115 protein-coding genes and 2 pseudogenes (1 of these 117 only partly in view) are annotated in these 113,853 nt (G+C 52.9%); 69 read left to right on the top strand and 48 right to left on the bottom strand.

Annotated features, from left to right (window positions below):
- Positions 1–213: 213 nt before the first annotated feature.
- A pseudogene (locus tag ACMWL8_RS11520) lies at positions 214–1,608 on the bottom strand (tyrosine-type recombinase/integrase).
- A gap of 320 nt (positions 1,609–1,928) precedes the next feature.
- Between ACMWL8_RS11520 and ACMWL8_RS11515 the strand changes: the two are divergent.
- Both ACMWL8_RS11515 and ACMWL8_RS11510 read left to right on the top strand, forming a co-directional pair.
- Positions 1,929–3,134 carry a tyrosine-type recombinase/integrase gene (locus ACMWL8_RS11515; protein ID WP_023303126.1) on the top strand — a complete coding sequence of 402 codons (1,206 nt, stop codon included), beginning with the start codon at positions 1,929–1,931 and terminating at the stop codon, positions 3,132–3,134.
- A 225-nt stretch (positions 3,135–3,359) separates the two neighbouring features.
- The gene (locus ACMWL8_RS11510; protein ID WP_023303127.1) at positions 3,360–4,295 is read left to right on the top strand and encodes a hypothetical protein; all 936 of its coding nucleotides are present in this window, start codon (positions 3,360–3,362) and stop codon (positions 4,293–4,295) included.
- 75 nt (positions 4,296–4,370) lie between these two features.
- On the opposite strand, the gene ACMWL8_RS11505 is transcribed toward ACMWL8_RS11510, so the two are convergent.
- From ACMWL8_RS11505 to ACMWL8_RS11495, 3 genes are read right to left on the bottom strand one after another with little or no spacing between them, the layout of a single operon-like run.
- On the bottom strand, positions 4,371–6,074 hold the full coding sequence (locus ACMWL8_RS11505) for a DUF2326 domain-containing protein (RefSeq protein WP_414751586.1): 1,704 nt from the start codon (positions 6,072–6,074) through the stop codon (positions 4,371–4,373).
- Positions 6,075–6,347 (bottom strand): ABC-three component system middle component 6, encoded by a 273-nt coding sequence (locus ACMWL8_RS11500; protein ID WP_350029641.1) that lies wholly within the window; start codon positions 6,345–6,347, stop codon positions 6,075–6,077.
- Complete coding sequence (locus tag ACMWL8_RS11495) at positions 6,331–7,278, bottom strand: ABC-three component system protein (RefSeq protein ID WP_032649950.1); 948 nt, start codon at positions 7,276–7,278, stop codon at positions 6,331–6,333. The genes ACMWL8_RS11500 and ACMWL8_RS11495 overlap by 17 nt, the downstream gene beginning before the upstream one ends.
- An 85-nt stretch (positions 7,279–7,363) precedes the next feature.
- Here ACMWL8_RS11495 and arsR point away from each other — a divergent pair.
- Positions 7,364–7,618: pseudogene (arsR, locus tag ACMWL8_RS11490) on the top strand (As(III)-sensing metalloregulatory transcriptional repressor ArsR); the annotation flags it as partial.
- Between the two features lie 140 nt (positions 7,619–7,758).
- On the opposite strand, the gene ACMWL8_RS11485 reads toward arsR, so the two are convergent.
- From ACMWL8_RS11485 to ACMWL8_RS11425, 13 genes are all read right to left on the bottom strand, one after another.
- On the bottom strand, positions 7,759–8,199 hold the full coding sequence (locus ACMWL8_RS11485) for a YgiW/YdeI family stress tolerance OB fold protein (protein WP_135702047.1): 441 nt from the start codon (positions 8,197–8,199) through the stop codon (positions 7,759–7,761).
- Between the two features lie 162 nt (positions 8,200–8,361).
- Positions 8,362–9,498, bottom strand: coding sequence for a nickel/cobalt efflux protein RcnA (locus ACMWL8_RS11480; protein WP_023303132.1), 1,137 nt, complete (start codon positions 9,496–9,498; stop codon positions 8,362–8,364).
- Between the two features lie 12 nt (positions 9,499–9,510).
- The gene (locus tag ACMWL8_RS11475; protein ID WP_023303133.1) at positions 9,511–9,780 is read right to left on the bottom strand and encodes a metal-sensing transcriptional repressor; all 270 of its coding nucleotides are present in this window, start codon (positions 9,778–9,780) and stop codon (positions 9,511–9,513) included.
- A gap of 104 nt (positions 9,781–9,884) precedes the next feature.
- Positions 9,885–11,171 (bottom strand): MFS transporter, encoded by a 1,287-nt coding sequence (gene nirA, locus ACMWL8_RS11470; protein WP_023303134.1) that lies wholly within the window; start codon positions 11,169–11,171, stop codon positions 9,885–9,887.
- 235 nt (positions 11,172–11,406) lie between these two features.
- Positions 11,407–12,165, bottom strand: coding sequence for a hypothetical protein (locus ACMWL8_RS11465; protein WP_023303135.1), 759 nt, complete (start codon positions 12,163–12,165; stop codon positions 11,407–11,409).
- Positions 12,166–12,218: 53 nt separating this feature from the next.
- Positions 12,219–13,139, bottom strand: coding sequence for a hypothetical protein (locus ACMWL8_RS11460; RefSeq protein WP_023303136.1), 921 nt, complete (start codon positions 13,137–13,139; stop codon positions 12,219–12,221).
- 63 nt (positions 13,140–13,202) lie between these two features.
- Positions 13,203–13,574 (bottom strand): hypothetical protein, encoded by a 372-nt coding sequence (locus ACMWL8_RS11455; protein WP_023303137.1) that lies wholly within the window; start codon positions 13,572–13,574, stop codon positions 13,203–13,205.
- A 140-nt stretch (positions 13,575–13,714) separates the two neighbouring features.
- Positions 13,715–14,404, bottom strand: coding sequence for a hypothetical protein (locus ACMWL8_RS11450; RefSeq protein ID WP_023303138.1), 690 nt, complete (start codon positions 14,402–14,404; stop codon positions 13,715–13,717).
- A gap of 13 nt (positions 14,405–14,417) precedes the next feature.
- Complete coding sequence (locus ACMWL8_RS11445) at positions 14,418–15,155, bottom strand: HupE/UreJ family protein (RefSeq protein WP_023303139.1); 738 nt, start codon at positions 15,153–15,155, stop codon at positions 14,418–14,420.
- A gap of 44 nt (positions 15,156–15,199) precedes the next feature.
- Positions 15,200–15,577 carry a hypothetical protein gene (locus ACMWL8_RS11440; RefSeq protein WP_223259293.1) on the bottom strand — a complete coding sequence of 126 codons (378 nt, stop codon included), beginning with the start codon at positions 15,575–15,577 and terminating at the stop codon, positions 15,200–15,202.
- A 140-nt stretch (positions 15,578–15,717) separates the two neighbouring features.
- Complete coding sequence (locus tag ACMWL8_RS11435) at positions 15,718–16,113, bottom strand: putative zinc ribbon protein (protein WP_080297790.1); 396 nt, start codon at positions 16,111–16,113, stop codon at positions 15,718–15,720.
- A 99-nt stretch (positions 16,114–16,212) separates the two neighbouring features.
- The gene (locus ACMWL8_RS11430; protein ID WP_023303141.1) at positions 16,213–16,857 is read right to left on the bottom strand and encodes an inovirus Gp2 family protein; all 645 of its coding nucleotides are present in this window, start codon (positions 16,855–16,857) and stop codon (positions 16,213–16,215) included.
- A gap of 357 nt (positions 16,858–17,214) precedes the next feature.
- Positions 17,215–17,451: a helix-turn-helix transcriptional regulator gene (locus ACMWL8_RS11425; protein WP_023303142.1), complete on the bottom strand. Its 237-nt coding sequence runs from the start codon at positions 17,449–17,451 to the stop codon at positions 17,215–17,217.
- A gap of 429 nt (positions 17,452–17,880) precedes the next feature.
- Between ACMWL8_RS11425 and ACMWL8_RS11420 the strand changes: the two genes are divergently transcribed.
- From ACMWL8_RS11420 to ACMWL8_RS11370, 11 genes are all read left to right on the top strand, one after another.
- On the top strand, positions 17,881–19,146 hold the full coding sequence (locus ACMWL8_RS11420) for a hypothetical protein (protein ID WP_023303143.1): 1,266 nt from the start codon (positions 17,881–17,883) through the stop codon (positions 19,144–19,146).
- A 308-nt stretch (positions 19,147–19,454) separates the two neighbouring features.
- Positions 19,455–19,889, top strand: coding sequence for a hypothetical protein (locus ACMWL8_RS11415; protein ID WP_023303144.1), 435 nt, complete (start codon positions 19,455–19,457; stop codon positions 19,887–19,889).
- Positions 19,890–19,947: 58 nt separating this feature from the next.
- Positions 19,948–20,787: a hypothetical protein gene (locus ACMWL8_RS11410; RefSeq protein WP_023303145.1), complete on the top strand. Its 840-nt coding sequence runs from the start codon at positions 19,948–19,950 to the stop codon at positions 20,785–20,787.
- A gap of 689 nt (positions 20,788–21,476) precedes the next feature.
- The gene (locus tag ACMWL8_RS11405) at positions 21,477–22,298 is read left to right on the top strand and encodes a DUF932 domain-containing protein (protein WP_023303146.1); all 822 of its coding nucleotides are present in this window, start codon (positions 21,477–21,479) and stop codon (positions 22,296–22,298) included.
- 65 nt (positions 22,299–22,363) lie between these two features.
- Positions 22,364–22,834, top strand: a complete 471-nt coding sequence (gene radC / locus ACMWL8_RS11400) for a RadC family protein (RefSeq protein WP_023303147.1) — start codon at positions 22,364–22,366, stop codon at positions 22,832–22,834.
- Between the two features lie 12 nt (positions 22,835–22,846).
- Positions 22,847–23,173: a type IV toxin-antitoxin system YeeU family antitoxin gene (locus ACMWL8_RS11395; protein WP_023303148.1), complete on the top strand. Its 327-nt coding sequence runs from the start codon at positions 22,847–22,849 to the stop codon at positions 23,171–23,173.
- 20 nt (positions 23,174–23,193) lie between these two features.
- Positions 23,194–23,562 (top strand): TA system toxin CbtA family protein, encoded by a 369-nt coding sequence (locus tag ACMWL8_RS11390; RefSeq protein ID WP_023303149.1) that lies wholly within the window; start codon positions 23,194–23,196, stop codon positions 23,560–23,562.
- 65 nt (positions 23,563–23,627) lie between these two features.
- Complete coding sequence (locus ACMWL8_RS11385; RefSeq protein WP_050582484.1) at positions 23,628–23,807, top strand: hypothetical protein; 180 nt, start codon at positions 23,628–23,630, stop codon at positions 23,805–23,807.
- A gap of 532 nt (positions 23,808–24,339) precedes the next feature.
- Positions 24,340–24,498, top strand: a complete 159-nt coding sequence (locus ACMWL8_RS11380) for a hypothetical protein (protein WP_023303150.1) — start codon at positions 24,340–24,342, stop codon at positions 24,496–24,498.
- Positions 24,499–24,655: 157 nt separating this feature from the next.
- Entirely contained in the window at positions 24,656–24,898 is a 243-nt protein-coding gene (locus tag ACMWL8_RS11375; protein ID WP_023303151.1) for a hypothetical protein, read from the top strand.
- Positions 24,899–25,370: 472 nt separating this feature from the next.
- A complete protein-coding gene (locus ACMWL8_RS11370) occupies positions 25,371–25,742 on the top strand; it encodes a hypothetical protein (protein WP_023303152.1) in 372 nt (123 codons plus the stop codon).
- A 78-nt stretch (positions 25,743–25,820) separates the two neighbouring features.
- On the opposite strand, the gene ACMWL8_RS11365 is transcribed toward ACMWL8_RS11370, so the two are convergent.
- A complete protein-coding gene (locus tag ACMWL8_RS11365; RefSeq protein WP_045259856.1) occupies positions 25,821–26,438 on the bottom strand; it encodes a tyrosine-type recombinase/integrase in 618 nt (205 codons plus the stop codon).
- Positions 26,439–27,403: 965 nt separating this feature from the next.
- Between ACMWL8_RS11365 and ACMWL8_RS11360 the strand changes: the two genes are divergently transcribed.
- From ACMWL8_RS11360 to ACMWL8_RS11310, 11 genes are all read left to right on the top strand, one after another.
- Positions 27,404–27,820 carry a hypothetical protein gene (locus ACMWL8_RS11360; protein WP_131678056.1) on the top strand — a complete coding sequence of 139 codons (417 nt, stop codon included), beginning with the start codon at positions 27,404–27,406 and terminating at the stop codon, positions 27,818–27,820.
- Between the two features lie 744 nt (positions 27,821–28,564).
- A complete protein-coding gene (locus ACMWL8_RS11355) occupies positions 28,565–28,741 on the top strand; it encodes a hypothetical protein (RefSeq protein WP_015369807.1) in 177 nt (58 codons plus the stop codon).
- Between the two features lie 14 nt (positions 28,742–28,755).
- Entirely contained in the window at positions 28,756–29,589 is an 834-nt protein-coding gene (locus ACMWL8_RS11350; protein ID WP_045259857.1) for a DUF6945 domain-containing protein, read from the top strand.
- 21 nt (positions 29,590–29,610) lie between these two features.
- A complete protein-coding gene (locus tag ACMWL8_RS11345) occupies positions 29,611–29,889 on the top strand; it encodes a hypothetical protein (RefSeq protein WP_045259858.1) in 279 nt (92 codons plus the stop codon).
- Between the two features lie 109 nt (positions 29,890–29,998).
- A complete protein-coding gene (locus ACMWL8_RS11340) occupies positions 29,999–30,394 on the top strand; it encodes a hypothetical protein (RefSeq protein ID WP_058678883.1) in 396 nt (131 codons plus the stop codon).
- Positions 30,384–30,734, top strand: coding sequence for a hypothetical protein (locus ACMWL8_RS11335; protein WP_045259859.1), 351 nt, complete (start codon positions 30,384–30,386; stop codon positions 30,732–30,734). The genes ACMWL8_RS11340 and ACMWL8_RS11335 overlap by 11 nt, the downstream gene beginning before the upstream one ends.
- A 656-nt stretch (positions 30,735–31,390) precedes the next feature.
- The gene (locus ACMWL8_RS11330) at positions 31,391–31,606 is read left to right on the top strand and encodes a hypothetical protein (protein ID WP_003862898.1); all 216 of its coding nucleotides are present in this window, start codon (positions 31,391–31,393) and stop codon (positions 31,604–31,606) included.
- On the top strand, positions 31,603–31,962 hold the full coding sequence (locus ACMWL8_RS11325) for a hypothetical protein (RefSeq protein ID WP_023303159.1): 360 nt from the start codon (positions 31,603–31,605) through the stop codon (positions 31,960–31,962). The genes ACMWL8_RS11330 and ACMWL8_RS11325 overlap by 4 nt, the downstream gene beginning before the upstream one ends.
- A gap of 25 nt (positions 31,963–31,987) precedes the next feature.
- Positions 31,988–33,019 carry a major capsid protein gene (locus ACMWL8_RS11320; RefSeq protein ID WP_176486866.1) on the top strand — a complete coding sequence of 344 codons (1,032 nt, stop codon included), beginning with the start codon at positions 31,988–31,990 and terminating at the stop codon, positions 33,017–33,019.
- A 131-nt stretch (positions 33,020–33,150) separates the two neighbouring features.
- Positions 33,151–33,351: a hypothetical protein gene (locus tag ACMWL8_RS11315; protein WP_045259861.1), complete on the top strand. Its 201-nt coding sequence runs from the start codon at positions 33,151–33,153 to the stop codon at positions 33,349–33,351.
- Positions 33,344–35,209 carry a cell envelope integrity protein TolA gene (locus tag ACMWL8_RS11310; RefSeq protein WP_045259862.1) on the top strand — a complete coding sequence of 622 codons (1,866 nt, stop codon included), beginning with the start codon at positions 33,344–33,346 and terminating at the stop codon, positions 35,207–35,209. Before ACMWL8_RS11315 ends, ACMWL8_RS11310 begins: the two co-directional genes overlap by 8 nt.
- A gap of 42 nt (positions 35,210–35,251) precedes the next feature.
- Here ACMWL8_RS11310 and ACMWL8_RS11305 read toward each other — a convergent pair whose 3' ends face one another.
- The 10 genes from ACMWL8_RS11305 to ACMWL8_RS11260 form a co-directional block, all read right to left on the bottom strand.
- Positions 35,252–35,923 carry an EAL domain-containing protein gene (locus tag ACMWL8_RS11305; RefSeq protein WP_023303163.1) on the bottom strand — a complete coding sequence of 224 codons (672 nt, stop codon included), beginning with the start codon at positions 35,921–35,923 and terminating at the stop codon, positions 35,252–35,254.
- Between the two features lie 293 nt (positions 35,924–36,216).
- Complete coding sequence (locus ACMWL8_RS11300; RefSeq protein WP_045259863.1) at positions 36,217–37,467, bottom strand: DUF6538 domain-containing protein; 1,251 nt, start codon at positions 37,465–37,467, stop codon at positions 36,217–36,219.
- 498 nt (positions 37,468–37,965) lie between these two features.
- Entirely contained in the window at positions 37,966–38,712 is a 747-nt protein-coding gene (locus ACMWL8_RS11295; RefSeq protein WP_045259864.1) for an SAM-dependent methyltransferase, read from the bottom strand.
- Positions 38,713–38,722: 10 nt separating this feature from the next.
- Complete coding sequence (locus tag ACMWL8_RS11290) at positions 38,723–38,980, bottom strand: YjhX family toxin (RefSeq protein WP_028012097.1); 258 nt, start codon at positions 38,978–38,980, stop codon at positions 38,723–38,725.
- Positions 38,981–39,219: 239 nt separating this feature from the next.
- A complete protein-coding gene (locus tag ACMWL8_RS11285) occupies positions 39,220–41,157 on the bottom strand; it encodes a putative bifunctional diguanylate cyclase/phosphodiesterase (protein WP_045259865.1) in 1,938 nt (645 codons plus the stop codon).
- Between the two features lie 17 nt (positions 41,158–41,174).
- Positions 41,175–41,669, bottom strand: a complete 495-nt coding sequence (locus ACMWL8_RS11280) for a molybdopterin-dependent oxidoreductase (protein WP_028012099.1) — start codon at positions 41,667–41,669, stop codon at positions 41,175–41,177.
- Between the two features lie 427 nt (positions 41,670–42,096).
- Positions 42,097–42,660 carry a cytochrome b gene (locus ACMWL8_RS11275; RefSeq protein ID WP_045259866.1) on the bottom strand — a complete coding sequence of 188 codons (564 nt, stop codon included), beginning with the start codon at positions 42,658–42,660 and terminating at the stop codon, positions 42,097–42,099.
- Positions 42,657–43,730, bottom strand: a complete 1,074-nt coding sequence (locus ACMWL8_RS11270; RefSeq protein ID WP_045259867.1) for a catalase family peroxidase — start codon at positions 43,728–43,730, stop codon at positions 42,657–42,659. The genes ACMWL8_RS11275 and ACMWL8_RS11270 overlap by 4 nt, the downstream gene beginning before the upstream one ends.
- 307 nt (positions 43,731–44,037) lie before the next feature.
- The gene (locus tag ACMWL8_RS11265; protein WP_045259868.1) at positions 44,038–45,822 is read right to left on the bottom strand and encodes a diguanylate cyclase; all 1,785 of its coding nucleotides are present in this window, start codon (positions 45,820–45,822) and stop codon (positions 44,038–44,040) included.
- Between the two features lie 119 nt (positions 45,823–45,941).
- A complete protein-coding gene (locus tag ACMWL8_RS11260) occupies positions 45,942–47,051 on the bottom strand; it encodes an AI-2E family transporter (RefSeq protein ID WP_045259869.1) in 1,110 nt (369 codons plus the stop codon).
- 337 nt (positions 47,052–47,388) lie between these two features.
- Here ACMWL8_RS11260 and mmuP point away from each other — a divergent pair, with 337 nt between their 5' ends.
- From mmuP to tauD, 6 genes are all read left to right on the top strand, one after another.
- The gene (mmuP, locus tag ACMWL8_RS11255; RefSeq protein WP_001194698.1) at positions 47,389–48,789 is read left to right on the top strand and encodes an S-methylmethionine permease; all 1,401 of its coding nucleotides are present in this window, start codon (positions 47,389–47,391) and stop codon (positions 48,787–48,789) included.
- Positions 48,776–49,708, top strand: a complete 933-nt coding sequence (gene mmuM / locus ACMWL8_RS11250) for a homocysteine S-methyltransferase (protein ID WP_045259870.1) — start codon at positions 48,776–48,778, stop codon at positions 49,706–49,708. Before mmuP ends, mmuM begins: the two co-directional genes overlap by 14 nt.
- Positions 49,709–49,883: 175 nt before the next feature.
- On the top strand, positions 49,884–50,846 hold the full coding sequence (gene tauA, locus ACMWL8_RS11245) for a taurine ABC transporter substrate-binding protein (protein ID WP_045259871.1): 963 nt from the start codon (positions 49,884–49,886) through the stop codon (positions 50,844–50,846).
- Positions 50,847–50,856: 10 nt separating this feature from the next.
- Positions 50,857–51,624, top strand: coding sequence for a taurine ABC transporter ATP-binding subunit (gene tauB / locus ACMWL8_RS11240; protein ID WP_045259872.1), 768 nt, complete (start codon positions 50,857–50,859; stop codon positions 51,622–51,624).
- Complete coding sequence (gene tauC, locus ACMWL8_RS11235) at positions 51,621–52,448, top strand: taurine ABC transporter permease TauC (RefSeq protein ID WP_041911117.1); 828 nt, start codon at positions 51,621–51,623, stop codon at positions 52,446–52,448. Before tauB ends, tauC begins: the two co-directional genes overlap by 4 nt.
- Positions 52,445–53,293 (top strand): taurine dioxygenase, encoded by an 849-nt coding sequence (gene tauD / locus ACMWL8_RS11230; protein WP_045259873.1) that lies wholly within the window; start codon positions 52,445–52,447, stop codon positions 53,291–53,293. The genes tauC and tauD overlap by 4 nt, the downstream gene beginning before the upstream one ends.
- A 69-nt stretch (positions 53,294–53,362) precedes the next feature.
- Here the strand turns inward: tauD and ACMWL8_RS11225 are convergent, their stop codons facing one another.
- Together ACMWL8_RS11225 and hemB are read right to left on the bottom strand one after the other, a co-directional pair.
- Positions 53,363–55,063, bottom strand: a complete 1,701-nt coding sequence (locus ACMWL8_RS11225; RefSeq protein WP_045259874.1) for a lysophospholipid acyltransferase family protein — start codon at positions 55,061–55,063, stop codon at positions 53,363–53,365.
- A gap of 72 nt (positions 55,064–55,135) precedes the next feature.
- Complete coding sequence (gene hemB / locus ACMWL8_RS11220) at positions 55,136–56,110, bottom strand: porphobilinogen synthase (RefSeq protein WP_045259875.1); 975 nt, start codon at positions 56,108–56,110, stop codon at positions 55,136–55,138.
- A 445-nt stretch (positions 56,111–56,555) separates the two neighbouring features.
- On the opposite strand from hemB, the gene ACMWL8_RS11215 reads away from it, so the two are divergent.
- Positions 56,556–59,330 (top strand): autotransporter outer membrane beta-barrel domain-containing protein, encoded by a 2,775-nt coding sequence (locus tag ACMWL8_RS11215; protein ID WP_045259876.1) that lies wholly within the window; start codon positions 56,556–56,558, stop codon positions 59,328–59,330.
- An 89-nt stretch (positions 59,331–59,419) separates the two neighbouring features.
- On the top strand, positions 59,420–60,046 hold the full coding sequence (locus ACMWL8_RS11210; protein ID WP_028012114.1) for a helix-turn-helix domain-containing protein: 627 nt from the start codon (positions 59,420–59,422) through the stop codon (positions 60,044–60,046).
- 2 nt (positions 60,047–60,048) lie between these two features.
- On the opposite strand, the gene ampH is transcribed toward ACMWL8_RS11210, so the two are convergent.
- Complete coding sequence (ampH, locus tag ACMWL8_RS11205; RefSeq protein WP_041911111.1) at positions 60,049–61,209, bottom strand: D-alanyl-D-alanine-carboxypeptidase/endopeptidase AmpH; 1,161 nt, start codon at positions 61,207–61,209, stop codon at positions 60,049–60,051.
- Positions 61,210–61,413: 204 nt separating this feature from the next.
- Between ampH and ACMWL8_RS11200 the strand changes: the two genes are divergently transcribed.
- The 3 genes from ACMWL8_RS11200 to ACMWL8_RS11190 all read left to right on the top strand — a co-directional run bounded on the left by ACMWL8_RS11200 (position 61,414) and on the right by ACMWL8_RS11190 (position 64,394).
- The gene (locus ACMWL8_RS11200) at positions 61,414–61,947 is read left to right on the top strand and encodes an isochorismatase family protein (RefSeq protein WP_045259877.1); all 534 of its coding nucleotides are present in this window, start codon (positions 61,414–61,416) and stop codon (positions 61,945–61,947) included.
- Positions 61,948–62,061: 114 nt separating this feature from the next.
- Positions 62,062–63,282, top strand: coding sequence for a peptide antibiotic transporter SbmA (gene sbmA / locus ACMWL8_RS11195; protein ID WP_028012117.1), 1,221 nt, complete (start codon positions 62,062–62,064; stop codon positions 63,280–63,282).
- A 14-nt stretch (positions 63,283–63,296) separates the two neighbouring features.
- Positions 63,297–64,394 (top strand): DUF1615 domain-containing protein, encoded by a 1,098-nt coding sequence (locus ACMWL8_RS11190; RefSeq protein ID WP_045259878.1) that lies wholly within the window; start codon positions 63,297–63,299, stop codon positions 64,392–64,394.
- Here the strand turns inward: ACMWL8_RS11190 and ACMWL8_RS11185 are convergent.
- Positions 64,391–64,690: a DUF2755 family protein gene (locus ACMWL8_RS11185; RefSeq protein ID WP_014882725.1), complete on the bottom strand. Its 300-nt coding sequence runs from the start codon at positions 64,688–64,690 to the stop codon at positions 64,391–64,393. The genes ACMWL8_RS11190 and ACMWL8_RS11185 overlap by 4 nt on opposite strands.
- Positions 64,691–64,939: 249 nt before the next feature.
- Here ACMWL8_RS11185 and ACMWL8_RS11180 point away from each other — a divergent pair, with 249 nt between their 5' ends.
- Positions 64,940–65,170, top strand: coding sequence for a DUF2754 domain-containing protein (locus ACMWL8_RS11180; protein WP_045259879.1), 231 nt, complete (start codon positions 64,940–64,942; stop codon positions 65,168–65,170).
- Here the strand turns inward: ACMWL8_RS11180 and ddlA are convergent.
- Positions 65,167–66,270 (bottom strand): D-alanine--D-alanine ligase, encoded by a 1,104-nt coding sequence (gene ddlA, locus ACMWL8_RS11175; RefSeq protein WP_045259880.1) that lies wholly within the window; start codon positions 66,268–66,270, stop codon positions 65,167–65,169. The two genes, ACMWL8_RS11180 and ddlA, sit on opposite strands and share 4 nt — an antisense overlap.
- A 103-nt stretch (positions 66,271–66,373) precedes the next feature.
- Between ddlA and ACMWL8_RS11170 the strand changes: the two genes are divergently transcribed.
- From ACMWL8_RS11170 to adrA, 5 genes are all read left to right on the top strand, one after another.
- On the top strand, positions 66,374–67,057 hold the full coding sequence (locus ACMWL8_RS11170; RefSeq protein WP_028012121.1) for an extensin family protein: 684 nt from the start codon (positions 66,374–66,376) through the stop codon (positions 67,055–67,057).
- 168 nt (positions 67,058–67,225) lie between these two features.
- Entirely contained in the window at positions 67,226–68,440 is a 1,215-nt protein-coding gene (locus ACMWL8_RS11165; RefSeq protein WP_028012122.1) for a multidrug efflux MFS transporter, read from the top strand.
- 210 nt (positions 68,441–68,650) lie between these two features.
- Entirely contained in the window at positions 68,651–68,911 is a 261-nt protein-coding gene (gene iraP / locus ACMWL8_RS11160; protein WP_028012123.1) for an anti-adapter protein IraP, read from the top strand.
- A 275-nt stretch (positions 68,912–69,186) separates the two neighbouring features.
- On the top strand, positions 69,187–69,507 hold the full coding sequence (gene psiF / locus ACMWL8_RS11155; protein WP_041911105.1) for a phosphate starvation-inducible protein PsiF: 321 nt from the start codon (positions 69,187–69,189) through the stop codon (positions 69,505–69,507).
- 102 nt (positions 69,508–69,609) lie between these two features.
- Positions 69,610–70,713, top strand: coding sequence for a diguanylate cyclase AdrA (adrA, locus tag ACMWL8_RS11150; RefSeq protein WP_045259881.1), 1,104 nt, complete (start codon positions 69,610–69,612; stop codon positions 70,711–70,713).
- Positions 70,714–70,727: 14 nt separating this feature from the next.
- Here the strand turns inward: adrA and proC are convergent, their stop codons facing one another.
- A complete protein-coding gene (gene proC, locus ACMWL8_RS11145) occupies positions 70,728–71,537 on the bottom strand; it encodes a pyrroline-5-carboxylate reductase (RefSeq protein WP_041911103.1) in 810 nt (269 codons plus the stop codon).
- Between the two features lie 97 nt (positions 71,538–71,634).
- Here proC and ACMWL8_RS11140 point away from each other — a divergent pair, with 97 nt between their 5' ends.
- The 5 genes from ACMWL8_RS11140 to ppnP all read left to right on the top strand — a co-directional run bounded on the left by ACMWL8_RS11140 (position 71,635) and on the right by ppnP (position 74,272).
- Entirely contained in the window at positions 71,635–72,093 is a 459-nt protein-coding gene (locus ACMWL8_RS11140; protein WP_010428006.1) for a YaiI/YqxD family protein, read from the top strand.
- 144 nt (positions 72,094–72,237) lie between these two features.
- Positions 72,238–72,762 carry a shikimate kinase AroL gene (aroL, locus tag ACMWL8_RS11135; protein ID WP_028012127.1) on the top strand — a complete coding sequence of 175 codons (525 nt, stop codon included), beginning with the start codon at positions 72,238–72,240 and terminating at the stop codon, positions 72,760–72,762.
- A 44-nt stretch (positions 72,763–72,806) separates the two neighbouring features.
- Positions 72,807–72,998 (top strand): protein YaiA, encoded by a 192-nt coding sequence (gene yaiA / locus ACMWL8_RS11130; RefSeq protein WP_003859135.1) that lies wholly within the window; start codon positions 72,807–72,809, stop codon positions 72,996–72,998.
- Between the two features lie 237 nt (positions 72,999–73,235).
- Complete coding sequence (locus ACMWL8_RS11125) at positions 73,236–73,913, top strand: AroM family protein (protein WP_028012129.1); 678 nt, start codon at positions 73,236–73,238, stop codon at positions 73,911–73,913.
- 71 nt (positions 73,914–73,984) lie between these two features.
- The gene (gene ppnP / locus ACMWL8_RS11120; protein ID WP_008503270.1) at positions 73,985–74,272 is read left to right on the top strand and encodes a pyrimidine/purine nucleoside phosphorylase; all 288 of its coding nucleotides are present in this window, start codon (positions 73,985–73,987) and stop codon (positions 74,270–74,272) included.
- Positions 74,273–74,319: 47 nt separating this feature from the next.
- On the opposite strand, the gene rdgC is transcribed toward ppnP, so the two are convergent.
- Positions 74,320–75,234, bottom strand: a complete 915-nt coding sequence (gene rdgC, locus ACMWL8_RS11115; protein WP_014882739.1) for a recombination-associated protein RdgC — start codon at positions 75,232–75,234, stop codon at positions 74,320–74,322.
- Positions 75,235–75,357: 123 nt separating this feature from the next.
- On the opposite strand from rdgC, the gene mak reads away from it, so the two are divergent.
- Positions 75,358–76,263, top strand: a complete 906-nt coding sequence (mak, locus tag ACMWL8_RS11110) for a fructokinase (protein WP_045259882.1) — start codon at positions 75,358–75,360, stop codon at positions 76,261–76,263.
- A 78-nt stretch (positions 76,264–76,341) separates the two neighbouring features.
- Here the strand turns inward: mak and sbcC are convergent, their stop codons facing one another.
- Both sbcC and sbcD read right to left on the bottom strand, forming a co-directional pair.
- Positions 76,342–79,473 (bottom strand): exonuclease subunit SbcC, encoded by a 3,132-nt coding sequence (gene sbcC / locus ACMWL8_RS11105; RefSeq protein WP_045259883.1) that lies wholly within the window; start codon positions 79,471–79,473, stop codon positions 76,342–76,344.
- Positions 79,470–80,675 (bottom strand): exonuclease subunit SbcD, encoded by a 1,206-nt coding sequence (gene sbcD, locus ACMWL8_RS11100; protein WP_045259884.1) that lies wholly within the window; start codon positions 80,673–80,675, stop codon positions 79,470–79,472. Before sbcD ends, sbcC begins: the two co-directional genes overlap by 4 nt.
- A 187-nt stretch (positions 80,676–80,862) precedes the next feature.
- On the opposite strand from sbcD, the gene phoB reads away from it, so the two are divergent.
- The 7 genes from phoB (at position 80,863) to ACMWL8_RS11065 (ending at position 92,102) form a co-directional block, all read left to right on the top strand.
- Positions 80,863–81,552: a phosphate response regulator transcription factor PhoB gene (gene phoB, locus ACMWL8_RS11095; RefSeq protein WP_008503265.1), complete on the top strand. Its 690-nt coding sequence runs from the start codon at positions 80,863–80,865 to the stop codon at positions 81,550–81,552.
- Positions 81,553–81,573: 21 nt separating this feature from the next.
- A complete protein-coding gene (gene phoR, locus ACMWL8_RS11090) occupies positions 81,574–82,869 on the top strand; it encodes a phosphate regulon sensor histidine kinase PhoR (protein ID WP_045259885.1) in 1,296 nt (431 codons plus the stop codon).
- 410 nt (positions 82,870–83,279) lie between these two features.
- Complete coding sequence (gene brnQ / locus ACMWL8_RS11085) at positions 83,280–84,599, top strand: branched-chain amino acid transporter carrier protein BrnQ (protein ID WP_028012134.1); 1,320 nt, start codon at positions 83,280–83,282, stop codon at positions 84,597–84,599.
- 81 nt (positions 84,600–84,680) lie between these two features.
- Positions 84,681–86,054, top strand: coding sequence for a proline-specific permease ProY (gene proY / locus ACMWL8_RS11080; protein ID WP_045259886.1), 1,374 nt, complete (start codon positions 84,681–84,683; stop codon positions 86,052–86,054).
- Between the two features lie 141 nt (positions 86,055–86,195).
- Positions 86,196–88,013, top strand: a complete 1,818-nt coding sequence (gene malZ, locus ACMWL8_RS11075; protein WP_045259887.1) for a maltodextrin glucosidase — start codon at positions 86,196–86,198, stop codon at positions 88,011–88,013.
- Positions 88,014–88,098: 85 nt separating this feature from the next.
- The gene (locus tag ACMWL8_RS11070) at positions 88,099–90,720 is read left to right on the top strand and encodes a DUF2339 domain-containing protein (RefSeq protein WP_045259888.1); all 2,622 of its coding nucleotides are present in this window, start codon (positions 88,099–88,101) and stop codon (positions 90,718–90,720) included.
- Positions 90,717–92,102, top strand: coding sequence for a DUF3999 domain-containing protein (locus ACMWL8_RS11065; protein WP_045259889.1), 1,386 nt, complete (start codon positions 90,717–90,719; stop codon positions 92,100–92,102). The genes ACMWL8_RS11070 and ACMWL8_RS11065 overlap by 4 nt, the downstream gene beginning before the upstream one ends.
- A 43-nt stretch (positions 92,103–92,145) precedes the next feature.
- Here the strand turns inward: ACMWL8_RS11065 and ACMWL8_RS11060 are convergent, their stop codons facing one another.
- Together ACMWL8_RS11060 and acpH are read right to left on the bottom strand one after the other, a co-directional pair.
- Positions 92,146–92,748: a peroxiredoxin C gene (locus ACMWL8_RS11060; protein WP_003859113.1), complete on the bottom strand. Its 603-nt coding sequence runs from the start codon at positions 92,746–92,748 to the stop codon at positions 92,146–92,148.
- Positions 92,749–92,875: 127 nt separating this feature from the next.
- Positions 92,876–93,457 (bottom strand): ACP phosphodiesterase, encoded by a 582-nt coding sequence (acpH, locus tag ACMWL8_RS11055; RefSeq protein ID WP_041911095.1) that lies wholly within the window; start codon positions 93,455–93,457, stop codon positions 92,876–92,878.
- A gap of 92 nt (positions 93,458–93,549) precedes the next feature.
- Between acpH and queA the strand changes: the two genes are divergently transcribed.
- The 7 genes from queA (at position 93,550) to ACMWL8_RS11020 (ending at position 100,216) form a co-directional block, all read left to right on the top strand.
- Positions 93,550–94,620, top strand: a complete 1,071-nt coding sequence (queA, locus tag ACMWL8_RS11050) for a tRNA preQ1(34) S-adenosylmethionine ribosyltransferase-isomerase QueA (protein ID WP_028012140.1) — start codon at positions 93,550–93,552, stop codon at positions 94,618–94,620.
- Between the two features lie 53 nt (positions 94,621–94,673).
- Positions 94,674–95,801, top strand: coding sequence for a tRNA guanosine(34) transglycosylase Tgt (gene tgt, locus ACMWL8_RS11045; protein ID WP_045259930.1), 1,128 nt, complete (start codon positions 94,674–94,676; stop codon positions 95,799–95,801).
- A gap of 22 nt (positions 95,802–95,823) precedes the next feature.
- Positions 95,824–96,156, top strand: a complete 333-nt coding sequence (yajC, locus tag ACMWL8_RS11040; RefSeq protein WP_000007630.1) for a preprotein translocase subunit YajC — start codon at positions 95,824–95,826, stop codon at positions 96,154–96,156.
- Positions 96,157–96,183: 27 nt separating this feature from the next.
- Positions 96,184–98,031, top strand: a complete 1,848-nt coding sequence (gene secD, locus ACMWL8_RS11035; RefSeq protein ID WP_072031998.1) for a protein translocase subunit SecD — start codon at positions 96,184–96,186, stop codon at positions 98,029–98,031.
- 10 nt (positions 98,032–98,041) lie between these two features.
- Entirely contained in the window at positions 98,042–99,013 is a 972-nt protein-coding gene (gene secF, locus ACMWL8_RS11030; protein ID WP_045259890.1) for a protein translocase subunit SecF, read from the top strand.
- A 142-nt stretch (positions 99,014–99,155) separates the two neighbouring features.
- Positions 99,156–99,521 carry a VOC family protein gene (locus ACMWL8_RS11025; RefSeq protein ID WP_045259891.1) on the top strand — a complete coding sequence of 122 codons (366 nt, stop codon included), beginning with the start codon at positions 99,156–99,158 and terminating at the stop codon, positions 99,519–99,521.
- A 14-nt stretch (positions 99,522–99,535) separates the two neighbouring features.
- Positions 99,536–100,216 (top strand): helix-turn-helix transcriptional regulator, encoded by a 681-nt coding sequence (locus ACMWL8_RS11020; protein WP_028012145.1) that lies wholly within the window; start codon positions 99,536–99,538, stop codon positions 100,214–100,216.
- A gap of 118 nt (positions 100,217–100,334) precedes the next feature.
- Here ACMWL8_RS11020 and ACMWL8_RS11015 read toward each other — a convergent pair whose 3' ends face one another.
- Together ACMWL8_RS11015 and ACMWL8_RS11010 are read right to left on the bottom strand one after the other, a co-directional pair.
- Positions 100,335–101,219: a nucleoside-specific channel-forming protein Tsx gene (locus ACMWL8_RS11015; RefSeq protein ID WP_028012146.1), complete on the bottom strand. Its 885-nt coding sequence runs from the start codon at positions 101,217–101,219 to the stop codon at positions 100,335–100,337.
- 270 nt (positions 101,220–101,489) lie between these two features.
- Positions 101,490–102,029 (bottom strand): DUF3251 domain-containing protein, encoded by a 540-nt coding sequence (locus ACMWL8_RS11010; RefSeq protein WP_028012147.1) that lies wholly within the window; start codon positions 102,027–102,029, stop codon positions 101,490–101,492.
- A 152-nt stretch (positions 102,030–102,181) separates the two neighbouring features.
- Between ACMWL8_RS11010 and nrdR the strand changes: the two genes are divergently transcribed.
- From nrdR to thiL, 5 genes are all read left to right on the top strand, one after another.
- The gene (nrdR, locus tag ACMWL8_RS11005; RefSeq protein ID WP_008503337.1) at positions 102,182–102,631 is read left to right on the top strand and encodes a transcriptional regulator NrdR; all 450 of its coding nucleotides are present in this window, start codon (positions 102,182–102,184) and stop codon (positions 102,629–102,631) included.
- A gap of 4 nt (positions 102,632–102,635) precedes the next feature.
- Positions 102,636–103,739 carry a bifunctional diaminohydroxyphosphoribosylaminopyrimidine deaminase/5-amino-6-(5-phosphoribosylamino)uracil reductase RibD gene (gene ribD / locus ACMWL8_RS11000; RefSeq protein WP_045259892.1) on the top strand — a complete coding sequence of 368 codons (1,104 nt, stop codon included), beginning with the start codon at positions 102,636–102,638 and terminating at the stop codon, positions 103,737–103,739.
- An 87-nt stretch (positions 103,740–103,826) separates the two neighbouring features.
- Positions 103,827–104,297 (top strand): 6,7-dimethyl-8-ribityllumazine synthase, encoded by a 471-nt coding sequence (ribE, locus tag ACMWL8_RS10995; protein ID WP_006176874.1) that lies wholly within the window; start codon positions 103,827–103,829, stop codon positions 104,295–104,297.
- Positions 104,298–104,318: 21 nt separating this feature from the next.
- Entirely contained in the window at positions 104,319–104,738 is a 420-nt protein-coding gene (gene nusB, locus ACMWL8_RS10990) for a transcription antitermination factor NusB (protein WP_006809908.1), read from the top strand.
- Positions 104,739–104,815: 77 nt separating this feature from the next.
- A complete protein-coding gene (thiL, locus tag ACMWL8_RS10985; RefSeq protein ID WP_041911088.1) occupies positions 104,816–105,787 on the top strand; it encodes a thiamine-phosphate kinase in 972 nt (323 codons plus the stop codon).
- Positions 105,788–105,836: 49 nt separating this feature from the next.
- On the opposite strand, the gene ACMWL8_RS10980 is transcribed toward thiL, so the two are convergent.
- From ACMWL8_RS10980 to xseB, 4 genes are all read right to left on the bottom strand, one after another.
- Positions 105,837–106,811, bottom strand: coding sequence for an aldo/keto reductase (locus ACMWL8_RS10980; protein ID WP_045259893.1), 975 nt, complete (start codon positions 106,809–106,811; stop codon positions 105,837–105,839).
- Between the two features lie 62 nt (positions 106,812–106,873).
- Positions 106,874–108,736 carry a 1-deoxy-D-xylulose-5-phosphate synthase gene (gene dxs, locus ACMWL8_RS10975; protein WP_045259894.1) on the bottom strand — a complete coding sequence of 621 codons (1,863 nt, stop codon included), beginning with the start codon at positions 108,734–108,736 and terminating at the stop codon, positions 106,874–106,876.
- Positions 108,737–108,760: 24 nt separating this feature from the next.
- Positions 108,761–109,660 carry a (2E,6E)-farnesyl diphosphate synthase gene (gene ispA, locus ACMWL8_RS10970; RefSeq protein ID WP_045259895.1) on the bottom strand — a complete coding sequence of 300 codons (900 nt, stop codon included), beginning with the start codon at positions 109,658–109,660 and terminating at the stop codon, positions 108,761–108,763.
- Positions 109,661–109,903, bottom strand: coding sequence for an exodeoxyribonuclease VII small subunit (gene xseB / locus ACMWL8_RS10965; RefSeq protein WP_003859094.1), 243 nt, complete (start codon positions 109,901–109,903; stop codon positions 109,661–109,663).
- A gap of 178 nt (positions 109,904–110,081) precedes the next feature.
- Here xseB and thiI point away from each other — a divergent pair, with 178 nt between their 5' ends.
- Positions 110,082–111,530 carry a tRNA uracil 4-sulfurtransferase ThiI gene (gene thiI, locus ACMWL8_RS10960; protein ID WP_045259896.1) on the top strand — a complete coding sequence of 483 codons (1,449 nt, stop codon included), beginning with the start codon at positions 110,082–110,084 and terminating at the stop codon, positions 111,528–111,530.
- Between the two features lie 87 nt (positions 111,531–111,617).
- Here the strand turns inward: thiI and yajL are convergent, their stop codons facing one another.
- Together yajL and panE are read right to left on the bottom strand one after the other, a co-directional pair.
- Positions 111,618–112,211 carry a protein deglycase YajL gene (gene yajL / locus ACMWL8_RS10955; protein ID WP_045259897.1) on the bottom strand — a complete coding sequence of 198 codons (594 nt, stop codon included), beginning with the start codon at positions 112,209–112,211 and terminating at the stop codon, positions 111,618–111,620.
- Positions 112,174–113,085: a 2-dehydropantoate 2-reductase gene (gene panE / locus ACMWL8_RS10950; protein WP_041911083.1), complete on the bottom strand. Its 912-nt coding sequence runs from the start codon at positions 113,083–113,085 to the stop codon at positions 112,174–112,176. The genes yajL and panE overlap by 38 nt, the downstream gene beginning before the upstream one ends.
- A 121-nt stretch (positions 113,086–113,206) precedes the next feature.
- Between panE and ACMWL8_RS10945 the strand changes: the two genes are divergently transcribed.
- Positions 113,207–113,698 (top strand): YajQ family cyclic di-GMP-binding protein, encoded by a 492-nt coding sequence (locus ACMWL8_RS10945; protein ID WP_023293165.1) that lies wholly within the window; start codon positions 113,207–113,209, stop codon positions 113,696–113,698.
- A 32-nt stretch (positions 113,699–113,730) separates the two neighbouring features.
- Here the strand turns inward: ACMWL8_RS10945 and ACMWL8_RS10940 are convergent, their stop codons facing one another.
- Positions 113,731–113,853 carry the 3' portion of an MFS transporter gene (locus ACMWL8_RS10940; RefSeq protein ID WP_045259898.1) on the bottom strand. Its footprint extends 1,239 nt past the window's final position, so only the last 123 of its 1,362 coding nucleotides appear in the window; its start codon lies off the right edge, out of view; the stop codon is at positions 113,731–113,733.

Below are 113,853 nucleotides of genomic sequence, written 5' to 3'. Positions count from 1 at the left end.
CCAAAAATTAGAACTTTTGTTTTTAGTCGGATGTAAACCCCATCTCGCTCTGATTTCCGCACTTCGGTCTTCTCTTGATACAGTTATTGGGTTAGTCACTGTAGTTAATCTCCTGCTTAGTGAGTGAATGTAGTTAGCAGTAATAAAAGATAACTGAAAAAAAATTTCTGTCAACACATGTGATTTTATGTAAGTTGTTGATATTTGATAAAATCAACGCTTATCAACGTTGTTTTTTATTTTTGCTTCTTCTAAGATCCATAATTCAACTTTTTCATGCCATTTTCTTAGCAAATCTAATGGACGGCGGCGATAGTGCTTTTCAGCAAGAGCGCTAGGCTTATGGCCCATAATCTGCGCAACAATACCTGTTGGTACTTCGACCCATTCAGCGAGGGTCCCAAAACTACGGCGCAATCCGTGCAAGCTGATATGTGGTAACTCCGCGCGAGTTAATGCTCTATTATGTGCTGAACGCGGTTCAATAATTTTGCCACTTTTGCTGTTACTTCTGAAAACCCAATTCTCCTCGTTTGTACCACGATTGGGGATCTCCATCAGTGAGCGTAACAAGTCAGAAACATAGGGAGTGAGGGGGATAATTCGCTCGCCTTCGATCTTGTCTTTAATTCTCATGCTTGACCATTTGAAATCTATGTCAGACCAGCGAAGTGAGGAAATTTCTTCACGCCGTGCACCGGTGAGCAAAAGCACTTGGAGATAGGCTGATGCAATGGGATTATTGAGGCTACGCACGGCACTGAACCAGCTTTTGAGCTGTTCTTTTTGTAAGCAATCTCCCGCTTTGCTCGCTGATATTGGAACCATTTTTCTCACGTTATGATCTTGTGCAAGATCGCCATCGATTATTCCCTGATATTTTTTCTGGTAATTAGCCCATTTGATGAATGCACGCAACAGACGGTAGGCATGAGCAGTGACGGTAGGCCGATTTTGTCTCTCTGTACTTAGCCATTCGGCAATGTTCTCTGGTGTTAGTTCTGATAATGGTCGGTCGAGCAGGCTAGCCAGTGGCCCAGGTGAGGTTGGGCCCCGGCCTCTTTTTTTACTTTCGCCTCCACGACTGGACAAGTTAACGTGATCGGCAATGTAGCGTGCAGAGTAGGGGCGTTTAGTTTTTGCGCTGATTCCGGTTCTCAATTCATCAAGATAATCTTCCCAAGCGCTTGAAAAGGTTGCCTTCGTTTTACGAGATTCAGCCTGCTGTGATTCCGCTTCAGCAATTTTTTCCGCCTTAGCTATACGCGGATCTATCCCAGTATCGATTAATGTTTGCAGTCGCCTGGCTTCGGCCCTCGCATCATCAATCCTCCAATCGTTAATGTTGCCAATGGTCATGCGAAGGGTTTTTCCCGCATACAGGCTTTGGAATACAAAGGCTTTTGCTCCACGAGTTGCTCGACATGCCAAGCTTGTTACGTCCGTATCCCAAAGGAAAACTTGGTTTTTCCCTTCAGGTAAAGTAAATCTTCGAATTCGTTCGAAGGTTAGTTTTTGTCTTGAAAGCGCCATTTTTAGGGTTCCTGTTGGGGATTACGGTTTACAGTAATGTAACGGCTGGTGTAAGTAAATTGAAAGGATAAACATCAACACTCATCAATTTACATCAACAGGTTTTTTGTTTTAATATTATGATTTAAAATGATAAATTTGTGATTTCTGATGGTTGTTCAAGCAGTTAAAATATAAAAACTTCGCATTCGTAATGCGAAGGTCGTAGGTTCGACTCCTATTATCGGCACCATTTCAAACTCTTCTCAAGTCTACCGAAATCAACTTAAAGCCCGTATAATGCGGTTTCTAGCCCGTATCTTATCTCCTGTTATCAACTGGACTCAACCGGAATCAAGTTACAGTTGGGGGCATAAGTGGGGGCATTCTGTGTTCGGTCCAGGGAGATGCCCCCAATGAAGCTAAATGCACGGCAGGTAGACGCCGCTAAACCCAGAGAGAAGGCCTACAAGCTGGCAGATGGTGCTGGCTTGTATCTTGAGGTTGTTCCCTCTGGTTCCAGATATTGGCGGATGAAGTATCGCTTCAATGGAAAAGAGAAGCGTATGGCTTTTGGTGTCTATCCAGCAGTGTCCCTTGCACAAGCGAGGGCACTACGAGATGAAGCCAAGAAAAAACTGGCCGAGGGTATCGATCCATCGTTTGCTAAGAAAGAAGAAAAGTTGGTTCGCGATGTCCAGCTCAATAATACGTTTCAGGCAGTGGCGCTTGAATGGCACGGAACGAAGGTGAGCCGATGGTCAGAAGGGTATGCTTCTGACATTATCGAAGCCTTCAATAAAGATATTTTCCCCTATATCGGCCAGCAGCCGGTGAATGATATCAAACCTTTGGTTCTGCTGAATGTGCTACGTCGAATGGAAAACCGTGGCGCGACAGAGAAGGCCAAGAAGGTTCGCCAGCGCTGCAGCGAAGTTTTTCGTTACGCCATCGTCACCGGTCGTGCGGAATACAATCCTGCAGCGGATCTAACCAGCGCGATGTCAGGGCATGAATCGAAGCATTATCCCTTCCTTACTGTTGAGGAGTTACCAGACTTCTTTAAAGCTCTCGCAGGCTATACAGGAAGCCCGTTAGTTGTTCTTGCAGCACGTCTGCTGATTCTTACGGGAGTACGCACCGGTGAGCTCCGAGGTGCTTTCTGGAGTGAGTTTGATCTTGAAAAAGCGGTGTGGGAAATTCCTGCCGAACGAATGAAAATGAAGCGGCCCCATCTTGTGCCTCTCTCTACCCAAGCGCTGGAAATCGTACAGCAACTCAAAGTTATGTCAGGGCAATATCCGCTGGTGTTCCCAGGGCGTAATGATCCCCGCAAGTCGATGAGCGAAGCGAGTATTAATCAGGTATTCAAACGGATTGGGTATACGGGGAAGGTAACGGGGCATGGTTTCCGTCACACGATGAGTACGATTTTGCACGAGGAAGGGTTCAATACGGCATGGATCGAAACCCAGCTTGCGCATGTTGATAAGAACGCGATTCGAGGGACGTATAACCATGCGTTGTATCTAGAAGGGCGAAGGGAGATGATGCAGTGGTATGCAGATTTCATCGGTCAAGTAGGCAAATTCCAGCTAACCCCTAGCTTATGCAGCTATTAGCTTGATTGCTTGATAGAGTGGTAAGGGGCAAGTAGAGCCTCTTCTCATCGAAGAGGCTGAACCAACGTGAGTTTATTTTTTGCCTTCGAAGTTAATGCTTTACGCAAATTTTTTGTTGTACCGTAGGATGTGAAGATCTGCGGAGGTTAGAGATGAAAATCATGCTATGTTAGTCACTGAGGAGTGAGTCAAAATGTTATAACTTTTTCAAAGAGGCGTTGTATCGTGAAAGTTGTCTTTAATGTTAATGGTAAAAAAGTCCCGCTCGAATCTCTGCAATATATAAGTAAAGCAAATCAACTTGAAGTTATGCGGAATTGGTTTTTTGAAAATTTCGAAGATCCCGCAAACTCTTGTCCGTATGAATCCCGTGAAGGCGGATATGCTTACATTTATGGTGGCCCATACGAAGCAAGTGAAGAGTTGCAAGCGATGTTTGAAGGGTACGTGAAATTTGATTATATCCAAGAACTAGTTAATGATTTACAAGAACAGTGCTACGAGTGGTCAGGTAATTCAAATAATATTAATGATTGGTACGACGAAGACTTGTACGATGCTGTTACATCTTCCGAACAACCCTTTTCTAAGTTCGTTGAAAGCATTGATGGAATAAAAATGCTGGCTAAAGGCGAATTTAAAGATAAGCAAAAAGAACATCTGCTTAGCATCTTATACATTAACGTCATTACAGCTTTGGAAACTCTTTATGTTGAGTTGTTTATTAACTCCATAGATAAAAATGACTCATACCTTAAAGATTTCATAGAAAAAGGTAAGACGGAATTTAAGGTAAGTAAAGAAATATTGGCTTTGCCATTCAAAGGAGAATCTATTGAAAACATGAGGGCGGAATTGATTAAAGCAATCAAAGAACATCTGATTAGTGCAAGTTGGCATAGTACAAACAAAGTTGTAGGTCGTTATAAAGCTACATTTGATATTAATGTACATAAAGAGTGGCCAATAGATGCGATAGAAATAGCTACACAAAAGCGTAATCATTTAGTCCATCGTGGCGGAAAAGATAAAGAAGGTAATTCGGTAGTGATCACCGAACAAGATTTAGAAATGTTGCTGGATCACGCACAAGCTCTTGGAGAAAAATTGTTTGATAGCCTTGGTGTGGCATTACAGAAAAAAGATGAGAGTGAATTTTGAGTCTCGAGGTCGGTTAATACTGCTACCGATAACGAGCAAGCAACTGATACTCGGCAGGCAGTGCCTGCCTGAGGATTACTTTTTACTTCCAAATTGAATGCCGAGAAGTTTATTCTCTGCTTTATCACCACGAAGAGTAAGGACAATTTTTGATTTCAGTTCTAACATTTCGATTTCAGATAAAGTTGTTTCCATAGCATTAAAGTTTTCAGTATTTAAAGATGCTATATATTGCTTTCCGCTTCGTTTTAATGACTGATTGACAAAAGAGAACCATCTTGCGCGAACACCTGGATCTATATCGGCAAAAAGACGATTATCATGCCATAGCATATCCATGGCATGGTTTTCGCCACATGTAAATACTAACCAGTCAAAGCATAATATCCTAGCATCATTGATCCCATCCGAATCATCACCCTCGATTTGGATGCTTAGATCATAACGGATTTTGTTGTCACCAGTATTAACATCTAAAACTATTCCTGCTGGTACCCTCGGGTACATTATTTCTGCGAGTTCAGCAAAAATTTTATCATATTCTGAAAGAGGATTTGTAGAAGCATAGTTCACCGCTAATCTGTCTTGTTCAACTTTTCTTTCTCTTAGATTTTGAGCTTTCTTTTGAAGGTTAATAGAGAAATTTAAATAATCATGCAGCCTTTCTTTTTCTTCTTTAAATTCAGCCAGTTGTCTCGCTATGACTGCGTATTCATCAAATGCTTTCTTGCCTTGCAGGGATTCCAAATATGAATCACGTAATGCCGAAATATCATTAATGTCAATTTTAAGAGATTCAATTTCTAACAAAAGTTTTATTTTATCATTTTCAAGTCTTTTCTTTCTGTTAAAAGATAATGATTTGTGAAAATTTTCAACTGACTCAAAATGGGCCAATGTTTCTGGCTTGAAAATCTCTTGTAAGCCATTGTACAGTTCAAGAAGATCTTCTCTTGAAATATCAGGGTGTGATAATAAAGTTTTTTCTATATTACTAACTTTAAATTCAGCTATATTTTTATTTTTTTCAACTTCTCGTAATTTTATAGTTAAACTGTTTGTTTCATTCTCAATAGCTCTGTATTGCTCGTGAACTTGAAATGTATTAAGTTCATCTTGCAGTCTTGGGATCTCTCTTTCTAGCCATTCATAGCGTACTTTAGGTTGAGAGCCTGCTCTAAACATGTCTTTAAGAATATCATCGTCTTGCCAATTTTTTAGGGATTGACTTACTTTATCCAGTTCTTGCTTATTATTTCTTTTGGATAATATTAAATTATGATCTATGCCGAGAAGAAATGCGGTGCGAAGCAATGCTTCAAAGTCTTGCTCCTTTTTTGTCCTAGTTGGACTGATGCAGTCATCTCTGGTATATCGCGAAAAACGCTTAAATAAAGATCTAAATGATAAATACGGAATGTTATTCTCAAGATTAAATATCCCTATTTTGTCTAATAGATCTTTAAATGCTTTTAGAGATATTGTTTTGTCATTTAATAATAATTTTTTCCCATTTCCCGTTCTAGATATTAAGTATTCAACTCCATTATGAGAAAAAAGTAACGAGAACCACCAATCTGGAACTGCTGAAGTTAATTTTTTATCAGCATTAGCGCCTAAGCAATGTTGAACGAGGCCGAGAATAAGTGTCTTGCCGACTCCGTTACTACTGCCTTCTTTTTCTTTAGAGCTATCACCAATAATCAACGTTAGCCCTGTGTCATTGAAATGCACTGGATGAAAGGTTGGCTGATCGCAAGTTAAGCGAATTAACTTCATTTAACTTTCCTTATTTTGTAATTTGTCATCAATGCTGCATATTGGCATTATTCTGTTTTCGTTATCTAGCATTATTTGTTTGATGCAAAAAAGAATGTCTACGGCAAGCATAAATTGTGTAAAAGAGGGCGTGATTATCGTTGATTTATTTTTTCGCTCTACTTTTGTCCATAGTTCTTCTATGGATACCGGTCCATCAATTAACGAACGGGTGTATCCTGCAATCGCAATTAGGGAGTTACTAAACCTAACATGCTTATGTGGCAGAAGCATTGCTTGGATGTTCATAAGCATCACATGTCTCAAAATATTTAGCTAAAATTAACTCTGCTGCAAATCGATAACTCGCGACCGCACTTGTGGTAACTTGAGGGGGAAGGAGTTTATCTATCATCCAAGTGTATCTTAAATCTGCATAATTGTGGTTATCTTCAGTTATCGCCAATTTGCTTTTTGCATAAGTTTCTTTAACTTCTTGAGCTATAGTTTGTTCAAGACCGCTATCAACAGAATCTAAAAATTCATTTATCAAATATAGTTGATAACTAAAAGATTCCAGCCTGCTCTTTATTGGTTTTGTAATACCATTTATTTTTATTTTATCTTCGAAGTCCGGGGCGGTTTCACTTAAAAAATTTATGGGTGAAGAAGATTTTTGTGCTAAAAAAGTCAACACTTCGCCAACAGCTCGACTATCTGTAAAATCCAAATCAACCTCAGGAATGAAACCTACAATATCTTGCTTTTCACCCTCAGATAATGACATAAATTTTTGAAGGAGCTCCATCCCGCCCATTGCACCTGCGTGATTAAGACTTTTACTGATTGCAAGCGAATTTAATGAAAGTCCAACAGGTGCTGGAATACCCTTAAAATAATCATTCATTACAAAAGTATATTTTGATACTTTCCCCCATTTGGCGACTAATTTATCAAAGTCGCCAATCGATTTATTAACAGCTTCTAGCTCTTTGGTTTGATTTGAAGGTTTAGGCCCATAAACTTGGAAGTAATGAGCTTCATGAGCAATCCACCCATCATTCCCGCCATCTCCCCAGTTTCCCCAAGGGGAAACAGCTTGAAAGCCAGGAGTTGCGTATTGCATAACCTTCGAAAAGAGCGCCTGAAAACTGTCTCCCATACATTCGTGTACTTTTAACCGAAAGAACTGTCTGTAGAGGTAATCTTGCTGTGTCGAACTCATTTTCCTCTCATCCATGATGAACACTCTTAGTGATAATATCCTCTCATTCATTGTTGTAAACCTATGATTAGCAAAATTGGAGATGATTTCACTTTGCACGGCGCTGGAACAGTCGCAGCCTAAGATCTCTCGTCATCTGGCGATGCTTCGGGAAAGTGGCCTATTGCTGGATCGCAAGCAGGGCAAGTGGGTTCACTACCGCTTATCTCCGCATATTTCTTCTTGGGCTGCTCAGGTAATTGAGCAGGCTTGGTTAAGCCAACAGGACGACGTACAGGCCATCGCCCGTAAGCTGGCATCAGCAAACTGCTCGGGTAGCAGTAAGGCTGTTTGTATTTAAAAAATTTGCCTGTACATATGTGTTTATTCAAATGTGAGGTATTAGAATGAAAGCGTTAATGGTATTTGAACTGGCATATGCTGCTATAAAGATAGCGTTCCATCGACCCGTTGAACTCACAGTTCTAATGACTCTTCACATTAAGGCTTTTTAATCACTTCAACATTAACGCTCGTGGTGCCATTCTCACGGCTTATCTGCCCGCTCACCCGCACCAGATCCTGCGCATCGAAGTGCTGCCCGTTCCAGACTTTCTGCGGAATACGAACTTTGATGGTTCCGGTTGGATCGCGGAAGGTGTACCACTCTTCCTGCTGCTGGCTGATGACATTGCCTTCCAGCGTGATCCACGCCCCTTCGTGCATTGACGACACGGCCTGAATGCGGCTTTGACTGTTTTCCTGCTGAACCTTATGACCGGCATACATGCGCTCAGTGGCGACTGGATCTTTCTCTGCGGAGAAACCGCCTTGCGCTGCCAGGGCTGGAATGGCGATGGATGAAGCGAGCAATACGCCGGTGACGTTGACGAACTGGCGACGAATATGACTGAAGTATTGTTTTTGCATAGCAGGTTCCATTTATGATTTCACATCCTCCCAGGGGGGATAACTTAATCATAAATGAGCGTCTATAAAAGCTCAATTGCTATCCCCTGCGGGGGGATAAAAATGTGACAGGCTTCAGAGATAAAAAAACCCACCGGTCGGTGGGTTCAGGCATGTGGCTTTTACAAGAGAAAATCAGCGGGTAACGCCGATCCAGCCATGGTAGCCCATGTAAATGCCGACAAGGGCAATCAGTACGCTTGAGAAGTATGGGGCTCGGCGTGCCAGAGTATCCAGACCGCTCCAGCGTTTGGTTGCCTGGCGAACGCTAAACGCCGCCGCTGCACCCACAGAAACCAGCGTAATCGCCAGGCCGATACTGAAACACAGTACCAGTGCAGCGCCGAGCGTAAATTCCTTCACCTGGATGCACAGCAGCAGAACGGTGATGGCCGCCGGGCAAGGAATGAGTCCACCGGTTAGCCCAAACAGGATAATCTGCCCTGTGGTTACGCTGCGATTGGCAAAACGTTTTTTGATGTCGTTAGCATGGGCTTTTTCGTGAGCGTCCTGGTATTCGCGGGAATTAACATCCAGCCCCTCCAGCGCGGAGTGGTCATGGTCGTGACCGTGCTCATGCTCGCGAAACTCCACATCATAATCGTGTACATGCCCACGATGGCCTAAAGACAGGCGCACATCGAAACTGTGTGGCTCAGGGATTGCCAGGACTGATTCCATAAACCCGTCTTTTTCAACGAAGTCGAAAACCTGAGAATACGTTCCAGTCCCCCGCCTTGTGGCCACAGAGATATTGCTGGCTTCCCATTTCCTGCCGCTGAGTGTGCGTAAACGCCAGTGAGGCGGTTGCCCTTCCTCGAAAATAGAGAGTTCAACGCTGCCGTGGCCGGTATCGATTATGCGGGTTTCGTCATGTTCGTGATGGCCGTGGCCATGTTCCTCTTCCTGCTCCATTTTCCACAGTTTTTCACCGCGCCAGGTGCGCCAGAACATCCATGCCGCCGTGACAAGAATGATGATGGCTGAAATCAGCTGGAACCAGGGTTCAGCGGACTCGGCGGTGAATTTCTGACTGATGTACATCCCGCCCATAGCAATGAGCCAGACCACAGACGTATGAGAAATGGTCGCGGCAAGCCCCAGTAATACGGCTTGTTTCACCGTTCCCCTGATAGCCACAATAAACGCGGCCATCATCGTTTTGGAGTGTCCCGGCTCCAGTCCGTGAAGCGCACCCAGCAGGATCGCACTGGGGATGAACAGCCAGGCATTCGCCACGCCTTGCTGTAAAAGAGCAGAAAAATCAGTCATGTTTCGCTTGCCTTAAAGATATTTAGTTATCTCTTTAAATTCGCTAAGCGTGTTATCAGACTCACTGTGGTCGGCATGAAGGGCGTCCTCCAGGCAGTGATCCAGATGGTCATGAATTAAGGTACGCTTCGCATTCGTTATCGCCTTTTCCACTGCGTGCAGTTGCTGGGCGATATCCAGACAGGCTCTTTCATCTTCGAGCATCTGGATGGTACTTTTCAGGTGCCCTGCGGCACGTTTAAGTCTTTTAATAATGTCAGGGTGTGATGCGTGAACGGTCATGATTTATCCTCTCCAGGTGGAGGGGATAAGATAATGTGTATCAACGCCAGGGTCACACTTTTTATCGGCTTATCCTCTCCTGATTCTTTGTCTTTTTGGGTTAATTACTTATCTTTCTTCGGCCATGACGGATGTTCATCGTCGATGACGAAATCATGCTCATGGGTTGTGTCTGAATCGGTATGACGGTGAATCTGAGCGTAAGCTTCATGCTCAGGACGCCAGATCAGTACGGCGGCAAGCAGCGACAGCACGGCCACAATAGTCAGGGCGACAAACGAAGCCTGTGTTCCCCATGTGGCACCTACCCACCCGGCCAGCGGATAAGTGACCAGCCAGCAGGAATGCGACAGTGCAAACTGGGCAGCAAACAGCGCAGGTCTGTCTTCAGCCGTTGATGAGCGGCGCAGCAGGCGACCACTTGGCGTCTGAGAAAGCGAATAGCCCACACCCAGCAGCGCCCACAGCACAACCAGCGTGACGTAATCCTTCAGGAAAATACCCAGCCCAAGTCCAATCACTAAAAGCGCGGTCCCCACAAGCATCGGCATGCGGTCGCTCATTTTGTCGAGGAGTTTTGGGAGAACCAGCGCCGACACCATGGAACCCACACCGAAGAAGGCCAGAGCAATGGCGGTAGATCGCTGTGAGAAACCAAAATCAGCCTGAACCAGAACAACGGTGTTGACGATAACCATCGCGCTCGCCGCTGCTACGGCCATGTTGAGTGCCAGCAGGCCACGCAGTCTTGGTGTTTTCAGGAAGATACGCATGCCTCGCGTCGTTTTGTCATAGATGCTGCGTTTAACCGTTAACGCTTTCATCTTTGGTAATGTGACGGAAACAACCAAAGCCGCAGAGGCGAGGAACCCGACCGCCGTCCCGGCAAACAGATTGTGGAAGCTCATGACCGTCAGCAGCGCCGCCGCCAGCATTGGGCTGATAACGCTTTCCAGATCGTAGGCCAGACGCGACAAAGACAGCGCCCGCGTATATTCGCGTTCGTCAGGAAGAATATCCGGGATAGTTGCCTGGAAGGTTGGCGTGAACGCCGCCGAGGCAGACTGAAGTACGAAGATCAGAATATAGATTTCCCAGATCTGGGTGACGAACGGCAGCGCAATAGCCACCAGAGCGCGAACCAGATCCAACGTCACCAGCATAGTGCGACGCGGGAATTTGTCGGCAAAGGCTGCCGCCACCGGCGCAACCAGAATATAGGCGCTCATCTTGATCGCCAGCGCGGTACCCAGCACAGCACCGGCCCTGTCTCCGGCGAGATCATAAGCTAACAGACCCAGCGCGACGGTCGCCAGACCGGTGCCGATAAGGGCGATAACCTGTGCCATAAACAGGTGGCGATAGGTACGATTAGATAGAATATTGAGCATCAGGAATTCTCTTGGCTTAAATTTATATCCCCCTGGGGGGGATATTGAAAGCATAGAGCGACCTGAAAAAAATGACAAGCATTATCCTGGTGGGGAGGATAGGAAGTTGACCAATCATCTGATATTTAGAATAAAAAAAGCTTCAGGTATCCCAGCGTTATACCTGAAGCAGCATAAAGAGTGTCGAAGGTGTTATCACCGCTTCCTTGCGAAGCCCCTTCTGACGAGAAAGGTGTTAACTCAGAAGTCCCAGGCAGGTTTTCAGACTCAGCCGCGTGGCTTCAACATCGCTATGGACGATGGTGCACCAGTCATCACGGTTAGCCCGAACGTCGTCCAGCCAGCTATTCAGCGCCTGATTGAAGGCCATGGTTTTCTCGCGCTGAGGCCAGCTCATCTGGTTAGCGCTGTAAATATCCTGACCGGGCTGTGGCATCTGTACGGTTTGCTGCGTCGACATCCGGGAGGTCACCGACCAGGTATCAGAGTTGCCATCCCAGGAAGGCATCACCGGGAAGCCCGCGCCGCGCAGGGCGATATCCCAGGTGGCATCAAACAGGCAGGTTTTCCCGTTTAACTCAAAAGTTACTGTGTCATGAAATCCCTGGGTTTGCGGCAAAATAGCCAGTATTTCCGGAGGAACGGGTAAATCAGCCCAGTCAAACTGCACCAGTTTTCTCTTCGCCGTAATCCCACCGGCAACCAGCAATCGTTCGGCCGCGGCGGCTTTATGACGACAGTCGCCAAAACCCTGCTCAAACAGACTCATGCTTTGGTTATTCCATGACCCAAGCTGATAGGGCACGCGCCTGACCAGTTCAAAAATGGCTCTCCGCAGTTCCGTTGAGCCCGGCTGAAGCCCGAGCGACTGCAAAATCCAGCCCGGCGTTATCGTCTCCTTAGCAGTGCGGCGAGCAATAATTCTTTGCCATGTATCACTGACTTTTTCGGCCAGAGAGGCTGCCAGGGTTTCCCCCGGCAGTAATGTTGTCATCAGCAACGCTCCTGTGGTGGTGAGAAAATGTCTGCGCGTCAACATATCGGGCGTTACACCTCCACGCTGCGACGAAGTGCCGACATAACCAGTGATTCACAGACCACTTCATCGTCCTGTTCCCGGTTTACGCCGGGGAAAACCATTTGACTCACTGGGGATGAACGAAGCCGGTGATAACGGGCAATCGCGCCATTCATTCCGCCCATTTGCTTACGTCTGACCAGCCGCAGTCCGTGCTCCCACGCGACTTCATCCATCGCGCTCGCCAGAACAGGATCATGGTTGAAGATTAAGACGCCATCCCCTTTCAGCAGACGGGCTGCGCTGCGAAGGAACGTTGTGTAGTCCTGCTCGAAATAGGCTGCGGCCTGGGAATAAATAATATCGACCCCACCGGCCTGAACGCCGCGATTTTCCAGTGCGCAGAGACCGGCTGCCGTCACGTAGGGATGCTCAGTCACCCCCTTTGGCAGCGATTCGTGCCATGGCGTGAGATTGGTGAAATGCAGGAATGCACTCTCCCCAAGCTGCTCCCTGAAACTCTGGGCAAGCCCGGAAATCGTCGCCTGATGGCTGGTCGCTTCTTCAGCACGAAAACCTGCCCAGGCAGCACCAATTTCAAGGAAGGTGACGGTACCGTTTTTGTGGTGAATATTTTTCGCATGGTGGGCAATGTCGAACCCAATTTCTCGCGCCAGACGAAAAGAACCACCGCTGGAGGTCCAGGGACCATCGAAACCAAAAGCAAGAATAGCTTTCAGCATCGAACCCGTTTCTTTGTGCATCATTTTCAGGAACGGAATGACCTTACGCCGCGAAGGAACAGGGACGTTCGGACGCAGTTTTTTGGCCTGGAGATCGCGATTCACGCCCATGCACAGTGTCTGCCAGTGCAGAGGGTTAATGCGATAATTAAGTTCAGTAAAATTACGCGCAATCTCACGACGCGCCTGTATGGAGTCTGTGTACATAGCTTCTCCGCTAAATCTGAAGTTGGTAAACGCCAGGCAGCAAACTGCTACCGGCAACAGCGATCAGATCTTGCGGGTGCTTGGAGGGCGGTAAATTATGTCCGTAGCCTTAACCGGGCTGCGAAGATCGGCGAGCGGCAACCATCTGTCTGCTATAGGAGAGAGGGTGATCTCCACAGAGGGCGGCTGCTGAGGGGTTTCATGGAAATGGTCTGTCTGATGATGGCCTGCGTGACCAGACTGAGGGATATCCGAGTCGTGGGAGTGATCCTGCACTGTCATGGTGACTTCTGCATCATGCAGATTCATCTCGTAACCTGTCAGGCCGTTGGTACCGTGTGACGCAAACGTGCCCATCGACGACATCATCATGCCAACGGCCATGATGACAATCATCAGAATATAACGGGGTGAACGTTTAAACATCAGGTACATCGCTGAGTGCTTCTCTCAATGGACAGTGACAACGGTTTAAAAATATTAGCATCCCCCTGGGGGGGATGTAAGAGGCTGGAGTGTAAAGTCTTGTATTGCCGAAGTGTGTAAAAAGGCCCGCATAATGCGGGCCTGATTAATCAGATTACGCGCTTAATGCTCTGGTATTCGCCATTGGTATCAAGCTGGATAGTAATCGTTTGTGAACCACGATTTCGCCAGAACCAGCCGTGCTTACCGTCAAAGGCGGCCTGCAACACACCATCCCTTGAGGTTATCTGCCGGTCCTTACCATAGCCGTGGTAAAACCCTTTCGGTGCGTTAACCGGATCGCCGTGTGCATCCACGTTGACAGGTCCAGAGCTTGTCCACTGGTAAGTCACCCGGGCATCCTTACGCATTTCCATCTTAACTTCAGCCGCCTCATTCGGTTTCAGAGTAATTAACAGCTGATTGCGCTGAGAACCGGCAGTTGGGGCTTCTGGCGCACGAGTTGTCGCCGGAACGCTCAGCTCCGGATAGTTGTTTTGCGTGATTGTCGGCGGGTTATCCGGCACCGGACGTTCATTCACCGGAGTGGTTGACTGTCCCCACTGGCTCGTACTCGCCTGTTTGTCCGTGGCGGCTTCCTCCGCCAGCTGCGTTTTGATTTCGCCCATCTGTTTAAGGCCCAGCAGACGGCCAACGCCCGTTGGATCGATACCGTATTCTGAAGGCATCACGATGGTTATCAGCAGCGTCAAAGCGACGATAGCCGCCAGAATAGTGGACTGCATCAGCTTCATCGCAGACGGCAGCTCTGCGCGGGTCGGTAAATCGGTGTTATACATTCTCTTTTCTCCCTCAGGCTAAAATGTAGCCACAAATCTGGTAACTCATTAACAGGAAACCGGCGCTCATCATCACTACGTTGGCGGTGTAGGCATGGCGGAAAAAGCTCGCCGTCTGCCGCCAGTAACTCATGATGATAAGGATGGCGCTCAGCGCCAGAAGCTGACCTATCTCGACCCCGACATTGAAGGCAATCAGGTTGACGAAAAGGCCATCGGGGGAAATTTCGAACTCCTTGATTTTGGTCGCCAGGCCAAAGCCATGGAAGAAACCAAAGATAAGCGTAGCCATCTTCGTATTAGGCTGAAAGCCAAACCAGCGCTGGAATGCGCCAAGGTTATCAAGGGCTTTGTAGACCACGGACAGTCCGATAATGGCATCAATGAGATAGGCGCTGACGCTGATATCAAAGAACGTACCAATAAGCAGCGTCGTGGAGTGCCCGATAGCAAACAGGCTGACGTACAGCCCGATATCACGCATTTTGTAGAGAAAGAAAATCACGCCGAACAGAAATAGCAGATGATCGTAGCCGGTGACCATGTGCTTCGCGCCAAGGTAGATAAACGGGATGATGTTAATCCCGGTGATTTCCTGAATGTACCCTTTGTCGCCTTCGGCTACGCCATGTGCGGCCGCACCCTGGCTGTAGAAAAGCAATAACAATAAGAAAAACAGACAAGCCGAACGCGCCTGAGTCGAAAACAGGCCACCGCTCAACCGGCCTTGTAAATTAAGGCAGGTGTTCATACAAAATCCTTACAGTTTGAATAATAACGAATTAACAGCAGTTATTACGCAGACAGGGATCTCGGAGGGCGTTCGGGGGTGGCCTGTGGCATTCGCAGAATTTGTTCTGAACTCAGTGCAAACGTCGCGCGCATACCTGCGTTCCAGGCCTGCAAGGCAGTCAGAGTGAAGAGCTTGTTCAGATCGTGGGAATGATCGGCATTGAGGTGATGCACATTACCGTGCGAGTGGAACAGTAGCGGATCGTGTTCATTCAGCGGCTCATCGCTGTCGTGCTGATGCTCACTGACAGACGTTGTATCCTGAACGTTATACATAGCCTGTGGTTTTGCCATAAGCGAACTGCTCAGCACGGCAACAGCCATGATGATAAGCACGATTCTGGAAATGACTTCACGGCTAAAAAACACAGTCAACGACATCCTGGTGATACAAGGTAACAACGTGCGTAATGTATCTGTTTTGCTGACCGCATTTCAATAGGTCTTTTGGAGCCGGATGTTGTTTTAATAATTACTTGGCATAACTTCCGCTTTTTGGCGTCAAGCAATCGATACAGCTCTTACACATCAGTTGCATAGATCCAGTCAGCACATTGAGGACATATCTTCTCTCCATGCCAACAAACATGGCACCAGCAGCATCGCCATTGCCTTATCTTCGTGTTGGTAGGTCGAATGGGCTTTTCCGAAGTTGGGATGATTTTTAGCGAGGTTTGCTCTGGTGCTGTTTGTAGCTTGTTAAATCGACATGTTTTGAGCCGAGCAACATTGTTGATATGTCCCGGTAGGTGCACAAACGTTTTTGTAGATGTCAGTGGATCAACTTGAACGCCGATCTGCAGTTTGCAGTAAATACAATACATTGAATCAAAATCAACCTGTTGAACAGATTCTGGTGTAACCCATTCGCCCTTTGCGGTGACGGCATGAGTGGCTAAAACGAAGTAATTCATCATGAACTCCGGAGAAAAATAAAAAAGCCAGCATGGTTAGCTGGCTTTGTGTTTGGTTGAGAGATGTGGCTGGCGGTAACACCCTGACCAGCCCCTGTTCGATCAAGACTGGCTACAGCCAAATGACCGTTCCTCATTGCTGTATACTTTCGTACGTTCCTTTGCCAGATAGCTAAGGCGGTACATTAAACCGTTATATGACTCAGAGTAGGCTGGAGGATTATTGATATTCAGGTGATAACAGGGATTATCAGGGAAGTGAATCAGCGTTAAATATTCAGTAGCTAAAGGTAGCTTTAAAGCGCTCAACCATGCAGCCTGAATCATAGAGGCCACGTTATAATCATTCCCCGTATAATCACCGAGACCGAGAAAGGCATCCTTATTGAGGAATAACACCACATGCCAGTGTGGTTTATCACTTTTATCTTTATCAATTTCTTTAACCCAGGCGTAGCGTAAATGGCACGGATAGACTCTCATGCCATTTTTACTTTTGTTCTTCAGGAATATCTGTATACGGGCATCAAGTGCTTCAATAAAACGGGACATGAGTCCTTTATTCATATCGATGATGCAAGAAATGCTATCACCGGTATCTTTATAATTGGGTACATGAAGGTCAACACGAATGGCTGTTGTTCTTGGATGTTCACGCACAGCGTTATGAATGACATTCGACAATCGATGTAAGTAATGAGTGTTGAATGGTGCATGGTTCATATTGAGTGTATAGATATTATTCATTGTTTCTTTTCTCAGAATGAAGAGCATCATTGCTGATGCCATAATGTTTTAAAGGATGGGAGTGATATCACTTCAGATTGTTAGAGTGTAGATGCCATGTTTAACTGATAAACGTATCGGACATATATCACTGATGTGATATTAATGAAGTTTATGTGGTAATTATTGTTGCTTATTTTAGTGTGATACTTGGTGTTGATGTTTATATTACGCATGTATAGCAGGTATGTACTGATGAGTATATATTACCATACCAACACAACTGGTGTATTAAACGACCGCTGAATTCCAGGAGATATTCACATTCTATATTTAGAATTCACTCCGAAGTTAGCTGGTTTTTCATAAGGAAAGGGCTTACTTGTTTTCCTCATTAAAGATTACAATAGAACCAGAACGCGATAATTTAATCCTCTCCTCGATCCACTCTTTTACTTCACTTTCAATCCAGCGGGAGCTGCGACCAAACTTCACCGGCTTTGGAAACTTACCTTCATGCACCAGCTTATAAAACCATTTATCAGATAACCCTGTCAGTTCAGTAATGAACTGCATGCTAACGAATTTATCTTCGTGAATATTAATAGTGCTCATGACATGTTTCCGTAATTTATCAGGAGGACACCGGTCGGCATCCTTTCATGTCATTGGTCGCGTATGTACGATTTTACATTCCCAGTGATCTGGGCAGCATTTGAAAAGCTGCAACCTTTTACTGCAGATGCTCAGAAGTCACCCTGTCGTCACACTTTGATAAACTGGAAGCAGAAATCCATGCTGAAATCACATCCATAAATATGGTAAAAGCCCTGACGTTACGAGACTTACAGGCCAGTCATGTACTACATTTTTTACTACATAAAAAACTACGTTTATAGCTATGAAAATAACTAGTTTTCACTCTTCTTTTTTGACTATTTTTATACCTGACCTTATGATGATTGAAATTTAATCGAAACGTATTACAGGACGTAACTTGTGGAAAATTCACTGCACAGTGCAATAATAAATAACAGGAGGGCCATGAGATTATTCTTGTGGTATCTATCTGATCAGGATCTGGCCATACTGACCAATAAACTGGCATCAACTAAAAACATTTACAATGCAGATGACATATTTGGCAGTAATATTGAAATCGCTGAAGAGGCAATTAATCAGGCTGTGCGACTGATAAAAGATAATGAGGTTAAGAGGATCTACACAATAGATTTTAATGAGTTTAAATCACTCCAGATACCCGCATCTGAATTTTCTTGGGTAAAAAAATCACCTGATGCTTGCTACTTCACATGGCTGTTTATCAAAAGCCAGATACACGATTCATTCAAATTGCTTGAGTTGGACGTTTTTATAGTTGGTAGAATAAGGAACCAACGCTATCCCAATATACATGATTCCCTTTACAATAAACTGGAACTGGATGCTTACCCTGTCGATAATAAAGAGCGTCTATCAGTTATAGAGGATTTTTTTGACCGTGCACCTGCGACCCTTAAAGCCAGGCTCGATCTGATGCGCCAGATTCGTAACAAGTGGGAGGAAATTTATCCTTCGAGTATAAATTTCCCTCTTTCACCAAAAAGCAAGAAAAAATGCGACTGGGCATGGAAATACATTCAGAAAGATAGAAGTCGAATGAATACCCGGAGAAAAGACCGTGAGGGGCATTATACAGGAGAAACCAATCCGGCACCTTTTACTAACAGCAGTATGCTGTCCATGCTGAGGCCGTCAGGCTCCTTTGAAAAATACATGGCTGTTAAGTTTTATTTTTTGTTCATTTATTTGTTTTTAAAAGATGAACTATTTATGCAACGTTTTAAAAAGGCATGGCAGGTACATCAGTACAGAGCAACTTCTGATACCAGAGAAAGAAAAGCATCTTTGCGTGCCCGGATAAAGAATAAAACATCCGCGCCCAATCCCGTTTCTGAACCATTTACAGTCACAACACTTACCGAGCTTGCTACTATCAGTAACATGTCCTTCATACCGGAAATACAGTCCTATAGCCAATATGCTCCGGTCAATGAAATAACGGAAAAGGAAGAAAAGGACTGTCAAACTCATAATGCAACGGTACTGCACGCCTCTCCTACTGATAATTCCAGCGATGGCCAGGTTACGCATATTTCCATTGGGGAAGCTCTGAAACGTATGGGGAAATTACCTCGCAGTGATGAACACTCAGCACCGATGCCAGATAAAAATCCGGGCTCAACCTCAAAAAAAATCTGGACGAGGTTGCAAAAAGCGATGATGGAAGGTGACAAGGACGAAGACTGAGCATCCCCGCGTTCTGACGCATCCCATTTTTTTTCAGACCTGTATTACCACGGTGAGATCATTCCGGACAGATTCTGGAGTGTCTCACCGCATTGATCTGCAACACCGATCGATACTTCAAATAATGATAGTCACTACCTATCGATAGTGAATTATTGATCGTTATTTGCATAGATAATAACGATCAATTCCTGGTAACTGATCAGTAATAACGATTATCCCGCCCCGGACAAAATGCATACGATCGAATGGCCCTTTGTACTACAAAAGGCCATTTTTCGTTTGTAAAACAATAGTAAGGAATTTCTATGTTGAAGATCACATCTGTACTTCTTTTCGGTGCAACATTGTTTAGCTGTGTTGTGCACGCCATGGGCCAGGAGCAGCAATGGGGCAACTGGTTTGGCACTGTCAATGCGATGGAGTTTGAACTTAACGCCGACAATAGCGCCGGAGAACGTATGACGATCACCTGCCGGGACAGCAATTTGATAGTGAGCTACAGCGGGTCTGATAAGGAGCCAATGGATATACCAGATAATGGACAAGAATCCATGGGAATCAATATCAACGCTGTTCATTACCCGCTAGATGAGGCGGCTTTTATAGCGCTCAAAAACACAGGCAACCATGGGCAAATTGAAATCACCCGGATGAATAAACCCGTATCTCACCCGTTCAAAACCGCAGGGCTCAGGGACGCTCTGTCGGACCTCAACTGGGAAGACTGCATCAGCCATTAATCACCCCTTCCAGTAACTCATGCTCCCACATTGTTAATCATCAGTAAGGATATCTTTTATGGCGACATTCATTTCACGCCTGGTTTTAGTCTGCACCCTTTCGCTCCCGGCATTCAGCTCTGCTATCACTATTCAGGGGAACATTCATCCTGAGCGCTATACCTTCTTTCTGACAGAAAAAGGCGGCGAAATGCTGCGGGACATGAACAACGAGGCCGTGAACGTAAAACATAGCGGAAAGGCCAGTGCTTCGGTTGATGCGCAAAATAAGGCTGCGGCTGCAAACATATCGCCCCTGCTGTACCCGGGTGCACCGCTGGAGCAAAACTTTATCCGCTACGACGGTAAGCCAGTGAAAGCTCTGACCTGCCTTATTACCACCCGCACCATGCCGGGCCAAAATAAAGACTATGCATGGGAGGAAACTTACTGCCTGGATGAAACTGGTGCAGCCTACATTGGCACTAAAGGCTGGCCGTCTCGTACTATTTTCAGTAAGAGCTGTGCAGTGGGCGCTGCTGACTGCCCTGTTTACCTGAGCATGAACAACGACCCGCCAACCATGCGTAACGACGCTGTTCAATATGTTCCTTACAGCCGCGAGCGCGTAAGTGGGCAGACAGGACGTAGCCCTGAGCCAAAACTAACGACGACTGAAACCGTCGCTGAGCAGGACGGTTATGTAGTGAGTTTTGTTAAAGCCAGCAACTGTGCAGACAATAAACTGATTGTGAAAAATAAAAACTCAGGGAAAACTGCTGCAATTGCAGGATTAAATGGTTGCACTTTTGATCCGAAGAATAATGCAGTAATTATCTTCCCTCTAAATGAATACGTCGGCGTTTACAGTGGTCCCACAAACGCTTCTGAGGAAATAGCTTCCGTCGATCTCCCCTAATTATTTACCCGGTCCGGTATACGCTACCCGCGATACCGGACGTATTATGGACAGTCCTATGAAATACCCGAAATTCCCTGACGATATAGATACACAATCACTGGATCTGACCTGGCCCGTTGTTTTTAGCGTTGCAGGACTCACTCTGCTAAGGAGTAAGTCGGTCGTATGCCAAACATTGGGAGCCAGCCTGATGACCCTTAGCCTGATAAGGCTCATAAAAAAACTCGCCACTCTTGCCTGAAAAAGCCCCTATCTGGCAACACGGTTTGTGTGCAAGCTCCTGGATCACACGTACTATCGCCTTCCGACGTTCACCTGAAAGCTAATTCTCGACAAAAGCTGAAGCGCTCCTTTATCAAAGGGCTGGCTGCAATAGCAGAGGACAGAATTAATGATGATGCCTTTGTTTTATCGGTGTGCAGCAAAGCGTATGAACGCTTGCCTCTGATCATAAGGCGAGTCGTGAAGTACGAATGGTGTCTTCGATACTTCCAGTACAGTAAACCCTTTATTCTGCAGCGATTACAACATTACCAGATCGACAAGCTAACTCCGCCGACATTACCTGACAGTGAACTGTCGCCACAGCAAGACCAGCCACCAGCTTCTCCCTGAATAATTTATCTTCCATCCGAAGCCACTCCAGTGGAGTGGCTTTTTTATGCCCATTTTTAAAGGAATTAACTATGACACGTTTAGCCAGCCGCTTTGGTGCAGTCAACCTTGTACGTCGTGACCGCCCATTAACCCGCGACGAACTGGCCCATTATGTGCCAAGCGTCTTCAGCGAAGAAAAGCATGAATCCCGGAGCGAACGCTACACCTACATTCCCACTATTACTTTGCTGAATAACCTTCAACGTGAAGGGTTTCGTCCGTTCTTTGCCTGCCAGACCCGCGTCCGGGATGAAAGTAAACGAGAGCACACGAAACACATGCTTCGTCTGCGCCGGGAAGGACAAATTACCGGCAAACAGGTGCCAGAAATTATCCTGTTGAACAGCCATGATGGTTCCAGCTCTTACCAGATGCTGCCGGGGTTATTTCGTGCCGTATGCCAGAACGGGCTGGTATGCGGGGAGAGTTTCGGTGAGGTGCGGGTGCCGCACAAAGGCAACGTAGTCGAGAAAGTCATTGAAGGAGCCTACGAAGTACTGGGGATATTTGACCGCGTAGAAGAGAAACGCGATGCCATGCAGTCGCTTTTGTTGCCGCCACCCGCACAGCAGGCAATGGCGAAAGCAGCATTAACCTATCGCTTTGGTGAAGAGCATCAACCGGTGACGGAATCGCAGATACTTTCGCCACGTCGCTGGCAGGACGAGAGCAACGACCTGTGGACCACTTACCAGCGTATTCAGGAAAACCTGATTAAAGGTGGTCTTTCGGGGCGCACGATCAGCGGTAAGCGTGCTCATACCCGTTCGGTAAACGGTATCGACGGAGATGTGAAGCTCAATCGTGCTCTGTGGGTGATGGCCGAGAATATGTTGCATCTCGCGTCATGAAACTTTTTATCATTCTTCAGGCCCCGCTAAAAAACCAGCGGGGCCTTTTGTTTTAAGGAACCATTATGTCTGTATCCAATTTATCGCCGGTGTTTCCGGTAAACGAGCAGCGCGTAATGCGAAGGGCATTACGACTGGTTGAGAAATACCTGCGTCAACCGAGTGAGTCATTTACCTCCACCAGCCTCACAAAAACCTGGCTGCAACTGCAGATGGCGCACCTGGAGAGGGAAGTCTTCATCGTGATGTATCTCGATAATCAACACTGCCTGCTGGGACGAGAAACACTGTTTACCGGCACGCTCAGCCATACCGAAGTGCATCCCCGCGAAGTGGTTAAATCAGCCCTGAGACATAACGCTGCTGCGGTCATTCTGGCTCACAACCACCCGTCTGGTACGACAGAAATCAGCCAGCAGGATAAACATATTACTCAGAGGATTATGAAAGCGCTGGCACTGGTGGAAGTGCGCGTGCTGGATCATCTTGTAATCGGAAACGAGGTGGTGTCTTTTGCTGAACTTAGTTTGCTTTAAAGGAAGGTTTTCATGTCATTAATACCAGCCCATGAATGGGGGATAAAAAGCGATATTGTTCCACGGCTTGGAGTCAGATTAGTTCAGGAAGGCAACCGGCTGCACTATCTGGCTGACCGGGCTAGTATCACCGGTAAGTTCAGTGACGCCGAATGCCTGAAGTTGGATATCGTATTTCCGCATTTTATCCGTCAGATGGAATCGATGCTGACCACTGGTGAAATGAATTCTCGCCATGCCCACTGTGTCACTCTGTACCACAACGGTTTCACCTGCGAAGCCGATACCCTTGGTAGTTGCGGCTACGTATACATCGCCATTTATCCCACTCAACGCTAACAAATTTCACGAGAGCAAACATGAAAAATCTACCTGCTACAATTTCGCGGGCGGCGAAGCCCTGCCTGTCGCCCGTTGCAGTCTGGCAAATGTTACTTACTCGTCTGCTTGAACAGCACTATGGTCTGACACTGAACGACACGCCGTTCAGTGATGAAACTGTAATTAAGGAACATATTGATGCTGGGATTATCCTGGCCGATGCAGTCAACTTCCTGGTAGATAAGTACGAACTGGTTCGCATTGATCGCAGAGGATTTAGCTCACAGGGACAAGTACCATATTTGACCGTGACAGATATCCTTCATGCCAGAAGAGCATGTGGATTAATGAAAAGTTGCTCTTATCGGGAAGTAAGTAATATTGTTCTTAGTCATTCGCGGCAGTGAGGGGGTCTTCAAGAGCCGAGAAGATTTGCACGGTTTGTGAAGAAACTGGTGAGATTGGCGACTCAATGAAAACCTCATCGAGTCGCATGAAAAACAAGGTGGGGGCACAAAAGGGGGCATTTATAAAGATGAAACAAGAAAATATGTATATTTATCAATGGTTGGATGGGTTGTGTTATGTTCCTATTATCGCACCATCAACAGAAAATCCCGTAAAAACAGCATTCTTTAGCATGTTTATCTAACGGTTTGTAACTTCTGTTCTAACGTCTGTTAGCACTGGTAAACGCCTTTGCGTTGTATCGGCTCAAGTATTGTACAACGTACTGGCGGGTAGTTACCAGGCTCAAGCCCGAACAGCATTAGAAATTATGCCATCCCTTGAAGCTAAAAGAGTTGCCGGACTCTCTAAACACATCACTTGAACCCTTAGCGATACGTTCCGCGCTTCGTGCGGCGCTCAATGATGCTACACGTCGAGATGACGTTGCAGAGAATAAACAGGCGTAATGTTGGGAAGACTAACCGGATCGGGAAAGAATCCGGCTCTGCCACGGTTTCGATCACCGGAGTATAACGATCACCTGATAAGAGAACGTGCTAAGGCTTTATCCTCCCTGCGAAGGGATTACACCCTGCGGAAGCGCTACGCGCCGCCTTTTCTTATGTGCCCAACACGGCACGTAATGGTCATCCATTATCTGCACCATTGTAACTTTCGTTGTACTGTCTCTCTGCTGTACGTTGAGCGCTGGCAGATTCAGCGGAGGTGATATCATGTCAAAAGCCACGAATAAGGCAGCCACTAAGCGCAACAACCGTAAGATTCACGCTCGTAAATTCCTTGCTACGCCAGAAGGTAAAGCTTGGCTTGCTAAGAAGCAGGAAGAGCGAGAGGAAATCAAGCTGGCGCGAACGGCTAACAACATGTTTTAAGCTACCCATCACGGTGCTAAATGGCTTATATCGTCTAAAATCTATTAGTTGCACAATTTAGTGGGCTCTTTCTTTGGAGACACTCACCTTGACTGGAGAGCAACGAGATTTTGTTGAGTCAATGTATCAGGATAATACTAACAGTAGGGGGATGGTAATGACCAATAAGCAGTTACGTATCCACTATGGGTTTCATGGAAAACATAAAGAGAAAATTATTGAATGGGACGGATGTGATCAAATCAATACCGTGTTGTCAGCGCTTGTTGAAGATTTGAATATACCGACAGCTACTCAGACAGTTAACCTCCTTGAGCATGGCATTGATGATGTGTTCTTCTTTGATGAAGTAAGCAAAAAGTGGGAAGAGATCCCTACAAAATGGTTGGCAAGGGCATAAGGGGGCGATGTCCCCTTTATTTTATTTTTTAATATCGCCAGTACATTGATACTCCATTGAGACCAGTGTTTCCATACATCCGCTTGAGGATGGTTGAGAACAAACTGAAGTATAACCGCCGAAAGGCTAAGCACCAGAATAGCCACATGCAGCGCAACGCTCTGCTGCTGCTTGAGCGCCTTGCTGGACGTTCACTTTAGGGGGGCGAACATCCCGAAAGAATAACTCGTTTTTACAGTCCCATCAGACTTGCTACCACCAGTTAGAACCTGTTGTTTCTATACAGCACACCCAGACAGAAGCAGAGAAGAAGCTAACAACATCAATAAACTTTTACGCATCAAGGATCATCCCTACCAAGAGTTTTTGTGTTAAGTTGTTGCGGTAAGATTGCTAACTTAAAATATAGCCTCAAAAACTGTAAGAGTTTTCTTAATGATTTCTGTCTGATTCTTGAAAGAAGGAATAATAGTTGCTGCGCGTGATAATGTTAATTGTTTCTATCTTGGCATTACCTGAAACATTAGGTTGCTCTTTTATTGTGTTCTTGTTTGTGAATAACTGGTTAAGTAAACAGGAGGCGATTGCCATCGCGCGTATTATTGCCGTCGAGATGCGTTCATCTGGTTATATAGATAGTTTCGAACTTCGTGTGAGCAGATTTGGGGCGAAGAAGTTTTTTAGTATGTTTGGGGAGTTTTACCTCAACCAATTTGATCCCGACACACGAGAGAGAAAGTATCAGGGGGATGTATCTCTGCAAGGTGTGGGTAATGTGTACTGTGAGTTCACTTATGATCACTACAAGTTTACCAAGTGCACCCTCACTGCTGGTGTGTTCTGATTGCTTTCCAAATGCTCTGGTGCGCCTTGCGTTAACCTTTCAGTCTCATGAGCGCCAGCGGCAGTACAATCACATGTTTCATACGTGCGTCCCTCTCTTAATGCCTGTTGAATACTTCGTTCGTAGTGCGTCCACTTTGGCCTGAGTGATCCCCAGGTAGGCGCGTGTGTGTTCGGTGGAGCGATGCCCTAACATTTTACTAATCACCTCTAAATCCTCATTGTTATTATGGGCAATCGTTGCCACGGTCTTACGTGCGCTGTGCATTGCGATCACTGCGTCCGGTGGAAGGAGGCCGCGCATCTTGAGCTTATCTACTGCATACTGAATCTCTGCATGGATTTTAGAACGGCTGATCGGCTTACCCTTGCTCCGGTTACTGTCATTCTGGAACACATATACATTATTCCCGCGCTCGTTATAACGAGCTTTCAACACCTCCCTTGCTGTCTCCGTGAGTTCCACTTCTACCGCTTCCTTTGTCTTGTCCTGTGTTATACGCAATACCTTGCTACCAATATTCAGTTCGTCCCAGCGCCAGGAACGCATATCCACGCCGCGAAGCTGTGTCTCTACTCCTATAAGGAAGAGATCCGCCACTGTCTGGCTCTTCTTCGCGATTTCCTCCACTACAATCTTCACCTGTTCGGCGCTCTCAAGTCCGTCTGTACGCTTTGCACCCTTACTGATTGCCATTCTCTACCTCCACAATCTGTCTTTATGGTGTAAATATTGATCAAAAACAGAAGGATAGCAAGATCATTTTGTTCGCATTTGCATAAATGTCTTATTGGTGGGGTTTAGGAAGTATTAAGTGGCATTAAACGCGATTAAAGCCGATTTAGGGGAGCGCGGTTGCGAGAAGTGCTTAACGGACTAAAACCAGGCCTCCCGATCTGGTGATTTCGTGAGTTTAAAATATCTTATTGATTTATAATGGTTTTATTTTTAACAATGATGTTTCATGGAAACTTTATTTTGTCAATATATTTATTTTTACACCCTGATTTTGCCCCAGGAATAGCCGAAAAAAGGCCAATAAATCGAGCTAAAATATAAGTGATTGTTTCTACTAAATGATGAATAGGACAGATAACCTGAATGTCCTATCGGAGTGAGATATCGCACGACAGATGATAATAATTCTCACATGAGTTGATTGCACCAAGAAATGATTAGAATGCTAATGAATTGGTGGGATTTGACATGGAAAAAGAAGCATCGTTTCAATTTAGAAAGCTCGTTCAGCACATTGCACCTACCATGAAAGTGTACATTGTGGACAATGATCGCTGTGAGCCTCACGGCGCAAGGCTTTACGCAAAGTGAGTGATAGTTTCAATTGTTACTATCTTAATTGCTATGGTAACTTTATCCCTGTAACAACGGCAATCTTTACCTGACATTTAAGATAGGTTTTGGCGTTAATATCGTATGGTTTTGATAGGTATAACCTAAGGTTTTCCTCTGGCTGTTCTTAGGATTGTTGCATGTGCGATTCGTAGTGAGCAGGGCGACGATCTACCGTTGGGTGAAGGGCTGAAAGTGACGTTTTGTTACTTTCGTAATATACGGGAAAAACCCGTATGTTTAGATGTTGGTTAACTGGATATACAGGAAAAACCCGTATGTCTGCATGATGATATACAGGAAAAACCCGTATGTTTCGGCATGATATACGGGAAAAACCTGTACTATATAAAGAGATTCTAAAAGCGATCTCTAAAAGAGAGCTTTTAGAAGATCTATGTTTTTGCGCTTGTCGCAAAGATCATTTTGCTGGCGGCTCTTCGCCGTCACTCAAGGGGAAATGTCCTGGTACGCCGTTTGGTGGCTTCCCGGACACCCCCGTTCCTGCTCACGACGCAGCAAAGCGTTACTCTTTACCTTCTGGACTCGTGCAAACTTCGTTTCTGACGAGAGTCAGGCACGAACGATTATTTGCCATCGGCAAGAGATCGCTTTCGCCGTGGGCGAATACCATTGCGCTGTGCGCTTTGTTACCATCTGACCAACCAACTACCGTTGATTGTCCATCTGATAAGCTGACTAACTTCAACCATCCATTCATGAACTAACGTTCACCCATGCAAGGTTTCAGTAAGTCAGTGGCTAAGGCTTCACTGGTCGCTGATAGCTCCAGTTCATCCAGCCTCAATCCAATACCAACACCTACTATCCTGATAACTACCGTTATCCCTCTGTAGTTGTGCTATTGGTTTCGGTAAGTGCCAGAGGGCGCACAGGAAGCCCGTAGAGCGATTTAAACAGGGTAGGGAATGCAATGGTAGCCTGAAAGCGTCAGAACGCCGCAGAGAGCGTTACAGGCTGTTTTTCGTTGTTCTTGTGGCTGTCTTCTCTGGTGGCAAGTTCTACCACAAAAACAGATTGACATCCACTGTTTATTTTGTGTATAAAGAGCACAAATCGCAAAGCAGAAATACAACGCATTGAAAATGATCAAAAAAATTTCGAATAATCACCGTTAAGGGGTTGACAAAAGTTTAGAAATAGGTTAGAATACCCATATAGCATAAAACTTTATCCACATAATCTCTTAATGCACTTTGAGCCGTCAGGCTGCAAGGTGTCTTTTTATTTACGCCAACCATAGGAGGCCACACTGAGATACTTTGACGTTGAAGACACACTTCAACAATTGAAAGACGGAACCACCAACCGTTACCGCATCCGAGCACTACGCAACGCTTGCCGCGCTCGTGGATACCACGAGAGGGAAGCCTTTCTCACAGAAGTATTGAAGCGCTGGGATGAAATCCGCACTTCGACCACCAACGAATAAACCAGAAGGAGGAAACCATATGAGCGAAACCCAAAAGAAGAAACCAGCCGGAACATTCGTAAAACTGCCGGATGAAGTGTTTACCACTTTGTTCAAAGAAGCACGAGCGCGAGGCTTAACAGTGCAGGAGATGTTAATTGACGCTGCAACCAAACTTTCCACATCAATTCAGAGCGGAGAACGTTCTATCAAATAAGGATACACCCTAACATGACTGACATTATAAACAGTAAGGTTTTTAGTTTTACCAATACAGAAGACGCTTTCAACGAATGCACCCGGATCACCAATCTGAAAACGGGCGTTACAGTTTCATTATCACCAACAAACAAACAGCTATTTGTAAGAATACGCCATCGTTTTCACAATTTTGTGAAAAAGAGAGGTGGGAAGTATTACGACAACATTGATCAGCTTGGTGAGAGTGTCGGGGTAAAATACGATGCAGCAAGCGACGGAATAAAGAAACTTAAAGCTGTGGGGCTAATTTCGGGAACTATTAAAGGCAGATCCTACCAGTGGGAAAGCGTTGCAGATCTAACGCCAGAAGATTTCCTCTTCGAGCGTGATATTAACGCGATGAAACGCAAAACCGCGCCTGAATGGGTGGATTGTCTAAAACATCCAGTGTTTGGCAACGCTAAAGAAGACGTAGCGCCAGAGGTGCAGGAAGAAAAGCAACAGTCTGTTCCAGAAGCCGATCCGATGTGCGAGTTTGACGATACGCCGGAAGAGGAAGCGCCAGCGCCGGAAAAAGTGGAGCCAGCACCGAAGCCAAAGCCCACGAAGAAACCAGCGGCAAGGAAAACACCAGACAAACAGCAAACCCTTTCCCCATTCGAGTTTAAAACGCCACGGGATGAACGTTTTGACGGGATAACTTTTAATAGGTTAAACGACGCATCTGATCGCTTCTTGGTATTCCAGGATTACGATCTGCCATACCTCGTGTTATTCGAGAGTCAGGGGAAGCTAACCAACCCGAAAGCCATAGAACATCTGAAAATGAAGAGAAATCTCTTCGAAAGAACAGGGCGCTTGTAGCCATTAATAACCAGGAGGATTATGATTCAATACTTAGTAAAATACGGCGTTGACCGTATTCAGATTAACGACGCTGGAAAGCGCGTATTAGAAACCCTGCAATACTTTTACAGATCCAAACCAACCAAGATCCGACTTGGTGACATTATCGAACGTTCTGGATGTTCGCAGAGCGGTGTGATGTTCTGGCTTCACACGTTAAAATCATTCGGTGTGATCGACTTTAAAGAAACTGGCTATTTTGACGTAACAGTAAAATCAATGATCTCGGATTATGAGATCATCTACTCAAACAACTAATAAAATCTACGGGAAACTTTTATGATCATCGCTATGTATTGGTTATTTGCATTTTACGCAGTATGGACATTAACGAGAAAACACGGAAGTTTCCCTCTACGAGGAATGAATGGGAAAAAGAAAACGTAACGTAGTTACAAAATTTGAACGAAACGCACAATCATTATTACGAACATCTGATTTTCAAAATCTATCTCGCCTTTCGAAGGAATACAATTCTGTTCCTGGTGAATGGCAAACTACAATTATTGAAGAGAATAGCCCTGCAATGTCTCCTGACGAGATGGGCGCATTACAGGATATTCTCAATAGCTGCCCTGGTGCATTCTGGAAACCCAGGAAGATTAAAATATTCAATGTGGATTCTTCAAACCTCCACAAATGGCAAATTCTTAATTTCTCCTCATACGAACATTATTGCGGATGGCTTTCGGTTAATCACCTTAACAATTTAACCCGCGACTTTGACACCCTATTTGATACCAAGGAACATTATGACTCTTAACACTATGGACACCGTGAACATCGTGAACATCGTGAACACCCTAATTAACTCTTTCCACGACATTTGGCATTTACCAGCCCTGCGGCTTGTTAATAAGGCGTGGTGTGAGAGAACGCCCTCCGCGCTCCTGGAAGCGATACAATACACTGAAGAGGCAATTACCGCCCTTGAGCACTGGAACGCTGCTGTAGAGCACCTGGTGCAGATGAACGGGGATACCGTCACCGTGGATCAGGCGTGGCGCATTGCCAATGATATGGAGGAGCTTGCCCTCGCTATGGAACACATCACCGTTGAACTCGGAGAGCTTGCCATCCAGATCGCGGAAGAATGCGCATAACATAAAAGTTACGAAAGGTCTTGACTTATTGTGCTATTTGTGTCATAATAGAGGTATAGGGTAAGTATTCGAATCACTCACCCTCGTATGACAATACGCACTCCCTGAGAATGCCGTTTCCCATAGCGGCACTCTCTCCCTCTGAGTGCTATTTCTGAAAGTGTTGGTTCTTTCTTCTTTGTCTTGTTTGTTCCGAAGGAATGCGCGGGATGTAATGTCTCGTTGTGTTGGTATTGCATCGCAATCACCGCGCATCTCCGACTTTTTCAGAAAGGGCATTCGCTCTTTACTCATTCATTCCGTTAGGGTGAATGTAGTCAGACTGAATAAACGCCGTCAGCGGTAGTTACGTTCAGGCTGGCAAATTCTTATTACTATTCCAGGGTGATAAGAAATTCCATTCCCACTTCTCGCCATGACAGAAGGGCTTCTGTTCTGAAGTGGGAGCAAAGCACCCCCGATCTTTTTTTAATCTCCTAAGATATAAAACGGGGGTTCTTTTTTAGAAGTCACTCTTAACCTCATTCCTCCTGAAAATGATGTTAACAATGCCTCTCTAACAAGGTATTCCTCCAGGGGCTTAACCGCCCCTTTTTAATCGTCTGTGTGTAACATTTTCGTTATTAACGGCAGACACAACGCGAAGGAAACGAAGAATGTTTCTCTTAAACAATCGCGACCGAATCCTAAAATACAAATCCGAAGTGATTCAAGTTAATCCTGAGTTAATAGCTAAAGTGGCTGAAATGGCAGGATGTACCGTTGAGGAAATAGAAAAAGCTGTAGAACAGTATTTCCCTTCTGAGGACACACCTCAGCTTAGTATGCAGGAACGGATCGCAATCAAATCCAAGGAAATCAAACAACAATGATTGTAGACCTAACCGAACTTTTCCCAATTCGTAAGAGTTTCACGGACGTAGTGAGCTACGCCACTGATTCTTTTGCAGTCGTAGAAGGTCGTGTTTTCGACCTGCCAGCGGATATTCAATGCGCCGATGTCATCGGGGCTGATGGCGCTTTATACACCTCCGGCGATAATGCCTTTGTGGTGGTAAGTGATTTCGTGAGTGCTGGCGACGGTAAAACCGTGAATGTCCTACGTGCGCCTAATGTTGGCAGCTTCGTAGCGCTCAAAGCCGACAACCTGAATGCAGCTAACCACGCCGCAGCTATTACCACGCTCGAATCCAAAGGATTCGTATGCCGTCCATTCTTCACCTCTTAATCAAGGATGATCATTAATGACTAAAATCGTAATTGGGCGTGAGATGGTCGATTTAGCGCCAATCTTCCAGGCCCTGCCGGAACGTAACTACCTTATGAATGCCCTCGACCTCTTCGACGGAGTAGGTGTTCAGAATCCGAAAGTGGTGGTGACACAGCTTCTGGATGATAACTACAGCCTGTTTAACACCCCGCAGAGCCGTTATTCATCAAACCACGACACTACCGCGCGTCAGAATGGTAAAGAATATTTGGTGGAGATTCCTTGGTTTGCAAGGGAAGACACCTTCAAACCAGTAGACGTACAAGGGAAAAGGGTACAAGGCACTGATTACGAACAAACCGTTACAGACTTGTACACCGAATACACTGGGAAACATAAAATTGCTTACCTTCGTACCCGAGAATCGTACCTGGCCCGCTGCCTCTTCAAAGGTGAAGTGTACACCCCTGCAACTGATGACCTGCTGATCTCTTATGCTGAATTGTTTGGCGTTGTGCCAATGACAGCCAGCGTGAGTGCAGCGACAGCGGCACAGGATTTTGATGCCATCTTAGACAAAGTTCAGGCTGCCGCAGGTGGATTGGCTGGTCAGATTGAACGAGTGATCGTATTCGCTAAACCTGCTGCATTCAGCCAGATTCGCTTCTCTGACAGTATGTCTAAAGCGTTCCAGTATGTAGCGCCATATGACGACCGTAACCTGTTCTACCAGCGTCACGAGCTTCTCCCTGGTGTTTCAACCTTTAGCCTACCTGGTAGCCCAGTAGATTTTGTGAAGGTCACAGACACGCTGATCCTTGCACAGATGCCAGATGATGCTGACATGGTGGCGGTTCCGGTGTTCAGCAAGGGCAGTGGCAGTACAAACCCTTATCAGAACATCTACGGCGCTGCCTCTGGCAACTTTGCGCTGATTGATGCTGCACCTGCTGAATACTACTCCTGGGGCTACCTGAGCGAGCGCGGCGATGCTTACCACGTTATGCACGAAAACAGCGCACTGCCTGTAAACCATGCGTTAGGTATGCAGGTGAAAATCACCATCACTGCTTAATGAGCAAGCGGCAGCCTGCCGCTGGAAATAATCAGGCGTTTTAATGAGGGATGCTCACTAATCCACAGCGCAATTGTGGCTCTGGTTGCATCCCTTTTTTTATTTCCCCCATAACAAGAGGAAAAATAGAGGTGGAACTCATACTCAAATCCAATCGTGGCCTACACGTCCGACTGAGTGCAGACGATGCAGAAGGGCTGCTCAAGGTGAGCCAGCTTTGCGAGCTATTAGAGATATCGTATACGGGCGTTAGAGCGCGTATTTTCCGTGTTGAAACCGTCGAAGCGGCAATTCATCACTTCTTGGATCAGAAAGGCGGTGGTGATGCTTGATATCAACGTAGCTTCCATCAAGACGACCGTTTCCTTTGTGGTCGATAAACAAAGTCTGGCGGAAGCCCGTAAAGCTGGCGATGACCTGAAAAAATACTTTGAGAAAATAGCCGATCCGAAGATTCGCTTCCAGGCTCAAAAGCAGCGCAGACAGAAAGCCCGTCAACAAGCTGACGATGCACGTTTTAATGATAAACCTCGTGATACGAAGGAAATGAAAGCCCAACGTGCGGCGGAGAAGCAGAAAGTCAGGGATGAAAAGGCTAATCTGAAAGCGAAGCAGCAGCTACAGAAGCGCCAGGAAGTAGCCGAACTTAGACTTCGCCATGCAGGGCTGCAAATCTCTGGGATTAAAGGTAAATACGAGCTTGATCCTAAGTCTCAATATGAAGCGTTACGTTTCATACGTCAGCAAACAGAGGAATTTGCCAAAGGCAATCTGACCAGTGCCCGTATGAACGCATCTATTCGTGAGCGTGTAACTCTGTTACGCAGAGAAGCCGCACAACAAGCGAAAGTGACACAGGCACAGCGTACCCAGTATGCCGCAGCAGCCACTAAGCTAAAGGCTCAGAAGGGCGGGAATGCTCCTATCGTCGGTGGTGGGGTATTAGGAAGCCTTGCGTTAACGGCTGGCTCCCTCGGAGTGGGGCAGCGAATTGTTGACAAAGGGAATGATAACCTCGAACTGGTGAGAATGAGTGAACGTGTGAAAACCAACCCAAACGCCATAAAAACGATGGTAGCCTGGGGACAGCAACACGGTGTTGATTCAGCTAATACCTCAAAAGCCGTCGATAACATGAAAGATGTGCGTGAACGCCTCGCCATGACTGTTAACGATGCTCAAATGAAGAAAGGCGAATGGAAGGGTGGGGATGGTGGCATTACGTCGATAATGAACAAATTTGGATGGAGTAAGGATCAGATTTCCAAGTTCCAAGATTCACCACTCGATTTTGTTCAAGCTACGGTGAATGAAGGGCAACGCCGTGGTATGTCACAGGCTCAGATTGGTACGTTGATCGAGAGTTTAGGTGATGACCTGATGCACTACACCGATATGTTCATGAATAACGGTGCAGAGTATAACAAGACGCTGAAAACTCTCGTTGAATCGGGGCAGACGCTGAACGACGAGCAAATCCGCCAGGTATCCGCTTACGGCGATCTGTCCGTGGCAATGGGTAATCTGATGAATGGAGTAGACAATCAGTTGTTTACAGGCTGGATGAAAGGCTTTGCCGATGGGGGCGACGATCTGGTAAGGAAAACCAAAATTATCACCGAAGCGGCGGGAATGCTTGGAGAGGGCTTAGGCAATCTCTCGAAAGAAATCACTGGGTTTGTGGGTGAGATTTCCAGTGTTGTGAGTGATATCAATAAAGGGCTGAAAGAACGTTTCCCTGTATGGTTTGCTGAAAAAGATAAACCAGCGGCCCAGGCTCTCTATGATGGTGCTGTTACAGGCTCTGCCAACAGTGCTGCCGATTGGGTGCAGGACAAGACAGGGTTTGATACCCGTAGTGTAGGTCATGCTGTTAAAGATTGGTTAGGAATAGATGATCAGCCTACAGGGACAGCGGTAGAACAATACAGTCTGAATGGTGATTCTCTGCCAGGGGGATCGCTTCGTGATTCTGCTATATCATCCCTAACCAGCACCAATAGTGCGCCATCGTACAATCTTGCACCTGTATTCAATCTCAATCTTGAGGCGTCTGTTCCGCTCACAATTGCGAGTGATTCAAGTAGGCTTGCGGATTATGTGGATTTTACGGCGAAAGCTTCACAAGCGGCGTTTACTCAGTCACTAACCTTGTCAGCCTTGAGCGGTCAAAGCAGTACAGGCGGGTGATACATCAAAGGGGCGTAAGCCCCTTTTTTGATGGTTTCAACACTACAGCAATAAATCCACGTTTTTAAAAGGGACAGATTTAAAAAGATACCCCTGTAATCCCCAAACCCCCACCTCACGCAGTATTCCCAAATGTTCTCGATTCTCAATCCCTTCGATAATAACTTTGCCGCAGTGTTTTTTAATTGATGCAATTAACTGGTTGAAGGTTGGTTTTTTCACCTGCTCATTGAAGAAAATACGATCTATTTTTACCACTTCAAAGTAACCTTCTATCAAACTAACTACATTTGCATTACCTGCCCCAAGGTCATCGAGCCATAGCCCATTTACACCCTGGCTCAGCGATTTTAATAAGGGACTTTTCAATCCCTTATCCAAACCAGGGAAATGCTCAGAAAGTTCAAGTTTGATGAATGGCATCGATTCGAAAGTTTGTCTAAGTATGTAGTCATGACGTATTAAAAAAGCCATTTTCTGATCAATGTTCAGTGTACAAAATAGATTCTTTCGTTCGAACCACGTTTGCATAGTGGCAATGTTTCCACATTGTTCGTATAGGAAAAGCCGCTTCCTATCTAAATCCCAAGATGAAATTACGAATTCAGGGTGAAGGGGGCGTCCATCTGAGGCAATGAAGCGAGTGAGAAGCTCAACGCCTAACAACCTCTCGTCAATGCTCACTATAGGATCAGCAATGAATGTAGTATCCATAACAAATACCTTAAATTTTAATTAAAATTATATTGTAATTTTTATCACAATAAAGCAATAGTATTGCTAAAATTTATGGTACGGATGCAGGGTTTTGACTAAGTGATTGATATAAAATGACTTTTTACTTTGCGGTGGGTGTTTGCTGATTGTTATATATTAGTCTTGTGATGTATTTCTGGTTGTTTTTTTGCTCGGTTTTTTGTTTGATACTGGTTCATCTTCACCTAAATATATAAGTAATGTAATAATGTTCTATTCGATAAGTTAACGAGGGGCTTACGCCCCTTTTCTTATGGGTTGTCAATTTTTGAATAGCGTAGCAATTCGATGTACTGCTGTAGCTCAACAGGGGAGGCGGCATTCTTGCTGTATGTTTTGAAACTCTCCGTTTCTCCTCTCGAATGTCCCAGAAGAAGGGCTATGCGATCTTCTGGGACGGGGGTTAACTTATCTCGACCAACCCCGCCCCTATCCAGAGTTTGAGCAACGAGATGCCTGATCGAGTGAAACACCTTGTTTTCCTGCCCTGGGAGAATGTCGCGTTTAAGTCGTCCAAAGCGGTTTACATGCCACGAGGAGCGCTTGCCGTCCTCTCTCTTGGTCACACTTGCACGGTAGAATAAAAAACCGTTGTGCGGCTTCTGGCAGCGTTCCAGAACCATTGTTCTAATCGCACTATGAAGTGGAACCAACCGCGCCGCATTGCGTGTCTTACCCTCCGTAACCTCGAAACATAGCACCCCCTCTACTTCACAGATATTGTCTGATTTTAAACTGGCTATTTCATTAATGCGCATCCCGCTATAAGCGGCGATAGTGGTCACATCCCTTAGCTCGTCCTCTCCTAACTTGTTAAACGCGCTAATGAGCTTCGTAATATCCTCTTCCGTGAATGCCTCGTAACTCTGGCGGCTCTGCGCTGTGTTGAGTTTATGCCCCCTGAACACGTTACTTTCCAGCGGTGGGGCGTCCTGGTATCGGGAAGAGGCAAGATCGAAAATGTTTGCCATTGCTGATAGATAGTTAGCCACTGTCTGGACTGCCTTTGTCTCTCTGAGATGATCAAGCCAGCCTGTAACGGTGGTACGGTTGATATCGTTAAGTTCCACATCCTTCTTTCGCAGGTAATTCAGGAATAGTTCTACGGCTTTCCTGGTCTTGCTTAATGTTCCCATTTTCAGGCGATCAGCGTTATGCATAAGGTAGATCTCTAACATCTTAATCAGAGAAGGGCATTGGTAGATAATCGGCGCTGATGCTTTCGGGGCAGCTTTCGCGTACTTAGCCACGCTCTTTAAATAGCTGATCGTGTCCTGCAAGCTGTCCGGTTTTGGCGGCTCTGCAATTTGCCTGATGTGGTGAAATTCATCGGCTATAACATCACGCTTCCTACGAGCCACACGAAGATCGGAAGTTTTCAGACTACGGACGAGAGTTTTTCTTCCACCAAATGCATTACGGAGCCATACAGGAATTGAGATCCTGACGTAATAAACTCCGTAACTATCGGAAATGATGTATTGATCCGGCTTGTATTTCATTTTCCACCCCGTTAAAGTTGAGGGGCGTTTATCATGTGCAGGGTGAATGCCAGATTATCAGCGTGCGTAAAAATCGTTAAATCAGGTAGTTGCGAAGGTCGTAGAAGAAGACCCGAACACAAGATTTATCGCGTGTTACACTCCTATTATCGGCACCAGTTCTCTCAAAAAGTTACGCATCATTAGCTCCCTTCTTATCTGCACGATGGGGCAGATTTGGGAAAGAAACTCCCAAATTTGCATCAATTCTAAGCGCATGCTTGAGCATTCAACTGTTGCGTTTCCTGCTCAGGTTGAAGCAGAGACGGATTTACTGAACGTTATCTTCAACGATTGGGATCCAAATTAGCAGGAAGCAAACATCCGCCAGACTGAATGCGGTAACGGAAAAACAATGATAGAAGTTTTTTCATGCCAGGCGTAGCGCAGCGTTCACAATGCTGAGCGCTTCATGCTTAAGGCCGGTATAGCCCCGAAAGGCTATACCGCCACTCCCTCCTATCGTGCAATTAACGCAAACACGCCCCAGCCAATATATTCCCTTGTGTAAGCCACATGGCGCTTAGGGGCTGCCGTCAGCTCCGTGCGCACCTCCTGTGCAAAACCATCGTCGGGGTTTTGATCCAGCCAGCGGCGCAGGGTCATCCATTTCGCGGCTTCGTATCTGTCCCAGCCTTCCTGATCTGCCAGCACCATTTCGACCAGGTCATAGCCCTGGCGATCGAAAGACGCGACAAGGTCGGGCAGGGTGAGAAAGTCTGCGGTGGAGGAGACGCCGCAAGCCCGAGCCGTCTCCTCCGTTGCGGGAACCTGTCGCCAGTAAGGTTCACCGATGAGCATGATTCCCCCGGGCTTAAGGCTTTGTGCCAGCAGGTCCATTGTCCCGGCGACGCCGCCCGCAATCCACGTGGCGCCTACACAGGCCGCCACGTCGCACTGTTCATCAGCCACGTAGCCTGCCGCGTCGTTATGCACAAAATGGACGCGTTCGCTGACGCCGAGCGCCTCTGCGCGCTGCGTTGCCTGCGCGGTAAAGAGCGGGCTCATGTCGATGCCGGTACCGGTAATCCCGTGATCGCGTGCCCAGGTGCAAAGCATCTCTCCCGAACCGCTGCCGAGATCGAGAAGGCGTGCGCCTGGCTTCATGCGTAACACGCGCCCCAGCGTGGCATACTTTTCTGGCGTGAAGGGGTTATGAATGCGGTGTTCGCTTTCGCTAACAGTAAATATGCGTGGGATATCCATCATCCTCTCCTTAACGATTATCAGGCTGGGCACGGACGTTGTTCAGCCCGGTAGTATTGATACGGTAGGGCTGACCGTTAACGGATTTGATCAGCTTTTTGGTTTTGAGCTTTTTGAAGACGGCGAGCGTGCAGTCGCTGAGTAATAGCCCTTCGCGGCTGTAGCATTCAACGGCGGTGACGCGGCCGGACGTATCGCGGACGTGCACAATACGGCCACCTTTGGCGAGAACGTGTAAGGTACGCTGTTCCTGACGGGATAAATTCATACTGGAAAACCTGTTTAATCATCATGTGCAAAACGTGCAAACACACTGCGGTGTCCGCATTCGATTTCGGCGCATTGATAATCAGTCCGGCCTGAAAAGGTCGGGGAGCTGATTATCGGATGATTACATTCTCCAGCATCAAAGCCTCGGATTGAGTTGAAAGATATTTACGGGGTGAATGATAACACCCGGTCATTGTATGTGTATACCCAGGGTTGAAAAGTGTGATCCCGGTAAGATCACACTGTACCGTTTTTTATATTTTTATCGATTTCAGCCTGTGGCTTTCCGAACAGATAGCCCTGCACGAGATCGCAGCCCAGCGCCTGAAGCCGTTCAAGCTGCGCTTCGGTTTCCACACCTTCTGCAATGACCCGCATATTCAGGCTCTTCGCCATGCCGGTTATCAGTTTAACGATATTAAGCGCGTCGTCTTGGGTGGATATCGGATTCACGAAGGATTTATCAATTTTAATTTTATCAAAATTGAGTTCACTCAGCCTTGATAGCGAGGAATAACCCGTTCCGAAATCATCAATGGAGATTTTTACCCCCAGCGATCTGAGCTTTTTGAGAATAGTGAGCGGCGTGTTGCTGTCACTAAAGAGCGATGACTCCGTAACTTCCAGCTCAAGGCGGCTGGCCGGCAGGCCCGACTCTTTCAGGATGGACTGAACCATTGCAGTAAATGATTTAGTCCCCAGCTGAACAGGGGAAACGTTTACCGAGATTCTGGCCGGTACCGACCAGGAAGCCGCCTCCCGGCAGGCAAGTTCAAGCACATTTTTGCCAATCTCATTGATCATCCCTGTTTTTTCAGCAACAGAAATAAAGTAATCAGGCGACAAAATCCCCTTTACCGGGTGTATCCAGCGAATAAGCGCTTCATAGCCGTAAATTTCATTGCTGAAAGAATCGACAATAGGCTGGTAATAAACAACGAATTCATGGTTGCTGATCGCGAGAGCCATATCATGCTCAAGGGTTCTGCTTTCCTGCAGCTTCTGTAGCATCCACTGACGGAAGACTTTTATCTGCTGTGAGCCCTCTTTTTTAGCTTCGTAGAGGGCCAGATCGGCAAATTTATAGAGATAATCAGAGCGCCGCTCATTATCAGATAAGACGATACCTACACAGGTGGCAATTTTTATCAGCTGGTTATTGATTGTATAGGGCAGACTGATGTGAGCGCTGATCTCTTTGGCGCGCGAAACCGCTGCGTTCTCGGTCAGGCCGCTGGAGAGAAGTGCAAATTCGTCACCGCCCAGGCGGTAAAACGTATCCGTCGCGTTACTCATTGAGGTAAGCCGTCGGGATACCTGATTCAACAGTAAATCGCCGGCGTCATGGCCATAGGTATCGTTGACCTCTTTAAACCGGTCTAAATCAAATAACATTACCGTGACAGGGGTATGGTTTTTATCTGCCTGAAGGGTAATTTTATTGAGATCGTCCCAGAAGAATAGACGGTTTTTCATGCCGGTAAGGGAGTCATGATACACATCATATTCCAGCTTCGAATTCTGTATTTGCAGCGTTTCTTTTGACCGCTGAAGTTCGTCAGCGAGGGTTTTAACCTGCATGTGGGCTTTAAGAATATTTTTATTCTGATAGATCATTAAGAACCCCAGAATAAAGCTTAATATCACCAGAAGTAACGAAAGTACAGAGTAAATATAATATAGAATCTGTATTTTATGGTTAGATTCATTAATCGTGTTAATATCTTTGGTTAATGCGCTTGAAGACAGTTGACTGAGCGGCGCGTCGAGCAGGTGCATATTTGCCAGGTACTTTTTTAAGTCTTCATGGCTCATTTTTTCCAGATTACTGTCCAGATACGCCAGTATTTCTTTCAGGCGTGCAGCGATCTCTTGATGCGTTTTATCGCTCTCAATATAGCGGCCTAAGTCTCCCCCGTTCAGTAACTCGCCCTGGCTGAGCATAATTTCGAGACGCATGCGGGCCTGGTCTATCGTAACGTCATCGGTATCGGTTGCGTATAGACCAAGCCATGATTCAAATCGGTAATACTCTGATACCAGTTGAGCCACGGACCAGGACTCAGTGTAGTGAGTCAGTTTTTGCAGCTCTTGCTGACGATCGTAAACAAGAAATGCAATATATCCCGTCGTGATAAAAAGAGAAAAAATGATACCAACCAGTATCCTGTTCATTATGTTCTCCTGAACTGCTATTCAATCTTCATTTTGCTAACCTGCCATGCTGAACGCGAGTAATAAATTTGATTATTCAACTCAGGAAGACTGTCATAAGGGTATACAATGAATGATGGGCCTTTATCGCGGATACGCATATATTCGCCATTAATCTTTAAGGCAAGAATAGCGTTATATTTCTTAAAATCGCTGAGAGGAATAGCGGTAGCGTAATCGTTAAGGGCAATAACATTAACGACAGAACCCTTTGCTCCAACATAATCCATGAGTTTGTTCATTGGAACCCCCTCAAACTTCGTCCTGCCGGTATACCAGGGAGATGTCGTCTCGAAACTCACCATCCCGAGTTTTTCAAGGCTTGCGAGATCAAACACTGCTTTTCCATCTTCGTTAGTATTTTCTATATTCCCGTAAATCGTCAAAATGGGTTTTCCGGCGGGTTTCGGCAGTTCACCCGCCCAGGCTAAACTCTGAACCAGACAGCACACCAGCATTAGGATTAATCGCATTATGGCCTCCACTTTTGCACAGAAGTATATGAATTATAATTTAGTTATCCTACTAGTTTATGTATTTTGTTGAGACGCTACCGTTTTTGGATATGCGTTGCAGGAAACTGTTTTAAAATCATCGAGTTGAAGTGGTTTGGTGCGAGCGGGTTTGACAGCACTGGGAGTGCTTCTTTTTTTAAGTACGCGACCATTATGTGAATAAAGTCGCTTTCGGCTAAAAAACGATCGTTTTTTATTGACGCGCACGAGGCATCGCCCGGGCAGCGTTGCTAACCATAACGTCGGATGCCCCAGACTGCAGGTTACCGGGACAACGACGCCTGGTTATTTTTCGCCAATTTATATGTCGCGCTAATTGTGCCGTTTAATTATCACACTCCGGCGATTTTCTATTCGAGAGCGGATAAAAAGGCCATTTTTTTATTTAATTTTTCTGGTTGCCGCTTTTCGTCATTCTGGCAAAAACGCTATCCCGGTAGATCCAGGCATGTACTAATGCAGCAGAAATATGTAATAGCACCACGGCAAAAAGGAGTTTTGCCAGAAGGCTATGCGCATCGTGGCACCAGGCGAAAAGGGTTGGGCTTACTGGCAAAATCGGTGGGAGATTAAATCCCTCGAACATGACGACGGGCAAGCCTGCTGCCGACAGCTGCGCCCAGCCCAAAAATGGCATTGCCAGCATGAGCGCATACAGCAGCCAGTGCGACGCTTTAGCCGCAAGCACTTGCCAGAAGGGTAAATCAGCAGGCAGCCGGGGCGTCTTGCTACGAAGTCGGTTCACCAGACGGAGCAGCGCCAGCAGTAATATGGCAATCCCCAGAGGGCGATGCAGGTCGATAAGCGCAATCCGGTGATGAAGCGTCGTCATCATTGCGGTACCAATAAACAGCATGGCAAGAATCATCGCCGCCATTAGCCAGTGTAGTCCTCTTGCCAGGGCGTTGAAATGCTGCGGCGCTTTTCCGTGTTCTTGATTCGGGTTCATTTTACCTCCTGCTTTTCAACAGCTTCGGTGGCTTTGCCGTAACCAATTTCCCGTTCCCGGCGACTAAAGGAGTGTGAATACGCGGCAGAACGGGCGTTTAACACCGGATCGTCAGACACGTTCACACCCGAAGGAACCGTCGAGGGGTCGAAGTTAACGTCGCGGCACGGACCGTCAGCCTGGGCTTCGACGCGCGCCACTTCCAGCGTACCGGCTACGATCTGCCTGCGATCGTTAGGCCACGGCCGGGAAGGGTCATCTACCGGATCGCCCGGCTGGGCGAGTTGCAGAACAAAATCCCAGTAGAGAGGCTTCTGAGCAAGCCTCTGGCTGACGCCCTCGAACATGATGTTGCGATCGGCCTTCTGGCGCTGCTCCTCGCTCAGCGACACAAAAGGATCGTGCGGGCGCATCATCCAGCGTACCGCCTGGCGATTTCCGAGACCGTCCACGAGGTAAAAGGCGTTAATGCTGTAGAACGTTGCGCCGGCAAAGCTCCCGGGGGCGGGCTTTTGTGCCGCCCATTTGAGGTATTTCTCTGCTTCCGGATAGGCTTTTAAGAATGCCGCGAGGCGCTGTGGATCCGGCTTGCCGGTGGCCGGGTCTGGCGCGGTTGCCTGGTGCAGCGCCAGAAATCCTTCAGGGTCCCGGGTCGCAAAGAAGGGTTCGTTGTTCATCGCCATACGCCACTGCTGGTTATCGTCTGTTCTGAACATCAGGGCCATGCTCAGGGTTTTCGTTGAGCTATCCGCCGCGTGGGGGTCGCCAGTGCCGATGGAAAACCGTCCGACAACAGGGGTGTGCTGCTGGGAAAAGAGGCGCGCGGTTGACAAAGACGTTGCTGAACCGGCTGGAATGAAGTTTCCCGTAAAACACATTCCTTTGCCATGTGCCCGGCGAAATCCGGGAGGAAACGGCGTTGGTGTTTCCGAGACTAATGCCTGACTGGTGGTGCGAGAACCGATCCAACCCGCCGTCCACGCAAATGCGGATGCTATCGCGCCCACGATCGCGGCGATGATGGCCAGCGCTCCCCAGGATTTTTTGTATCGTAAATCCACATTAGACATAGACGTTTTTCCAGTGTGAAAGAATAATGCCTGACACGCGCACGAACATCTGCGAGCCACGCATTAATACAGGGATAAAGTTGAGGCGATTATTTTTTATAATCGCGGTAATATGCCAGAGGATATTTTTATGATGAGGCGATTATAGACGCGCTAAAGAATAATAGACTGAAAAGCCACTATTTTATAACGTGCGTTTTACGCTCTGAGAAGAGTATATAAGGTAAACTTTATTAAAAAAGAATATCACGAAAAGTTTATAATTTTTGATGCCAGATATTTTCGCGTTCGCCACCCGGCGGGCGTTCTAGCCCGCCTCCAGCATCCCAAAACTCACAATTCGCGAGCGTCCCAGCTCTTTCGCCCGGTACAGTGCCACGTCCGCGGCGCGCAGCAGGTTGTCACTTTGAGCATGCTCTGGATAGCTGGCGATACCAATCGACACATCCACCGGCCCAATCTCGGTCAGCCCGTAGCGAAGCGATAGTGCATGCACGCCGTTGTAAATCTTCTGCGCGCAGGCGTGCGCTTCTGCTTCACCGGCCCCGGGAAGCAGAACCAGAAACTCCTCGCCCCCATAGCGGAATGCCAGCCCGCCGTCGTGCGCGGCCCGCTGAACAATCGTCGCCACGTTTTTGATTACCTGATCGCCGGCCTCGTGACCAAAGCGGTCGTTAATGCTTTTAAAGTGATCGATGTCGATCATCATGCAGCTTAACGGCTCGCCGTTGCGCATGGCCTGCGTCATTTGCGTGTGCAGGGTGTCTTCCAGATGATGACGATTACGCAGGCCGGTAAGCGGGTCAAACAAGGCTTTTTCCAGCAGCGCGTCGCGCAGGCGCTGATTCGCCAGCGCCAGTCCGAGCGCCTCGGCCATCAGTTCCAGATACGCGCGTGCAGGAGCATTTTCCGGGGTGATGTTCTGGAACGAGAGCAACCCAATGGCCTCGCCCTGGGCGATAAGCGGTACGCACAGCGCGCTTTCCGCCTGTGATTCCGGGAGATGATAGCAGGCGACATCCGGTTCACCGTTAACCGGCGGGTGGCTCTGACCGCGACGCACGGCCCAGCACGCATCGGGGTGGAATGTGGCCTTATCATCTGCCGGTGAAAGCCACTGGGCGACGCAGCGCATTTGCCACGGATCGCGGTCAAAAACGTAGAGCCGGCCCGCTATCCCCGGCGCGATATTGGGCGAAAACAGCTCCGCCACGTTAATCACGTCGTCAAAGTTTTCACACCCCTGCAGCCGCTGGGTCATGCGCGCCAGCAGCTCGCGGATGGCCCAGTCGGCGTCGCGCTCTTTTTCCAGACGCTGTCGCGCAAGGCCGTTTTCACGAAAGATGCGGATGGCCTGGGCCATATCGCCAATCTCATCAATCTGGTTAAAGTTGGGCGTTTCAACGGCGAAGTCCTGAGAGGCCAGACGGTGAACCACGTCGCTCAGGCGTACCACCGGGCGCAGCACGCGGCGTTTTAATATAAAGCCGAGCACAAACAAGAACAGCAGGGCGGTCAGGCCAACCATCACTTCAGAAGCCGTGCGCAGCGCTTTCGATTTTTTCGTCGCCTCCCGTACGGAGGCGATGACACGTTTGTCGAGTATCTGGCGAAAGCGATCGATCTGTGTTTGTGCGCGCTCAAGCTCCTGCTCGTAGGGCATGCCATAGAGCAGGGCAACGGCCTGCGCATCTTCACCCCGGGCCACGCTCGTCAGTGCCGCCTGCTGCTCATCCTGCAGTGCATCAATGATTTTTAAACCATCATGCAGCAGGGCCAGCTCGTCATCTGAAGCGCCGGTGTCCTGCAGTTTGTCCAGCTTCAGCTCGATGCTCTTCAGTTTTTTCTCTGACGCATTGTACTCATCCAGGATTTGCGGATTTTTTTTGATGACATACAGGCGCGCTAAATCGGACTGTATCCAGGCGTCGGTTTCAATATTTTCTGTAAGCTCATCAAAATGTTGACGTAGTTCAATGGCCTGACGTTCGGCGGTGTCAGCTCCGGAGGCCATCAGCATGATAATGCCGGAGGCGATAGTCAGGCAGACCGTGGCACCGTAGGCCCAGTTGGTTATTGTCGCGATTCGCACCTGGAGATCCTTTTACCGCATAAAGAGGATGGCGTTCTTCAAATTATAGAAAACGTTTGATTTAAGGCGAAAAAAAAGGCGGCACAGCGCCGCCTGATGTGGTCGTTATCGTCACGTCCCTACAAATCTGGAGAGTTTTTTCCCTCTTCGATGAACTCGGCGTCCAGCTCTTCGGCATTGCCCGCGTGATCGCGGCCGGAGAAGAGGTTCCAGCAGGCGATAAACAGCGCGGCGATGAGCGGCCCAATCACAAAGCCGTTAATGCCGTACAGCTCCATGCCGCCGAGGGTGGAGATCAGAATCAGGTAGTCCGGCATTTTGGTGTCTTTCCCCACCAGCAGCGGGCGCAGAATATTGTCCACCAGCCCGACGATAATCACGAAGAAGCCAACAATAAACAGCCCCTGCCAGAGCTGGTGCGTGGCGAACAGGTAAATGGCGGCTGGCACCCAGACAATCGCCGAGCCGACGGCGGGGACCAGCGAGAGGAACGCCATCAGCGCGCCCCAGAGCACGCTGCCGTCGATGCCCACGATGGCAAACGCGATCCCGCCGAGCGTGCCCTGAACGACGGCCACCACTGCCGTCCCTTTCACCGTCGCCCGGGAGACGCCGACGAACTTGGCGAACAGGTGCTGTTTAACAAAATCAGACAGCGGCAGGGAGTCGAGGATCTGGCGTACCAGATACGGTCCATCCTTCAGCAGGAAGAACAGCAGATAAAGCATGATGCCGAAGCTAATCGCAAAGCCAAACGTGCCTTTGCCAATCAGGAACGCGCTGCCCGCCAGATACTGCCCGCCCTGCAGCGCGACGTCGGAGAGTTTTTTCTGGATCTGCGCCGCGTTGGTCAGATTGTGATCCGCCAGGAAGCCGCTGGCCCAGTCCGGCAAATGGTTGAAGATGCTCGCCACCACCTCCGGGAATTGGGTGTTGTTCTCCTGAAGCTTCGTGTAAACCACGTTCAGCTCAATGGCGAGCGAGGAGAGGATCACCATCAGCGGGATAAAGACGATCAGGCAGATAATGCCGATGGTCAACAGCGAGGCAAGCCCGTTGCGCTCCCCCAGCGCGGTGCGCAGCTTGTTTTTTACCGGGTTGAAGATGACGGTCAGAATGGCGGCCCACAGTATCGCGGAGAAGTAGGGCGACAGCACGTCAAAGAAGGCCCAGGTCACAAGGGCGAGAATGAAAATAAAGAAACCTTTAGTCAGTCCGTTAAAGCGCATCAGTCAGTCCTGGTTACTAAGAAACTGTGACGACTATAGAACCGATTGCGAGAATTACCAACCCGGCGGCCAGTTCAGCAATATCGCAGTATGAATTTGCGCTTCACGGATAGCACTTTCGACTGACCGAAGATCGCACGCTCCCGCACCATGCTGTTAGTACCTGCTTGCGGAGGTGCTTATGGCCTGGCGTCCCATTCTTTATGTCATCCTCACAACCCACCCCAGACTCAGCGCGCGGCGCGCCCGTTTGCGTCTGGTCATCTAGCTTTTTATTAACAATCGCGGTATAACACCTTCTTTGGATGTTTAGATGTCCATACGTATAGAAGGTAATATGCAAACACAACAAGAAAATGGACAGCTTAAGCGCACCATGAAAACACGCCACCTGATTATGCTCTCGCTGGGCGGCGTGATTGGGACAGGGTTATTCTTCAATACCGGATACATTATTTCCACCACCGGTGCGGCGGGCACGCTGCTGGCGTACCTGATCGGCGCGCTGGTGGTCTGGCTGGTGATGCAGTGTCTGGGCGAGCTCTCCGTGGCGATGCCGGAAACCGGCGCGTTCCACGTCTATGCCGCCCGATATCTCGGCCCGGCGACGGGCTATACCGTGGCGTGGCTCTACTGGCTCACCTGGACGGTGGCGCTCGGCTCGAGCTTTACCGCCGCCGGGTTCTGCATGCAGTACTGGTTTCCGCAGGTGCCCGTCTGGGCGTGGTGCGTAGTCTTTTGCGTGGTGATTTTCGGCCTTAACGTCATCTCCACGCGTTTCTTTGCCGAAGGGGAATTCTGGTTCTCGCTGGTGAAGGTCATCACCATCATCGCCTTTATCATCCTCGGCGGGGCGGCCGTCTTTGGTTTCATTCCGATGCAGGACGGTTCACCCGCGCCGGGCTTAAGCAACATCACCGCCGAGGGCTGGTTCCCGCACGGCGGTCTGCCGATCCTGATGACCATGGTGGCGGTGAACTTTGCCTTCTCGGGGACCGAGCTTATCGGCATCGCGGCGGGTGAAACGGAAAATCCGCACAAGGTCATTCCGGTGGCTATTCGCACCACCATCGCGCGGCTGATCATCTTCTTTATCGGCACCGTGTTTGTGCTGGCGGCGCTGATCCCGATGCAGCAGGCGGGCGTGGAAAAAAGCCCGTTCGTGCTGGTGTTTGAAAAGGTCGGTATTCCTTATGCCGCTGATATTTTTAACTTCGTGATCCTGACGGCGATCCTCTCGGCGGCGAACTCTGGCTTATATGCGTCCGGGCGCATGCTGTGGTCGCTCTCGAATGAGAAAACGCTCCCGCGCTGCTTTGCCCGCGTGAACAAAAACGGCGTGCCGCTGACGGCGCTCTCGGTTTCCATGCTCGGCGGCGTGCTGGCGCTATTCTCAAGCGTGGTGGCCCCGGACACGGTGTTTGTCGCACTCTCGGCCATTTCTGGCTTTGCGGTGGTGGCGGTGTGGATCAGCATCTGCGCGTCGCACTTCGTTTTCCGTCGCCGTCATCTGCAGTCCGGCCAGCCGCTCTCTGCGCTGCAGTACCGCGCGCCGTGGTATCCGCTGGTGCCGGTGCTCGGTTTTATCCTCTGCGTGGTGGCCTGCGTCGGCCTGTGGTTTGACCCCAGCCAGCGCATTGCCCTTTATTGCGGGCTTCCGTTCGTCGCCCTGTGTTATGGTGCCTACTACCTGACCCGAAATATGACATCGCAGGAGCCTGAACATGTCGCAGAATAATCCGCTTTCCGCCATCCTTGAAAAACAGCCGTTTGTGGTGCTGGATGGCGCAATGGCAACGGAGCTGGAAGCGCGCGGCTGTAACCTTGCTGACAGCCTCTGGTCGGCCAAAGTGCTGGTGGAAAACCCGGATCTTATCCGTGAAGTGCATCTTGATTACTACCGCGCGGGCGCGCAGGTGGCGATCACCGCCAGCTACCAGGCCACGCCTGCGGGCTTTGCGGCACGCGGTCTGGATGAGGCGCAGTCCCGCGCGCTGATTGGCAAAAGCGTGGAGCTGGCGCGTAAGGCGCGCGAAGCGTACCTGGCCGAAAACCCGCACGCGGGCACGCTGCTGGTAGCGGGCTCCGTTGGGCCGTACGGCGCGTATCTGGCGGATGGCTCAGAGTATCGCGGCGACTACGTGCGCAGTGCCGAAGAATTCACAGAATTCCATCGCCCGCGCGTGGAAGCGCTGCTGGACGCGGGTGCAGACCTGCTGGCCTGCGAAACGCTGCCGTCGTTCACGGAAATAAAGGCGCTGGCCGCGTTGCTGACGGCGTATCCCCGCGCGCGGGCGTGGTTCTCCTTCACCCTGCGCGACAGCGAGCACCTGAGCGACGGCACGCCGCTGCGGGAGGTGGTTTCTTCTCTGCAGGACTATCCGCAGGTCGTCGCGCTGGGCATCAACTGTATCGCGCTGGAAAACACCACGGCGGCGCTGAAGCAGTTGCAAAGCCTGACGCCGCTGCCCCTGGTGGTCTACCCGAACTCGGGCGAGCATTATGATGCGGTAACCAAAACCTGGCACCACCACGGCGAAGCGTGCGAGACGCTGGCGGGGTATCTGCCGCAGTGGCTGGCGGCGGGAGCGAAGTTAATCGGCGGATGCTGTCGCACCACGCCGAAGGATATTGCAGAGCTGAACGCGCAGCGCTGAGTTTGTGCCGGGTAGGGCGCAGGCGCCACCCGGCACAAACCAACCGCACAAAATCAACTATCCTTTCCCGCTTTTTATCTAAAAACGAATCGTTATGAGCGATTCATTTTTATTCCTTTATCAAAATTCCCGCGTTGGAAATACTGCCCTCATAACAACAAGGGGAGCAGGCACTATGGCAATTTCATCGCGAATCACACTTCTCGGCGCGCTGGCGCTGTGGGCATTTCAGGCGCAGGCGGTGGACGTTACCGTCGCGTATCAAACGTCGGCTGAGCCGGCGAAGGTTTCGCAGGCGGATAATACCTTTGCGAAAGAGAGCGGCGCGAAAGTCGACTGGCGCAAGTTCGACAGCGGCGCGTCCGTCGTGCGTGCGTTAGCGTCCGGCGACGTGCAGATTGGCAATATCGGCTCCAGCCCGCTGGCGGTCGCGGCCAGTCAGCAGGTGCCGATTGAGGTTTTCCTCCTCGCCTCGCAGCTCGGTAATTCCGAAGCGCTGGTGGTGAAGAAAAACATCACCAAACCGGAAGACCTGATCGGCAAACGCATCGCCGTGCCGTTTATCTCCACCACCCACTACAGCCTGCTGGCAGCGCTCAAACACTGGGGCATCAAGCCGGGTCAGGTCCAAATTATCAACCTCCAGCCGCCGGCGATTATCGCCGCCTGGCAGCGCGGGGATATTGACGGGGCCTACGTGTGGGCACCGGCAGTAAACGAACTGGAAAAAGATGGCACCGTGCTGACCGACTCCGAAAAAGTGGGCCAGTGGGGCGCGCCAACCCTCGACGTATGGGTGGTGCGTAAAGACTTTGCCGAGAAACATCCTGAGGTGGTGAAAGCCTTCGCGAAAAGCGCGATTGACGCCCAGCAGCCGTACATCAGCAACCCGGATGAGTGGCTGAAGCAGCCCGCCAATCTGGAAAAACTCTCCCGCCTGAGCGGCGTGCCGGAAGCGGACGTGCCGGGGCTGGTGAGGGGCAATACCTATCTGACCCCCGCGCAGCAGGTGCAGCAGCTAAACGGGCCGGTGGGCAAAGCGATTGTAGATACCGCCACCTTCCTGAAAGAGCAGGGCAAAGTGCCTGCGGTCGCGGCGGATTACAGCCAGTACGTCACCGACCGCTTTGTGAAATAAGGAGTCCGCCATGCTGAACATTACGAACCTGTATGCCGATTACGGTGGTAAACCCGCGCTGGAGGACATCAACCTGACGCTGGGCAGCGGTGAACTGCTGGTGGTGCTCGGCCCGTCCGGCTGCGGAAAAACCACGCTGCTGAATCTGATCGCCGGGTTTGTACCGTATCAGCACGGCACCATTCAGCTGGAAGGGAAAAAGGTGGATGGCCCTGGCGCCGAGCGCGGCGTGGTCTTTCAGAACGAAGGATTGCTTCCGTGGCGCAACGTGCAGGAGAACGTGGCGTTTGGGCTACAGCTTGCGGGTGTGAACCGTGAACAGCGGCTGGCAACCGCGCGGGCGATGCTGAAAAAAGTGGGGCTGGAAGGGGCGGAAAAACGCTTTATCTGGCAGCTTTCCGGCGGCCAGCGTCAGCGCGTCGGGATCGCCCGCGCGCTGGCGGCGAATCCGCAGCTGTTGCTGCTGGACGAGCCGTTCGGGGCGCTGGACGCCTTTACCCGCGAGCAGATGCAAACCCTGCTGCTGCGCCTGTGGCATGAGACGGGCAAGCAGGTGCTGTTGATTACTCACGATATCGAAGAGGCGGTGTTTATGGCGACCGAGCTGGTGCTGCTCTCGCCGGGGCCGGGGCGCGTGCTGGAGCGGCTGCCGCTTGAATTTGCCCGCCGCTACGTCGCCGGGGAGCCGGTGCGCAGCATCAAATCCGATCCGCGGTTTATTGAGCAGCGTGAATACGTCTTAAGCCGCGTGTTCGAACAGCGGGAGGCCTTCTCATGAGCATCGTCTTTAGTGAAAAAACGCGCCGCACGCGTCTGGCGCTGCGCTGGCCTTTCTCACGTCAAATTACGCTGAGCGTCGGTACGCTGCTGGTGCTGCTGGCAGCGTGGTGGGCGGTTGCGGCCCAGCAGTGGGTCAGCCCGCTGTTTCTGCCGCCGCCGGGACAGGTGCTGGCGAAACTCATCTCCATCGCCGGGCCGCAGGGCTTTATGGACGCTACGCTCTGGCAGCATCTCGGCGCAAGCCTGACGCGCATTCTGGTGGCGCTGCTGGCGGCGGTGGTTATCGGTATCCCGGTCGGGATCGCGATGGGCCTAAGCCCGACGGTGCGCGGCATCCTTGACCCGCTGATTGAGCTTTACCGCCCGGTGCCGCCGCTGGCCTATTTGCCGCTGATGGTAATCTGGTTCGGTATCGGCGAAACGTCGAAAATTCTGCTGATTTATCTGGCGATTTTCGCGCCGGTTGCCATGTCGGCGCTGGCGGGCGTGAAGAGTGCCCAGCAGGTGCGGATCCGTGCGGCGCAGTCGCTGGGGGCCAGCCGTACGCAGGTGCTGCTGTTTGTGATTCTACCCGGCGCGCTGCCGGAGATTTTAACCGGACTGCGCATCGGCCTCGGCGTGGGCTGGTCCACGCTGGTGGCGGCAGAGCTGATCGCCGCCACGCGAGGATTAGGGTTTATGGTGCAGTCGGCGGGAGAGTTCCTGGCGACTGACGTGGTGCTGGCAGGGATCGCGGTGATTGCCGCGATCGCCTTCGGATTAGAACTGGGGCTGCGCGCGCTACAGCGCCGCCTGACGCCCTGGCATGGAGAAATACAATGAGTGAACGACTGACCATCACCCCGCTGGGGCCGTACATTGGTGCACAGGTGTTGGGCCTGGATGTGTCCCGCCCGCTGAGCGATAACCAGTTTGAGCAGCTGTACCACGCGGTGCTGCGCCATCAGGTGGTGTTCCTTCGCGAGCAGGCGATCACCCCGCAGCAGCAGCGCGCGCTGGCGTTGCGTTTTGGCGACCTGCATATTCACCCGGTCTATCCGCATGCGGAAGGGGTGGAGGAGATTATCGTTCTGGATACCCACAACGATAACCCGCCGGACAACGACAACTGGCACACGGACGTCACCTTTATCGAAACGCCGCCCGCCGGGGCAATTCTGGCAGCAAAATTACTGCCAGAGACCGGCGGCGATACGCTGTGGGCGAGCGGGATTGCGGCGTTTGAGGCGCTCTCTGCGCCGTTCCGGGCACTGCTGAGCGGCCTGCGGGCGGAGCACGACTTCAAAAAATCGTTCCCGGAATATAAGTACCGTAAAAGCGAAGAGGAGCATCAGCGCTGGCTGGAAGCGGTGGCGAAGCATCCGCCGCTGCTGCACCCGGTGGTGCGCACCCATCCGGTCACGGGCAAGCAGGCGCTGTTCGTGAACGAAGGATTCACGACGCGCATTGTGGACGTGACGGAAAAAGAGAGCGACGCGCTGTTAGGTTTCCTGTTCGCACATATCACTAAACCGGAGTTTCAGGTGCGCTGGCGCTGGCAGGAGAACGACCTGGCGATCTGGGATAACCGCGTGACGCAGCACTACGCCAACGCGGACTATCTGCCGCAGCGAAGGATTATGCAGCGGGCGACGATTTTGGGGGATAAGCCGTTTTACCGCCCCTGATCCTGGAGTACCCGTAGGCCGGGTAAGCGCAGCGCCACCCGGCGAAAACGGTGCACAATTGCCGGCCAATTATAGGTGCGCCTCAATATACCGCTGATAGCGGTTCGCCTTCAGGTAGCACAAATCCACCAGCACCAGACCGTCTACGCAATTGTTGAACGCCGGGTCGCTGCCAAAATCAATAAACTGCACGCCGCCGGGCTCGCATAGCTCGGAATACTGTTTATACAGCGGCGGTATGCCGCAGCCCAGATTGCCGAGCAGGGATTTCAGCTTCGTCAGATCGTCCACGTAATCCACGCCGCCAAACTGTGCCAGTACGTCCGGTAACGACGCCGGATACGGCTGACGTGACGCGGCTAGCGGATGCGTCGCGGGGAACCACAGGCGGTAAAAGGCGACCAGCAGATCCCGTGCCGCAGGCGGTAAGCCGCCGGAGATGGAGACGGGGCCAAACAGGTAGCGATAATGTGGGTAACGCGCCAGGTAAGCCCCGATGCCGGACCATAAATAGTCCAGACCGCGACGCCCCCAGTAGCGCGGCTGAATAAAGCTGCGCCCGAGCTCAATGCCGTGCTCAAGCACGTCCTGCATTTTGTCGTCGTAGTGGAACAGGCTGTAGCTGTACAGACCTTCAACGCCGCGCTTTTCGATCTGCATGGCCGTCGGCATAAAGCGATACGCCCCGACGATCTCCAGATCCTCTTCATCCCAGAGGATCAGGTGCAGATAATCGTCATCGTAGCTGTCGGTGTCCCGGCGTTTACCGCTCCCTTCCTCCACCGCGCGAAACGCAATCTCGCGCAGGCGGCCCAGTTCGCGCAGAAGAGGCGCCTCTTCCTGCCCGTTGCGCTGCCACAGGTAGATGGTTTTACCGTCGCTGGTTTTACCCAGACACTCCGCCTGCGCCAGCTCGCGTTTCAGGGTGGCCCTGTCTTCCGGACGGGCAATGGCGCACTGGGTTTTGAAGACGCCAGGCAATCCCTTGCCAAGACGCATCACGTGCTGACGGCACTGCTCGGCCATCTCACGTGACGAAAGCGTGGCGCTATGCCAGTGATGCCAGGCGATTTGCTGGCCGATTTTAATCGGCAGCTGGCTGTGGCGGCGGCGGAACATCTGTTGCATTAGCAGCAGCATCGACAATGTCGGCGACACCAGCGTGCTGGCATAAAAGAGCAGGCTGTTATGCGCCTGAATATGCACCGGCAGCAGCGGGGCGCGCAGCTTGCTGGCGAGTTTGATAAAGCCGGAGTGCCATTTTTTATCGCGAATGCCTTTGCGCGTGGGGCGTGAAACTTCACCCGCCGGGAAGAAGATCAGCACGCCCGCGTTTTGCAGATGCTGCTCCATCTGAACCAGAGACGATTTCGCCGTCCTGCCGCCCATATTGTCCACCGGAATAAACAGCGAACTGAGAGGCTCAAGGTGGGTCAGCATCCGGTTGGTCACGACTTTAACGTCGCGCCGCACGCGAGAGACGGCGTACATCAGCGCCAGCCCGTCCAGCGTGCCTGTCGGGTGGTTAGCAATAATAACCAGTGGGCCATGTTCGGGGATTTGTTCGAGATCGCGGGCGGAAACGGTGCAGAGAATATCAAGGTGCTCCAGAACTTGCTCCACCATATCCAGTCCTTTCAGGTGGCGGTGAGCGGCGGCAAACTGCTGGAATTCTTCTTCGTAAAACAGCCTTTTTAACAGACTTTTTTGCCAGGGTGCAGGCCTCGCCTGAGGCCAAAGATCGTCGAGAACGCTATCGAGGCTAAACATGATTACTCCTCCTGCCGTCTTGCGAAGACAGTAGAAGGAGCAGATGTCGGTTGTATTGCAGTTTGGTGAAGATTAGCGGAGGATTTTTTTCTCGGCCAGATCCAGCGCGAAGTAGCTGAAGATCAGATCCGCGCCCGCGCGTTTGATCGCGCCCAGGCTTTCGAGGATCACTTTCTCTTCGTCGATGGCACCGGCCAGCGCGGCGAATTTGATCATCGCGTATTCACCACTCACCTGGTATGCCCCCAGCGGCAGTTCGGTGCGCTCGCGAATGTCGCGCAGAATATCGAGATAGGCGCCAGCCGGTTTCACCATCAGGCAGTCTGCGCCCTGGGCTTCATCAAGCAGGGATTCACGAATCGCTTCCCGGCGGTTCAGCGGGTTCATCTGGTAGGTCTTACGATCGCCCTTCAGCGCCGTACCCGCCGCTTCACGGAACGGGCCGTAGAAGGAGGAGGCAAACTTGGTGGAGTAGGACATGATGGCGGTGTCGGTAAAGCCTGCCGCGTCCAGCGCCTGACGGATAGCCTGAACCTGTCCGTCCATCGCCGCAGACGGCGCGATGAAGTCCGCACCCGCAGCGGCAGCCACGACCGCCTGCTTGCCGAGGTTCAGCAGGGTGGCATCGTTGTCCACGCCGTGATCGCACAGCACGCCGCAGTGCCCGTGGGAGGTGTATTCGCAGAAGCAGGTGTCGGACATGACCACCATTTCTGGCACGGTATCTTTGCAGATGCGGGACATGCGGGCCACGAGGCCATCTTCTTTCCATGCATCGCTGCCGGTGGCGTCGGTATGGTGGGAGATGCCGAAGGTCATCACCGAGCGGATCCCCGCGTTGGCAATGCGTTCAATCTCGCGGGCCAGGTATTTTTCAGGAATGCGCATCACGCCCGGCATGGCTTCGATGGCTTTGTAGTCATCAATCTCTTCTTCAACAAAAATCGGCAACACCAGATCGTTTAAGCTCAGTGTTGTCTCTTCAAACATAGCGCGCAGTGCGGGTGACTTACGCAGGCGGCGGGGACGTGCAATTAAATCGGTCATGGTATGCCTGATGTTTGTGGAACAAAGAAGGTTAGTGTACCTCAAAGTGAAGTGAGGTGTTTTACTAAAGTGGGCATTTTGATACCGATTAATGCGGCCTGTCTATGATTGCCACTGAATTATATATAATTAACTAATCCTGCGGAATGTCGGTTCGAATTATTGATGTTAATTCTATTACGAAGGGAATGTATAAATAAAAATGATCTGTTTATAAAACTTATATCACCTTTGCTTGTTTAGTTTATTTTGACTTTTTCTTTATAGTATTTATATTTAGCGCTCTTTTTCTCTCGTTTTACATCTGCTGATTGTCTGGATACGGACTTAAATGAATCATTCATTGAACCTTTTCTGAATGAAACTGCATAATTCACTCCGCAATTAAACATTGCTAATTGATTTACGGACAAACATGCTTACGTCCCTGAGGAGGGATGACCCAATGCAAACATGGAAAAAGAAACTGGTTGTATCTCAACTTGCATTAGCTTGTACGCTGGCTATCGCTTCTCAGGCTAATGCGAAAGATATTTCCGGTACGACATATAATACTTTTGGATATGATAATACCGCATCTACGCCGTGGTATTATGGCTACGCAGATTGGGATTACTCGGATGCCACCCATGATGGTGACATTTATCCGGTCATCAATAAATCAACCGTAAACGGTGTTATTTCGACTTACTATCTCGATGATGGGGTCAATGGCCGTGCAAACGCGTTGAGTATTTCTAACAGCACCATTAACGGCATGATCACGTCAGAGTGTATGACCACGACGTGTGCAGATGGGGTGGATACTGACGGCACCAGTCATACCCAGTACGATCGTTTTAGCCTGACCGTTGATAACTCCACCATCAACGATGCCTACGAGCATTACGCGTATGATGTCGTCAATGGCGAGAATACTGAAACGCATTATCTGGACACCTATGGTCTGGGTAACGCAATTACCCTGGACGTTGAATCTGATATCGTTATTCAGAACAACTCCCACGTCGCGGGTATTACGCTGACGCAGGGTTATCAGGAACTGGATAACACACCATACGACGGCGTTGAAGGCGTTGCTAACAGCAGCAATGTCTTTACCGATACGCTGGTGGTGAAAGACTCCGTGCTGACCTCTGGTGCGTACAGCGATCTGGGCACCAACGGGTTCTACGGTCAAACGGCGAAGCCGAGCGACTACGGTGAAACCAACGCCTCGGCTGCGGATGATGCGGCGCTGATCGTTGCGGCCGGCGCGTCTGATAACGCCATGCAGACCACCGCTACCTTCGATCACTCTACCGTAACGGGTGACATTCTTTTCTCCAGCACCTTTGATAACAACTTCTACGAGAATGGCGATCCGGCAACGGATACCACTGAAGATGGTGTCTATAACCCAACCACCAACGGCTGGGACGGTACCGATACACTGGATGTTACGCTGACTAACGGCAGCAAGTGGGTCGGTGCAGCGCAGTCCAGCGTTGAAGCTATCGGCACTGCGCAGATGTATGGCCAGGGCTACAGCAACGTTGACTGGCACGCTCTGTCCCCGAACAGCATCTGGCCTGATTCTACCTTCGACAGCAACGGTCACGTTGCCGGTGAAGAGGTGTACCAAAGCGGCCTGTTCAATGTGGCGCTGGATAACGGTTCCGAGTGGGATACCCGCAAGGTCTCCAACATTGATGCGCTGACGGTGAACAACCAGTCTCAGGTCAATGTTGAAAACTCCGGCCTGCTGGCGGATTCAATCACCCTGACCAATGCTTCAACCATGAATATTGGCGACAGCGGAGCCGTGGCAACCGACAGCCTGTATCTGGACAGCTATAGCCGTGCGGCACTGACTGAAGAGACAGCAGAGCTGTATGCCAACACCATTACCGTAGACAACGGTGCCGAGCTGGCGCTGGGTCTGGGTCAGGTTGATACGCACAATATGGTACTGACCGATGGCGGCGTGCTCAACGTTGCCAGCCGCGATTATGTGCTGAACAGTGATCTGAACAACGCACGCTATATCACTAACGATCGCTACAACGCGGAGTATGACTACGGTGTTGTCGCGCTGAACTCCGACGGCCATCTGGCGGTGAACGGTGACGTTGCCGGTAACTACAAGGTGCGCATCGACGATGCAACCGGCGCTGGTTCAGTTGCCGACTACAAAAACAAAGAGATCATTCGCGTCTACGACAATAACGCAGATACCGCAGCCAGCTTTACTGCTGCAAACAAAGCTGATTTAGGTGCTTACACCTATCAGGCGCAGCAGGAGGGTGACACCGTTGTTCTCCAGCAGAAAGAGCTGACTGACTACGCCAACATGGCGCTGAGCATTCCTTCTGCCAACACCAATATCTGGAATCTCCAGCAGGATACCGTGGGTACGCGTCTGACCAACAGCCGTCATGGCCTGGCAGACAACGGCGGAGCGTGGGTGAGCTATTTCGGCGGCAATTTTGACGCGGATAACGGCACCGTCAGCTACGATCAGGACGTAAGCGGCATTATGGTCGGTCTGGACACACAGATTGACGGTAATAATGCGAAGTGGATCGTCGGTGGTGCAGCTGGTTTTGCGAAAGGCGATATCAGCGATCGTACGGGTCAGGTCGATCAGGACAGCCAGACTGCGATGATCTACGCGTCTGCGACGTTTGCGAACAACGTCTTCCTCGACAGCTCACTGAACTACACCCGCTTTAACAATGACCTCTCTGCAACCATGAGCAACGGTCAGTATGTTGACGGTGACACCACCTCTGACGCTGTCGGCTTCGGGATGAAGCTGGGCTATGACTGGAAACCAAACCTCTCAGGCTATATCACCCCTTATGCGGCGATTTCCGGCCTGTTCCAGTCAGGCGACGACTACCAGCTGAGCAACGACATGCGTATCGATGGTCAGTCTTACGACAGCATGCGTTATGAACTTGGCCTGGATGCGGGTTATACCTTCAACTACGGCGGCGAACAGGCGCTGACCCCGTACTTCAAGCTGGCTTACGTCTATGACGATGCTGACAATAATGCTGATATCAACTCTGACAGCATTGATAACGGCGTCGAAGGCTCTGCGGTTCGCGTGGGGCTGGGCACCCAGTTCAGCTTCACCAAAAACTTCAGTGCTTACACCGATGCGACTTATCTGGGCGGCGGCGACGTTGACCAGAACTGGGGAGCAAACCTGGGTGTGAAATATACCTGGTAAATAGAAAGCGCGGGGGATATTTTCCCCCGCTTTTTTATATGGTTTAAAAATAATAAAGAACCGACAGATACAGATGCTTTGAGGTATGCATGAACGTTAATGCGAAACCACTTTCTGAATTAAGCCGGCTCGCAAAATGTCTGGAAGTCGCCGGTACCCCCTTTAAGATCGAACCACAGCAATTAATAACAACCGGCAATAATGATGATGAGCCATTTACTTTTGTAATACAGTCTGGTCTTACAGCTATCCATCGTAAATCTGATGAACTTCTGATGGGCATTGCGCAGGCACCTTTTATCTATGGTTTGAATGCATGGATAAATGATAGTTATCTGGAATATTCCATGATGACACACACAACCTGTTCTGGATTTTATTTACCGGTCTCTGCCACGCGTCAACTTATTCAGCAAAATCATCTCTGGCAGGATGCTTTCTGCTGGGTGTCATGGATTAACCATATTTTGGGTAAACGTGACCTGCAGCTGGTGGGAAATAACTCTTACAGTCAGATCCGGGCGATGTTGATCAATATGGCCGAGTGGGATGACTCGCTGCGCTCAAAAATTGGCGTTATGAATCATATTCAGCGTAGCACACGTATTTCACGTTCGGTCGTTGCAGAAGTCCTGGCTGCGCTGCGTCAGGGGAACTACATCAATATGAGCCGGGGCAAGCTGGTCAGCATCAACCGCTTGCCCACGGAATATTAAGATCAGTTAGACGCAGTAAGCACCTGGGCTTTATTGGCGCTCAGTTCGGCCACCAGGTTATTGATGCCGTCACTCATATTAACGAAGCGCGTGTTCGGAGAACGGGTGACCACCACAAACGCGCCCACGTTGGACTGCGGAATCATTGCCATGTAGGTAATGAATCCGCCGCCGCCGCCGGTTTTCTGAATGATGCCCGGACGGCCATTTTTCGGCGCCATATAGACCCAGCCCAGGCCGAGCGCATCGGCTTTACCCGGCACGTCCATCCCGATGACGCGATGCAGCTGAGTACGCTGATAGATAAGGGTCTGCATACGATCGGCCTGGCTGCTGCGGGAGTAAAAATCCGAAGAAAGGAACTGCTGCATCCAGCGCATCATGTCGCCAGGAGTGGAATAGACCCCGCCGCTGCCCACGGCCGCCAGCGTGTTGTTACAGGGGCTTGCGCCTTTCTCTGCCACCATCAGGCGTTTGCACTGGTCCGGGGAAGGGGTAAAGGTGGTGTCTTTCATGCCCAGCGGACGCGTGATCTGCTCTTCAAACAGCTGCGGGTAAGGTTTGCCCGCCGCCGTTGAAAGTGCATCTGCCAGCAGATCGAACGCCAGGTTCGAGTAAGAGGCCTGCGAGCCCGGGGCGGATTTCAGCGTGGCGGTGCTCAGGTAGTTCCAGCGCTGTTGGCGCGTTGGCCAGACAAAAACGTCGCGGTGCGCCGCGCCGCCCGGCTGCTCGCGCGGCAGAGCGCTGGTGTGCGTCGCGAGGTTCACCAGGCGAATTGGCGTGCCCTGATACGTCGGCACGCGGGCACCCGGCGGGGCGTATTTGCTGAGCGGATCGTCGAGCTTTACCACGCCCTGGTCGAGCAGCTTCACCAGCATTTCGCTGGTCATCAGCTTGGTTAAGGACGCGACGCGCACAACGGAATCCAGCTGCGGACGAACGTTATTACCTGGACGCGTTTCACCAAAGCTGCGGAAAACGCGCTGGTTGCCGTCGATGACCACCATTGCCATCCCGGTCGCGCCGCTGCCGTAATAGATAAGGTTCGCGTAGCGATCGGCAATATCGGAAGCCAAAACGGGCGCCGTCAGCGGCTGGGCTGCCTGGGCGGTGGAGAAGCTCACCGCACACAGCGCGGCAAAAGAGAGCAGACAACGTTTCAACGAAAAGCATCCATGAAGTGAATGAGGAAAGTAATGGGTATTTATACTACTAATCGGCACCGTGCAATGCCCCGAATAGCATAACCATAGCGAGAAAAACGTAACCATGGGTAAATATGAAGAATTTCCCTGCGAGCGCTCTCCCATTTTGTGACATCGGGCTTATGATAGGCACCAGTGTTACTCAATCTTGCGGAGAACGGTATGTCTGAAAAGCGTGTGGTAATGGTGGTTGATATGCAGAACGGGGTGTTTGAAACCCCGCGTCATCAGCGCGAGACGTGTGTCTCTCTGATCAACCAGCTTACGCAGGCTGCCGACACGGTGATTTTTATTCAGCATGCCGAGGCCGGGGGGCTGGAAGAGGGAAGTGACGGGTTTGCGTTGCTGCCTGAACTCCATCAACCTGCTGGCGCGCTGTGCGTGACCAAAACCGCCTGCGATGCCTTCTATAACACCGGGCTTGAGGCGCTGTTACGCGAGCAGGGCATTCGCGAGTTTGTCATCTGCGGCTGCGCCACCGATTACTGCGTTGACGCCACGGTCAAGAATGGCGTCAGCCGGGGTTACCACATTACCGTGGCGGAAGATGCCCACACCACCGCCAACCGCCCGGCTGCCGAAGCACAGATCCTGATTCACCACCACAACGACGTCTGGCGAAACTTCATTGCGCCAGCGAACCCTGTCGCGGTGAAACGCACCGAAACAATTCTCGAAAACTGGAAAGCGAACTAATAATCAACCCACGGGTCTCACCTTTTTGCCCGAGCCGGGGTCCGGCTCGGGCAAGGTATTCGTGTGGTAATGTGTTGAGCACAGCAACAACCATAACAACAAGAAGGAAGTATCATGTTTAAGTCTTTTTTCCCAAAGCCGGGGCCTTTTTTCCTGTCGGCATTTATTTGGGCACTGATCGCAGTCGTGTTCTGGCTGGCGGGCGGCGGTGCATGGCTGACGCGCATCGTGGGGGCGACAGGCGAGGTGCCGATTAGCGCGGCGCGCTTCTGGTCGTTCAGCTATCTGCTGTTTTATGCCTATTACGCGCTTTGCGTCGGGCTGTTTGCGCTTTTCTGGTTTAATTATTCCCCTCATCGCTGGCAGACATGGTCCATTCTCGGAACGTCGCTGATTATTTTTGTCACCTGGTTTCTGGTCGAAGTGAGCGTAGCCATTAACGCGTGGTATGCCCCGTTCTACGATCTCATCCAGAAAGCGCTTAGCGCCCCTAACAGGGTGCCAATTGGCGAGCTTTATAATCAGTTAAAAATTTTTATGGGCATTGCGATGATCGCTGTCACCGTGGCGGTGCTGAATAATTTCTTCGTCAGCCATTACGTCTTCCGCTGGCGTACGGCGATGAACGAATTCTACATGACTCACTGGGAGCGTCTGCGCCATATTGAAGGTGCTGCTCAGCGTGTTCAGGAAGACACCATGCGTTTTGCGTCAACGCTTGAGGATATGGGCGTCAGCCTGCTTAATGCCATCCTGAAACTGTTTGCGTTCTTACCGATTCTGGTCGCGCTTTCTCCGCATATTTCAGCATTGCCGATTGTCGGACATTTACCGTACGGCCTGCTCATCCCGGCGCTGATTTGGTCGCTTATGGGCACAGGCCTGCTTGCCGTCGTCGGGATTAAGCTGCCGGGCTTAGAGTTTAAGAATCAGCGTGTGGAAGCGGCCTATCGTAAAGAGCTGGTCTACGGAGAGGACGACCCAACGCGCGCTGCGCCCCCGACGATAAAAGAGCTGTTCCGCAACGTCCGTTTCAACTATTTCCGGCTCTATTTCCACTACATGTATTTCAATATTGCCCGTATTTTCTATCTGCAGGTCGATACTGTTTTTGGACTATTCCTGTTGTTCCCGTCTATTGTTGCGGGAACAATCACGCTGGGCTTACTGACCCAGATTACCAACGTGTTCGATCAGGTCAGAAACTCGTTCCAGTATCTGATCAACTCCTGGACCACGCTGGTGGAACTGATGTCCATCTACAAACGTCTGCGCAGCTTTGAACATGAGCTGGACGATCGGGACCTGCAGGAAGTCACCAACACATTTAGCTAATACAGGGAGTTGCTATGTCTTTTGCCGTACCGCGTGCGTTACCGCTGTCCTTGCTGGCTGCCCTCGTTCTGGCGGGCTGTGCCGAAAAAGGGGCTGCTCCGCTTAAAAAGGGCGAGAAGCCCGTGGATGTCGCAAGCGTTGTGCGGCAAAAAATGCCCGCCAGTGTGAAGGATCGCAATGCGTGGGCGGATGCGCTGGCAAAAACCTTTGAAAGCCAGAAGATTGCCCCAACCGAGGAGAATATCTGCTCGGTGCTGGCGGTGGCGCAGCAGGAGTCGATGTACCAGTCAGACCCGGTGGTGCCGGGTCTCAACAAAATTGCCTGGAAAGAGATCGACCGCCGCGCGGAATCGATGCATATCCCGGTATTCCTCGTGCATACCGCGCTGAAAATCACTTCGCCAAACGGCAAAAGCTACAGCGAGCGGCTGGACACGGTGAAAACCGAAAAACAGCTCAGCGCCATCTTTGATGATTTCATTAACATGGTGCCGATGGGGCAGAAACTGTTTGGCTCACTGAACCCGGTTCACACCGGCGGCCCGATGCAGGTGAGCATTGCGTTTGCCGAGAAGCATACCGACGGCTACCCGTGGGAAATTGACGGTACGGTGCGTCAGGAGGTCTTCTCCCTGCGCGGCGGGCTGTGGTTCGGCACGTATCATCTGCTGAACTATCCGGCGAACTACAGCGAGCCCTTGTACCGCTTTGCAGACTTTAACGCGGGCTGGTATGCCAGCCGTAACGCGGCGTTTCAGAGCGCGGTTAGCCGCGCAAGCGGCGTCAAGCTGGCGCTGGACGGCGATCTTATCGCCTACGGCAGCAGCGAGGCGGGAAGCACCGAGCGGGCGATCCGGAAATTATCGACAACGCTTGATATGAGCAACAGCGACATTCGCCGTCAGCTTGAGAAAGGCGACAGCCTGGCATTTGAGAAAACGGATCTCTACAAGAAAGTGTTTGCGCTTGCCGATAAGAAGAGTGGGAAAACGTTGCCGAGGGCAATTCTGCCGGGGATTCAGCTGGAAAGCCCGAAGATCACGCGTAACCTGACCACCGCATGGTTCGCAAAACGCGTGGACGATCGCCGGGCTCGCTGTATGGGGCTTTAATGGCGACGACGAAAGCGCAGGACGAGCGCGACAACGCCTAAAATCATACACCCCGCGAGGAAGGGAACGAGGCCAAACAGCGTGCTCACGCCAAACCCGATTTCAACCCGCGGGCGTCCGTTATCCTGCACCTGCATCAGGTGTTCATAAACGCCCGGCGCGTGCACCAGCATATTAAGCAGCTGGGAGCCAGCCCAGAAGCAGAACAGGACAAACAGGGCATACGCGATATTACCCGCCGTGGAGGTTTTTGGTTTGCCGCCAAAAATCGGTTTCGACAATGTAAAGTCAGCCATGTTGACCTCCCGAAATATCACTCTGTTTTAATACGCGTCTTACGGGGTGAGTTTGACAGGTCATCGCATTTGTCAATATCAGAATCGTGGTAATTTTCGCTCAGGATTTCTCCTGGATTGTTGATTTCTGCAGCATGTCACAATTTGTTAACTTAAATGAAACTGCACCGCATTTCAGAATTTCCGCATCTGCCACAGACCTGGCGGTGAAACTGTGAGAGGATGTCTTTTTTTCCTGCCGGAGTTGTTATGAAGCTCACGTCCAAACTTCGCCGTGACTGGCACTACTACGCCTTTGCTATCGGGCTGATCTTTATTCTTAACGGCGTCGTGGGGCTGTTGGGATTTGAAGCGAAAGGCTGGCAAACCTATGCCGTGGGCCTGGTGACCTGGGTAATCAGTTTCTGGCTGGCAGGGCTGATAATCCGCCGCCGTCCGGAAGAGACGACAGCGGAGGAGACGGCTAAGGGTACCGATTAGCCGTTAACGGAACTTTTCAGGGCGCTGTCGGCGGCATGACGCTCCAGCGCCAGCTCGATCAGGCGGGTGATCAGCTCAGAGTAGCCAAGCCCGCTGGCCTGCCACAGTTTTGGATACATGCTGATATTGGTGAAACCCGGCAGCGTGTTGATTTCATTGATCACCACCTCGTTCTCCGGCGTCGTCAGGAACACGTCCACGCGCGCCATGCCGCTGCAGCCGAGCGTCTGATAGGCCTGAATGGCGATCGCCCGGATCTTATCGTTAATGGCCGGATCGATATCCGCAGGAACAACAACCTGGGCGCCTTTATCATCAATGTATTTGGTGTCGTACGAGTAGAAGTCGCTGTTTAAGACCACTTCACCGCAGGTGCTGGCCTGTGGGAAATCGTTGCCCAGCACCGCGCACTCAATTTCGCGGCCTTTGATCCCCTGCTCAACCACCACTTTATGGTCGAACTCGAATGCCAGACGGACGGCTTGCGTGAACTCTGTTTCGGTGGTGACTTTGCTGACGCCCACGGAGGAGCCCTGGTTGGCTGGCTTCACAAACAGCGGCAGACCCAGTTCAGCGCTAATTTGCGCGAAGCTGTGTTTGTCGCGGTTGGCGCGGGTGAGCGTCACGAACGGCGCGATATTCAGCCCGGCATCGCGCAGCAGGCGTTTGGTGACGTCTTTGTCCATGCAGGCGGCGGAGCCCAGCACGTCCGAGCCCACAAACGGCAGGTTGGCCATGCGTAACATTCCCTGCAGGGAACCGTCTTCGCCGAGGGTGCCGTGCACGATGGGGAAGACCACGTCGATCTGGGCGAGAGCCTGCGCGTTGCCGGCGTCGATGAGCTGACCCTTCACGACACCGGGTACGGTGGCGACGCTAATTTCCGAAGGATTAAGGGCGATGTGTGCCGGATCGTGGGCATTCAGCAGATACTGGCTGGCATCGTTAACATGCCACTGGCCCTGTTTATCAATGCCCAACAGCACCACGTCGAAACGGCTTTTATCGATCGCATCGACGATATTTTTAGCCGATTGCAATGACACCTCGTGCTCCGCTGATTTTCCCCCAAAGACAATACCTACGCGCTGCTTTGCCATCTCACTCTCTTCCAGTCTGACGAAAAGCCAATAACATACCACGATGCCCTGCGGGTTTCGCGGCCTTCTGCCATAATGTTTTGGGGAACAGTGAGGGGGGAGAGTGAAAGGAAAAACGCTGCTGACCATTTTCATCCTTGGGGCAATCGCAACGGCGGGCTATCGCTGGCTGCCGTCTTACTACAACCCTTTCACGCCGCTGAACCTGGACGACCCGCCTGGCCGCATTACCCAGTATAAGCTGCGGCACTTAACGCCCGAAGCCTGCGCGAGCCTGTTAGCGCAGGCTAATCAAAAAAAACTGATCCGCACCCAGGCGGTCGCTGACAGCGGCGGGGAATGCCCGCTGAACAACGTCGTGCGCGTGCGTGACTTTGGCCCGGTGAGCCTGAACGGCAGTTTTCTTGCCAGCTGTCCGCTGGCGCTCAGCTCAGCCCTGTTTGTCAGCCAGCAGGCCCGGCCCCTGACTAAACGCTTTACCGGCAGTGAACTGACGCGCATTGAGCACCTCGGCAGCTTTGCCTGCCGCAATATCTACCACCGGCCCGATGCGCGGCGCAGCGAGCATGCCACGGCAGAGGCGCTGGATATCGCCGCTTTTCGGCTGGCGAACGGAGAGCGCGTTACGGTACTTAACGGCTGGAAATCGGCAAAAACGCAGCCCTGGCTGAAGGCTCTGCTGGCGGCAAGCTGCGGTTACTACGGAAACGGTCTTGGGCCGGAATATAACGCGGCGCACGCCAGCCATTTTCATCTGGGAATGCGCGGCTTTGGTCTCTGCCGCTGAAGCATAATCTTCCGCCAGAAAATGGATGAATTGTGACTTATTTCACAAATATGATGACTGGGAAGATAAAACACCAAAGTCAGCGAGGCCGCATCTCTGGTGCGACGTTAAGACGCGTAACTTGCTAATCTGACGGCGAATTCGCCTAAAAATGAAGACTATTTCTGTATGGAATCCTGGAAAGTTAATCTCATCTCGGTCTGGTTCGGCTGCTTCTTCACCGGGCTTGCCATCAGCCAGATCCTGCCGTTCCTGCCGCTGTACGTGTCACAGCTGGGGGTCAGCTCCCACGAAGCGCTGTCCATGTGGTCCGGGCTGACGTTCAGCGTCACGTTTCTGGTCTCCGCCATTGTGTCACCGATGTGGGGCAGCCTGGCGGATCGGAAAGGGCGCAAGCTGATGCTGCTGCGCGCCTCCCTCGGGATGGCGATTGCTATTCTGCTCCAGGCCTTCGCCACCAACGTCTGGCAGCTGTTTTTCCTGCGGGCGGTGATGGGGCTGACGTCTGGGTATATTCCCAACGCCATGGCGCTGGTTGCCTCTCAGGTGCCGCGCGAGCGCAGCGGCTGGGCGCTGAGTACGCTCTCCACTGCCCAGATCAGCGGCGTTATCGGCGGCCCGCTGCTGGGAGGCTTTTTGGCTGACCATGTCGGTCTGCGCGCGGTATTCATCATCACCGCAATCCTGCTGGTGATCAGCTTTCTGGTTACGCTCTTTCTTATCAAAGAGGGGGGCCGCCCCGTTATCAGTAAATCTGAGCGCCTGAGCGGCAAGGCCGTCTTCGCCTCGCTGCCATACCCGGGACTTGTGATTAGCCTGTTTGTCACCACCATGGTGATCCAGCTCTGCAACGGTTCGGTCGGCCCGATTCTGGCGCTGTTTATCAAGTCGATGGAGCCGGACAGCAACAATATCGCCTTTCTCAGCGGCATGATTGCCGCCGTGCCGGGCGTCTCCGCGCTGATCTCTGCCCCGCGTCTGGGAAAACTGGGCGACAGGATCGGCACGGCGCGCATCCTGATGGCGACGCTGATATTTGCGGTGGTGCTCTTTTTCGCCATGTCGTTTGTTACCTCTCCGCTTCAGCTGGGCGTGCTGCGGTTTTTACTCGGCTTTGCGGATGGCGCTATGTTGCCCGCCGTACAGACATTGCTGGTCAAATATTCCAGCGACCAAGTCACGGGGCGTATTTTTGGCTATAACCAGTCGTTTATGTATTTAGGCAACGTCGCCGGTCCGCTTATTGGTGCGTCCGTTTCTGCAATGGCGGGTTTTCGCTGGGTATTTGCCGCGACGGCGATTGTCGTTTTAATCAATATTATCCAGCTGGCTATTGCCCTGCGTCGCCGCAGGCAATTAGCGGAGGCGAAATCAGCGAAATAATCTTTTCGCAGATGTATTATATATTCTTATGGTAGCCGCATTTTTATATAACAAAATGCGGCGTTTTTTTATAGGAAAACGTTTCGCTGAAAAGATCGCTGCGCTAATTTGGCGGCAATGTCACTTTTGCATAAGATAATACTTTTCTCCGCTTTGCATATTTCATTCCTGGTGTTAATTTCAGAGGAAATCCCATAAGGAAATAGCACGATGAAAAATCTCATTGCTGAGTTGCTGGTTAAGCTTGCACAAAAGGAAGAGGAGTCGAAAGAGCTGGTCGCCCAGGTCGAAGCGCTGGAAATAGTTGTCACCGCGCTGCTGCGGCAGATGGCAACATCGGATCAGCAGGCGTTAATTGAAAGCATTGAAGGAGCGCTGGATAAGGCGCGGCCCGATACGCAGGTTCCGCCAGAAGATGCCGAGTTGCTGCAGCAATACGTAAAGAAGCTGTTGAGGCATCCGCGCAGTTAAGCCGTTACTGACATGTCATAGGATTGTCATGCAGGATGCCTGGAGTCGCTCTGTTTTATTTTTGTATTTGTACATGAAGAAAATAAATTGAAACAGAGCGCGCTTTTTAGCGCGTTACATTCCCTGTTAATTACCTCTGCCAGTTATGCTGATACCGTCAATTCCTGCGCGCTGGAACTGAAATGATAAATTCCCGGCCGAAATCACATCTGCCGGGTGGTTTTTTTCCTGTCACGAACCAGACTTACAGGGAATGTTCACAAAAGGATGGTGCAATGAAAACAACATTACTGGTTACTCTGCTCTCCGGCCTGTTCCTGATCTCCTCGGCGAACGCGGAAGAAAAAACATTAACGCCGCAACAGCAACGCATGACCACCTGTAATCAACAGGCGACGTCCCAGAGTCTGAAGGGGGATGCACGTAAAACCTACATGAGCGACTGCCTGAAAAACGGCGCCGCGAAACCCGGCGAAAAAAGCCTGACGCCGCAGCAGCAAAAAATGCGCGAGTGTAATGCGAAAGCAACCGAACAGTCCCTCAAGGGCGACGATCGCAGCAAGTTCATGAGTGCCTGCCTGAAGAAAAAAGTGTAGTTCTAACGGGTGAGCGGCTCCGGCGGCTCACCCGAAATTTCATACTTTCCCCGCAGTCCCCCTCTCTATAATTTGGGAAAATGTTTCAGAATATTCCCAAAAATGATGAATGATGACATTTATTACTACAAAAAGCGCATTCGGGAAGAGTGGAGTTTAACCCTTTCTCAGGATGACCCTCACCGTACCGGCATCCAGTTTGCCAGGCGAGCCCGGCTGGCGCGCGTTGTCGGGCTGGCGGCGATGTTTGTCCCGGTGGCGGAAATTCTGGTCAGCCATTTTTTACCCGGCGGCTGGTGGTTGTTGCTGGTGGGGTGGGCATTCATCTGGCCGCACTTTGCCTGGCAGTTATCCTGCCGCGCCGCTTCACCTCATCAGCAGGAAATTTTTAACCTCAAGATGGATGCCGTTATAGCCGGGGTCTGGATCGGCGTGATGGGGATGTATGTATTACCCACTGCGGCGCTGGTGATGATGGTGGGGATGAATATGATGGGCTCTGGCGGCTGCCGCCTTTTTATCGCGGGGATCGTGCTCACCCTGCTTACTGCGCTGCTTACGTTACCGCTTGCTGGCAGAGCGCTGCCCTTTAATCCGGGGGCGCTGGAGTGGGGCTTAACGCTTCCTGTCCTTATGCTTTATCCCATGCTGTTTGCCTGGCTTAGCCATCGAACGGCCGTCAGGCTGGCGGAACATAAGCGGCGGCTGGAAATGATGAGCACCCGTGACGGTATGACCGGGGTCTTTAACCGCCGACATTGGGAAATGCTGCTGCGTAATGAATTTGAGCACTGTCGCCGGAGCCACTGCACCGCCACGATATTGCTGATTGATATCGACCACTTTAAAAACATCAACGATACCTGGGGGCACGACGCAGGCGACAAGGCCATCGTGGCCATTACCCGCCAGCTTCAGATGTCGGTACGGTCAGGCGATGCGATAGGCCGGTTTGGCGGGGATGAGTTCGCGGTGATTATGTCCCAGACGGCCGCTGAAAGCGCCATCGCCGTCATGTCGCGGGTTCACGCGCGGCTGGAGACGCTGTCGTTACCGTGTGCGCCGAAGGAGCGTCTGCGCATCAGCGTGGGCGTGGCCCCCTGGGGGCCGCAGTTTGTACACTATCGGGAATGGCTGAAGGCGGCAGATGTGGCGCTGTATAAGGCGAAAAATGCCGGGCGCGGCCGCACCGAAGTGGCCGCCTGACGCCCGGCCAGACATCAGGATTTACTCAGCTTCTCTGACTTTTCCATGCATTTTGCCATCGCTTCGATAACCGCAGAACGGAACCCGCGTTCTTCCAGCACCCGCACCGCTTCGATGGTGGTACCGGCCGGGGAGCAGACCATATCCTTCAGTTCACCCGGGTGTTTACCGGTCTCCAGCACCATTTTGGCGGAGCCCATCACTGCCTGCGCGGCGAATTTATACGCCTGCGCGCGCGGCATACCGCCAAGCACGGCGGCGTCCGCCATCGCTTCTAAAAACATGAAAACGTACGCGGGGGCTGAACCGCTCACGCCGACCACTGGATGGATCATGGATTCCGCAATCACTTCCGCCTCGCCGAAGCAGCGGAAAATGTTCAGCACGTCCGCCACCTCTTCTGAAGTCACCAGCGCGTTAGGGGTGACGGAGGTCATACCGGCGTTGACCAGTGAGGGGGTATTCGGCATCGCGCGGACGATTTTACGATCGTGGCCCAGCGCGCGCGCCAGCTGATCGAGCGTCACGCCTGCGGCAATCGACACGACCAGCGTCTCTTTATTCAGGCTGGAGGTGATGTCGCTTAACACTTTGATCATGATGTTCGGCTTAACGGCACCAAAGACGATATCGGCAACCTGGGCCACCTCCTGCGCGCTTTCGGCGGCGTTGATCCCGTATTGATCGCGCAATGCGGCGACGTTATCCGGTGACGGGGTATAAACCCAAATCTGACCCGGCAGAACCTGCCCGCTGGCGATCAGGCCGCCCAGGATGGCTTTGCCCATGTTACCGCAGCCGATAAACCCGATTTTCTTGTCCATCATGATTCTCCGTCATTATGCGTTGTTTTCTCTGATTGATAGCTTAACAACGAAATGCAGGCGACAATAGTCGGCAGAGTCATTATGGGGAGACAACATGGCGATTTGGGTTGATGCGGACGCGTGTCCGAATGTGATTAAAGAGATTTTATTCCGCGCCGCCGAGCGCGTGCAGATGCCGCTGACGCTGGTGGCGAACCAGAATATTCGCGTCCCGCCTTCGCGGTTCATTCGCTCCCTCCGCGTGCCGGCCGGGTTCGACGTGGCAGATAATGAAATTGTTCGTCTGTGCAGCGCGGAAGATCTGGTCATCACCGCCGATATTCCGCTGGCGGCGGAAGTGCTGGAGAAAGGGGCGGCGGCGCTCAATCCGCGCGGCGAGCGTTATTCGCCTTCAACCATCCGGGAAAAACTCACTATGCGTGATTTTATGGATACGATGCGGGCCAGCGGCGTGCAGACCGGTGGACCGGACAGCCTGTCCCAGCGCGATCGCCAGCAGTTTGCTGCCGAACTGGATAAATGGCTGCTGGAAGTGAAGCGCCGTACGGCGTAATGATAATTATTGTCAATATGTGGTACAGTGTGGCCTCCACAGGGTTGTCATCCCGTACCGCTTTGCAGTAAAGTAATCGACACATCTTCTGCAATTATTTCTTTACACTCTTCAGCCATTCGGCATCAAGGGGAACACCTGGCTATGACCCAACCCATCTTTTTAGTTGGCCCCCGCGGCTGTGGGAAAACCACCGTTGGCGTGGAACTGGCACGCGCATGTCATCGTCAGTTTGTTGATACCGACCACTGGCTGCAGACCGAGGCCGGCAAAACCATCGCAGACATCGTGGAGCAAGAGGGATGGGAAAGCTTTCGCGCCCGCGAAACGGCCGCGCTGAAAGCGGTAACCACGCCGTCAGCCGTCATTGCGACGGGAGGCGGTATTGTTCTGGCCGAATGTAATCGTCACTTTATGCGCGAAAAAGGCATTGTGATCTATCTCTGCGCGCCGGTGGCGGCTCTGGTAGGGCGACTTGAAGCATTTCCTGAAGAGGGACAACGCCCGGCGCTGACGTCACGACCACTCAGCGAAGAGGTGAGCGAAGTGCTGGCCGAGCGTGATGCCCTCTACCGTGAAGCGGCACACCATGTCGTAGATGCCTCTGCGGCCCCGGAAGATGTGGTAATTCAGATTATTACCGCCCTGCGTCTGGCGTGTGCCAGCTAACCGCCGTCTATACTGATAGCTCAGACATAAAAAAAGGATGAGCTATGCCAACCAGACCTCCCTATCCGCGCGAAGCACGTATTGTTACCGTTGAAAAAGGCAATGGCGACCAGACCGTCACCTGGTACCAGCTGCGTGCCGATCACCCCAAACCGGACTCGCTGATCAGTGAACATGAGACTGAACAGGAAGCGCTGGATGCCAAGCGGCGCTACGAAGATCCCGAAAAGTCGTGAATGTTTTCCTAAACGCTCCAATACCGTGCCTGAATCACACTTTTTACTCATCGCAAATGTTAAGCAGGAGTTAATATTTAGTTATTACAGGTAGCTCCGTTACCAGCAGGCGATCTTTACATTTCGGGGCAGAGATCGCCTGCTACGCTTGGTGCTGTTTTGTTGAAAAAACGAACTGTGCAGCGTAGAGAGCCTGTACCTGTGTTTACGTTTTTGTAGTGATGGAAGGCGAAGAAGATGAAGGCAACGTTGGCGATCCTCACCATTGGTGTGGTCCCTGTAAGCGAAGTGTTACCGCTCTTAACCGAGCATGTATCTGAACAACAGATCACGCATCTCAGCCTGCTGGGTAAGATGAGCCGGGAAGAGGTCATGGAAGACTACGCTGTAGAGGCGGGGGAGGATCCCCTGGCGACGTTATTAAGCGACGGTAAACTGGCGCATGTTTCTCGGCAGAAAATTGAGCGTTCGCTGCAGGCAGTAATAGAAGTACTCGATAATCAGCAATATGACGTTATTTTGCTGATGAGCACCGCCCCCATTAAGGGGCTCATCGCGCGCAATGCGATTTTGCTTGAGCCGATGCGCATTATTCCTCCGCTGGTAGCCTCCATTGTTGACGGGCATCAGGTGGGGGTCATTGTGCCCATCGAGGAGCTTATGGATAACCAGGAAGCAAAGTGGCACGTGCTCGAAAAAACGCCCCTGTATGCGCTGGCAAACCCCTTCTGGGACAGCGAGGCTAAACTCATTGCTGCCGGGAAGGAGCTGCTGGAGAGAGGGGCGGATGTATTGATTCTGGACTGTCTTGGTTTTCACCAGCATCACCGGGATTTACTGCAAAAGGCGCTGGACGTGCCGGTGCTGTTATCCAACGTTCTGATGGCTCGCCTGGCCTCAGAACTTCTGACGTAATGATTTTGCGTGACAGGTGATGAGCATGGCCCCTATAGTGAATTTTTATCTCTGAATATAAGGGCCAGTTCATGCTTCAAAGTAACGAATACTTTTCCGGTAAAGTGAAATCCATCGGTTTTACCAGCAGCAGCACTGGCCGCGCCAGTGTGGGCGTTATGGCTGAAGGGGAATACACCTTTGGCACGGCGGAAGCGGAAGAGATGACGGTGGTCAGCGGCGCGCTGAACGTCTTACTGCCGGGTGAAACGGAATGGAAAGTTTACGCTGCCGGACAAGTTTTCAACGTCCCTGGCCACAGCGAATTTCATTTGCAGGTCGCTGAACCGACCTCTTATCTGTGCCGCTACCTGAAATAATCGTCTTCCCTCTCCCCCTTTGGGGAGAGGATCAGGGGGAGGGGAAATTATCTCTGCGCTTCGCCGCCGAGACCTTCCACCAGATTCTGAATTAACGCGGCCAGTTCGCCGGTCATCAGGATAAAGTCCGCGTCAAAGCGCTGGGCGTAATCTTCCCGGTCGATATCTTCGTTTTGATCGCGCAGCTCGTCGCAGAACTTCAGACGCTTCACGGAACCGTCGTCGCACATCACGAACTGAATGCGCTGCTGCCAGTCGAGCGCCAGTTTGGTGACCACTTTGCCCGCTTCAATGTGTACGGCGATCTCGTCGCTCACCAGATCCTGCTTTTTCGCGCGGATCACGCCGCCATCTTCCAGCAGGGCTTTCAGCTCGGCTTCGTCCAGGATCTGGAAACCTTGCGCCGCGGTACCGCTGCGGACCCACTCGGTCAGGGTCAGCTCAATCGGCGTTTCCAGCGCCAGCGGTACGACCGGTAAAGAGCCGATGCTTTTACGCAGCAGGGCCAGCGTATCTTCCGCTTTTTTGGCGCTGGCGCAGTCCACCATGATCAGCCCATTAACGGTATCGATCCACATCATCGTCTGGCTGAAGCGGCTGAAGGCGCGCGGCAGCAGAGAGTGCAGCACTTCATCTTTCAGCGAGTCTTTTTCGGTTTTCTTCAGCTTGCGGCCCTGCTCGGCTTCCAGCTTGAAAATTTTTGCTTCAAGCGCCTGCTTAACCACCGGCGTGGGCAGAATTTTCTCTTCTTTGCGGGCGCAGACGATGATTTGACCCGTGCTGCTGGCGTGGGTCAGTGCATCGCTTTGCGAACCCATTGGCGGAACCCAACCGGTTTTCGCCATATCCTGGCTACCGCAAGGGGAAAAGCTATAAGCGGCTAACTGTTTTTCCATCTCTTCTGCGCGCAGCGAAACGTCGCGGCTGAGACGGTAAACCATCAAATTTTTGAACCACAGCATGATAATTTCCACGGCCTTGTCGTTAAATCAGCGGGCATGATAACGAATTGTCGCATCGCTTGCATTGCTAATCGGGAAGCGTGCTTCTACTCTGTTGATAATCAAAATAATGAGGAGAGTCTTGTGCGTATTGGGATTGATTTGGGCGGCACCAAAACAGAAGTCATCGCATTAAGCGAGCAGGGGGAACAGCTGTTCCGCCACCGTCTGCCGACGCCGCGCGATGATTATCACCAGACGATCGAGACGATTGCCCGGCTGGTTGATATGGCCGAGCAGGCGACGGGCGAGAGGGGCACGGTCGGGATGGGGATCCCTGGCTCCATTTCGCCTTATACGGGTGTGGTGAAAAATGCCAACTCTACCTGGCTCAACGGTCAGCCGTTTGATAAGGATTTGAGCCAGCGTCTGAACCGGGAAGTGCGTCTGGCGAATGACGCTAACTGCCTGGCGGTCTCAGAGGCCGTTGATGGTGCAGCCGCAGGAGCGCAGACCGTGTTTGCGGTGATTATCGGTACCGGCTGCGGCGCGGGCGTGGCCTTTGGCGGACGTTCACATATCGGCGGCAACGGCACGGCGGGTGAGTGGGGGCACAACCCGCTGCCGTGGATGGATGAAGATGAACTCAAATACCGCGCCGAGGTGCCGTGCTACTGCGGCAAGCAGGGCTGTATCGAGACCTTTATCTCCGGCACCGGTTTTGCAACCGACTACCACCGCCTGAGCGGCCAGCCGCTCAAGGGGAACGAGATTATGCGTTTGGTGGAAGAACAGGATCCGGTGGCCGAACTGGCGCTTAGCCGCTACGAAATGCGTCTGGCGAAATCGCTGGCGCACGTAGTGAATATTCTCGATCCGGACGTGATTGTGCTCGGCGGTGGCATGAGCAACGTTGATCGGCTGTACGCCACGGTACCAAATCTGGTGAAACAGTGGGTCTTCGGCGGCGAGTGCGAAACCCCGATCCGCAAAGCCGTCCACGGCGACTCCAGCGGCGTGCGCGGCGCGGCGTGGTTATGGCCGGAATAAACGCAAAACGGCAACTTGCGTTGCCGTTTTTGATGTTTAGGGCCAGGGAGAGGGCACCAGACCGAATCGACCCAACACTCACCCCACCGCAAACTCCCTGTCCAGCCTGCTATACCCCAGTCCGTTGATCTTCTTCACCTTGATCTGCACCGGAATGCGCTCTTTCATCGCCTCGACGTGGCTAATCACCCCGATGGTTTTCCCGGTGGCGTTCAGCGCGTCGAGCGCATCCAGCGCGGTATCCAGCGTTTCACTGTCGAGCGTGCCGAATCCCTCATCCAGGAACAGGGAATCAATCCGCGTTTTGTGACTGACCAGGTCAGAAAGCGCTAACGCCAGCGCAAGGCTGACCAGGAAGCTCTCGCCGCCGGAGAGCGTGCGCGTATCACGCACCGCATCGGCCTGCCAGGTGTCGACCACTTCCAGCTCCAGCGCCTCGCTGGCCTTACGCTGTAGGAGATAACGGCCGTGCAGGCGGTTAAGCTGCTGGTTTGCGAGCCAGACCAGATTATCCAGCGTCAGCCCCTGAGCGAACTTGCGGAATTTGTCGCCGGAGCTGGAGCCGATCAGCGCGTTGAGATAGCCCCAGTCGTCGGCCTGGCGCGCGGCCTCTTCAATTTGCAGCATTAACGCCTGCTGATGCTGGCGGTTATCGCTGTCCTGCTTAAGCTGCTGGCGGATCTCGCCCTGATGCGTGGTGTTCTCACGAAGCCGTTGCGCCAGCTGCTGCAGCTGGCTTTGCAGGGTAGACGCATCCGCGTCAAGTTCTTCCGGGCGCAGCGCAAGGTGCGCCTGCAGCTGCTGATTAGCCTGGCCGGAAAGGGCCGCGGCCTGCTGTATCTGGTTTTCCAGCGACTGTTTCAGCTGTTCGAGGCGGCGAATAGCATCGTCATCCAGCAGCGCGGCAAGGAACGCATCCCGATCGGCAAAACAGCTTGCGGAGAGCGCCGCGGTGAACTGCGTCTGCGATTGCTGCAGGCGCTCGCGCTCCAGCGACTCCTGCTGCTGCAGGGCGGCGAGCTGGCTTTGCAGCGACACGCATTCATTGTGGATGTCGCGCCAGTCATCAGGAATAGCCGGCTCAGCCTCTTCGCCGTGTGTTGCCGGAAGCGTGTCGAGCAGCGGCTTCAGCGCGCTCATGCGTTCCTGAAGCACGCCGTGCTGCGTATGCTTCTCCTGCCAGTGGGCAAATTCCGCTTCGCGGGCGTGCAGCCAGTCGGCCTCATTGCCCTCTTCGGGAACGCTAAGCGAGAGCGCGAGAAGAGTATGTTCCAGCGCCTGGCGCGTTGCGGTGCGCTGCTGCTGATACTGGCGTTCCTGCGCTTCCTGCTCGTTCAGCTGGTTTTGCAGGGTCAGACGCTGGCTGAGCTGATAAAGCTGGCGCTCGTAGTGTTCCTGCTCGTTCAGCCATGGCGCGATATCCTCCTGAATATTCAATGCGATATTCAAAGACGCGCACGCCTCCAGCCATGCTTTAGTGAGCGCTTGCTCTTCCTGAGAAAGCGTCTGCGCTTCGTCTGTCTCACGCTGGATCTGTTGAGCCAGGGCATTAACCTGTCCCAGCACCAGCAGGCCTTCCTCTTTAAGCGCGGCGACCTCTTTTTCGAGCGCATCACGGCGACGCTGGTTATCCGTCAGCTCAAGCGACCGGTAGGTCTCCACGGCAGGATGCTCGTGGGAGCCGCACAGCGGGCAGGGTTTGCCTGCCTCAAGCCGTGAGCGATAGCTTTCCAGATTTTTAATCGTCGCTTCGCGTTCGCACAGGGCTTTCAGGTCCAGATAGTGCTGGTGTTTCTCTTTGTACTGCTGGCGGCGCAGCGACAGGGTTTCATTGAGCTTGCTCTGCTCCGCCTGGGCTTTCTGCACGCTTTCACCGTTCTGGCTCAGGCGCTTTTGCAGCGGCTGATAGCGGGCATGCAGCGACGTCAGCTGCTGGCGCAGCGTGCGGGACCGGGACTGCTGCTCCATGGCCGCGCTGACCTCATCCGCCGTCAGCGTCAGCGTATTTTCCGGCATCTCAGCCAGCTTCTGACGTAGCTCAGTCATCCGCGCAGCAAGCGCGACGAGCTGACTTTTGTCACGGTTTAGCTGTGAGAACTGGGCGCGCCAGCCGGCAATTTCCTGGCCCAGCAGGCGATAACGCTCATTCTCCGCCAGCCACTGTCCCAGCGCCGTCAGTTCGGCCTGTAGCCGCTCATGGGTACGCAGGGCGGTATTGCGGATCCGCGCGCGCAGTGCGGTTTTGGTCTGTAAGCGAGTATTTACTTCGTTAATTCGCTGCTGGGTTTGCGTCAGACGTGCGGTTTGCTCCTGCTGATGCTCCCAGAGCGGACGAAGCTGGGCGGCGGGCTGGGCAAGCTGGAGTTTTGCCAGTTCCGGCGCCGCGTTCGCCTGCGCCTGTTGCGCCTGCTGCTGCAGGGCGGCAACGCGCTGCTGCTCCCGCACGAGCTCGTCATGACGCGTAAGCCACTGAAAATCTTTCTGTTGGCTTTGCTGCTGGGCCAGCAGGGTTTTCTCTTCGTCAGTAAGTGCCTGCAAACTTTGCTGCAACTGCTGCTGTTGTTCTTCGCTGAGCAGCACGACACCCGCCGCCTGCGCCTCGCATTTTTCCAGCACGCTGCGGGCGGCTTTGTGTTTCTCAAACACCATCGCGGAAATCTGGCCGTAGATTTCGGTGCCGGTGAGTTCTTCCAGCAGTTCTGCGCGGTCGGCCGGTTTGGCATTGAGGAAGGCCGCAAACTGCCCCTGCGAGAGCAGCATTGAGCGGGTAAAACGGCCGTAGTCCAGCCCGGTGAGCGCCGCGGTTTGCTCCAGTTTATCCGACACCTTATCGGCCAGAATCTTGCCATCCTCGCAGCGGGCCAGCTCCACGCGCGGTGCCTGCAAGTTCCCGTCCGGCTGGTTGCGCGCCCGGTTCTGACTCCAGAATGCGCGATAGGCAACGCCTTTCACCTCAAACTCCACTTCCGCCAGGCACTCGGCGGTATCGCGCGTCATCAGATCGTTTTGCGCCTGAGAGACCTTATTCAGGCGCGGGGTTTCGTGGTAGAGCGCCAGGCAGATGGCATCGAGCAGGGTGGTTTTACCCGCGCCGGTTGCGCCAGTAATGGCAAACAGGCCGTTGCTGGCAAAAGGCTCCGCGGTGAAGTCAATTTTCCACTCGCCCTTGAGGGAGTTGAGATTTTTCAGGCGCAGGCTCAGAATTTTCATGCGTTTTCTTCCTCGTCATTGAGGACGTGCAGAGTATGGCTGAACAGCTCGTTGAGCCTGACGCGTTTCGCATCATCGATCTCTTCCTGCGACAGTCGGCGCTCGAACACCTCTTCAACGCGCAGTTCGCTAAGCGTTTCGCGCTGGGCGCCGAGCAGAATTTTCTCGCGCTGCTCGCGGCTGCGGCGCACCAGCAGCACCTCAACCGGCAACTCTTCGGTCAGCGCCTGAATTTTCCGCTGCATATCGTGCAGGTAGTCATCGGTGGTGATTTCAATATCCAGCCAGACGGGCGGGTTAAGCTCAGCGCCGCGCCACTGCTCAAGCTGGGCGGTGATGGCAGCCAGATCGCCCTTCAGCACCGCCAGCGGCTGGGTGACCGGCACTTCCAGCGTCTCGACGGCGCTGAGTTTGCCCTCATCAAAGCTCACCAGATGCACGGATTTGGCTTTTCCGGTTTCATCGAAGCTGAGCGAAATAGGGGAGCCACAGTAGCGGATATGCTCGCAGCCGCCGATGACCTGGGCGCGGTGAATGTGCCCGAGCGCGATGTAGTCCGCGGGCGGGAAGTTTTGCGCCGGAAAGGCGTCCAGCGTACCGATATAGATCTCGCGGACCGCGTCACTTTTGCTGGCCCCGACGGTGGTGAGGTGCCCGGTGGCAATGACCGGAATGGCCTGTTCACCGCGCAGGGCACAGGCTTCCGCGTGCTGCTGGTGATAGTAGTCGGTGATGGCCTGCAATAAATGCTGCTGCTTTTCCGCGCCCGACAGTCCCGCCTGGCTTTGCACGATGTCGCGCGGACGTAAAAAGGGAATCGGACACAGTACCGCGCCCGGCGACCCGTCGCGTTTTTTCAGGATCTGCGGCGCGTGCCCGGCGCTGGCGACCACGGTGGTATTGAGAAACGCCAGGATGTCGCGGGATTCATTGAGCGTGGCGACGGAGTCATGGTTACCGGCGACAATCACCAGATGACAGCCGTTCTGCTGCAGGTTCACCACGAAGCGGTTATACAGTTCACGCGCATAGCTCGGCGGCGAACCGGTATCAAAGATGTCACCCGCCACAATAATGGCATCCACCTCGTGCGCCTGGGCCGTTTCCAGAAGCCAGTTCAGGAACGCTTCATGTTCAGCCGCACGGCTTTTGCTGTAAAAATTTTGACCCAGATGCCAGTCCGAGGTGTGAAGTATGCGCATAGGAGATCCGTGGCGAAAAACGATGCGGGCGATTATAAACTGTCAGGGTGAGGAAAATAACCGCTGTAATAAAACAACAGTTTGCCATTTATAGTGGTACTGTTTTTCATAAATCTGTCATAAATCTGACGCATAATGGCGCCGCATTACAAACTTGTAACTTAAATAAGATAAGACAGGGCAAAGTATGGCGAGACGTATTCTGGTCGTAGAAGATGAAGCTCCAATTCGTGAAATGGTGTGCTTCGTGCTCGAACAAAATGGCTTCCAGCCGGTTGAAGCGGAAGATTATGACAGCGCGGTGAACCAGCTGAATGAACCCTGGCCCGATCTGATTCTGCTTGACTGGATGTTGCCCGGCGGCTCCGGACTGCAGTTTATCAAACATCTGAAGCGTGAAGCGCTGACCCGCGACATCCCGGTGGTGATGCTCACGGCGCGCGGAGAGGAAGAGGATCGCGTGCGCGGTCTGGAGACCGGCGCGGACGATTACATTACCAAGCCTTTCTCCCCGAAAGAGCTGGTTGCCCGCATTAAGGCCGTCATGCGCCGTATTTCCCCGATGGCGGTCGAAGAGGTGATCGAGATGCAGGGCCTCAGCCTTGACCCAACGTCACACCGCGTGATGACCGGCGAAAATCCCCTCGACATGGGGCCTACCGAATTTAAACTCCTGCACTTCTTTATGACCCATCCGGAACGCGTTTACAGCCGCGAGCAGTTGCTGAATAACGTCTGGGGAACTAACGTGTATGTCGAAGACCGGACGGTTGACGTACATATTCGCCGCCTGCGAAAAGCGCTGGAACTGAGCGGCCACGATCGCATGGTACAGACGGTCCGCGGCACGGGTTATCGTTTCTCGACCCGTTTCTGAATAATGACAGGAGTGTGACGCGTGCTGGAACGTCTGTCATGGAAAAGGCTCGTCTTTGAACTAATCTTATGCTGTATTCCGGCCCTTCTTCTGGGGGCCTTACTTGGGCATCTGCCGTGGTTTCTGCTGGCGGCGGTCACCGGGCTGTTAGCCTGGCATTTCTGGAACCTGCTGCGTCTCTCCTGGTGGCTGTGGGTGGACCGCAGTATGACCCCGCCGCCGGGAAGCGGCAGCTGGGAGCCGCTGCTGTACGGCCTGCACCAGATGCAGATGCGTAATAAAAAGCGTCGCCGCGAGCTGGGAAGCCTGATCAAACGCTTTCGCAGCGGTGCAGAGTCGCTGCCCGATGCCGTTATTCTGACGACCGAAGAAGGGACGATCTTCTGGTGTAACGGCCTGGCGCAGCAGCTGCTGGGCCTACGCTGGCCGGATGATAATGGTCAGAACATCCTCAACCTTCTGCGTTATCCCGAGTTTACGCTGTACCTGAAAAAGCGTGATTTCACCCGTCCCCACAATCTGAAGCTGAATAACGGTCGCCATCTGGAAATCCGCGTGATGCCCTACAGCGATCGCCAGTGGCTGATGGTGGCGCGCGACGTGACCCAGATGCACCAGCTGGAAGGGGCGCGTCGTAACTTCTTCGCCAACGTCAGCCACGAACTACGCACCCCGTTGACCGTGCTGCAGGGCTACCTGGAGATGATGCAGGAGCAAACCCTGGAAGGCGCGCCGCGTGAAAAAGCGCTGCATACGATGCGCGAGCAAACGCACCGTATGGAAGGGCTGGTGAAGCAGCTGCTGACGCTGTCAAAGATTGAAGCGGCGCCTTCTCTTGCGCTGAATGACACCATTGATGTGCCAATGATGCTGCGCGTCGTCGAGCGTGAAGCGCAGACGTTAAGCCATAAAAAACATCAGCTGACCTTTGACGTCGACAACACGCTGAAGGTGCTGGGCAGCGAGGATGAACTGCGTAGCGCCATCTCCAACCTGGTGTACAACGCGGTAAACCATACGCCGGAAGGAACGGATATCGTGGTGCGCTGGCAGCAAACGCCGGCAGGCGCCGAGTTTAGCGTTGAGGATAACGGGCCGGGGATCGCCCCGGAGCATATTCCGCGCCTGACCGAGCGCTTCTACCGGGTGGATAAAGCGCGATCGCGGCAGACGGGGGGGAGCGGCCTGGGGCTGGCGATTGTGAAACACGCGGTGAATCACCATGAAAGCCGTCTTGATATCCAGAGTACCCTGGGTAAGGGAACCCGCTTTAGTTTCGTTATCCCGGAACGATTAATTGCCAAAAAGAGCGCCTGACGGCAGGCGTGTCATTTTACCTTTCCACGGGTCAGCCATCGCTGGCCCGTTTGCTTTGCAGTCAAGCGAAACGCGTGTGAATTTTATACGGTTGGCTGTTTTTTGTTCGCATGATTAGCCATGGGTTTTTCCTATAATTAGCGCATTGTTCTGGTGCGCGTTTTCATACTGGCATATTGTTCTGGTTTTGCGATCCCTCCTTGCCTTTAAACGTTATAAGCGTTTAAATTGCCCCCCAGATACTGTCAGACCGACTGTATTTGCGTGGTAAATCGAAAAACTATTCTTCTCCACGCCAGGACGGGAGCATTTCCCGCTGAAATTGAGCAAATTTTCGGCTGTATCGTCCCGTCAGGGAAATCGAAAAATCTCAACGTTTTCAACACCACATCCACAGGCAGTAAGGTTTTATGACCCATCACTTAAAATCGCGTGACATTATCGCGCTGGGCTTTATGACATTTGCGCTGTTCGTTGGCGCAGGCAACATCATTTTCCCTCCAATGGTTGGCTTACAGGCGGGTGAACACGTCTGGACCGCCGCGTTTGGTTTCCTGATTACTGCCGTGGGCCTGCCGGTACTGACCGTTATCGCACTGGCGAAAGTCGGTGGCGGCGTGGATAGCCTTAGCACCCCGATTGGCAAAGTGGCTGGCGTTCTGCTGGCTACCGTCTGCTATCTGGCCGTTGGTCCGCTGTTTGCCACCCCGCGTACCGCGACTGTTTCCTTCGAAGTGGGCATCGCCCCGCTGACCGGCGACGGCGCGATGCCGCTGTTCATCTACAGCCTGATTTATTTCGCCATCGTGATTCTGGTTTCCCTCTATCCGGGCAAGCTGCTGGACACGGTAGGTAACTTCCTGGCGCCGCTGAAAATTGTAGCGCTGATCGTGCTGGCCGTGGCGGCCATCATCTGGCCAGCCGGCCCGATTAGCGACGCGATGGATGCCTATAAAAACGCCGCGTTCTCTAACGGCTTTGTGAACGGCTACCTGACGATGGATACGCTGGGCGCGATGGTGTTTGGTATCGTTATCGTTAACGCCGCGCGTTCCCGCGGCGTGACCGAAGCGCGTTTGCTGACCCGTTATACCATCTGGGCTGGCCTGATGGCCGGTGTGGGCCTGACGCTGCTGTATCTGGCGCTGTTCCGCCTGGGCTCTGACAGCGCGATGCTGGTTGATCAGAACGCGAACGGTGCGGCTATCCTGCACGCTTACGTTCAGCACACCTTCGGTGGGGCGGGCAGCATGCTGCTGGCGGCGCTGATCTTCCTGGCGTGTCTGGTAACAGCGGTTGGCCTGACCTGCGCCTGCGCAGAGTTCTTTGCGCAGTATCTGCCGCTCTCTTACCGTACCCTGGTGTTTATTCTCGGTATCTTCTCCATGGCGGTGTCTAACCTCGGTCTGAGCCACCTGATTCAGGTCTCTATTCCGGTGCTGACGGCGATCTATCCGCCGTGCATCGTGCTGGTGGTGCTGAGCTTCACCCGTCCGTGGTGGCATAACTCCTCACGAATTATTGCGCCAGCCATGTTTATCAGCCTGATTTTTGGTATCCTTGACGGGATTAAAGCATCAGCGTTCGCTGAAATTCTGCCAGCCTGGACACAGCGTCTGCCGCTGTCCGAGCAGGGCCTGGCCTGGCTGATGCCTACCGTTGTTGCACTGGTTCTGGCGGTTATCTGGGACCGTGCTGCAGGGCGTCAGGTCACATCGAACGCTCATTAATCAACGGCAACAAACTGTTTAACCACGGGGCTTAAGGCCCCGTGGTTTTTTGTTTTTTTCGTGTTGAATGGCAAGATTTAAATGGAAAGCACTAACAAACTTAAACGTGGATTGAGCACGCGCCACATCCGCTTTATGGCGCTGGGCTCTGCTATCGGCACCGGTCTTTTTTATGGCTCGGCAGATGCCATCAAAATGGCCGGTCCAAGCGTTCTGCTGGCCTATATCATCGGCGGCGTGGCGGCGTATATCATCATGCGGGCTCTCGGCGAAATGTCGGTTCACAACCCATCTGCCAGCTCCTTCTCCCGCTACGCGCAGGAAAACCTCGGCCCGCTGGCCGGGTTTATCACCGGCTGGACCTACTGCTTCGAAATTTTGATTGTGGCGATTGCCGACGTAACGGCGTTTGGCATCTACATGGGCGTCTGGTTCCCGGCGGTGCCGCACTGGATCTGGGTGCTGAGCGTGGTGTTGCTCATTTGCGCCGTCAATCTGATGAGCGTGAAGGTGTTCGGCGAGCTGGAGTTCTGGTTCTCCTTCTTCAAGGTCGCGACCATCATCATCATGATTGTGGCGGGATTCGGGATCATCATCTGGGGGATTGGCAACGGCGGCCAGCCGACCGGCATCCATAACCTCTGGAGCAATGGCGGCTTCTTCAGCAACGGCTGGCTCGGGATGGTGATGTCGCTACAGATGGTAATGTTCGCCTACGGCGGCATCGAGATTATCGGCATCACCGCCGGGGAAGCGAAAGATCCGGAGAAATCCATTCCGCGCGCCATCAACTCGGTACCGATGCGTATTCTGGTGTTCTACGTGGGTACGCTGTTCGTGATTATGTCCATCTACCCGTGGAACCAGGTTGGCACTAACGGTAGCCCGTTTGTCCTGACCTTCCAGCATATGGGCATTGCCTTTGCTGCCAGCATTCTGAACTTTGTGGTGCTGACCGCGTCGCTTTCGGCCATCAACAGTGACGTCTTTGGCGTGGGCCGCATGCTGCACGGCATGGCGGAGCAGGGCAGCGCGCCGAAGGTGTTCGCCAAAACTTCACGCCGCGGCACGCCGTGGGTGACGGTGGTGGTGATGACCGTAGCGCTGCTGTTCTCGGTTTACCTGAACTACATCATGCCGGAGAACGTCTTCCTGGTGATTGCGTCCCTGGCGACCTTCGCGACCGTGTGGGTGTGGATCATGATCCTGCTGTCGCAGATTGCCTTCCGCCGCCGTCTGTCGCCGGATGCGGCAAAAGCGCTTAAGTTTAAGGTGCCGGGCGGGGTGGCGACGACCGTGGTCGGGCTGATCTTCCTGGTGTTTATCATTGGCCTGATTGGCTACCATCCGGATACCCGCATTTCCCTGTACGTGGGCTGTGCGTGGATCGTTCTGCTGCTGATCGGCTGGGTGTTTAAGTGCCGCCGTGACCGTCAATTGGCAGAAGCACAGTAATATTTTTATCCCCTCTCCCTCGCGGGAGAGGGAATTTATGCCTCCTCCCCCGTCCTCCTCCCCCAATAAATCTCGTCATGGTGAGCTATCCTTAACCACCCTGTGGCAAGGTGACGTCAATTTCATCAGAGGGGATTCGTGATGTTAAACGCCTGGCACCTTCCGGTTGCCCCATTTGTTAAGCAAAACAAAGACAACCTTGTGATTACGCTCTGGCTGGCGGGGGAAAATCAGCCGGAACGCGTGACGCTCCGCGCCGAAATTGATAACGAAGAGACCGGGCTGAAAATGCACAAGCTGCGCAGCCAGCCGCAGCCGGGGATTACGGCGTGGCGGGCGAATATCGATTTGCGCAGCGGGCAGCCGCGCCGTCGCTATAGCTTTAAGCTTTTGTGGAACAACCGTCAGCTGTGGTTTACCCCGCAGGGGTTTAGCCGTTTCCCACCGGCCCGGCTGGAGCAGTTCGCCGTCGATTACCCGGATAACGGCCCGCAGTGGGTTAACGATCAGGTCTTTTATCAGATTTTCCCGGACCGCTTTGCGCGCAGCGAAAAACGCACCGCCGGCCAGGACAAGGTCTATTACCATCATGCCGCGGGTCACGACATCATCCTGAAAAAATGGGATGAACCGGTGACGGCGCAGGCGGGCGGCTCGACGTTCTACGGCGGCGATCTCGACGGCATCAGCGAAAAGCTGCCGTACCTGAAAAAACTCGGCGTGACGGCGCTGTACCTCAACCCGGTGTTTAAAGCCCCGAGCGTACACAAATACGATACCGAAGATTATCGTCACGTTGACGAGCAGTTTGGCGGTGACGAGGCGCTGCTGCGCCTGCGTGAGAATACGCAAAAGGAGGGGATGCGCCTGATCCTGGACGGCGTGTTCAACCACAGCGGAGATTCGCACGCGTGGTTTGACCGGCATAACCAGTCGATGGGCGGGGCGTGCCATAATCCGGACTCCCCGCAGCGCGACTGGTACAGCTTTAGCGAGGAGGGCCGCGCGCTGGACTGGCTGGGCTACGCGAGCCTGCCGAAGCTGGACTTCCAGTCCCCGTCTCTGGTGAACGAGATTTACGGCGGGGAAGACAGCATCGTGCGTCACTGGCTGAAGGCGCCGTGGAATATGGACGGCTGGCGTCTGGATGTAGTGCATATGCTCGGTGAAGCGGGCGGGGCGCGAAATAACCTTCAGCACGTGGCCGGGATCGCGCGTTCGGCGAAAGCGGCTCAGCCGGAGGCGTTTGTCTTTGGCGAACACTTTGGCGACGCGCGCCAGTGGCTGCAAAATGATGCCGAAGATGCGGCGATGAACTATCGCGGCTTTACCTTCCCGCTGTGGGGATTCCTGGCTAACACCGATATCTCCTACGATCCGAACCATATCGACGCCGAAACCTGCGCCGCATGGATGGATAACTATCGCGCTGGCCTGTCGCATCAGCAGCAGCTGCGGATGTTTAACCAGCTCGATAGCCACGACACCGCGCGCTTTAAATCCCTGCTCGGCAAGGATGTGGCGCGTCTGCCGCTGGCGGTCACCTGGCTCTTCACCTGGCCGGGCGTACCGTGCATTTACTACGGAGACGAAGTGGGGCTGGACGGCAACAACGATCCGTTCTGCCGCAAAACCTTCCCGTGGGAGGCAGAGAAACAGGATAAGGTGCTGTTCAGCCTGTATCAGCGGCTGGCGAAGCTGCGCAAACAGAGTCTCGCCCTGCGCTACGGCGGCTGTCAGGTGGCGTACGCCCACGATAACGTGGTGGTCTTTGTCCGCGTCTATAATCAGCAGCGCGTGCTGGTGGCGATTAACCGGGGCGAGGCCTGCGAAGTGGTGCTGGATGATTCGCCGCTGCTTAAGGTGGCGACGTGGACGAACAAAGAGGGCAAGGCGACGATACAGGATGGCGTGCTGGCGCTGCCTGCGGTATCCGCGACGGTCTGGCTCGGCAGCTAATGCGCTAAAGTTTCCCCTTTTAAGATGGCGCAAATGCAACGATTTGTGTCAATCTTAACGGATCGTTTACGGTGAAGGTGGAAACATGGACGAGCTTTACATCCTTGGCTGTTTATTCCTGGTTTTTGCGCTGTTGGTTGCGCCCGTGCTTGCGGTTATCGGGTTTAATCGAAGCACGGCGGCGCAGCAGGAGATCGCCCGGCTACGCCAGCGCATTGAGGTGCTTGAGCAGCGCGGCGCAGCTCAAGTAGCGCCGGAGACAGAACAGGTGCAAGCGGTCACTCCGGCTGTCGTGACCGCGCCTGTGGCTGAGGACGCGCCCGCGCCTGTCGATCCCTGGCGTCCCGACATTCCTACAGCCGAGGCAAAACCCGCTCCGGCCCCTGTGCCTGCGGCTAAACAGCCTTCTGCCTTTGGTGGCATTGTGACGTCGCTGACGCGCTGGTTTATGCAGGGTAATCCCCTGGCGAAGCTTGGCATTCTGCTGCTCTTCCTCGGCCTCTCTTTCCTGCTGCGCTATACCGTTGAACACTCCCTGTTCCCGCTTGAGCTACGCCTGGTGGCGACGGCGCTGTTTGCCATCGTGCTGCTGGCGGTTGGGTGGCGGCTGCGGCACAAGCAGCCGATCTACGCGCTTATCTTACAGGGCGGGGCGACGGGCATTCTCTACCTGACGGTCTTCGGCGCCTTCCGGCTCTGGCAGATGCTGCCGATGACGCTGGCCTTTGCGCTACTGGTGGTGATTTGCGCCGCGAGCGTTGGGCTGGCCGTGCTGCAGAAAGCGCTGAGCCTTGCCATGCTGGCGAGCCTCGGCGGGTATCTTGCGCCGCTGCTGCTATCTACCGGGGGCGGCAACTTTGTGGCGCTGTTTTCCTTCTATCTCCTGCTTTCCACCGGCATTCTCGCCATCAGCATCTGGCAGCACTGGCGCGAGCTCAACCTGCTCGGGCTGCTCTTTACCTTTGGCGTGGGCGGCCTGTGGGGGCTGAGTGAGTACCAGCCTGAAGACTATTGGATCTGCCAGCTGTTCCTGATTGCCAATACGCTGATATTCGGCGTGCTGAGCGTGGCGCTGTCGCTGCGGGCGCAGGAGAAAGGAAAGCAGATTATTGATGGCGTGCTGCTGTTTGCCCCGCCGCTGATAGGCTTTGGGATGCAGTACGGTATGACCCGGCACTGGGAATATGGTCCGGCCCTGAGCGCTTTGGGATACGGCGCATTTTATCTGGCCCTCGCTTTCCTTGCGCTGCGCCGCTATCCGTCCATCGGGCGACCGCTGGTGATGGCGGCGCTGGCGATCGGCGGCGGGTTTGCCACGCTTGCGATTCCGCTCGCGCTCTCCGCGCGGTGGACGGCGATGGCCTGGGCGCTGGAGGGGCTGGGCATCCTCTGGCTGGGCGTGCAGCAGCACCAGCGACGCATGAGCTATAGCGGGACGGCGCTGCTGGTGCTGGCGCTCGGCAGCGCGCTGTGGGCGCAGATGAACGGCGTTACGCCGCTGAGCCTGCTGCTTATCTTCGCCATCCTTAGCCTTTGCTGGCTGGCTGCGGCCTGGCTGTGGCGGAACCTCTTTCTGCCGGTTAGCTGGGCGCTGCTGGCAGGCGGGCTGCTGTTCTGGCTCGTGGCGCTATTTGGCGCGTCGCGGCTGGTGTTGAAGCAGGAACTGCCTGTTCTGTCAGGCGTGCTGGCGCTTGCCGCCGTCTCGGTCTGGGGCTGGCGATACGTTGCCGCGCGGCTGGCGTGGCGGGAGCTGGATGCCAGTAAATGGCTCCTGTGGCCGCTGATGCTGGTGATGGTGGGCTATCAGCTCTCGCACCAGCAGATGTTTGCCGCCGGCTGGTCAAATCTGGCTTGGGGTATTGCGCTTCCCGCCGCGCTGATGCTGCTGCGGCGCGACGGCGCCCGTTTAGCGCCGCGCATCTCTATGGGGCTGCATCTGGCGCTGTTCTGGATGATATTACTGGCGCTGGCGGCGGAGCTTTACTGGTTTGCCCGGTCGCTGCCGTGGGGCATGGCGGCCTGGGGCAGCGGGCTGGCGATGGCCGCAGGCGGCGGGGTGATTATGGCGCTCTCTGCGGCGGTGCGCCGTCGCGGGTGGCCGTTCCGGGAGTGGCCCGCGCTCTACGCGTGCATAGCACCGATCCCCGTGCTCGCGGCGCTGCTGGTATTGCTGGTGGTGACCAATTTCCAGGACGGCGTGGTTTATCGTCAGACCTGGCTGCCGCTGGTGAACCCGCTTGAAGAAGGCGCGGCGTTCGCGCTGCTGGGGCTGGTGGTCTTTTACCGGGCGGTGGATCGCTACTACCCGACGCAGCTCTTGCAGGCCCGTCCGTGGCCTGCCGTCGCGATTATGGCGTTTGGCTTCTGGTGGCTTAACGGTGCGCTGATGCGCGCTCTGGCCTGGTACGGCGACGTGGCCTGGAATATGGCGTCGCTGTGGGATTCGCGGCTGATCCAGACCTCGTTTGCCCTGTTCTGGATGCTGAGCGCGCTGGTCATCATGGTCCACGCCACCCGTAGGGTTTCCCGTCAGGAGTGGCTTGGCGGTGCCGCGCTGCTGGGCGTGGTGATGGTTAAACTGATGCTGGTGGACAGCGCGGGTGGAGGCGGTCTGTCGCGTGCGGTGGCGTTTATCGGCGTGGCAATACTGGTGCTGATCGTGGGGTATTTCTCGCCGCTACCGCCCAAAACAGGAGATGAAAAATGAAATGGATGAAAGCGGTAGCTTGTACCGCTCTGCTGGCGCTTGCAGGCCCGGCGTTCTGCGACGAGGTACAAACGGAATCGCCCCGGGACTATGCCTTTGGCCGCTCGCTGGATACGTCTGCTCCTTCCCAGTGGTATCGGGTGACGCTGCCGCTCGCCGTCTATACGCAGAGCACGTCGCCGGATCTGCATGATGTCCGCGTCTTTAACCAGTCGGGCGAGCCGGTTCCTTTCAGCCTGGTCACCGCGACGCGTCCGCAGGCGGCAGCGCAATCCACGGCGCTGCGCCTCTTTCCTCTGGACGCCTCACCGCTTGCGCCTGCGCGTGGGGATGAGGGCAGCGATAAGATCCTGCTCCGTTCCGGAAACGGCGTAGAGATTGTGCTGGAGGGGCAAAAAGCCGCCGCAGCCGGGCAGCATTATCTGCTGACCCTGCCGGAGCAGGCTACGGGTGAGATTGCCCTGTCCCAGCTGCAGCTGCTCTGGAATACCCCTCAGGCGCCGTGGCAGGGAACGGCGTCGGTCTATTACAGCGAGGATCTTAAGCGCTGGTATACCCTGCGCGAGGATATGCCGCTGCTGGACGTGATGAGCGGGCAGGATCGTCTTAAGCTCGATCGGATCGATACCGATATCGTTTTGTCTCCCGATACGAATCGCTATCTCCTGGTTGTGCTGAACGCTCAGAGCCAGGGGGTGACCTTAACCGGCGTTAACGCGATTAGCGCTCCTGCGCGGGCGACGCCGGACGCGATCGATCTTGAGGGGGTAGGGGAGCAGCTATCGACAAGCGAAGCGCAGTGGCACTGGGCGCGGCCGCAGCCGCTGAGTGCTATCAGCATTTTTCTGAATGGCGACGGCGTCCTTCCCGTGGAGATAGCGTGGCGGAGTTCGGATAAAGACACATGGCACCCCCTGAAAAAAGAGGTGCTTTACCGTCTGGAGGGCAAAACGTCTTCACCGGTTTCGCTTAGCGGAGGCCTGGTGCAGGCGGTGAAAATCACGACGCTGAATGCGCGCCTGCCGGAATACCTGCCGGGCGTCACCGGGCATCGTGACCGCTATGATTTGGTGTTCAACGCGCAGGGAAAAGCGCCATACGTGCTTGCCTGGGGTAATGGCGCTGCAAAGCCTGCCAGCGTGGAGCCTGACATGCTGATCCCAGCCGACCTGCGCAAAACCTATGATATGGAGCACCTGCCGCAGGCCGACATTCTGGATGATGTCGCGTTAGGCGGCGAGGGGCGTCTGACCGCTACCTCTGCGTCCGAGCGGGAGAGCCGGATGAACGCGCTGCTGGTGTGGAGCGTGCTAATTGCGGGCGTAATTCTGCTGGCGGGAATGGCCTGGCGCATCTGGCGAGAGACGCAGCGTAAGGCATAAAAAAAGGCCCGCATAAGCGGGCCTTCTTCGTAAACCGTGCCGATTACAGGCTGGATACGTTCTCAGACAGGTATTTAGCAACGCCGTCTGGGGACGCAGCCATACCTTCTTTACCTTTTTCCCACTGAGCCGGGCACACTTCGCCGTGCTCTTCGTGGAACTGCAGCGCGTCAACCATGCGCAGCATTTCGTCAATGTTACGACCCAGCGGCAGATCGTTCACAACCTGGTGACGAACGATGCCGTTTGCGTCGATCAGGAAGGAACCGCGCAGCGCAACGCCAGCGTCCGGATGTTCGATACCGTAAGCCTGCTGGATTTCGCGTTTGATGTCCGCAACCATTGCGTATTTCACCGCACCGATGCCGCCGTTTTCGACAGGGGTGTTACGCCATGCGTTGTGTACAAATTCAGAGTCGAAGGAGACGCCAACCACTTCCACGCCACGCTTCTGGAATTCTTCATAACGTTTGTCGAACGCGATCAGCTCAGACGGGCAAACGAAAGTGAAGTCCATTGGCCAGAAGAACAGAACGGTCGCTTTACCGTTGGTGTGCTGTTTGAAGTTGAAGTTTTCAACGATTTCACCGTTGCCCAGAACTGCTGCAGCTGTAAAATCCGGAGCCGGACGAGTTACCAGAACCATATGATTCTCCTGTAGATACTAAGGTTATTTGGAACGCAACGCGAGCCAGTATAGAGAGTGTTCGTTGATAAGACAAAGAGGTGGTGACAATCGTTCCGCCAGCTTTTACCTATCAATGATCGTGCTGTCAGAGCTGCTTGTTTTTCGCCTGCGCCATCATGCGCGGATAGAACTGCCAGAATTGGCTCTCCAGCGCATCGTAATGCTCATCCAGGTCGTACCAGGAGTCGCGCAGCGCATCCAGCCGCGGGCGACGGCTCGCCATGCCATTCAAGACATTCTGGATAAAGTCCATCTCGCGATAGCGCTCCAGCCAGCGTTCCGACCACAGGTAGTTATTCAGATTCACAAAGCGCGGCGGCGAGTCGGGCAGAATTATCGACACCTGCTGGTGGGCGTAGCGCACAAACGCCGGCAACGGCATCTCCGGCGAGAGCTGTTCCCAGTGGCGAGACAGGAAGTGGTCCCACATCACGTCGAGCGTGATCGGCGCAACGCGGCGCGTTTCAGGGCGAAACCACGCTTTCGCTTCCGTCACCTCGGGCAGATTATCAGTGATGACATCAATGCGGCGGTGCATAAAAATCCCGTCGACAACCTCGGGAGAATACGCTTCAGCGGGGTTGCCGCGCACGAAATCGGCCAGCAAATTGCCGGAAAGGGAGCTGTCAGCGAGGTGAGCGAGATGCAGGTGAGCGAGAAAATTCATGCGTTTTATTTGTCCAGTGGCGGCTAGTTGTTGCAGCAAAAGGGTGTGAGCACTAGACTATGCCGCCTGTTTTTAAGTCACGAGTATACGTCATGCGCGTCGCCGATTTCTCCTTTGAACTACCTGAATCCCTGATTGCTCACTATCCCATGCCTGAGCGCAGCAGTTGTCGCTTACTGTCACTGGATGGGCCAACGGGCGAGCTGACGCACGGTACTTTCACCGATTTGCTCGACAAGCTCAACCCTGGCGATCTGCTGGTCTTTAACAATACCCGCGTGATCCCGGCGCGCCTGTTTGGCCGTAAGGCCAGCGGCGGCAAGATTGAAGTGCTGGTCGAACGTATGCTCGATGATAAACGTATTCTGGCACATATTCGCGCTTCCAAAGCGCCGAAGCCGGGCGCGGAGCTGCTGCTGGGTGATGACGAAAGCATCAAGGCGACCATGACCGCGCGCCACGACGCGCTGTTCGAGGTGGCGTTCGACGACGAGCGCACGGTGCTCGATATCCTGAACGCCATCGGCCATATGCCGCTGCCGCCGTACATTGAGCGCCCGGACGAAGAGGCCGACCGCGAGCTGTACCAGACCGTCTACAGCCAGAAGCCTGGCGCGGTCGCGGCGCCAACCGCAGGTCTGCACTTTGATGAACCGCTGCTGGAAAAGCTGCGCGCGAAGGGCGTTGAGATGGCGTTTGTGACGCTGCACGTCGGCGCGGGCACCTTCCAGCCGGTGCGCGTGGACAGCATTGAAGACCATATCATGCACTCCGAGTATGCCGAAGTGCCGCAGGATGTGGTGGACGCGGTGCTGGCGGCGAAAGCGCGCGGTAGCCGCGTCGTGGCCGTCGGTACGACGTCCGTGCGTTCACTGGAAAGCGCCGCGCAGGCAGCTAAAAACGGTCTTATCGAGCCGTTCTTTGGCGATACGCAGATCTTCATCTACCCGGGCTATCAGTACAAAGTGATTGACGCGCTGGTGACCAACTTCCATCTGCCTGAATCGACGCTGATTATGCTGGTCTCTGCGTTTGCGGGTTATCAGCATACGATGAATGCGTACAAGTCTGCGGTAGAACAAAAATATCGCTTTTTTAGCTACGGGGACGCGATGTTTATCACGTACAATCCGCTGGCTTTGAATGAGCGTGTCGGGGAATAAGTCCGCGGCACCGTATGACAACGTTGGACTGTTTTTCTGACGTCGGAGAAAAAATGAAATTTGAACTCGATACCACCGATGGCCGCGCGCGTCGCGGTCGCCTGGTGTTTGATCGCGGCGTGGTGGAAACCCCCGCGTTTATGCCTGTGGGCACGTACGGCACCGTAAAAGGGATGACGCCGGAAGAAGTTGAAGCCACGGGCGCACAGATTATCCTCGGCAATACCTTCCACCTGTGGCTGCGTCCAGGTCAGGAGATCATGAAGCTCCACGGCGATCTGCACGATTTTATGCAGTGGAAAGGCCCGATCCTGACCGACTCCGGCGGCTTCCAGGTCTTCAGCCTGGGCGATATCCGCAAGATCACCGAACAGGGCGTACACTTCCGTAACCCGATCAACGGCGATCCGATTTTCCTCGATCCCGAAAAGTCGATGGAGATTCAGTACGATCTCGGCTCCGACATCGTGATGATCTTCGACGAATGTACGCCGTACCCGGCAGACTGGGACTACGCGAAACGCTCTATGGAGATGTCTCTGCGCTGGGCGAAGCGCAGCCGCGACCGTTTTGACTCCCTGCAGAACAAAAATGCGCTGTTCGGCATCATTCAGGGCAGCGTTTACGAAGATTTACGCGATATCTCTGTTAAAGGTCTGGTAGAGATAGGTTTTGATGGCTACGCTGTCGGCGGTTTGGCTGTGGGTGAGCCGAAGGAAGACATGCACCGCATTCTGGAGCACGTCTGCCCGCAAATCCCGGCGGATAAACCACGATACCTGATGGGTGTGGGTAAACCCGAAGATCTGGTGGAAGGCGTACGTCGCGGCATTGATATGTTCGACTGCGTGATGCCAACCCGCAACGCGCGTAACGGTCATCTGTTCGTTACCGATGGCGTGGTGAAAATCCGTAACGCGAAGCATAAGAGTGACACCAGCCCGCTCGATTCCGAGTGCGATTGCTATACCTGTCGCAATTATTCTCGCGCGTATCTGCATCATCTCGATCGTTGTAATGAGATTTTGGGCGCGCGTCTCAATACGATTCATAATCTTCGCTACTATCAGCGCTTAATGTCTGGTTTACGCAAGGCTATCGAAGAGGGTAAATTAGAGAGCTTCGTGACCGATTTTTACCAACGTCAGGGGCGGGATGTTCCACCGTTGAACGTTGATTAATATTAATAATGAGGGAATTTGAATGAGCTTTTTTATTTCTGATGCGGTAGCGGCAACAGGTGCTCCGGCGCAGGGCAGCCCGATGTCTCTGATCCTGATGCTGGTTGTGTTCGGTCTGATCTTCTACTTCATGATCCTGCGCCCACAGCAGAAGCGTACCAAAGAGCACAAAAAGCTGATGGACTCCATCGCGAAAGGCGATGAAGTGCTGACCAACGGTGGTCTGGTCGGCCGCGTAACCAAAGTGGCTGAAAGCGGCTACATTGCTATCGCCCTGAACGACACCACTGAAGTGGTTATCAAACGTGACTTCGTAGCTGCCGTTCTGCCGAAAGGCACCATGAAGGCGCTGTAATCCCAACTTTTCCCAAAGGGAACTGCCGTGTTAAACCGTTATCCTTTGTGGAAGTACATCATGCTGGTCGTCGTGATTATCGTCGGCCTGCTGTACGCGCTTCCCAACCTGTATGGTGAGGATCCGGCCGTTCAAATCACTGGCGCGCGCGGTGTCGCCGCCAGTGAGCAAACGCTGATCCAGGTCCAGAAAACGTTACAAGAAGAAAAAATTACCGCTAAGTCTGTGGCTCTGGAAGAGGGTGCAATTCTTGCTCGCTTCGACACCACCGACACGCAGCTCCGCGCTCGCGAAGCGCTGATGGGCGTGCTGGGTGACAAATATGTCGTGGCGCTTAACCTTGCTCCTGCAACCCCTCGCTGGCTGGCTGCGCTGAACGCAGAGCCAATGAAGCTGGGTCTTGACCTGCGTGGCGGCGTTCACTTCCTGATGGAAGTGGATATGGATACCGCGCTCGGCAAGCTGCAGGAACAGAATATCGACAGCCTGCGCAGCGATCTGCGCGACAAAGGCATCCCATACACTACCGTGCGTAAAGAAGATAACTACGGCATGAGCATCACGTTCCGCGACAGCGCGGCGCGCGATCAGGCTGTAGATTACCTGACCCAACGTCACCGTGACCTGGTGATCACCTCTCAGGGCAGCAACCAGCTGCGTGCGGTGATGACCGATGCGCGTCTGAAAGAAGCGCGTGAATATGCCGTTCAGCAGAACATCAACATTCTGCGTAACCGTGTAAACCAGCTGGGTGTGGCTGAGCCGCTGGTACAGCGTCAGGGTGCTGACCGTATCGTGGTTGAACTGCCGGGTATCCAGGATACCGCGCGTGCGAAAGAGATCCTCGGTGCGACCGCGACGCTGGAATTCCGTCTGGTGAACTCCAATGTCGATCAGTCTGCCGCGGCGTCTGGCCGTATTCCGGGTGACTCCGAAGTGAAACAGACCCGCGAAGGTCAGCCGGTTGTGCTGTACAAGCGCGTGATCCTGACCGGTGACCACATCACCGACTCCACTTCAAGCCAGGATGAGTACAACCAGCCGCAGGTTAACATCTCGCTGGATAGCGCGGGTGGTAACATCATGTCTAACTTCACCAAGGACAACATCGGCAAACCGATGGCGACCCTGTTCGTGGAGTACAAAGACAGCGGTAAGAAAGATGCAAACGGTCGTGCGGTGCTGGTGAAAGAGGAAGAGGTGATTAACATCGCCAACATCCAGTCTCGTCTGGGTAACAGCTTCCGTATTACCGGTATTAGTAACCCGAACGAAGCGCGTCAGCTCTCGCTGCTGCTGCGTGCCGGTGCGCTGATTGCGCCAATTCAGATTGTTGAAGAACGTACCATTGGTCCAACTCTGGGTATGCAAAACATCCAGCAGGGTCTGGAAGCGTGTCTGGCCGGTCTGGCGGTCTCTATCCTCTTCATGATCTTCTTCTATAAGAAGTTCGGTCTGATTGCGACCTCCGCGCTGATCGCAAACCTGGTGCTGATCATCGGCATTATGTCCCTGCTGCCGGGGGCGACGCTGACCATGCCGGGTATTGCGGGTATCGTTCTGACCCTTGCGGTGGCGGTCGACGCCAACGTACTGATTAACGAACGTATCAAAGAAGAGTTGAGCAATGGTCGCTCTGTTCAGCAGGCGATTGATGAAGGTTACAAAGGCGCGTTCAGCTCTATCTTCGATGCGAACGTAACAACACTGATTAAGGTTCTTATCCTGTATGCAGTGGGTACTGGCGCGATCAAAGGCTTTGCGATTACCACCGGTATCGGTGTCGCAACGTCAATGTTTACCGCTATTGTCGGCACCCGTGCCATCGTGAACCTGCTGTACGGCGGCAAGCGCGTCAAAAAGCTGTCTATCTGAGGAGTGCGTTGTGGCACAGGAATATACTGTTGAACAATTGAACCACGGCCGTAAAGTCTGGGACTTTATGCGCTGGGACTACTGGGCCTTCGGCATTTCAGGTTTCCTGCTGATTCTGTCCATCGTCATTATGGGCGTGAAAGGCTTTAACTGGGGTCTCGATTTCACCGGTGGTACGGTCATCGAGATCTCCCTGGAAAAACCGGTCGATATGGACCAGATGCGCCTGTCTCTGCAGAAAGCGGGCTTTGAAGAGCCGCTGCTGCAGAACTTCGGCAGCAGCCGCGACATCATGGTGCGTATGCCGCCGGTGCACGATGCCAACGGCAGCCAGGAGCTGGGCAGCAAGGTCGTACAGGTCATTAACGAAACCACCAGCCAGAGTGCGGCGGTCAAGCGTATTGAGTTCGTCGGCCCGAGCGTGGGTGCGGACCTGGCGCAAACCGGCGCCATGGCGCTGCTGGTGGCGCTGATCTCCATCCTGGTGTACGTCGGTTTCCGCTTCGAGTGGCGACTGGCGGCTGGTGTGGTTATCGCCCTGGCGCACGACGTGGTGATTACCATGGGCATACTGTCTCTGTTCCACATTGAGATTGACCTGACCATCGTGGCATCCCTGATGTCCGTGATCGGTTACTCACTGAACGACAGTATCGTGGTATCTGACCGTATCCGTGAAAACTTCCGTAAGATCCGTCGCGGCACGCCGTACGAAATCTTTAACGTGTCGTTGACCCAGACGCTGCATCGTACCTTGATCACCTCCGGTACTACCCTGATGGTGATCCTGATGCTGTTCCTCTTCGGTGGCCCGGTGCTGGAAGGCTTCTCGCTGACCATGCTGATCGGTGTCTCCATCGGTACGGCGTCGTCTATCTACGTGGCGTCCGCTCTGGCACTGAAACTTGGCATGAAGCGCGAGCACCTGCTCCAGCAGAAGGTCGAGAAAGAAGGGGCGGATCAGCCGTCCATTCTGCCGTAAGGCGACGTTTAGCGCGTTATCGGAATCCCGGTCTGTTGACCGGGATTTTTTTTATCTGCTCCTGACAAACACTCCTGACAGTATGCTGTCAGGAGCCCTGCCGTAGACTCCTTCTGAACCCAAACAACAGGCAGGAGGATGTATGAAAAGCGTAATTAACTGGTTTGAAATTCCGGTTTCGGATATGGATCGCGCCATCAAATTTTATGAGCCGGTGATGCAGCTCGCGCTGCGTCGCGAGAAAATGGACATTGCCGAGCTGGCGGTTTTCCCGCATGAGGATCCCGCCACCGGAGGAGCGCTGGCAAAATTTGACGGCGTTACGCCCTCTTTGCAGGGCGCTATTATTTACCTGCATACTGACAATCTGGCGGCCACGCTCGATCGCATTGCCTCTGCGGGCGGCGAGTGCGTGTTTGGCCCGCTGGAACTGCCGCATGGTATCGGCACTATCGCACTGTTTACCGACAGCGAGGGTAACCGCGTCGGCCTTCATCAACCTGCCTGAGAGCGAATGACGTTATGACCCGACGCGCTGACCGTTTGTTTCAGATTGTGCAGATCCTGCGGGGCAGGCGTCTGACAACGGCAGCGCATCTGGCGGACCGGCTTGGCGTGTCCGAGCGCACGGTCTACCGCGATATCCGCGACCTGTCGCTTTCCGGCGTGCCGGTGGAAGGCGAGGCGGGAAGCGGATATCGGCTGATGTCGGGTTTTGACCTGCCGCCGCTGATGCTGACAAATAAGGAATCCGAAGCGCTGATGGTCGCGATTCGCCTGCTCAAAACCTGGGGAGGTGAATCGCTGTCGCGCGAGCTGGAGTCGGCCCAGGAGAAGGTGCTGGCTATTCTGCCTGAGGAGAGCCGCAGAAAGGCGGAGCAGACGCGGATCTACGCCCCGGATTTTTGCATGCAAAGCCACTCCCGCAGCGATTTTGACATGATTCACCAGGCGATTTCCGCTCAGCGCGTATTGGCGTTGCATTATCGTGATGAAGCCGGGCTGCTCTCTAAACGTGAGGTACAGCCGCTGGGGTTGTTCTTCTGGGGGGAGCGCTGGCTGCTGGCGGCATGGTGTGAACGGCGCGATGACTACCGCTGTTTCCGGCTCGACCGGTGTCTCAATGTTGTAATGACGGAGAGGCGGTTCAGTGAGAGTGCGGACAGGTCTTTGGCGGATTTTTTGCGCAAGGTGAAGCAGTAAAAAGCCGGGTGGCGAGGTAAAAGCAAAACGGCAACGATGTTGCCGTTTTTTGTGTTTGCGCCCTCTCCCGTGGGAGAGGGAAGGGGTGAGGGCACCAGCCCGCACAATCCCGCACTGATTAGAAGTTGTAACCCACGACCAGGTAACCACCCCAGCCGGTAGAGCGGACGCTAAAGTCGCCGTTACCGAAGTTCAGGCTCGCATCGTCGTTCCACTGGCCACCGTTGTGCCAGTAACGCGCAACAACAGAGTAGTGCCAGTGATCGTAGTTCAGCGCCAGGATGTGGCTGGAGGCGATGGAATCGTTGGTACGCGCTTTCTTGCCGTTCAGGTCACGGAAATCGTCGTCGCCCAGGTCTGAGCCCCAGTCAAAGTTAGTGAAACCGATGTAGCTCAGATTACCGCCCCACAGCTGGGTAATTGGCACGAAGTATTTCACTTTGAAACGGTAGCCGTCCCACTCGTTTTCATTCGCTGCGCCGTAGTTCTGCCACTGGTATTTTGCATACACGTTCAGGGACAGGCTCATTGGCAGGCCGGTGTCAATGTCAGTACCCAGACCCATATACCAGGTGCTCTGACGACCGGACTTATTGCGGCCCATGTCGTAGATGTAGTTGTTTGCGAAGTACCACTCTTTGAACGGACCAAACGCCAGGCTGGTACCGGTCAGTTTGTCGATGGAGAAGCGCGGTTCAATCTCCATGAACAGTGGGGAACCGTGGTTCCAGATACCTTTCGCATCGGTGTTACCACCGAAGAACACAGGCGCATCCATATAGCCGTAGAAATCAAACCAGTCTTTCTTGGCGAACGCTTCATATTCCAGGTAGGTATCGTTGCGGATCTGCGGTCCGAAACGGGTGTGGTAGCTGCCTACCACGTTAACGCTCTGGTGCCACCAGTCGGAGAGGTATTGTGGTTTCTCGTTTTCCGCTGCGTTAACAGTGAAAGAGGAGGACAGTGCCAGAACTGCACCGGCTGCGAGTAATGTTTTTTTCATAATCATGCCACTGATTGAAATTCCCTTCCGGGAGTGAAAAATGCGCGAATTGCGTTTCTAAATATTTCGTGTTTCTGCGGTGCCTATTATAGGAATCCCTGCTCACAAAAATATGTGTTGTTTCACATATCTCTCACACGCGTAATCGATTGCGTTCACGTTTGCGTACTTTAAACGGCCGGGATTGTAGCGGCAATCATTTCTGTTGCCAATCCATACGAAATGTAAATGTTAGCGGAGTGACATTTCACTCCGCTCAAAAGGAAGGGATTACTGCGCGGCAGGTTGGATGTCGTGAATGCGGATAAAGCCTAACTGCTCAGGCGTAAGTCCGCTTAGCTGAAGTGGAATATCCACATCGCTGGGCGCTAACACGCTGGCCGGAGCGGTGAACAGCTGGTTCTTCACGTTCACCTCCTGGTAGCTCTCCGTGGTGCCCTGGATCTGGCCCCACTCTACGGTGCCGCTGAAGGCGGGCAGCGGATCGTTGGACTCACCGTGAATACGTAATGTTGCGCGCGTACCATCCGCATTCGCCGCCACATTCACCAGAGACATCTTCAGCGTGCCAATCTGGCTATTAAGCAGGGCAGGCGTATTCGCTCCTGGCAGCAGATATACCCCGCTGGTGGATTTAGCGTTCAGCGCGTTTTGCTGGGTGATCTTCACCGTTTCTTTGTTCAGTTTGTCCATCGCCGTGTTGAGCGTATTCACGCTTTGTTTCATCTGGCGGACTTCGGTTTGCTGTGCACAGGCACTAAGGGTGAAGAGGCTCCCAACCAGTAAAATTTTCAGGTAACGTCTTGTCATAGCGTTTATTCCTTGAAATGACGGATCCCCATAATGGTAGCCAGCAACGTACCGCCAGACATAGATCCTTTATCTCAAAAAAGCTCCTCCTTTGTTGTCAGGCCAGATCAGGGTAAAATGAAAATCAGTTAACCAGATAACAGGGATACCGTATGCATTGCCCATTCTGCTCCGCTGTGGATACCAAAGTCATCGACTCTCGCCTTGTGGGCGAAGGGTCTTCTGTGCGCCGTCGTCGGCAGTGTCTGGTGTGCAACGAGCGTTTCACGACCTTTGAGGTTGCAGAGCTGGTAATGCCGCGCGTGGTAAAAAGTAACGACGTGCGCGAGCCGTTTAACGAAGAGAAACTGCGCAGCGGAATGCTGAAGGCCCTCGAAAAACGGCCCGTCAGCGCGGATGATGTCGAAATGGCGTTAAACCACATTAAATCTTACCTGCGTGGCCTGGGCGAGCGTGAAGTGCCGAGCAAAATGATCGGCAACCTGGTGATGGAGCAGCTGAAAAAGCTCGATAAGGTCGCCTATATCCGCTTCGCCTCTGTCTACCGTAGTTTCGAAGATATCAAAGAGTTTGGCGAAGAGATCGCCCGCTTACAGGATTAAGCCCATGCAGGATGAGAAGTACATGGCGCGAGCCATGAAGCTGGCGCAGCGCGGTCGTTTTACCACCCATCCTAACCCCAACGTCGGGTGCGTTATCGTGAAAGATGGCGAGATCGTGGGGGAAGGGTTTCACTATCGCGCAGGCGAGCCGCATGCTGAAGTGCATGCCCTGCGTATGGCGGGGGAGAAAGCGCGAGGCGCGACGGCCTACGTGACGCTGGAGCCATGCAGCCACCACGGACGCACGCCGCCGTGCTGTGAAGCGCTGATTGCGGCAGGGGTTTCGCGCGTGGTCGCCGCTATGCAGGATCCTAACCCGCAGGTGGCGGGCCGCGGACTGTATCGTCTGCAACAGGAAGGGATCGACGTCAGCCACGGCCTGATGATGCAAGATGCAGAAGCCATCAACAAAGGCTTCCTGAAGCGCATGCGCACCGGTTTTCCGTTTATTCAGCTCAAGCTGGGCGCCTCGCTGGACGGGCGTACGGCAATGGCGAACGGTGAAAGCCAGTGGATCACCTCGCCGCAGGCAAGGCGCGATGTGCAACGTCTGCGCGCGCAAAGCCATGCTATCCTCACCAGCAGTGAAACCGTTCTGGCTGACGATCCGGCCATGACCGTGCGCTGGGATGAGCTGAATGCCGATACCCAGGCGCTTTATCCGCAGGAGAACCTGCGCCAGCCGCTGCGTATTATTATTGATAGCCAGAACCGCGTGACCCCGGCGCACCGCATCGTGCAGCAGCCGGGTGAAACCTGGATTGCGCGCACCAAAGAAGATACGCGCGAATGGCCGGAAGGCGTGCGCAGCATTATGGTGCCGGAGCATAACGGACATCTGGATCTCGTGGTGCTGATGATGTTGCTCGGCAAGCAGCAGGTGAACAGCATCTGGGTCGAAGCCGGTCCGACGCTCGCGGGCGCGCTGCTCCAGGCGGGGCTGGTGGATGAACTGCTCGTCTACGTTGCGCCTAAACTGTTAGGTCACGATGCGCGCGGCCTGTTTGTGCTGCCTGGCCTTGAAAAACTGGCCGATGCACCGCAACTCACATTCAGCGAGATTCGTCCGGTGGGTCCGGATGTCTGCCTCCATTTAAAGACAGCGTAATTGCTCCCGAAATAGGGAAGCAGTGCGCAAAGTATTATGATAAAATCCGCCCCCCTGCGGGGCCAAATGAACCCGTAAAGGAAGAGTATGAACATTATTGAAGCTGCTGTAGCTACCCCGGACGCTCGCGTCGCCATCACCATTGCGCGTTTCAACAACTTCATCAACGATAGCCTGCTGGAAGGTGCGATTGACGCCCTGAAACGTATCGGCCAGGTTAAAGATGACAACATTACCGTTGTTTGGGTTCCAGGCGCTTATGAACTGCCACTGGCGGCGGGCGCGCTGGCGAAAACCGGTAAATACGACGCGGTGATTGCGCTGGGTACCGTTATTCGTGGCGGCACTGCGCACTTCGAATACGTTGCGGGCGGTGCAAGCAACGGTCTGGCACACGTTGCGCAGGATGCTGAAATTCCTGTCGCGTTCGGCGTGCTGACCACCGAAAGTATTGAACAAGCCATCGAACGTGCTGGCACCAAAGCCGGTAACAAAGGTGCAGAAGCTGCACTGACCGCGCTTGAAATGATCAATGTATTGAAAGCCATTAAGGCCTGATTTTTTTGTAAGGGGAATTCCGTGAAACCTGCTGCTCGTCGCCGCGCCCGTGAATGTGCCGTCCAGGCACTTTACTCCTGGCAGTTGTCCCAGAACGACATCGCTGATGTTGAATACCAGTTCCTGTCAGAACAGGACGTGAAAGACGTTGACGTTCTGTACTTCCGTGAACTGCTGTCGGGAGTGGCGACTAATAGCGCGTATCTCGATGGCCTGATGAAGCCATACCTGTCCCGTCTGCTCGAAGAGCTGGGTCAGGTGGAAAAAGCAGTGTTGCGTATCGCGCTGTTTGAGCTGTCTAAACGTGATGATGTGCCGTACAAAGTGGCCATCAACGAAGCGATCGAACTGGCGAAAACCTTCGGCGCTGAAGACAGCCACAAGTTCGTTAACGGCGTACTTGATAAAGCCGCACCTGCGATCCGTCCCCACAAAAAGTGATCCGCAAACCGGAGTTCTGCATTGCCTGACGGGCAGTGCGGCTCCGGTTTTTTCTTTTATTTGCTGAGGCATAACGTATGGCATGCGGCGAATTCTCCCTGATTGCCCGTTATTTCGACCGTGTCAGAACCTCTCGTCTTGATGTTGAAACCGGCATTGGCGATGACTGTGCACTTCTCAATATTCCTGAAAAGCAGACGCTGGCAATCAGCACCGACACCTTAGTGTGCGGACGTCATTTCTTACCTGATATCGATCCTGCCGATCTGGCGTATAAAGCGCTGGCGGTCAACGTCAGCGATCTGGCGGCAATGGGCGCCGACCCGGCCTGGCTGACGCTGGCCCTGACGCTGCCGGAGGTGGATGAAGCCTGGCTTGAAGCGTTCAGCGATGCGCTGTTTGAACAGCTGAACTACTACGATATGCAGCTGATTGGCGGCGATACGACTGCCGGGCCGCTATCGATGACGCTGGCGATCCACGGTTATGTGCCGCTCGGTCGCGCGCTGAAGCGCTCGGGCGCTAAACCGGGCGACTGGATCTACGTGACCGGGACGCCGGGAGACAGCGCGGCAGGGCTGGCGATCCTTCAGGATCGCTTAAACGTGAAGGACGCTGACGATGCGGCGTATCTGGTGAAGCGCCACCTGCGCCCGACACCGCGTATTCTGCACGGTCAGGCGCTGCGCGAGCGGGCCAGTTCGGCTATCGATCTCTCTGACGGTCTCATCTCGGACCTCGGCCATATCCTGAAGGCCAGCGGGGTGGGCGCGCGCGTTGACCTGGATCTGTTCCCGCTTTCGGAGCAACTGCTTCGCCATGTGGAGCCTGAGCAGGCGCTGCGCTGGGCGCTCTCCGGTGGGGAAGACTACGAGCTGTGTTTCACGGTGCCAGAGTTGAACCGTGGAACGCTGGATGTGGCATTGGCCCATCTTGGCGCAAAGTTTACCTGCATCGGTCAGATCATGCCGGAGAGTGAAGGGCTGAAGTTTGTGAAAGACGGTGCGCCCGTTACGCTGGACTGGAAAGGGTACGATCACTTCGGGTAAGTTTGTGCGCTCAGTATTGCCGGGTAAGCGTACGCCACCCGGCAAGTGTTTACTTAAACCCCACCACCGGATGCTGCTGATACGGCGTCTCCAGCTCGGCAACCTGCTCCGGCGTCAGCGATAAATCCACCGCGCTTAACAACTCGTCCAGCTGTTCTTCCCGCGATGTACCAATAATCGGTGCGGCGACACCCCGCTTGCCCAGCAGCCACGCCAGCGCCACCTGCGCGCGCGTTGCGCCGATATCGTCGGCGATCCCGGCTAAACGTTCGGCAATCAGCGCATCGCTGGCTTCGGTACCGGAATAAAGATTTTTACCCACTTCATCCGATACCAGCCGCGCCGTGGTTTCTCCCCACGGACGGGTTAAGCGTCCGCGCGCCAGCGGGCTCCACGGGATCACCGCCACGCCTTCCTGGTAACAGAGCGGCAGCATCTCGCGTTCTTCTTCCCGGTAAATCAGGTTGTAGTGATCCTGCATGGTGACAAAGCGTGCCCAGCCGTGCTGCGCCTGGAGATCGAGCGCCTGAGCAAACTGCGACGCGTGCATTGACGACGCGCCGATATAGCGCGCTTTACCCGCTTTCACGACATCGTTCAGCGCTTCAAGCGTCTCTTCAATTGGCGTGTTGTAATCCCAGCGGTGAATTTGCAGCAGATCGACGTAATCCATGTTCAGGCGTCTGAGACTGTCATCAATGGAGCGCAGGATCTGCGCGCGAGAGAGGCCTTCAGCCAGATCGCCTGACGGGTAGTACACCTTGGTGGCGACCACAATCTCATCCCGACGGGCAAAATCACGCAGGGCGCGGCCCACAATCTCTTCGCTGCTGCCGTCAGAGTAGCTGTTGGCGGTATCGAAGAAGTTGATGCCGCAGTCTATGGCGCGCTTGATGATAGGGCGGCTGCTCTCTTCCGGCAGCGTCCAGGCGTGATTTCCCCGGTCAGGCTCGCCAAAGGTCATGCAGCCCAGGCAAAGCCGGGACACCCTGAGGTCCGTTTTTCCTAATGTCGTGTATTGCATGGTTCCGCTCCTGCTGTTTAAACAATACGTTTAAGCATAGCAGGAGCAGAAAAGGGGAGGGATCAGGCCAGCCAGCTGCGGATTCTGGCTTCGATACCGGCGGCGTCCAGACCGATGTCGGCACGCGCCTCGTCCTGAGTGCCTTGCGGGATGAAGTGGTCCGGCAGGCCGAGGTTCAGCACCGGAACCAATTTACGGTTCGCCATCAGTACCTCGTTAACGCCGCTACCCGCGCCACCCATGATGGCGTTCTCTTCCAGCGTGACCAGCACGTCATGGCTTTCCGCCATGCTCAGAATCAGAGACTCATCGAGCGGCTTCACAAAGCGCATATCCACCAGCGTCGCGTTCAGGGCTTCAGCGACTTTTGCCGCTTCCGGCATCAGCGTACCAAAGTTCAGGATCGCCACTTTTTCGCCGCGACGTTTCACCAGACCTTTACCGATGTCCAGTTTTTCCAGCGGCTGAAGTTCAACGCCAAGGGCATTGCCGCGCGGATAACGTACCGCGCAGGGGCCGTCCTGATAGTGGTAGCCGGTATACAGCATCTGACGACACTCGTTTTCGTCGCTTGGCGTCATGATGACCATGTCCGGGATGCAGCGCAGGAAGGAGAGATCAAACGCCCCCTGGTGCGTCTGGCCGTCGGCCCCCACGATGCCCGCGCGATCGATAGCAAACAGCACCGGCAGCTTCTGGATGGCAACGTCATGGATCACCTGGTCGTAGGCGCGCTGCAGGAAGGTGGAATAAATCGCCACCACCGGCTTGTAGCCGCCAATCGCCAGGCCTGCCGCAAAGGTGACCGCGTGCTGCTCGGCAATGGCGACGTCGAAATACTGGTCCGGGTATTTTTTGGAGAACTCGACCATGCCGGAGCCTTCACGCATGGCAGGCGTAACCGCCATCAGCTTGTGATCTTTTGCCGCCGTCTCGCACAGCCAGTCGCCAAAGATTTTTGAGTAGCTCGGCATTCCGCCGCTGCTTTTCGGCAGGCAGCCGCTGGTATGGTCGAACTTTGGCACCGCGTGGAAGGTGATCGGATCTTTCTCTGCCGGTTCGTAGCCACGCCCTTTTTTGGTCATGATGTGCAGGAACTGCGGGCCTTTCAGGTCGCGCATGTTTTTAAGCGTGGTCACCAGACCCAGCACATCGTGCCCGTCCACCGGGCCGATATAGTTAAAGCCCAGCTCTTCGAACAGCGTGCCCGGCACGACCATGCCTTTGATGTGTTCTTCGGTACGCTTGAGCAGCTCTTTGATCGGCGGCACGCCGGAGAAAACTTTTTTCCCGCCTTCCCGCAGCGACGAGTAAAGCTTGCCGGAAAGCAGCTGCGCCAGATGGTTGTTCAGCGCGCCGACGTTCTCGGAGATCGACATTTCGTTATCGTTGAGGATAACCAGCATGTCCGGCTTGATATCGCCCGCGTGGTTCATGGCTTCAAAAGCCATCCCGGCGGTGATCGCACCGTCGCCAATCACGCAGACGGTGCGGCGCTGCTTGTTCTCTTTCTCGGCGGCAACGGCAATACCGATGCCCGCAGAAATGGAGGTAGAGGAGTGGCCGACGCTCAGCACGTCATACTCGCTCTCACCGCGCCACGGGAACGGGTGCAGGCCGCCCTTCTGACGAATGGTGCCAATTTTATCGCGACGTCCGGTCAGAATTTTGTGCGGATAAGCCTGGTGGCCCACGTCCCAGATAAGCTGATCGAACGGCGTGTTATAGACGTAATGCAACGCCACGGTCAGCTCAACCGTGCCAAGCCCGGAGGCGAAGTGGCCGCTGGAGCGGCTAACGCTGTCGAGCAGGTAGCGACGCAGCTCGTCACACAGCTTCGGCAGACTCTCTTTCGGCAACAGACGTAACTCCTGGGTGGAGTCAACTAACGCCAGTGTCGGGTATTTGGCAATATCAAAACTCATCAAAGGCTCATCGAGATATATAGTTTATTTATCACGCTGGATTATATAGTCCGCTAGCGCTTCCAGTGCCGAGGTATCCAGCGATTGCGCGGCCAGCTCATTCAGCGACTGGCGGGCATCGTCAATCAGATCCCGGGCTTTACGTTGGGCTTGCTCAAGACCCAGCAGGGCGGGATAGGTACTTTTGCCAAGCTGCTGGTCCGCACCCTGACGTTTACCCAATGTTGCAGTATCGCCCACCACATCCAGAATGTCATCCTGAACCTGGAATGCCAGACCGATACTTTCTGCGTATATGTCCAGAATCGGCAGGGCTTTGCGCCCTTGCTCACCCGCGCTCAGCGCGCCCAGGCGAACGGCGGAACGAATAAGCGCGCCCGTCTTATGGCGATGAATACGCTCCAGCTGTTCCAGATTAACCTGACGTCCTTCCGCTTCAAGATCCAGCGCCTGACCGCCGCACATGCCGGCCACGCCGCTGGCCATTGCCAGTTCGGAGATCATCGCCAGGCGGTCGCGGTCGGCCACTTCCGCCATCGGCGCATCACTGAGAATCGAGAACGCCAGCGTCTGCAAGGCATCGCCCGCCAGAATGGCATTCGCCTCGCCAAACTTAATGTGGCAGGTTGGCTGACCCCGGCGCAGATCGTCGTCGTCCATCGCCGGGAGATCGTCGTGGATCAGCGAGTAGGCATGGATGCACTCCACGGCGGCTGCCGGGGCGTCCAGCGTATTATCGCTGATGCCAAACATGTTGCCCGTGGCATACACCAGGAACGGACGCAGCCGTTTTCCCCCTAAGAGTGCGCCATAGTGCATGGCTTCAACCAGTGGAGTGTTCTGAAAAGGCTGCGGCTCAATAAAACGGCGCAGGGCGTCGTTGGCGCGAACGACGCGCGCCTGAAGCGCGTTGGTAAAATCCATTTACTCGGCGTCCGGTGTGAATGGCGTGGTTTTAGCGTCTTCGCTGTCGGAAAGCAGGATCTGCACACGCTGCTCGGCCTGCTGGAGTTTTACCTGCCCCTGGCGCGCAAGCTGCACACCGCGCTCAAATTCGTTGAGGGCGTCTTCCAGCGGTAAATCGCCGCTCTCGAGGCGGGTAACAATCTGCTCAAGCTCACTCAGCGCAGTTTCAAAACTGGCCGGTGCGTCGTTCTTCTTCGGCATAGTGAATTAACTCTTATATTCTTCGCCCCAACATGGTAACGGACTCGGGGCAATTATCAAATAACGCGAGTGGCGCGATGGTGGTATACTTGCGCGCCTGGATGCAGCCACGGGTGTGGGCTGCTGTATCATTTTCCACTACAAGCCTTTATAAGCTTGCCTAAGAAACATTGCCGCCATGAAGTTTATCATTAAATTGTTCCCTGAAATCACCATCAAAAGCCAATCTGTGCGTTTGCGCTTTATTAAAATTCTCACCGGGAACATTCGTAACGTATTAAAACACTACGACGAAACGCTCGCCGTGGTGCGTCACTGGGACCACGTTGAAGTCCGCGCGAAAGACGAAAGCAAACGCCTTGATATTCGCGACGCGCTGACCCGTATTCCAGGTATTCACCATATTCTGGAAGTGGAAGACGTTCCGTTCAGCGATATGCACGATATCTTCGAAAAGGCGCTGGTACAGTACCGCGACCAGATCGAAGGCAAAACCTTCTGCGTGCGCGTGAAGCGTCGCGGTAAGCACGAGTTCAGCTCGATTGAAGTCGAGCGCTACGTTGGCGGCGGTCTGAACCAGCACGTTGAGACGGCGCGCGTGCGCCTGACTAACCCGGACGTCACCGTTAACCTTGAGATCGAGAACGATCGTCTGCTGCTGGTTAAGGGCCGTTATGAAGGTATTGGCGGTTTCCCGATCGGCACGCAGGAAGATGTGCTGTCGCTGATCTCGGGCGGCTTCGACTCCGGCGTCTCCAGCTACATGCTGATGCGTCGCGGCTGCCGCGTGCACTACTGCTTCTTCAACCTGGGCGGCGCGGCGCATGAAATTGGCGTTCGTCAGGTGGCGCATTACCTGTGGAACCGCTTCGGCAGTTCTCACCGCGTGCGTTTTGTGGCGATCAACTTTGAGCCGGTAGTGGGCGAAATCCTTGAAAAAGTGGATGACGGACAGATGGGCGTGATCCTCAAACGTATGATGGTGCGCGCGGCGTCCAAAGTCGCCGAGCGCTATGGCGTGCAGGCGCTGGTCACCGGCGAAGCGCTGGGCCAGGTCTCCAGCCAGACGCTGACCAACCTGCGTCTGATCGACAACGTATCAGATACGCTGATCCTGCGCCCGCTGATCTCCCACGATAAAGAGCACATCATCGACCTGGCGCGCGAAATCGGCACCGAAGACTTTGCCCGCACCATGCCGGAATACTGCGGCGTGATCTCAAAAAGCCCGACCGTCAAGGCAGTGAAGGCGAAGATCGAAGCGGAAGAAGAGAACTTCGATTTCAGCATCCTGGAAAGAGTGGTGGCAGAAGCGTCCAACATCGACATCCGCGAGATTGCCCAGCAGACCGAGCAGGAAGTGGTTGAAGTGGAAACCGTGAGCGGTTTCGGTGCGAACGATGCGATTCTGGATATCCGCTCCATTGACGAGCAAGATGACAAGCCGCTTAAGGTGGAAGGCGTAGAGGTGGTTTCTCTGCCGTTCTACAAGCTGAGCACTAAGTTTGGCGACCTCGATCAGAGCAAAACGTATCTGCTGTGGTGTGAGCGCGGGGTGATGAGCCGCCTGCAGGCGCTGTACCTGCGCGAGCAGGGATTCGCGAACGTGAAGGTGTATCGTCCGTAGCGTGCGGCCTGGCGCCCTCACATTAAAAACGGCAACCAAAGGTTGCCGTTTTGCTTTTACCTCGCGCCACCCGGTTTTTTTTATGCACTACTCTTCATAGTAATTATAAATCCCCGCCGGCATCACCAGCGACGACGCCACTTCGTAGGCCTTCTCCCGCCCGACCAGCAGATCAATAATCTTTAAGCCAAAATCAATCGCGGTGCCGGGTCCCTGGCTGGTCAGCAGGTTGACGCGCGGATCCCAGACGACGCGTTTATCCACCCAATGCTCCTCCGGGATCGTATCCTTAAGCCCCGGGAAGCCGGTCATATTGCCGATGGGGAAGATGTCGTGCGGAATCAGAACCGTTCCAGCGGCGGCACAGATTGCCGCGACGATGCGGCCGGACAGATGAAACTGACGCACGGTTTCAACCAGCAGCGGGCTGTCGCGGAAACATTCCGCGCCTTTTAAGCCGCCGGGCAGGACGATGATGTCGTAATCGCCGTCAGCAACCTGGACAAGCGGTGCGTCTGCCAGGATTTTCACCCCTCGTGAACAGGTGATTGCCAGATTGCCGTCGCTGGCTACGCTGGCGGTTGTTACCTTAATGCCGCCACGTACCAGTAAATCAATAGTAGTGACCGCTTCCATCTCTTCGCTACCAGGAGCGAGGCAAATCAGTGCCGACGCGCTCATATTCACTCTCCTTACGTTTAACCAGGTCATACAGACGGGCGTTTTCCGGTACGGCGATGCCGTGCGAGCGGGCGCGCTTTAGCAGATAACCGGTAATGTAATCTATCTCCGTATGGCGTAATGCCCGAACGTCCTGCAGCATCGAGGAGATATTCTCAGCCGTACTCTCAATAACCTGCTCGACATAACAGCGTAAATCCTCTGCTGAGGTGTGCAGGCCTTCTCGCTCAATGACCGACGCGACTTCTGCACACAGGGACGCCACCTCCTGCGGATGGTTTTTCAGCTCCCCGTTCGGGCAGTTCCACAGCGCCGTCAGCGGATTGATCACGCAGTTTACGGCCAGCTTGCGCCACAGCTGAGGGCGGATGTTGTTGTGCCAGGCGACGTCCGGCAAGACCTTTTGCAGAACATCGGCCAGATAGCTGTAGTCACCATCCTGTGTTCTGGCCGGGCCGATGTGCGTCACGCCGCTGGCGACATGCACGATAATAGTCCCGTCGCGACGCGCAGCGTGGGTGGTGGTCGCCATTAGCAGAGGCTGCGGGACGCTTTTCAGCTCATCAAGGGTTCCCATACCGTTATGCAGCAGCAGAATGGGGGACGTGGGGGGGAGCTGCGCGGCCAGAGTCTTAACCGCATCTGAGACCTGCCACGCCTTGAGCGTCACCAGCAACAGGTCGCTTTGCGCCAGGAAATCAGGATCGTTCGCGGTGAGGGATTCGTTAAAAATGCTTCCGTCTTCACCAATCAGGTTGACACTGCAATAGGGCTGGGGCACGCGCAGCCAGCCCTGAACCTCATGTCCGTGCTTGCACAGCGCGGTCAGCCACAGCTGGCCGAGCGCTCCGCATCCGAGCACCGTAATTTTCATTGTTCCTCCTCACCTGCAACTGCGCCAGGTGTTACAGCTTAATTATACAGCTAAGCTTCTGTTGAGTTATGCCTCGTAGCGGGTATTATGCAACGCAACAAAAGTGAAGGGAGAAGAAAAGATGCCATCTTTCGATATTGTTTCCGAAGTTGATATCCAGGAAGTTCGCAACGGCGTTGAGAACGCAACCCGCGAAGTTGAGTCACGTTTCGATTTTCGCGGCGTTGAGGCGTCGTTTGAGCTGAACGACGCAAATAAGACCATTAAGGTGCTGAGCGAGTCTGATTTCCAGGTGAATCAGCTGCTCGACATTCTGCGCGCCAAGCTGTTAAAACGTGGCATCGAAGGAACGTCTCTGGACGTGCCGGACGAGTTTGTCCACAGCGGTAAGAACTGGTTTGTAGAAGCCAAACTGAAGCAGGGCATCGAGAGCGCGGTGCAGAAGAAGATTGTTAAGCTGATTAAAGACAGCAAGCTGAAGGTGCAGGCGCAGATCCAGGGCGAAGAGATTCGCGTCACCGGAAAATCCCGCGACGACCTGCAGTCCGTGATGGCGCTGGTGCGCGGCGGGGATTTGGGTCAACCTTTCCAGTTTAAAAACTTCCGCGATTAAGACAAAAAAGCCCGGTTCAACCGGGCTTTTTTTCAGGCCTTCAGCGCCTGCTCCACCTCAAAGCGGTTGGTCACTTTGCTGTCAATTTTGACATAAGCGCTGCGCTCTTCGGGAACAATCAGCACCTCTGTGACCCCTTCTTTTCCTTCCAGACG

This window comes from Enterobacter sp. 04-C-12-SI-ECC, assembly GCF_047530715.1.
GTDB classification, from domain to species: domain Bacteria; phylum Pseudomonadota; class Gammaproteobacteria; order Enterobacterales; family Enterobacteriaceae; genus Enterobacter; species Enterobacter bugandensis.
Note: the sequence above shows the minus strand (reverse complement) of the source record. Positions and strands in the feature narration are given on the sequence as shown.

Bases quoted from the DNA above. Each gene is read 5' to 3' on its own strand.
- ACMWL8_RS11515 (WP_023303126.1), top strand. From the start codon at position 1,929: ATGAAGCTAAATGCACGGCAGGTAGACGCCGCTAAACCCAGAGAGAAG.
- ACMWL8_RS11505 (WP_414751586.1), bottom strand. From the start codon at position 6,074: ATGAAGTTAATTCGCTTAACTTGCGATCAGCCAACCTTTCATCCAGTG.
- ACMWL8_RS11500 (WP_350029641.1), bottom strand. From the start codon at position 6,347: ATGCTTCTGCCACATAAGCATGTTAGGTTTAGTAACTCCCTAATTGCG.
- ACMWL8_RS11495 (WP_032649950.1), bottom strand. From the start codon at position 7,278: ATGAGTTCGACACAGCAAGATTACCTCTACAGACAGTTCTTTCGGTTA.
- ACMWL8_RS11485 (WP_135702047.1), bottom strand. From the start codon at position 8,199: ATGGAACCTGCTATGCAAAAACAATACTTCAGTCATATTCGTCGCCAG.
- ACMWL8_RS11480 (WP_023303132.1), bottom strand. From the start codon at position 9,498: ATGACTGATTTTTCTGCTCTTTTACAGCAAGGCGTGGCGAATGCCTGG.
- ACMWL8_RS11475 (WP_023303133.1), bottom strand. From the start codon at position 9,780: ATGACCGTTCACGCATCACACCCTGACATTATTAAAAGACTTAAACGT.
- nirA (WP_023303134.1), bottom strand. From the start codon at position 11,171: ATGCTCAATATTCTATCTAATCGTACCTATCGCCACCTGTTTATGGCA.
- ACMWL8_RS11465 (WP_023303135.1), bottom strand. From the start codon at position 12,165: ATGACAACATTACTGCCGGGGGAAACCCTGGCAGCCTCTCTGGCCGAA.
- ACMWL8_RS11460 (WP_023303136.1), bottom strand. From the start codon at position 13,139: ATGTACACAGACTCCATACAGGCGCGTCGTGAGATTGCGCGTAATTTT.
- ACMWL8_RS11455 (WP_023303137.1), bottom strand. From the start codon at position 13,574: ATGTACCTGATGTTTAAACGTTCACCCCGTTATATTCTGATGATTGTC.
- ACMWL8_RS11450 (WP_023303138.1), bottom strand. From the start codon at position 14,404: ATGTATAACACCGATTTACCGACCCGCGCAGAGCTGCCGTCTGCGATG.
- ACMWL8_RS11445 (WP_023303139.1), bottom strand. From the start codon at position 15,155: ATGAACACCTGCCTTAATTTACAAGGCCGGTTGAGCGGTGGCCTGTTT.
- ACMWL8_RS11440 (WP_223259293.1), bottom strand. From the start codon at position 15,577: ATGTCGTTGACTGTGTTTTTTAGCCGTGAAGTCATTTCCAGAATCGTG.
- ACMWL8_RS11435 (WP_080297790.1), bottom strand. From the start codon at position 16,113: ATGATGAATTACTTCGTTTTAGCCACTCATGCCGTCACCGCAAAGGGC.
- ACMWL8_RS11430 (WP_023303141.1), bottom strand. From the start codon at position 16,857: ATGAATAATATCTATACACTCAATATGAACCATGCACCATTCAACACT.
- ACMWL8_RS11425 (WP_023303142.1), bottom strand. From the start codon at position 17,451: ATGAGCACTATTAATATTCACGAAGATAAATTCGTTAGCATGCAGTTC.
- ACMWL8_RS11420 (WP_023303143.1), top strand. From the start codon at position 17,881: ATGAGATTATTCTTGTGGTATCTATCTGATCAGGATCTGGCCATACTG.
- ACMWL8_RS11415 (WP_023303144.1), top strand. From the start codon at position 19,455: ATGTTGAAGATCACATCTGTACTTCTTTTCGGTGCAACATTGTTTAGC.
- ACMWL8_RS11410 (WP_023303145.1), top strand. From the start codon at position 19,948: ATGGCGACATTCATTTCACGCCTGGTTTTAGTCTGCACCCTTTCGCTC.
- ACMWL8_RS11405 (WP_023303146.1), top strand. From the start codon at position 21,477: ATGACACGTTTAGCCAGCCGCTTTGGTGCAGTCAACCTTGTACGTCGT.
- radC (WP_023303147.1), top strand. From the start codon at position 22,364: ATGTCTGTATCCAATTTATCGCCGGTGTTTCCGGTAAACGAGCAGCGC.
- ACMWL8_RS11395 (WP_023303148.1), top strand. From the start codon at position 22,847: ATGTCATTAATACCAGCCCATGAATGGGGGATAAAAAGCGATATTGTT.
- ACMWL8_RS11390 (WP_023303149.1), top strand. From the start codon at position 23,194: ATGAAAAATCTACCTGCTACAATTTCGCGGGCGGCGAAGCCCTGCCTG.
- ACMWL8_RS11385 (WP_050582484.1), top strand. From the start codon at position 23,628: ATGAAAACCTCATCGAGTCGCATGAAAAACAAGGTGGGGGCACAAAAG.
- ACMWL8_RS11380 (WP_023303150.1), top strand. From the start codon at position 24,340: ATGTCAAAAGCCACGAATAAGGCAGCCACTAAGCGCAACAACCGTAAG.
- ACMWL8_RS11375 (WP_023303151.1), top strand. From the start codon at position 24,656: ATGACCAATAAGCAGTTACGTATCCACTATGGGTTTCATGGAAAACAT.
- ACMWL8_RS11365 (WP_045259856.1), bottom strand. From the start codon at position 26,438: ATGGCAATCAGTAAGGGTGCAAAGCGTACAGACGGACTTGAGAGCGCC.
- ACMWL8_RS11360 (WP_131678056.1), top strand. From the start codon at position 27,404: ATGTTTCGGCATGATATACGGGAAAAACCTGTACTATATAAAGAGATT.
- ACMWL8_RS11355 (WP_015369807.1), top strand. From the start codon at position 28,565: ATGAGCGAAACCCAAAAGAAGAAACCAGCCGGAACATTCGTAAAACTG.
- ACMWL8_RS11350 (WP_045259857.1), top strand. From the start codon at position 28,756: ATGACTGACATTATAAACAGTAAGGTTTTTAGTTTTACCAATACAGAA.
- ACMWL8_RS11345 (WP_045259858.1), top strand. From the start codon at position 29,611: ATGATTCAATACTTAGTAAAATACGGCGTTGACCGTATTCAGATTAAC.
- ACMWL8_RS11340 (WP_058678883.1), top strand. From the start codon at position 29,999: ATGGGAAAAAGAAAACGTAACGTAGTTACAAAATTTGAACGAAACGCA.
- ACMWL8_RS11335 (WP_045259859.1), top strand. From the start codon at position 30,384: ATGACTCTTAACACTATGGACACCGTGAACATCGTGAACATCGTGAAC.
- ACMWL8_RS11330 (WP_003862898.1), top strand. From the start codon at position 31,391: ATGTTTCTCTTAAACAATCGCGACCGAATCCTAAAATACAAATCCGAA.
- ACMWL8_RS11325 (WP_023303159.1), top strand. From the start codon at position 31,603: ATGATTGTAGACCTAACCGAACTTTTCCCAATTCGTAAGAGTTTCACG.
- ACMWL8_RS11310 (WP_045259862.1), top strand. From the start codon at position 33,344: ATGCTTGATATCAACGTAGCTTCCATCAAGACGACCGTTTCCTTTGTG.
- ACMWL8_RS11305 (WP_023303163.1), bottom strand. From the start codon at position 35,923: ATGGATACTACATTCATTGCTGATCCTATAGTGAGCATTGACGAGAGG.
- ACMWL8_RS11300 (WP_045259863.1), bottom strand. From the start codon at position 37,467: ATGAAATACAAGCCGGATCAATACATCATTTCCGATAGTTACGGAGTT.
- ACMWL8_RS11295 (WP_045259864.1), bottom strand. From the start codon at position 38,712: ATGGATATCCCACGCATATTTACTGTTAGCGAAAGCGAACACCGCATT.
- ACMWL8_RS11290 (WP_028012097.1), bottom strand. From the start codon at position 38,980: ATGAATTTATCCCGTCAGGAACAGCGTACCTTACACGTTCTCGCCAAA.
- ACMWL8_RS11285 (WP_045259865.1), bottom strand. From the start codon at position 41,157: ATGAACAGGATACTGGTTGGTATCATTTTTTCTCTTTTTATCACGACG.
- ACMWL8_RS11280 (WP_028012099.1), bottom strand. From the start codon at position 41,669: ATGCGATTAATCCTAATGCTGGTGTGCTGTCTGGTTCAGAGTTTAGCC.
- ACMWL8_RS11275 (WP_045259866.1), bottom strand. From the start codon at position 42,660: ATGAACCCGAATCAAGAACACGGAAAAGCGCCGCAGCATTTCAACGCC.
- ACMWL8_RS11270 (WP_045259867.1), bottom strand. From the start codon at position 43,730: ATGTCTAATGTGGATTTACGATACAAAAAATCCTGGGGAGCGCTGGCC.
- ACMWL8_RS11260 (WP_045259869.1), bottom strand. From the start codon at position 47,051: ATGCGCTTTAACGGACTGACTAAAGGTTTCTTTATTTTCATTCTCGCC.
- mmuP (WP_001194698.1), top strand. From the start codon at position 47,389: ATGCAAACACAACAAGAAAATGGACAGCTTAAGCGCACCATGAAAACA.
- mmuM (WP_045259870.1), top strand. From the start codon at position 48,776: ATGTCGCAGAATAATCCGCTTTCCGCCATCCTTGAAAAACAGCCGTTT.
- tauA (WP_045259871.1), top strand. From the start codon at position 49,884: ATGGCAATTTCATCGCGAATCACACTTCTCGGCGCGCTGGCGCTGTGG.
- tauB (WP_045259872.1), top strand. From the start codon at position 50,857: ATGCTGAACATTACGAACCTGTATGCCGATTACGGTGGTAAACCCGCG.
- tauC (WP_041911117.1), top strand. From the start codon at position 51,621: ATGAGCATCGTCTTTAGTGAAAAAACGCGCCGCACGCGTCTGGCGCTG.
- tauD (WP_045259873.1), top strand. From the start codon at position 52,445: ATGAGTGAACGACTGACCATCACCCCGCTGGGGCCGTACATTGGTGCA.
- ACMWL8_RS11225 (WP_045259874.1), bottom strand. From the start codon at position 55,063: ATGTTTAGCCTCGATAGCGTTCTCGACGATCTTTGGCCTCAGGCGAGG.
- hemB (WP_045259875.1), bottom strand. From the start codon at position 56,110: ATGACCGATTTAATTGCACGTCCCCGCCGCCTGCGTAAGTCACCCGCA.
- ACMWL8_RS11215 (WP_045259876.1), top strand. From the start codon at position 56,556: ATGCAAACATGGAAAAAGAAACTGGTTGTATCTCAACTTGCATTAGCT.
- ACMWL8_RS11210 (WP_028012114.1), top strand. From the start codon at position 59,420: ATGAACGTTAATGCGAAACCACTTTCTGAATTAAGCCGGCTCGCAAAA.
- ACMWL8_RS11200 (WP_045259877.1), top strand. From the start codon at position 61,414: ATGTCTGAAAAGCGTGTGGTAATGGTGGTTGATATGCAGAACGGGGTG.
- sbmA (WP_028012117.1), top strand. From the start codon at position 62,062: ATGTTTAAGTCTTTTTTCCCAAAGCCGGGGCCTTTTTTCCTGTCGGCA.
- ACMWL8_RS11190 (WP_045259878.1), top strand. From the start codon at position 63,297: ATGTCTTTTGCCGTACCGCGTGCGTTACCGCTGTCCTTGCTGGCTGCC.
- ACMWL8_RS11185 (WP_014882725.1), bottom strand. From the start codon at position 64,690: ATGGCTGACTTTACATTGTCGAAACCGATTTTTGGCGGCAAACCAAAA.
- ACMWL8_RS11180 (WP_045259879.1), top strand. From the start codon at position 64,940: ATGAAGCTCACGTCCAAACTTCGCCGTGACTGGCACTACTACGCCTTT.
- ddlA (WP_045259880.1), bottom strand. From the start codon at position 66,270: ATGGCAAAGCAGCGCGTAGGTATTGTCTTTGGGGGAAAATCAGCGGAG.
- ACMWL8_RS11165 (WP_028012122.1), top strand. From the start codon at position 67,226: ATGGAATCCTGGAAAGTTAATCTCATCTCGGTCTGGTTCGGCTGCTTC.
- iraP (WP_028012123.1), top strand. From the start codon at position 68,651: ATGAAAAATCTCATTGCTGAGTTGCTGGTTAAGCTTGCACAAAAGGAA.
- psiF (WP_041911105.1), top strand. From the start codon at position 69,187: ATGAAAACAACATTACTGGTTACTCTGCTCTCCGGCCTGTTCCTGATC.
- adrA (WP_045259881.1), top strand. From the start codon at position 69,610: ATGATGAATGATGACATTTATTACTACAAAAAGCGCATTCGGGAAGAG.
- proC (WP_041911103.1), bottom strand. From the start codon at position 71,537: ATGGACAAGAAAATCGGGTTTATCGGCTGCGGTAACATGGGCAAAGCC.
- ACMWL8_RS11140 (WP_010428006.1), top strand. From the start codon at position 71,635: ATGGCGATTTGGGTTGATGCGGACGCGTGTCCGAATGTGATTAAAGAG.
- aroL (WP_028012127.1), top strand. From the start codon at position 72,238: ATGACCCAACCCATCTTTTTAGTTGGCCCCCGCGGCTGTGGGAAAACC.
- yaiA (WP_003859135.1), top strand. From the start codon at position 72,807: ATGCCAACCAGACCTCCCTATCCGCGCGAAGCACGTATTGTTACCGTT.
- ACMWL8_RS11125 (WP_028012129.1), top strand. From the start codon at position 73,236: ATGAAGGCAACGTTGGCGATCCTCACCATTGGTGTGGTCCCTGTAAGC.
- ppnP (WP_008503270.1), top strand. From the start codon at position 73,985: ATGCTTCAAAGTAACGAATACTTTTCCGGTAAAGTGAAATCCATCGGT.
- rdgC (WP_014882739.1), bottom strand. From the start codon at position 75,234: ATGCTGTGGTTCAAAAATTTGATGGTTTACCGTCTCAGCCGCGACGTT.
- sbcC (WP_045259883.1), bottom strand. From the start codon at position 79,473: ATGAAAATTCTGAGCCTGCGCCTGAAAAATCTCAACTCCCTCAAGGGC.
- sbcD (WP_045259884.1), bottom strand. From the start codon at position 80,675: ATGCGCATACTTCACACCTCGGACTGGCATCTGGGTCAAAATTTTTAC.
- phoB (WP_008503265.1), top strand. From the start codon at position 80,863: ATGGCGAGACGTATTCTGGTCGTAGAAGATGAAGCTCCAATTCGTGAA.
- brnQ (WP_028012134.1), top strand. From the start codon at position 83,280: ATGACCCATCACTTAAAATCGCGTGACATTATCGCGCTGGGCTTTATG.
- proY (WP_045259886.1), top strand. From the start codon at position 84,681: ATGGAAAGCACTAACAAACTTAAACGTGGATTGAGCACGCGCCACATC.
- malZ (WP_045259887.1), top strand. From the start codon at position 86,196: ATGTTAAACGCCTGGCACCTTCCGGTTGCCCCATTTGTTAAGCAAAAC.
- ACMWL8_RS11070 (WP_045259888.1), top strand. From the start codon at position 88,099: ATGGACGAGCTTTACATCCTTGGCTGTTTATTCCTGGTTTTTGCGCTG.
- ACMWL8_RS11065 (WP_045259889.1), top strand. From the start codon at position 90,717: ATGAAATGGATGAAAGCGGTAGCTTGTACCGCTCTGCTGGCGCTTGCA.
- ACMWL8_RS11060 (WP_003859113.1), bottom strand. From the start codon at position 92,748: ATGGTTCTGGTAACTCGTCCGGCTCCGGATTTTACAGCTGCAGCAGTT.
- acpH (WP_041911095.1), bottom strand. From the start codon at position 93,457: ATGAATTTTCTCGCTCACCTGCATCTCGCTCACCTCGCTGACAGCTCC.
- queA (WP_028012140.1), top strand. From the start codon at position 93,550: ATGCGCGTCGCCGATTTCTCCTTTGAACTACCTGAATCCCTGATTGCT.
- tgt (WP_045259930.1), top strand. From the start codon at position 94,674: ATGAAATTTGAACTCGATACCACCGATGGCCGCGCGCGTCGCGGTCGC.
- yajC (WP_000007630.1), top strand. From the start codon at position 95,824: ATGAGCTTTTTTATTTCTGATGCGGTAGCGGCAACAGGTGCTCCGGCG.
- ACMWL8_RS11025 (WP_045259891.1), top strand. From the start codon at position 99,156: ATGAAAAGCGTAATTAACTGGTTTGAAATTCCGGTTTCGGATATGGAT.
- ACMWL8_RS11020 (WP_028012145.1), top strand. From the start codon at position 99,536: ATGACCCGACGCGCTGACCGTTTGTTTCAGATTGTGCAGATCCTGCGG.
- ACMWL8_RS11015 (WP_028012146.1), bottom strand. From the start codon at position 101,219: ATGAAAAAAACATTACTCGCAGCCGGTGCAGTTCTGGCACTGTCCTCC.
- ACMWL8_RS11010 (WP_028012147.1), bottom strand. From the start codon at position 102,029: ATGACAAGACGTTACCTGAAAATTTTACTGGTTGGGAGCCTCTTCACC.
- nrdR (WP_008503337.1), top strand. From the start codon at position 102,182: ATGCATTGCCCATTCTGCTCCGCTGTGGATACCAAAGTCATCGACTCT.
- ribD (WP_045259892.1), top strand. From the start codon at position 102,636: ATGCAGGATGAGAAGTACATGGCGCGAGCCATGAAGCTGGCGCAGCGC.
- ribE (WP_006176874.1), top strand. From the start codon at position 103,827: ATGAACATTATTGAAGCTGCTGTAGCTACCCCGGACGCTCGCGTCGCC.
- thiL (WP_041911088.1), top strand. From the start codon at position 104,816: ATGGCATGCGGCGAATTCTCCCTGATTGCCCGTTATTTCGACCGTGTC.
- ACMWL8_RS10980 (WP_045259893.1), bottom strand. From the start codon at position 106,811: ATGCAATACACGACATTAGGAAAAACGGACCTCAGGGTGTCCCGGCTT.
- dxs (WP_045259894.1), bottom strand. From the start codon at position 108,736: ATGAGTTTTGATATTGCCAAATACCCGACACTGGCGTTAGTTGACTCC.
- ispA (WP_045259895.1), bottom strand. From the start codon at position 109,660: ATGGATTTTACCAACGCGCTTCAGGCGCGCGTCGTTCGCGCCAACGAC.
- xseB (WP_003859094.1), bottom strand. From the start codon at position 109,903: ATGCCGAAGAAGAACGACGCACCGGCCAGTTTTGAAACTGCGCTGAGT.
- thiI (WP_045259896.1), top strand. From the start codon at position 110,082: ATGAAGTTTATCATTAAATTGTTCCCTGAAATCACCATCAAAAGCCAA.
- yajL (WP_045259897.1), bottom strand. From the start codon at position 112,211: ATGAGCGCGTCGGCACTGATTTGCCTCGCTCCTGGTAGCGAAGAGATG.
- panE (WP_041911083.1), bottom strand. From the start codon at position 113,085: ATGAAAATTACGGTGCTCGGATGCGGAGCGCTCGGCCAGCTGTGGCTG.
- ACMWL8_RS10945 (WP_023293165.1), top strand. From the start codon at position 113,207: ATGCCATCTTTCGATATTGTTTCCGAAGTTGATATCCAGGAAGTTCGC.